Below are 114,359 nucleotides of genomic sequence, written 5' to 3'. Positions count from 1 at the left end.
TCTACACTCTCATGTCATTTGAATCAGACAAGGCCGCGTTCAAGGAAGGTTTGAGAGTAGGCGGGCCCACCTGGTTTGGCGTTGGTGCCTGGGGCCTGGTGGTTGGTATCGCCATGATCAAGGCTGGTCTGACATTACCGCAAGCCCTGGGGATGACCCTGCTGGTCTTTGCCGGATCAGCCCAGCTCGCCTCGCTCCCCCTGATTGCTGCCCATGCCCCAGCCTGGGTGATATTCGCCACTGCCCTGGTGGTGAACCTGCGCTTTTTGATATTTTCTGCCATTCTCGCCCCCCATTTTTCACATCTGCCCTGGCGTACCCGAGCCTGGCTGGGCTTTTTGACGGGCGACATCTCTGTCGGCCTGTTCATGCAGCGTTATCCTGAATTTGCCGAGGAAAAAGGCAAGCTGGCCTACCTCAAGGCCCTGGTATTCCCTAACTGGGCAGCCTGGCAAATCGGCTCGGTCATTGGTATCCTGTTAGGCAGCCAGGTGCCCACCAGCTGGGGCCTGGGCTTTGCTGGCACACTGGCCATCCTGTGCATCATGCTGCCGCTGATCATCAACCGCGCCGCTTTTGCCGGTGTCGTCGTGGCTGGCACCGTGGCCCTGCTTGCCGTGAATATGCCCTACAAACTGGGCCTCTTGCTGGCTGTCTTGCTGGGCATGGGCACGGCCATGATGCTGGAAGAATACCTGGACGGTAAAAAAGTAGCCGCTGGCAAGAACAATGGGGAACAAGCATGAGCGATTGGGAAATCTGGCTCGTCATCGGCCTGCTGACTCTGGCTACCTTTATTGCCCGCAGCGGCTTCTGGCTGGTGGGGCATCACATCAACCTGCCCAAGCGCGTGCAGGAAGCCCTGCGCTATGCCCCCGCTTGCGCACTGGCCGCGATTATTGTGCCTGATTTGTTGTTGACCAATGGCCAGGTCGAAGTCGGCTTGCAAAACCCGCGCCTGCTGGCGGGCTTGCTGGCAACGGCGTTCTTTTTGGTGCGCAAGAATATGTTGCAGACGATATTTTTTGGGATGGCGGTGTTTACTTATATTCGGTTGGGGTTGTGATCTGGGATGAGGGCTATGGCTTTGCTGTGCGCCACGCCTTATACTCACGGCCCATGTCGAAGCCTGAATTGATAATAAAACTGTTTCCTTAGCTAGGTCATTCCAGCATGCTTTTGGCTGGAATCCAGTGGCGTTCGTGGCAATCTATTGCGTGAGCTAATTTCTGATCTCTAGTGTTCGAGCATTCGGATTTTCAAATACCTTCACACGTAATTAAAACTGCCAATACACAATCACGATGAATCTGAAATTAATAGGGTCACAGCATGCAACAAAAGCCGCTAGATTCCTGCCAAAAGCACGCTGGAATGACGTAACTATGGGCGGCGGTTGTGCTGGCGTGTAGCAGCTTCGGCTGTGGACATCCCGTTGATGTATATAAGCCAATAAACGCATTTAGCATGGCAAATTGATAAAAATCATACAAAAGCACGACCGTACTGATTACCCATCAATCCTCATCCATCCCCAATCAAACCTACGCACCATCCCCAAGTCGAAGTAATTCAATCAAATAAATATCAATTTACTACCAATTTCCACATTAAACTCGCAAAACCCGTGCAAAACCGTATGGTCTGCAAGCGGGCTTTGGTAAAATAGCGGGCTGGGGACTTTTGCAATCATGGACTTATCCATAAGGCTTACACAAGATTGTTCCGGCCATGCAGCAACATGGCGCGATAGCGGCTTTGTGTAAGTCTTGAAATATCCCGGCGTCGTGTTTTGTCAGGCTTTGCCATGTGCAGCATCATGGCTGGCCTAGACAGGGGCGCCACCCTTCAACCTTGCCAACTCCATATCACGATGCAATTCAACCGACTCAGTGACCTGATCGCAGCAAACCAGCTCCAGGGCAAACGTGTTTTCATCCGCGCCGATTTGAACGTTCCTCAGGACGATGACGGCAATATTACCGAAGATACCCGTATCCGCGCCTCGGTGCCAGCGATACAGCAGGCTTTGCAGGCAGGTGCTGCCGTGATGGTGACTTCGCATCTGGGTCGCCCGACTGAGGGGGAATTCAAGGCAGAAGATACCCTGGCACCAGTTGCCAAGCGCTTGTCTGAATTGCTGGGCGTGAATGTAGAGTTGAAGCAAAACTGGGTGGATGGTGTTGATGTAGCACCAGGCCAGGTGGTCTTGCTGGAAAACTGCCGCGTCAACAAGGGCGAAAAGAAAAACGACGATGCGCTGGCGCAAAAGATGGCTGCCCTGTGCGATGTGTATGTGAATGATGCCTTTGGCACTGCCCACCGTGCAGAAGCAACTACCCACGGCATCGCCAAGTTTGCCCCAGTTGCCTGTGCTGGCCCGCTGTTGTCCGCCGAGCTTGATGCATTGGGCAAGGCGCTGGGTCAACCTGCGCGCCCGCTGGTGGCTATCGTGGCTGGTTCCAAGGTATCGAGCAAACTGACTATTTTGAAATCGCTGGCTGACAAGGTCGATAAGCTCATCGTCGGTGGCGGCATTGCCAACACCTTCATGCTGGCATCTGGCCTGAAGATAGGCAAGTCGCTGGCAGAAGCAGACCTGGTGGAAGAAGCCAAGGCCATCATAGCCATGATGGCCAAACGCGGTGCGTCGGTGCCTATCCCGACTGATGTGGTGTGTGCCAAAGAATTCTCGCCAACTGCAGTAGCAACCGTCAAGTCAGTGGCAGATGTGCAGGATGACGACATGATCCTCGACATAGGCCCGACGACAGCAGCCCTGCTGGCAGAACAAATCAAAAAATCAGGCACGATAGTCTGGAACGGCCCGGTCGGCGTATTTGAATTCGACCAGTTCGGCAACGGCACAAAAGTGCTGGCGCAGGCAATTGCCGATTCAGCAGGCTTCTCGATTGCTGGCGGTGGCGACACCCTGGCCGCAATTGCCAAGTACAACATCGCTGACAAGGTAGGCTATATCTCCACAGGCGGCGGCGCTTTCCTGGAATTTTTGGAAGGCAAAACCCTGCCGGCAGTAGAAATTTTGTTGCAACGCGCTGTGAAATAATTTGATTCAAAATCAAGACTAAAACCCCTAACCACAGATACACGGAGGCACAGAGAAAGGCAAGAGAAAAGCTTGAGAGCTTTCAAAGTAGTGGGTTTTCTCGGTGACCCTCTGTGCCCCCTCTGTGTCTCTGTGGTGAGCTTTTCGGTCTTAATAAGTTTTTCAGGTTTTATGTAATCAACATATAAAAAAATTTTCAGGAGACCAGATGTCACGTGCCACCAAGATTGTTGCCACCATAGGCCCAGCTTCGAATGATCTGGCCACGCTCAAGCGCATGATTAGTGCCGGGGTGAATGTGGTGAGGTTGAATTTCTCGCATGGCAAGGCGCAGGATCATATAGACCGGGCCACCATGGTGCGCCAGGCAGCAGCAGAGTGTGGCCGCGAAATCGCCATCATGGCTGATTTGCAGGGCCCTAAAATCCGTATCGGCAAGTTTGAAAATTCCCGTATCAACTTGGAAAACGGCGACAAGTTCATCCTCGATGCAGACTGCACCATGGGTACGCAAGAACGCGTTGGCCTTGATTACAAAGCTCTGCCACGTGATGTCAGAAATGGTGACCTGCTTTTGCTCAATGATGGTCTCATCGTGCTGGTCGTTGAAAAAGTCGTAGGCAATGAAATCCATACCGTCACCAAGATAGGTGGCGAGCTGTCCAACAACAAGGGCATCAACCGCCAGGGCGGTGGCCTGACAGCACCGGCACTGACCGGCAAGGACATGGAAGACATCAAGACAGCGATGTCTTTTCAGGCCGATTATGTCGCCGTGTCTTTCCCAAAAAATGCGACTGACATGGAAATGGCAAGGCAACTCTCGAATATCGCGGGTGAGCCTTACAACCACAAACCCATGATGATCGCCAAGATAGAACGTGCAGAAGCGATCCCGCTGCTGCAAGAGATACTGGATGCATCCGACGGCATCATGGTCGCCCGTGGTGACCTGGCTGTAGAAGTCGGCAATGCCGCTGTACCAGCATTGCAAAAACGCATGATCAAGATGGCGCGTGCTTCCAACAAGGTGGCGATTACTGCCACCCAGATGATGGAATCCATGATCGTCAATGCCGTGCCTACCCGCGCTGAAGTGTCCGACGTGGCCAATGCTGTTTTGGATGGCACTGATGCCGTCATGACTTCGGCAGAAACCGCATCTGGCAAATACCCTGTAGAAACCGTGGAAGCGATGTCGCTGATTTGCCTGGAAGCTGAAAAATTCCAGGAAAACAAGCTTGACGCCGACTTCCTCAACATGACCTTTACCCGTATCGACCAGTCCATCGCCTATGGCGCGCTGTTCACAGCGCACCACCTGGGTGTGAAAGCCATCGTGGCCCTGACCGAATCGGGTTCTACTGCCTTGTGGATGAGCCGCCACAGTGTTGATGTGCCGCTGTTTGCACTGACACCTAGTGTCGCTACCCAGCGCAAGGCAGCGTTGTACCGCAATGTCCAGACCTTCAATCTGCCTTACTCTGATGACAGGGAAGTGGTGTTGAAGTCTGCCGAAACTGTTTTGCTCGAAAACAACATCGTCACCAAGGGTGACATGATCGTGGTCACCTGGGGTGAACCCATGGGGCAGGTCGGCGGCACCAATGCAATGAAAATTGTCAGGGTAGGCGAGAACCAAGCGTAGCAGGGACAAAGATTTTTTTATAAAGCAATCTGGAGTTAATTATGCCACTCGTATCCATGCGTCAATTGCTGGACCACGCCGCCGAAAACGGTTACGGTCTGCCAGCTTTCAACGTCAACAACCTGGAGCAAGTCACCGCCATCATGCAGGCCGCCGATGAAGTTGGTGCACCTGTCATCATGCAAGCCTCTGCCGGTGCCCGCAAATATGCTGGCGAAGCATTCTTGCGTCATTTGATCGAAGCCGCGGTAGAAGCTTACCCGCACATCCCCGTCGTCATGCACCAGGACCACGGCCAGTCGCCAGCAGTTTGCATGGCTGCGATCAAATCCGGTTTCACGTCCGTGATGATGGATGGTTCGCTGGAAGAAGACGGCAAGAGCGTCGCCAGCTATGAATACAATGTCGAAGTATCGCGTGAAGTGGTCAAGTTTGCCCACTCCATCGGCGTCACGGTAGAAGCAGAACTGGGCGTGCTCGGTTCTCTCGAAACCATGATGGGCGACAAGGAAGACGGCCACGGTGCCGACGGCAAAATGACGCGCGAACAATTGCTGACCGACGTGCAGCAAGCTGCTGACTTCGTCAAACAGACACAATGCGATGCCCTGGCAATTGCCATCGGTACTTCCCACGGTGCTTACAAGTTCTCTCGTAAGCCTACTGGCGATATCCTGGCGATAGACCGCATCAAGGAAATCCATCAGCGCATCCCTAATACACATCTGGTCATGCACGGTTCTTCTTCCGTACCGCAAGAACTGCTGGATGAAATCCGCCAGTTCGGTGGCGACATGAAAGAAACTTATGGCGTGCCAGTGGAAGAAATCGTCATCGGCATCCAGAACGGTGTGCGCAAGATCAACATCGACACCGACATCCGTCTGGCAATGACAGGCGCGATCCGTCGCTACATGTTTGAAAACCCATCCAAGTTTGATCCACGTGATTATTTGAAGCCAGCGCGTGAAGCAGCGAAGCTGGTCTGCAAGGCACGTTATTTGTCCTTCGGCTGCGAAGGCCAGGCAGGCAAGATCAAGCCTATGGCATTGGAAAAAGTGGCAGAGCAGTACAAAAAAGGCGCTTTGGCGCAGATTGTAAATTAAGAAATAAGTTTGTTTCCTCATTCCGGTGTGAGCCGGAGTGGGGGAGTTCAGGGTTTAGACAAAATTGTTGTTAGTGGTTGGGGTGTTTGTAGGTTGGGCTAGTCTCGTAGGTTGGGCTACGTCTTACCAGCCCAACACTTGGCCTCAAAAAATGTATACGTTATTTAAGCGCCGAGTGTTGGGCTGATACCCCGTAGCCCAACCTACAAGGTATACCTACCAAGCCACCAACAATTCTGTGTAAACCCTATCTGACGAAATAAAGAAATCCCTCATGACTACGCAAATCAATTCCACTCTTCATTCCCTGCCTTTGCTGGGCCGTGGCAAGGTACGTGACAATTATGCTGTCGGCGACGACAAGCTGCTCATCGTCACCAGTGACCGCTTGTCCGCATTCGATGTCATCATGAATGAGCCCATTCCTGACAAAGGCCGCGTGCTGAACCAGATGGCGAATTTCTGGTTTGAAAAGCTCGGCCACATCGTGCCTAATCACCTGACTGGTGTTGCACCAGAATCCGTCGTATCAGCAGATGAAGTGGCACAAGTTAAAGGCCGTGCAGTTGTGGCAAAACGCCTCAAGCCCATCATGGTAGAAGCCGTGGTACGTGGCTACATCATCGGTTCAGGCTGGAAAGATTATCAGGATACAGGCGCAATCTGCGGCATACAATTGCCAGCAGGTTTGCCACAGGCAGCCAAGTTGCCAGCGCCTATATTCACTCCTGCTGCCAAGGCAGAAATGGGTGAGCATGATGAAAACATCAGCTATGCAGAAACCGAGCAACGTATAGGCGCAGAACTGGCTGCCAAGATCCGCGACATCAGCATACAGCTCTATACTGAAGCCGCAGAATACGCCGCCACCCGCGGCATCATCATCGCCGACACCAAGTTTGAATTTGGTCTCGATGACAATGGCGTGCTGCATTTGATGGATGAAGTGCTGACCGCTGATTCTTCCCGCTTCTGGCCTGCTGATTCTTATGCCACCGGCATTTCACCACCGTCTTTTGACAAACAGTTCGTGCGTGATTATCTGGAAACCATCACTAGCTGGAAAAAAACCGCACCAGCACCAGCCCTGCCGGATGAAGTCGTGCAAAAAACTGCCGCCAAATACCGCGAAGCACTGGAACGTCTGACTGGCGAAAGCCTGAAGGACTGATGATATGACTATTAAAGATAAAGTTGTCGTCGGCGTCGTCATGGGTTCATCCTCAGACTGGGACGTCATGCAAAACGCCGTCGCCATCCTCAAGGAATTTGGCATAGGCTTTGAAGCCAAAGTCGTCTCGGCCCATCGCATGCCAGATGAAATGTTCAGCTACGCAGAAACCGCTCGTGAGCGCGGCCTGCGCGCCATCATCGCCGGTGCTGGCGGTGCAGCCCATTTGCCGGGCATGATCGCTGCCAAGACCATCGTGCCAGTATTGGGTGTGCCCGTGCCATCCAAATACCTGCGTGGCGAAGATTCATTGCTGTCCATCGTGCAAATGCCCAAAGGCATACCGGTGTCGACTTTTGCAATAGGTGAGGCAGGCGCAGCAAACGCCGCCCTGGCTGCGATTGCAATGCTGGCGACGACCGATGATGCATTGGCCGCCAGATTGATCGAGTTCCGCGAAAAGCAAACGCAAGTTGCACGGGATATGGTGTTGCCGGTTTGAGAGTAAATGATCGTAGGTTGAGTTAACCTCGTAGGTTGGGCTATGTCTTATCAGCCCAACACTCGGCGTTTGAATCACGTATACGTTTGTTGAGGCCCAGTGTTGGGCTGGTGAAGCGTAGCCCAACCTACGGTCCGGCCAATTTACGTACGCGGCCAATTAACGAAAACTTGATATCGCAACCCGGATTTCGATCCGCCTAAATATCCGTATCCCATTTGATTTGTACTATTGTGTACAAACGATCCCTAGTTTGAAATCACTACCATGACCACTCATCCACAGCCCGCCCAGCCCCGCCAGCCATTGCTACCCAACACCCCCGCCAGTTGCCTGGGCATCATGGGTGGTGGCCAACTGGGCCGCATGTTTGCCCAGGCGGCGCAAGCCATGGGTTACCAGGTGGCCGTGCTGGAACCAGAAGCAGGTTGCCCAGCCGCCCAGGTGGCCGACCAGCATATCCAGGCTGGCTATGAAAACCACCCTGGCCTGATGGCGCTGGCCAAAGTCAGCAAGGCCGTTACCACCGAATTTGAAAACGTTCCGGCAGACAGCCTGAGCCTGCTGGCACAAACCAGCTTCGTCGCTCCGGCTGCCGCATGCGTCTCCATCGCGCAGGACCGCCTCGCAGAAAAACATTTCTTCACCCGCTGTGGCGCGACCACGCATGTTTATCCAGCTCCACACTGGGGCATCACTAACCAGGACGACGTCGCCAAGGTCAGCGATGAGCTCTTGCCCGGCATTTTGAAAACCGTGCGCATGGGTTATGACGGCAAAGGCCAGGTGCGAGTACGTGACCGCGCCGAACTCGCTGCTGCCTTCGCAGGCATGAACGGCCAGGTTTGCGTGCTGGAAAAAATGCTGCCACTGGCCTATGAAGTGTCTGTCCTCGTTGCCCGTGGCGTTGATGGCGAAGCAGTCGTGTACCCCATCGCAGAAAACGTCCACCGCGATGGCATCCTGTTCACCACCATCGCCCCCAGCACCCATGTGTCAGCAGATGTTGCCAGCAAGGCGCAAGCTGCTGCCCTGCACATCATTGCCGAGATGGGTTATGTCGGCGTGCTGTGCATAGAATTCTTCGTCCTCAAGGATGGCAGCCTGGTCGTCAATGAAATGGCACCACGCCCGCACAATAGCGGCCACTACACGATCGATGCCTGCATCACCAGCCAGTTCCAGCAACAGGTCAGGGCGCTCGCGCAATTGCCGCTGGGCGATGTGCGCCAGCATTCTGCTGCGGCCATGCTCAATCTCCTGGGCGATGTCTGGTATGAAGGCGACACCGACACCATGCGTGAACCCGCCTGGGACCAGGTGCTGGCCATCCCCGGTGCGCACCTGCACCTGTACGGCAAGGTAGAAGCCCGCCGTGCCCGCAAGATGGGGCACATCACTTTCGTCGCCATGACCATGCCAGCGGCCCAGGCCAACCTCAGCAAGGTGTGCGCCATCCTTGGCATCGCCGCACCGGAGTGGGCATGAAGTCGCAAGCCAGTACGCCTGAGGCAATCGCACAGGCAGCACAAGCACTGGAAAGCGGCCAACTGGTCGCCTTCCCGACCGAGACCGTGTATGGCCTGGGTGCAGATGCCGAAAACCCGGTCGCCGTTGCCAATATCTACGCCGCCAAGGGTAGGCCATCGAATCATCCTGTGATTGTTCACGTCGCCCCAGGTGCTGACATCAGCTACTGGGCTAAGGATATCCCGGCAGAAGCGCAGCAACTGATAGACGCCTTCTGGCCCGGTCCATTGACCCTGATCTTGAAACGCGCCGACCATATCCCCGACGCCGTCTCCGGCGGGCAAGACACGGTTGGCATACGCTGCCCATCGCACCCTGTGGCACAAGAACTCTTGCGCGCCTTCAAGGCAGGCAAGGGCGGTGTGGCTGCGCCATCGGCCAATAAATTCGGTCACGTCAGCCCCACCATGGCAGCCCACGTAGAAGAAGAATTCGAGCAAGAGATACAGCCCGGTGGCCTCATCGCCCACATACTCGATGGTGGCCAGAGTGACGTCGGTATAGAATCAACAATAGTTGACCTCAGCCGCCTCGCCACCCACGGCCCTGTACTGCTGCGCCCCGGTCACATCACCGTCGCCCAAATGGCCGCCGTGCTGGGTGTTACCCCAGCCGCCCCAGACGCTGCCGCCCCACGCGCTTCTGGCACACTGGACGCCCACTATGCACCGCATACGCCTGTGATCCTGGTCGAAGCTGCAGAACTGGACGACACCGTCAACCGCCTGCACGCCAAAAACAAAAAGCTCGCCCTCATGAGCTACCAGGCCCACCCTGCCATCCACGCAGAAGCATGGCGCCACCTGCCAGCCGACCCGGTAGGCTATGCCCATGACCTGTACGCAGGTCTGCGCGAACTCGATCATGCCAATGCAGATTTGATTTTGGTAGAAGCCCTGCCGCAAGACAAAGACTGGCAAGGCGTGAATGACCGTTTGCGCCGGGCGGCGTTTGATTCAAGGGATGTGTTAAGGGGGATGTTGGAGTAAGGTGGATGTAATTTCAATTTCTGCTGTCCGGTAGGAGCGGCGTCAGCCGCGAAATTTTTGCGGCATGAGCCATGCTCAATATCAGATACTTTGCGCACAGGCTATTCGCGGCTGAAGCCGCTCCTACAGAAGAGACAGCCAGTAGGGTGCGTTATAACGCACCGTTCTCTGCATTGCTCCCATATTCGTTTTACCATCACAGCCAGTGCGTTGCAACGCATCCTACGGAAGGCACAGCATCCCGCGTAGGTATGTCAAATAACTGCAGGCGCCTCGATAAAAGAGAATGTTCACCATGTGAAATTGATTGGCGATTCAAGTTGATGGTTTATATGGTTTTATGGAGGAACGCAAAATCTTTTTTTTATTCGTTTATATTTCTCGATTGCGCCGTATTGCATGCGTACGATTACGCGCTGCTAATCGTACCTACATTTTCCAAGGCACCTTGCGTGCTACAGCCCAGCCCCGCCTCAAAATGACAAATGTCATCAAATACTGGTGACACGCTCCACTGTCGCATGCGCGTCTATGTGTAGATAATCATCCCATTCCAACCAGTTCACAAAGGACAGTATATGAACAAGGCTAATGTTGAACGTCCTGACTATGGTATCGATGCGCCGGGCGTGATACGCAATCTGTTGATTTTTGCTGCTGTCGGCCTGGCTTGCTGGGCTAGTGTCAAACTGGATTACTGGTCCGGCCATTTGGTCGTTCCTGTCGGTCTTGGCAATGTTGATGTCGATCTGGCTGGTACTGGTTTAGCCACAGGCTTGGGCATGATTTTTACTGCCTTGTGGATGCTCTGGGATAGCAAGATAGGTAAAATCCGTGGTCGTGAAGAGATGCTGCAACGCCTGCAATGGAAAGGAGATGAGCAAGTGCTTGATATAGGCTGTGGTCGTGGGCTCTTGCTTAATGCTGCCGCCAGGCGTCTCACTACAGGTAAGGCTACCGGCATAGATCTGTGGCAAAGTGAAGACCTCTCAGGTAACACGCCCGGCGCCACATTGGAAAACGCTCACCGTGAAGGCGTCGCCGACAAGGTCAATATACAGACCTGCGACATGCGCAAGCTGCCTTTTGCCGATGGCAGTTTTGATTACGTCGTTTCACGCTTTGCGATCCACAATCTCTACGACGCTGAAGAGCGCGCCAAGGCGATTGCAGAAATTGCTCGCGTCCTCAAACCTGGTGGCCAGGCACTCATCGATGATATTCGTCACGGCAAGGAATATGCCACCAGCTTTACAAAAAGCGGCTGCAGCGACATTCAGTTCCTGGGATCAAAACTGGTGGGCGGGCTGGCTACGCTGATTTCTTTTGGCTCATTGCGGCCAGCTATGTTGTGGGTAAAGAAGGCGAAGTGAGATTTCTGATCTATGCATCATCGGCGCGGTTTGCGTTGTAACACACCGATTTTTTATTGCCAGGGTCAAGACCAATAATCTCAACGCAGAAGCGAGTAGTCAGGGAAAAACTTGGCATGAGCTTGCTTCTAAGATCTGTTGTTATTCCCTGTTTTTGATTGTATCTATTGAAGTTCGTAGTATATGCTGGTGAGTAAATCATGCTCGCCAGGGTGTCTGCTCATGCCAAACGTCAATATCACTTATAAAGATGTCGCAGGGAAATTGGCAGCTTTGCCGCTGCTGGCTGCCACCATCAATGCGGCAATCAAATATCTCGATCAGTTTGTGGTCTTCAAGGGCACGATAGATATCCAAGTCAATGCAGATATCACTTCTACCGGGCGTTTTAGTGGTACTTACACGTCCGCCTATCTTGGCAAGAAAAATGGCCTGGATGTGTATGAAGCTTCGCAAGCTACAGAATCACGCACGGGTGTCGATCCCTCTCCGGACAAGCCTGACCTGATTATCAATATCGACCCAACCTCATCCTATGCCAGTGGTCTGTACTGGGACCCCAATATTGCCAATAGCATAGGCGGCAAGGTCGATGCCAATAAGGTCGATGCTTTCACGGGGATTTTGCACGAGATTTTGCATGGCATGGGTTTTCTTGGCAACCGTGATGAATTTGGTAAATTGCCAGGCAATTATGAATCTGTCTGGGATTCATACATGAGCATCAATAGCAATAATACTGCCACTCTGGGTGGCCCTGCCGTTGTTGCCCTGTTGGGTGAGCCGGTGGAGGTGCGCGTAGGTGGCAGCCAGAGCATGTATCACCTGGGCACGGGCCCCACTTTGGCTGACAGCAAGATGCCCTGGCTGGAGGCCAGCAATTTCAACGGCTATTATTATATCTATGGTGAACGTTACCTGTTAGGCCGGCTGGAACTGGCCATGTTGCAGGACATGGGCTGGACACTCAAGCCTACCACCATGACCAATGTGACCAACATCTGGGACAATAAGATCGCTCCGCTGTATCTGGTAGGCTGGGATACGGATGAGCAGCTCATCGGTGACGTCAAGGATGACCGTATCGAAGGCCGGGGCGGTAATGATACGCTGGTCGGTGGCCTCGGTGATGACAGCCTGTATGGCGGTGCCGGCAATGATTTTCTGTACGGTGATGGTGGCAATGATGTGGCGGTTTTTTCTGGAAACATCAATGACTATACCGTGACTTACAATGTCAGCAATAACAGTTATACCGTCAGGGACAGCGTCAGCAATCGTGATGGTACGGATACGATTTTTTCGGTTGAAAACCTGAAGTTTGCCGATGGCACCAGGACACCTGCCAGCCTCATCAACAACCCCAACGCGGGTACTGGCAGCGGTACGACCATCAATGGCAGCACAGGCAATGACACCCTGACAGGCACCTCAGGCAGTGACAGCATCAATGGCCTGGCCGGTGATGATAACTTGCGCGGTGGTGCTGGCAATGACAGCTTGTATGGTGGCGATGGCACTGACACCGCGTTTTTCACCGGCAGCATAGCCGACTACACGGTCAGCTATGATGCAGCCAGCAGCAGCTATACTGTGACAGACAAGGTCAATAGCCGCGACGGTACGGATACTCTTTATTCCATAGAATTGCTGTCATTTTCTGATGTCATCAATATCCGCCCTGGGTTGTTGCTTGCTGTGCCCAGCCTGACTATCAATGGCGGGCCTGACAATGATTATCTGCTGGGCACCACAGGCAATAACACCATCAATGGGCTGACAGGTAATGACACCCTGGTCGGTGGCGCCGGTGACGACAGCCTCTATGGCGGCGACGGTAATGATACTGCCATCTACACTGGCAATGCGGGTGACTACACCGTCACTTACAATGCATCCAGCAGCAGTTACACCATCCAGGACAAAACCAGCAACCGCGACGGTACTGACACTGTATATTCGATAGAGATACTGAGTTTTGCCGATGGCAACCGGACCCCGGTCAGCATGCTGGGCAGCGACCTCATTGGTATCACCATCAACGGCAGCACGAGCAATGAAGCCCTCACCGGCACGGCAGGCAATGATTCCCTGTACGGCTTTGCCGGCAATGATACGCTGACAGGCGGTGGGGGAAATGACTTGCTGGCCGGTGGCGATGGGCTGGACACGGCCAGGTATACCGGGCTGCGTGCCAGCTACAGCATCAGCAAGAGCAAGGATGGCCAGTCATGGACCATCACCGATGTCGTTGGTAGCGAAGGTGTGGACCAGCTCTTTGGCATAGAGCGCCTGCAATTCAAGGACCAGGCCCTGGCGCTGGATGTCAATGGCACGGCAGGCCAGGTGTATCGCTTGTATCAGGCTGCATTTGACCGCAAGCCTGATCTGGTTGGCCTGGGTTACTGGATCAATGACATGGACAAGGGCTCCAGCCTGACCCAGGTTGCGGCCGGTTTTTTCCAGTCGCCTGAATTCCAGCAACTGTATGGTGTCGCCCCCAGTAATGCCACCCTGATTACTAATTTCTATCAAAACGTCTTGCACCGCGCGCCTGACCAGACCGGTTTTGATTACTGGCTCGACCAGCTCAATACAGGCAAAATCAGTGCTGCCGGTGTGCTGGCCAGTTTTTGCGATAGCCCTGAAAATCAGGCACTGGTCGCCAGCGCAATACAAAACGGCATAGACTATACGCTCTGGCTTGCTTAGCCAGTGCTGGCACTGACATGCCCGCCTATTTCCTTCACTTGCGGCTCAGTGGATGTGAAGCATTGCAGCATGCCAGGGCGCGCAGTGGTCGGGAGTAAGCTCCCCCAGAGCAAATAGATTGCTACACTTCCCAAGTCTGCCTGCATGATGGACGTATCACTCTACATTAAGCCATGACACATTTTTTAACAAATGTTATGATAGCCAGCTTGATCGTATAAAAATTGGTGTGGAGATAAATGAAGAAACTTTCCTGTTCCCTGTGGATGGCTGGCTTGCTGACATTGTTGTCTGCTTGCGCGGTCAAACCTGGTGTTACTGGCCTGAACCCCAGCCAGGACAAGGCACGTGAGATGAGTGATCAACTGATGGCACAGCAAAGGCTGGCCAATCAGGAAAAAGCCAATGCCATCAGCCATCACCGTGTCTGGTATGCCGGATTTGGCTTGCATTCGGGTTCCAGGGCTTTTCTCGGTGATGTGCAACTGACCAGGCAGAGGCTGGCAGAAATCAATCCTGAGCTGATCAGCTACAGCTTTGATAATGAGCTGCATCAAGACAAGCTCGATGCCCCTTTTGCCCATCTGGGCAGCATAGACCAGACCGCCAGGGATATTGCCCGCCAGGCCAGGGAGGGCGATGTAGTCACGATCATGCTGAGCAGCCATGGCTATACTGATCTGGTCGCGGTAGAAATAGGCAACAAGCCTTCTGCGCCGATCTGGACGCGCTATCTGAAAACGGCTCTTGCACCCTTGGAAAAATTTCCTACGGTGCTGATCATTTCTTCCTGTTATTCAGGTTCGCTGATCTCGCAATTACAGGCACCGAACCGCATCATCATGACTGCTGCGGCACAAGACAAGACCTCATATGGTTGCCAGGCACTGGCGCATAATACTTTTTTCATTGATGCCCTGTTTGGCAGCAAACTCGACGCCGGGCAAAACCTGATGCAGGTGTTTGAACATACCAAAGAACTGGTATCAGAGCGCGAGAAGAAAGAAAAAGTTGATCCCTCATTGCCGCAGATTTTTGTTGGCGAAAAAATGCAGGCGTATGTACAGCAACCTTTGAAATCCTGGTTGCAATAGCATTTAGTGAGTCTGGCGCAAGCATCATCATTGCGCGACGCCAAAAAAATAAACAGGGCCATCACAGGATGGCCCTGGGTTTATAGTACGGCCAGGTATCAAATACTTTACTGGCGCAACACCGTCAATAGCGGCACGGCTTTCACCACAGGCAATTTTGCTGCTTGCCAGGCAGCGACGCCGCCGCGATACCAATACAGATTGGAATAGCCCATGTCTTTGAGGCGAACCAGGGTATTGATGCTCATCCAGCATTCTTCCGAAGCGCAAAATACCGCGATGGCTGCATCTTTTTGCGGGAAATTTTTCTTCATGAGCGCAAGCAAGTCTGCATCCAGATTTTTATTGAAGGCAGCCTCCGGGTCATCGGCAAGATTGGCAGCACCATCGAGAGAGATCGCGTATGGCAGGGTCATGCTGGTATTGTCTATGCCCAGGGCATCGATCACGCTGATTTGTTTTTTTGCGAGTTTTTCTGCCAGCTCAGGTGTGCTGATATTTTTTATGCCTTCTATGCTGGTAGGCGTGGCGTAATGAAAACCTTCACTACCGAGACGGATATGTTTTGCCGGTGGTAAAAACCAATCACCAGTTTCATAATCTTGATAACCGTTCTGGACTTTGAAATTTTTGATCGCCATCTCAGACTGAGACAGGAAAAGTGCATATTTGTCCTGGAAGGCGTCATCATCAAGGTCATACAGTTGGCAGTGGCTCTTGCTGCGGCGCTGGCAATTTGCCAGGGCCAAGCGTATAGCTTGAATGTCGTTACTCGCGCCATAAGCTGTACCCCAGGCACCATCTGCCGCCACGGCAAAGGCCTTCTTGGTTTTATGCTCCTTGTATTTTTCAAACCCGGCTTGGGCGCTCTTGCCCAATTCAAATTGATAGGGCCAGATATCTTGGGCTTGAACAGCGCCTAGCGCGCAAAAATAAAGCGTCAAAAAAACGGAGGATTTCATGTGTGAGAATAATAAAGTTGGATCACATAGTCAGTCAGAGGCCCCGCATTTTTTTACCATGGCACTCATGGTGGGCAATGCGGGATTTTCATACCTGATGCTATTTTACATTATTTAACTTTCATGTGAATCAAAGCCTTTAACTGCAATGTGCAGTGCCAGGACTGAGGCTGGGATAACGCCGCTCCTACGGGACTAGCCTGGTAGGGTGCGCCACGCTCACCATCTTCCACCTACCCACTGCCTCATTGCGCTGGCTTGGTCGTCACTGTCAATTCACGCAAGATGCCGCCAAGTTCTGCACTGCCGGACTGTGTTCCTTTTCCGCGCATGCGTTGCAGGCAGTATTCGCGGTCTGCTGCAGCATGGGCTTCGCAGCGGCGTTCGCGGTTGCGCTGGAGTTGTTCTTCGCTCTCGGTGCTGAGGCTGCCAGCCCGGGCTTGCTGCCTGGCTGCACCGGCCTCGCGCAGGCAGGTTTCTTTGGATTGATGGGACTGCCCTTTGTCACAGAGGCTGCGCTCATATTCATAGCGTGAACGAGCGCGGGTATCTTCGCGATCGGCTGCCACGCAAGTACTGATGAGCAGGACGGATGAAATGATGCCAGCAATCAAACCTGCAGGCTTCAGATTGCTGGTGCTGGATTTTGTTGAAAAGTGCTTCATGGTATGACCTCATGGAAATGGTAAAGATTCTGTACATGCAGGTGTGGGCTTGCATCATGGCATTGCCATCACGCCCGTCATTATCTTGTCACTGATATGAGTGTAGTCGCCAGCGCATGATGCTTCTGCGTGTTAGCGCACATTCAGGGCATTAAGTGCATGGCAAGCGATGACATCAAGTATCATACCCACTCTGCACATGCATCCATGCCTTGTTAGATAGATTATGAGAGAGATCAATAACCCATGAAACTTGCCGCAACTATCCAATTCGCCGTCTTGTTGCTGGGGACGGTACTGTACCAGGGCAGCCAGGCGCAACAAAGCCTGGTCTTAGGCAAAAAAATGCCCGCCACGGCACCGGCGCTGCGTGATTTTGTGCCACCCGGCTGGATGATAGAAAGCCAGGTCAGTGGTGATCTCAATGGCGACGGTGTGGCCGATATTGCCGCCGTGCTGGTGGAGGGCAAGGGGGCTGCGGATGACAGGCAACGCGGCTTGATCGTGCTACAGGCGAATGCGGGCAAGGGCTACAGTTTATTGGGCAGCAATGGCAAGCTGCTGCAATGCCAGGGTTGCGGTGGTGTCAAGGATGGCGTCAACGTCGCCATCAAAAACGGCGTGCTGGTCGTCAGCCAGTACAGTGGTTCGCGTGAATACTCAGTCTACACCTGGCGCTTCCGCCTGGACGCAGCCAGCCAGCGACTGCAAATGATAGGGATAGATGAAGAAGATGCAGATGGCATGCTGGGCAAGGGTTCCACCGTCAGCACCAACTTGCTGACTGGCCAGCAAATCAGTGAGAGCTATCAATACGACGAAAAACGCGATCGCAAAGTCATACTTGGTTCAAAGAAAAGCAAGATCGCTAAAAGCCTTGGCTGGCTGGAGGATGTGGTGGGGAATCAATAAGCGTATGACGTCAGAGATTGGTTTTAAGCAGGCTTTGTTGCGGGATGGGACTGCGTCAATCCAGTCTGCTTTTGCGATTTTGTAGGAGCGGCTTTAGCCGCGAATGCCTTGCCGTGTCGTTTGAAGTCAAGACCAAAAATCCCAAGACAGAGGACAGTCGAGTAGGGTGCGTTATAACGCACAGCTGGCGACGGTAAAACGAGGGCGATATCAATGCAGAAATCGGTGCGTTGCAACGCACCCTACCAATTGCGGTATCGCGCAGGGCGCATAGATTGCACCGGCGGTGATATTCAATAATGGTGCAGGGTTTTCAATCCTCTGATTTTACGTCCCGCCTGACCCAGCAACGACCAACACCCGCTATCCCCAGCGCCACCACCAACATCACCCCCGCCACCATAAACGTGATCCGCATGCCATCTGCAATTGCTACTGGCGCGGCCACCCTGATATCACTGCTGGCTGTTGCCCAGGCAAATACGGCACCCATCAAAGTTGCGCCAGTGATGAGGCCGAGATTGCGCGAGAGGTTGAGCATGCCGGAGATGAGGCCGCGTTGCGTGGGCTGGATGTCTTGCATGACGGCGGTATTATTGGCGGCCTGGAATAACTGATAGCCCGGTGTGAGGATGGCGATGGCGATGAGGTAGCCAGCAATGCCCAGTATGGCAGGCAGCAGGGCCAGGGCGAATGCGCCTGCGGCCATGGAGATGAGCCCGGCGATGACTGTGGCCTGCGCACCCAAGCGGTCAACCATGCGGCCTGCGATGATGCCGCTGCATGCCGAGATGACAGGGCCTATGGACATCATCAGGCCGACCATGGCATCGCTAAGCGCCAGTGAGCGCGACAGGTAAAAGGGACCAACCACCAGGGTGGCCATCATGACGGTGGCGACCAGGGTATTCATGGCCAGGCTGGCGCTGAGCGTGATATCGCGCAACATCGCAGGGCGTATCAATGGCGAGGCGACCTTGCCCTCGGCCAGCATGAACAAGGCTGCACCCAGGATGGCGGCCAGCAACAGCGCCAGATTAAGTACACCAAAATGCCCGCGACCCAGGGTCATGGCCAGTGCATAGGCAGCCAGTGTCAGTGCCAGCAGCAATGTGCCAGTGTGGTCAAAACGGGTGCTGGCTGTGTTGCTGGCTGGCTGATCCTGCGGCAGGTAGCGACGGGCCAGGATAAAACTGATGATACCTAAGGGCACATTGACAAGGAAGATGGCGCGCCAGTTGAGGCCCGCGATCAGCATGCCACCCAGCGAGGGGCCCAGGGCCGTGCCGACGGCAGACATGGTACCCAGCAAGCCCATGGCACTGCCGGTTTTTTCTTTGCTGACGGTTTCACCGACAAAAGCCATGGTCAGCGCCATCATGACGGCGGCCCCCAGGCCCTGCGTTGCGCGAGCGGCGATCAGCAGGAGCAAGCTTGGGGCCGCACCACACAGGGCAGATGCGATGGTAAACAGGGCTATGCCTGCCAGCAACAGGCGTTTGCGGCCTATCAGGTCGCCCAGGCGACCTACGCTGACGATGAGGGTGGTGATGGCCAGCAGGTAGGCAACCACTACCCATTGCACTTGCTGGAATGAGGCATTGAATACATGAGTCAGGGTTGGTAATCCCACATTGGCAATGCTGGTGCCCAGCGAGGATAGCAGCATGGACAGGGAAAGGCTGGCGAGTATCCAGCGGACCTGGCTTGCGGCTGGAATACCGTTAATAGCGGGAGTAGTGGCAGTAAGGGGAGGGGAGGTAGCTGGCATTTTTTGCTGACATGGATGGCGATGTCCCATCATAGGCTTGGAATATTCATGGCGGAAGACGCATGATTTGCACTTTATTCATGCACCAGACGCCATGTCAGCTTAAAGCGCGTTAAAATAAATGCATGTCCATCCCCGATCTCAATTTATTGCTTACCCTGGATGCGGTGCTGACCGAAGGCAGCGTCGCCCGTGCCGCCACCCGCTTGCGGCTCAGCCCCTCCGCCATGAGCCGGGCGCTGGCGCGCTTGCGCGAGACTACCGGTGACCCTTTGCTGGTCAGGGCAGGGCGTGGCCTGGTACCCACCCCCAGGGCGCTGGAATTGCGCGAACAGGTCAGCCAGCTGGTACAGCATGCGCAGGCGGTATTGCGACCGGCAGAGCAGTTGAACCTGGCACAATTGCAGCGCAGCTTTACCCTGCGTACCAGCGATGGCTTTGTCGAAAACTTTGGCCCCGCCCTGATCGCCTGCATCAGCGCAGAAGCGCCGGGTGTGCGTCTGACTTTCATGCCTAAATTGAACAAGGACAGTGCCTTGCTGCGTGATGGCAGCGTGGACCTGGAAACCGGCGTGGTTGGCGACGCCATCAGCCCCGAGGTGCGCACCCGCGCCTTGTTCCGCGACCGCTTCATCGGCGTCATGCGCCAGGGTCATCCACTGAGTCAGTTGGCCATGACACCAGCCGTGTATGCCTCAGGCCAGCATGTGCTGGTGGCCCGCCGCAGCCTTAGCAAAGGGCCGTTGGCCGAGGTGCTGAAACCGTATGGGCTGGAAAGGGATGTGCTGACGACTGTGGGTGGCTTTTCTGCGGCGCTGGCACTGGCGCGGGCATCTGACTTGATCGCTACCGTGCCAGAGCGGCACACCGGCAATTTGCGCACCGGCATGCATAGTTTTGAGCTGCCATTTCCAACGCTGGAAATTACCGTGTCCATGCTATGGCATCCGCGCATGGATGCCGACCCTGCGCATCGCTGGTTGCGCAATTGTTTGTGGGAAGTGTGTGCGGAGCAGGCTGTTGAGCTTGCAGCGCAGAAAGTATAAATCATGCCAGTCACCCCATTTCACTTTGGTCTGGGTGCAGCCCTCAAGGCGGCCGCACCTGGCCGCTTCAGTTTTTTATCATTTGCTGCAGTGAATGTGCTCATCGACGTCGAGTCTTTTTATAATTTGATGAACGCCCGGTTCCCTGTGCATGCCTTCTTCCACACCTATCTGGGTGCAACCCTGATGGCGGGTGCGACCATCTTGCTCTTCCTGCTGGCTCGTTGGTGCAGCACGCGCTTTTACCTGCCCAATCCTTACCGCTGGCAACAACTGAGTCTGTTGCAAGTCACTCTTGGAGCACTGCTGGGCGCACTTTCGCATGTGGTATTTGACAGCATCATGCATGCTGATATCCGGCCTTTGCATCCCTTCAGTGATGAAAATGTGTTGTATGAAATCATCCCCGTGTATTACCTGCATGTGGTGTGCGTGTTTTTGGGCGTACTGGGGCTGATCGGTATTGATGTGCGGCGGGCGGATGAGGTATGAAAGATATTTTTTGCGCTTTGCTATTCTTGTACGCGATTATTTCTCCAGCTACTGTGATCGCGGAAGAGGGAGATAAGGCTGTCGTGCAGTTTGAAACCTATGCTCAAGTAGAAATCGGTCGTGTAGCAAACTTACCTGAACAACTGGTGGTGGCAGGTGAAATTGTCAGCATCAAAAAAAGACATGGTGGCTGGCTATGGATAGTAAGGGAAAGCGCTTATCCAGACGGCTGGATAGCGATGACTAAAGTCATTTTTCAGCAGCAATTTACAGCAGTGCCCAGATGGGAAGATGTCAGTCGTATTGAGGTAAGTGGCGGTGACTATGAGGCGCATTACAAACTGCATCTCGACGGCAGTTTTGAGGTGCGTGAAACTGCCATGCGTGGCGAGGATGAATATTATCTTGTTAAACGCCATGGACACCTGCTGCGCCATGGCAAGCTGGTGTGGGCCAGGGTTGGCGATGAACCGCTCAAATCAAGCAGGATATTTCTCTTGCATGAAGGCGATCGCTCTTGCCAGTTGCTAGACAACATAGCAGGCTGCGAGGCGCATTAAGTGCAGGCACGTGCAGGCATGCGCATGCTCGCCCTAGCTTAGGATGACATCTGTTCTCATGGTTGCTCTACAGGCCATACGGCTGGTAAAAGATGCCATCGGTAATTTTGCCAATAATCTGTGCCTGGTTTTCCGGGCTTTCGCTGAAGCTGACCAGCAGGGTAGCCTTGGTTTGTATGCCGCGGTTTAATTCGTCAAGCCAATAATTGTAGCCGACCTGGTCGGGTGCTCTGTGCAAGATATTCTGGTACAAGTTGGTGAGGAAAGTGGTATTGCTGGGATTGCTGCCGTACAGCGTCTTGAATTCGGGCGAGATAATAAAATTGTTGGCGACTGAAGTCAGTGTTTCGCCACGGTCCAGGGCACCGATCCAATAGCCTATGCCTATCAGGTCAGGCTCGCGGTTAAAGGCTGCCTGGTACAGGCGGTAGGCTTCTCCGGCAGCACCCTTGATGTCAAAGGCAATGCTGATGTCGGGGAAGCGCAGGCGCTCTATATTGGTAAGGTGATCAATATTCGGTGGCAAATTATGGCCAACTGGAATGACGTTGACTAAATCTTCCACTGTCATCCCTGTTGCAGTTTGCGTAATTGTATAGTTCTTAACGGTACGACTGGAGCCTGCGACATGAGTAAGGTAATTTCCTTCATAGACTGAGGTGTCAATGCCGTCACCACCATCAATATAATCTCCACCGAATCGACCCGTAATCACATTATTGGCTGCATTGCCGGTAATGGAGTCACCATAGACAGAATCACTGCCTATCGCATTCTCGATAACGGTGCCAAAGGCGATATAGACATTTTCACCATCCAAATTTTTCAGTTCCTGTTGTAAACCGTCTCCTCTATTGAAAAACTGGTTTGGGGTGGCGTAACCAATATTGCTGAAATGCCCCTCGCGCAAATCTATCCCGACAGGCTGTGACGAAGAGGCGTATTGTGAGCCACTGGTCTTGCTATAGTTGCTGGCAGCAATGGTGTCATTACCACCAGCATCCCAGATGGTGATGTATTGAAAATCAGAATTCTGCCAGTCGCCAAGATACCTGGATGGTGTATTAAAGGTATATACGTCATCGCCAGTATGATTGTTTTTATTCGGTCCGTATAAACTTTGAATAGCGAGAATATCGTAAAGCATGGGGGTAGAACTATAGGCATTGTAGGGATGCGCCTCATAAGTCATCACTGTATTACCTGGTTTGTTTTCAGTAGATGGCAAAGGTGCTGTAGTGCGGTTTTCGCCCGTCAGAACGAAGGGATGTGATAGACCGAGCGCATGGCCAATTTCATGCAGCAGGGTATGAAAGTTACGAGTGGCAGTGTTATCCAATGTGGGAGACTTTGGCTCAAAGCTTTGATTGGCGGTAGCTGGATTGAGCCAAATATCGCCTGCAGATGGTGAAGTTGAGGGCTGATATGCCTCACCCAGCACGTTGCCCGTGACCTGGTTGCTAAAAGCGAAGCGCAATTGTCCTACGCCGAGGCCGTCATCGACTTCGACAAAATGGAGATCCGCAACCGCCGCCCAGGCTGCCAGTGCGTCCCTGACAGCGGTTTGCTGCGCGGCGCTCAGTGGAAACCAGCCAGCACTGATTTGCCCTTGCCCATAATTCGTTCCTCCCGGAAAGTAGGCGGAGCCAGATGGAAAACTGTAAGTGATCGTGTGACCGCTCCAGATAAAAGGTCCCGCAGGGTTGGATAGCAGTGCGTTGATTCTGTAATCTGTCGATGGCAATTTAAAGATCACGTCAGAAGGTGCATCAAAGCGAGCCATATTGTTCTCTCTTTCGTCAAGTTCAAGTTCCCCGGGCGCTTAACAAAGTCTGTTGCTGGCCTGCATGGCTTTCTGGATGGATTTCCTGATTTTTGAATGTTGGCAAGGCACATCAGTCATGTCGCTGGTAAAAGTATGTTAAGTTTCTTCGATTGAAAAAACATCCTCCATTTGAAGGATGTCATGTCTGTTTCCATGCTGTTTTTAATGACAGGATTGTCTTCTTGGATGGAAAATTGATGGCACACTTGCATGTACTGGAACAAGATCCCCTGGATCAGATCATTGCGCAGTTTTACCGGGGTGTGCTCGCTCCGGATGCCTGGAGCAGCGGGCTTGCCATGCTGGCCAGTCTGGCAGGTAGTGAACATGCAGCCATCACGACTTGGAACCGCAAAACCAATCGTGCCGATATCAGTGAAAGTGTGGGCCTGCCTGAAAATTGCCTGTCGGATTACATAGAGCATTATTGCGAGCTTGATCCCGCGCGGGTATGGGTAGACAAGTTGCCCATTTGCAGCTGGTATGTGGATCACCATCATGTTGGTGCGAAGATGATGCAGCGCAGCGCTTTTTACCCTGACTTCATGCAAAAACATGGGCTCAGTTCGCTGGTGGCGATAAAATTCCTGAAAGAAAATTCTGTAGAGAGTTTTCTGGTGATACAGCATGGTACTGGATTGCCTTACGACAAGCAGATTGATCCGCATCACTTGTCCAGATTGATACCGCATATCAGACAGGCGGTCAAAATTCGTCTGCATATAGAATACCTGGCCGGACAAGCTGCTATTGCCGAAGCTGCATTGAATCAGATTCAGTTGCCCCTTATTGTCTGTGATCAGGATGGACGTATTCAATACGCCAATTCGCGGGTAGAGTCTTTGCTGCAGATGCAGCTTGTATTGGCAGTGCAGGATGGCTGCATCCTGGCACGTGACCGCAATGCAAAGCAACTCGCAAAATTGATACGCCTGGCCTGTGGTGCGCATGGCCCGGCCAGCGCTGGCGGTGTGCGCCTGGGTATGGATGCGCTAAACGACTTGCAAATAATAGTCACGCCCTTGCCGCTACACTTGGGCAACATCGGCCAGGCACACGCCAGCTTTGCCCTGATACTGATACATGATCCGGCCATGCCTTTGAATTCTCATGAACTTGTGCTCAAGCAAATATATGGATTAAGCATGGCCGAAGCGCGCGTCACTATTGCTTTGGCAGGAGGCGCAACACCGGCAGAAATCGCGCTGCAACTTGGCGTCTCCATGAGTACCATAAGGTCACAGTTAAAAGCGGTATTTCGTAAAACTGGTACGGCCAGGCAAACAGAATTGCTGCGCCTGCTTTCTGCCTTGTTTATCGCCAATTGCTGAGACTATGGTTCATGCAAATTCCAGGCAAGTGAACGGTAATTTGCAAATGGTGATGCCTGGCAGATTCTGATATTCCTCTTTACTATCACTTGACCCATTCACGCACATAATCCGGCTCGGCCACATTGCATAGGCTGTCAATGACAGGCTGGGTGTGTACCTGGGCGAAGGGCAGCACGCCCGCCCACACCGGGATGTCCATGTCTTCATCATCATCCTGCGGGCCGCCTGTGCGTATCTTGACAGCGGCTTCATCCAGGGCGATGCGCATGATGGTGGTGGCGGCCATTTCCTTGTCATTGCCCGGCCTGCACTGGGTTTGCCTGCCGGGGGCGAGTTTTTCCATGAACAGGGCCAGTGCCTCATGTTTGTCGGCTTGATCCTGTACTTTTTCAAAGCAGCCATAGATGACGGCAGAGCGATAATTCATGGCATGATTGAAGGCGGAACGGGCCAGGACCAGGCCATCGAGATGGGTGATGGTGACGCAGGCCTGGATGCCGCTCGTCAGTATCCTGGTCAGGCGGCCACCGTTGGAGCCGTGGATATACAAATACTCTCCTTGCCGCCAGCAGGCGGTGGGGATGCAATGCGTGCCTTTGGCATCCTGGAAGGCGATATGGCATAGATAGGCGGCATCAATGACGGCATGCAGGCTGCTTTGCTCATAGCTGGCCAGTTCTGCCAGGCGGCGTATGCGGGTTCGGTCTGTGGGGGCGCTGCTGGTGTTCATGGTGGTTTTCCTGAAAAAATAGGGGCGAGGCGCACTATAATTCATGTATGGCTCTTAAAAAAGAACCAGAATAAGGAATTAATTTAGAGCCACATGCTGCCTTTCTGGAAAACCATGGACTACGCCTTACTGCTGAATCACTTTCAAGCCGAACACCGCCACTCAGGCTGGCCGCGGCAACGCCTCCTGCATGAATGCCTGCGCACTGCGATCAAGAGTGGCAAGCTCAGCGCAGGCACGCGCTTGCCACCCAGTCGTGAACTGGCGGCCGAGCTGGCCATGGCGCGCAATACCGTGCTGTATGCCTATGAGCAGCTGGCAACCGAGGGTTATGTGGATGCCAGCAAGCGTGGCACGCTGGTGGCCCAGGTCAAACTGGCACAGGCAGCCAGACCAGAAACGACCATGCCTGCCCCTGCAGTATTGTCACAACGTAGCCGGGTCAGCACAGCCCTGCTGGATATTACCGTCATGCAGGCATTTACCCCGGGTGTACCGGCACTGGATGAATTCCCCCTGGGGCAGTGGCGACATTTGCAGGCGCGGGCCTGGCGTCAAGTCACCACCAGTCAGTTGAATTATGGCGAGCCTGCGGGTGAACCCGCTTTGCGTGCTGCCATTGCTGATTATTTGCGGGTCTCTCGTGGCGTGCTCTGCGATACCGGGCAAATTTTTATCACAGACGGCACCCAGTCCAGCCTGGATTTATGTGCCCATGCCTTTGCCGATATTGGTGAACAGGTGTGGATGGAAAACCCTGGCTACCACGGTGCCAGGATGGCTTTCAATGCAGCGCAGTTAAGCATACGCGGCATTGCTGTGGATGCTGATGGCATTGCGCCTGAAGCCAGCGATTGGCAAGACTGTCCGCCACGCCTGATCTATGTCACACCATCGCATCAATACCCCCTGGGTAGTGTGCTGGGGCTGGCCAGGCGCATGGCTTTGATAGAGCAGGCCAGGGCTTGCGGTGCGCTCATCATAGAAGATGATTATGACAGCGAGTTCAGGCATGATGGCCCACCTCTGCCAGCCATGCAGGGCCTGGCGACAGATGCACCTGTGCTCTATCTGGGGACTTTCAGCAAGACCATGTTCCCGGCTTTGCGCCTGGGGTTTATCGTAGTGCCACGTCATCTGGTGGCGGCACTGGGTAATTTTCTGGCGCACACTGCACCGCGCGGACGGGCAGTAGACCAACTGGCCCTGGCAGAATTTTTAAGCAGCGGCCAGTTCGCCACGCATTTACGACGCATGCGGCGTTTGTACCGGCAAAGGCGGGATGCCCTGGTCACTGCGCTGGAACAGCGTCTCGGTGCAAGGGCTCTTATACATGGTGCCAGCACCGGCATGCATTTGAGTTTGCTCTTGCCAGCAGATGTCGATGACAAACAAGTCAGTGACAGGGCCATGGCGGATGGCATCGTCGCCCAGGCGCTGAGTTCGCATGCAGCAGAACATGGCTGCATGGCTGACAATGGCAATGGCCTGATACTGGGGTATGCGCAAGTGCCTGCTCAGGATATGGCATTGGCGGTTGGACGATTGGTGAAGGGCATGCCTTAAGGTCGTCATGTGGAAGATATGCCAGTATCTTTTCCATGACATTCACGACAGGGTGGTGCGCATGGCGTGCCCTACACGATTACTCTGTTTATGCGAGGTCATAGTGCACCGATAATTGCCCCTTTTTTTCTTTCACCCGGGTGATTTTTATTTTGCCTATCTGCGCGGTTGCCATGACATGGGTGCCGCCGCAGGCATGGGCGGGCAAGTCGCCAAAACCTATCTGGCGTTGTCCATCTGCCAGGCTGGTCTTGCGTGGTAGATTAGCTGCCACCCAGGCATTGATCTGCTGTTCTATCTCTGCTGCGAGCAAGGCCGTGTCTGCCTCTGTATTCGATGCGTCTTTGCTTTCAAACACCACTCTGGCTTCTCCTGGCCAGTGATGTCCCTTGATGGCTTGCAGCCCCGCCAGTTCGCCATAGCATCCTATCAAATGGCCAGCAGAGTGAAGCTGGGTATGCAGATGGCGCACATCAGGAAAGACCTCGATAAACGCCACTCCCACATTCACAGGCTGATCGGTCAGATGGATTATCATGTCACCGCTTTGAAAAACCCGGTTGACCTTGACGCCTGCGATATAACCAGCATCCGAAGGTTGCCCGCCACCTTGCGGATGAAACAGGGTGCCATCCAGGATAATCTCAAAATCCCCATCCGGCCTGGCTGTGCATTGCTCTACCTTGCTATGCATGCTCAAGTGTTCATTGCTGAAATAATGGCGGGCTGTCATGCTGCACGCTCTGCTGCTTGTTGGGCATGAATATCTCTCATGCTGGCCAGTAATTGTTCGACCTCGGCTATCGTCGTTGCAAAGCTGGTGACGAAGCGCACGACACCGGCTTCCCAGCGGCCATGCAAGAAGGCGTAGCCCTGTTTCAATAAGGCTGTTGTCATGGTCTCGGGCAAACGGCAAAAGATGATATTTGCCTGGGTTTCGCCCAGCACTTCTATGTCACTGATTTGCTGCAAACCCTGGCGCAGGCGCAGTGCCATGTCATTGGCGTGAGCTGCATTCTTGAGCCAGAGATCATCCTGCAGATACGCCTCCATCTGCACCGACAGGTAGCGCATTTTTGAAGTCAGATGCGCTGCACGTTTGCGGCGATATCCCATCTCCGCTGCCAGGCTCTGGTCAAACAGGATGATGGCTTCTACACCCATGGCACCATTCTTGGTGGCCCCAAAGGAGAGCGCGTCTACCCCTGCTTTCCAGGTCATTTCTGCTGGCGTACACGCCAGCGAGACCAGGGCATTGGCAAAGCGTGAGCCATCCATATGCAGGCGCATGGAGGTGGCCTGGCAAACCTCGCTGATGCGCTTGATTTCGTCGATACTGTAGACACTGCCAATTTCAGTTGCCTGCGTGATACTGACGGCATGCGGCTGCGTCACGTGCACATCGCCACGCTTGAGGCGGCTGGAGCTGGCCAGAGTGTTGACATTAATTTTTGCCGATGGTCCATCGACAGGCAATAGCTTGGCACCATGGGTGTAGAACTCAGGTGCAGCACATTCGTCATTATGAATGTGGCTGCCCGGATGGCAAAAAATATGGCCCCAGGGCGGTGACATGGCGCTCAGACACAGGGAGTTTGCAGCCGTGCCTGTGCTGACCAGGAAAACACTGAGCTCGCGCTCGAAGACTTCACATAATGTTTTTTCTACGCGTGCCGTATACTCATCGGCACCATAAGCCGCAGCCCTGCCGGTATTGGCAGCCAGCATTGCTTCCATGATGGCGGGTGATACAGCGGCAGTATTATCACTGGCAAAATTTTTGGCGATGGCCGGTGGGCTGGTTGTATGCTTGCTTTCCACGATGCGTATCCTCTTCATGATGAACCTGTTTGTATTTGAAAACAGGTGTTGGTGAGGTGCATGATAGAGAGATAAATGATTCCTGGATTGTAAAAAATTGACTAAAGAGCCCCATTTTTGACCGTGCCATAAAACAAGCCCAGATTGTGTAGGGTGCGTTATAACGCACCCTACAAATCTAAAGTGTCCCCCATTTTTGACCATGCCATAAAATAGGCAGTGTTCCCGTAGGAGCGGCTTCAGCCGCGAATTGTTGATAACAGAAAAACATTCGCGGCTAAAGCCGCCCCTACAAAAACCAGGGTTTCAATATGAAGAAGGGGCGACGCCAAAGGCTTGCCGGAAGGCGCGGTTGAAATGGCTTTGGTCGTAGAAACCAAGCAGGTGGGCAACATCGGCGATGGAGGCGGGATTTTTTCCCAGCAAGGCACAGGCATATTCAAGGCGCAGCCTGACCAGCCAGGCATGCGGTGTCATGCCTATGCTGTACTTGAACTGGCGCAGGAAATGGAACTGGCCCAGGCCGCAAATAGCCGCCAATTCATCCAGGCTGATTTTTTGCGAGAGATGTGCCACGCAGTATTCTTTGATGCGCTGTATGTGCTGGGGAGACAGGCCACCCTTGATGCTCTGGGGCTTGATGGTTTTGGATTGGGTGAATACAAATTCCAGCAGCGACAGCCATTCTGACTGTAGCGCCAGGGGCGAGGCATTGTCAGCGACATGCATGGCGTCGTGCAGGCGTAGCAGGTGGGCGGCCCGTATGGGGTCTTCCAGCATGGTTCCAACTAACGCTGGTTCGCGGTTTGATCCTGAGAGTTCTTCCGTGACCTGGTTCAATAGTTCAAAAGGCAGGCGGAATGTCTTGAGGGTATAGGCATCACCACCTTCGCCTATGCCATCGTGGATTTCACCAGGGGGCATCAGGACGATGCAGCCAGGTCCCAGCAAGACTGAACTGCCGCGGAATTTTTGCCTTTGCACGCCCTCTGATACCAGGCCTATGTGATAGTCGAGATGATAATGACGGTCAAAGTGAAATTCTGAAAGCCTGCCTCCACTTAGTACCAGGCCAGGCACCTGTGCGACGCGCTGGTAATGTATTCGATCTTTCATTCTATCAACAATGTATGCCCATGCTGCGGTAACTGGAGGTGGTTTTGCAGTGAAAACGCCTGCTCAGCATACCTTAAATTTGCTATGCCAGCAGCCATATGCCTTGCCCGGCTGCTGCAACGCATAGAGAGATGGCAGTCTGGTGCTTATTCTGGTCTCAAGCCTGTTCATTGGTACAGGTTAATACAGGTTTTTGCCACCAGGATGGCGACTAGCAAGACTTTGATCCGCGCACACCGCCCATACGGGTCGGCAGTACATCGCCAGCCAGTGTTGCCAGTATTGAACAGCAGGCCGCACAGCAAGGGGGGAGTGGCCGTGAACTCTAAACCAGTGCATACCAAGACCGGGCAGGCCGAGCCTGTTGATACAAAAGCGCCTTTGTCAGATCCACGCAAAGTCATGAAACAGGCTTTGCAAGACTTGCAAGAGGGCCAGCAAGATACCGATTTGCATGGCCAGCGTGGTGTCGAGGCGGTGGTCAAACCTGGGACTAAGGCGCGTCATTAGCATGAGTGATCAAGAATAACATGGCTCATGCCAGGCTCAGGTTTACTGGTCGTACTTCTTGTTTTCCAGCTTGTGGGGTTTGTCAGTGTAAGTGGTTAACCTGGCCGACCTTACCCCTTCAGGCAAAGGTGTGCTCATGAAATCCTTGACGGCGCGTTCATTGCTGCGGCGGGTATTATCCAGCAAGTCATTGCGGTCGCGTACAGCCTGACGCTGATTGAAGGCTTCATTCTTGGCTGCCCAATTAGTGTCTGAGCCACCGTCTGAACCCGAACCTACATTTTTCTGACCAGCTTTGACAGAAGTGCCCTTGGCAGTGGACTTGGGGCAGACGTTGTCTGTAAATGTCACCCTTCCATCGTTGTCCACACATCTTTGTATCTGGGCTGATGCCAGGCTGCTCAGGGACAGCAAGAAGGCGGCGGAAAAAACAGGCAAGAGTTTCATGGTGCTGGTCCTGGTATCAGGTGATGAGAATGAAAGTGGCTGCAAGCTTCTCATAAATGCCGCTAAAACTCAAGACAGGCAGCCACTATCGGTACACCTCAGTTTTTAAAAAGCACAGCTTAACTATAGTCGCTGATCCCTGCCAGTAAACCATCCTTGAAGATAAATTCAGAACGGCCATTGAGCTTCAGGGTTTCTCCTGTTTTTAAGCCATTTGGCAAGTCGATGGCGAGCACGCCCTGGTAGGCGATGTCTATGCTGGCCTGGTCAGCTTGGAAGCGAAAATTGCTGGGGTCTTGCTGGCGGGAGCTGAAGTAGCCCTTGGATTGCTCGGCCAACTGGCGAAATTCTTCGCGGCCATTGGTTTGGGCATTGATCTCACCATCAGAAATATTCTTGAAGACGATATCGGTATGCAGTAAGTCCATCATGCCGTCGATATCGAAATTATTGTAGGCAGTCAGGTAGCTGTGTATGAGGCCTTGCTTTTCTTCATCCTTCATTTTTCAGACTCCATTATGTAGGGATAATTATTATATCCTTGCTAATGGAGTTTGGTTCTTTGGCATGAAATCCATGCATGTTTTAATGTGCGGCAGCTTGCGGGCTTGATTGCAGGGTTGATTGCTGCATTGCTTGTTGTGCCGGGTGCTGATGGGCATGTTCTGCACGATTTTTCATGAGACCCAGTATGGAATGATGGAAGTCATTCAAGACCATTTTCCCCCACAGGTCACCATAGGTCTTGAGCTGGGATTTATTGATGAAGCGGGTAGTCAGGCGCAACTCTGTGCCGCCGTCTTTTGCCTGCAAATCATAACCACCATCAAGCACATCGAAGTATTCACCACCCATTTCCACATGTCTGTCCAGTGCGTCTCTGGGGATGCCACCCTGCTGGATATGAAAGCGATAATGCATGGCATATGGTTTTTGCCAGGTGGTGATGATTTCTTCAAACTGCACATTCTTTTCCCAGCGCGAAGTCCTGACGGCCCCTACGCCTGCACCATCCATATTGGCGGCCAGCGGTTTTGGCAAGCCTATCAGGTGCACAAAGGAAAAGCCGAGTTCATCCGGTTTGATGTCTTGTACCGAGGCCAGTTGCTCAAACACTTCGTCAGGGCTGGCCTGTATCTGTATGACTGAGCTGACTTCTTGCTGGCTTTGCGCTGGCGGCAGATGGGCTTCTATCGGGCCCAGCAAGAGTGGTAATAAAATAAAAGAAGAGAGACTGGCCTTGGATACCCGCAAGCGATTATGTATCCAGCCAGCGATCAGCCCACCTATCACAGAGGCCACCAGAAAGACCGGGAACACCAGCACCAGACATACCATGCCTTCCAGCAGGAAGACGAACATGGCCAGCAAAAAGGCCATCATAGACATGAAGGACACCATGACTTGCATGCCTACATGAATACGGGATTTTCCTGCTGCCAGCAATACTGCAACTGCACCGACGCTGAAAGGAGCGAAGATCAGAAAGGCAGTGGAAACGATTTGCAGCCAGGCATGCAAAGACTTGTGCTCAAAGCCCACACGTAGCAGCAAGCCATAGATGACACCTGCACCAACGGAGGCAAACAGGCGTAGCCCAGGCCTGGCAGCTTCCGGGATTTTATGGATATCGCTGTTGCTGTGGTCGTCACTATTCTCAGACATACTGTCTTCCTGTGCATGTGAACCTGAAAGCCAGTCAATCAGGCCAGGGAAAAAATTATTTGTAGACCAGCTTCATCACCAGGATGAACATGGCCAGCATCAGGGTGACCATATTGGCGATGATGATGGGCAGGGCGCTTAGCATGAGGCCGTAGATAAGCCACATGATCACGCCGCTGACGAGGATGATATACATGCCCAGAGAGACGCCCTCGGCACGTTTGCGGCGCCAGGTCAGCCAGGCTTGCGGGATGAAGGCTGCGGTCGTCAGGCAGGCAGCAAAATAGCCGATGAGGTCGGCGGACAAAAAATTAGTCATGCGGGGTTTACTAGATATTTACTTGATTTTTACTTGATTTCTATGGGCGGGCGCAAGAACTGGCCTGAGTGAAAGACCAGCGGTGCCTGTTGGGTGAATTCACAATGCTCGACTTCGCCAACGAAGATGACATGGTCGCCCTCAGGGTAACGGCTGCGGTTATGACATTCAAACCAGGCAGATGCCCCCGTCAGTATGGGGTGGCCAGTACGCGACAGCGTGTAATCAACACCGGCGAAACGGTCAGTCTTGCGGCTGGCAAATTGCTGGGCCAGCCAGGCTTGCTCGGCAGACAGGATATTGACGACATAATGTGAATTGCCGCTGAATACCGGCAGGCTATTCGCGGCCGTGCCCAGGCTCCAGAGTATCAAGGGCGGGTCCAGCGAGACGGAATTGAAGGACGATGCCGTCAAGCCCAAAAACTGGCCATCCGCCAGCCGGGTGGTGATGACGGTGACGCCAGTGGCAAATTGTGACAAGGCATCCCGGAAGTGGCGGGTATCAAATTCACGTTTTTCAGAGCGGGGTGAGCTGGTGTGCATGGGTATCCATCGTTCCTTTTTTACCATTATCCCAGATTTTGAGGCTTTCCGGCTTGAGAACAGGTGTTTGCCTGCTATGCTGCAATAGTAAGTGTAGCGCTGACTGTGTTAAACTTGCAGGCTTGCTGGTTTCTCTGAGGTTTCAAGCTAAGTAATTGATTCCTTTGAATTTAATCCCTTTGAATTTAATTCCCAAGAGGTGCTGAGGTATGCCCATGCTGCTGGTTTTACGTCGTGTAATGATGTTCTTCATGCTGGCTGTGCTGGCGACAGCAAGTTTGCCAGGTTTTGCCCAAAGCCCGGGGGAACGCAAATTCCCTGAAAATACCAAGCGCGGGGTCTTGAATATGTCGCAATACCCGGATGTGCTCATCAATGGCAAGTCCGTCAATACGGCACCGGGTTTGCGTATTTTTGATGATGAAAACCTGTTCATCTCACCTACGCAGATTACCGGTAATTACATCATCATTAATTATCTCGAAGATAATTTTGGTGAAGTATCCAGGATCTGGGTCCTGACTGAAGCGGAGCGCAGAAAAACCTTGCCGCCAGTGCAGGAATGGAAACCACAGATTTTCCAGAACAAGAATTTTTAAGTAGCGCCCCGGGATGGCTCCATGTCTTGTGCTGTGATGCAGTCCCCCAAGTGTACGCAAAGTAAGCAAGGTAAGCAGAGTAAGTAGAAAATTATGCAAAAAAAAGTATTTATCAAAACCTTCGGTTGTCAGATGAACGAGTACGACTCGGACAAGATGGCGGATATCCTCAATGCCAATGACGGCATGGTGAAAACCGATAATCCCGACGATGCCGACGTGATTTTGCTCAATACCTGCAGCGTGCGCGAAAAAGCATCCGAGAAAGTATTTTCTGACCTGGGTCGCCTGCGTGAACTCAAGCGCAAAAAACCTGAGTTGCTGATTGGTGTCGGCGGTTGCGTGGCATCACAAGAAGGTGATGCCATTGTCAAGCGTGCGCCTTATGTCGATATGGTATTTGGCCCGCAAACCCTGCACCGCCTGCCGCAGATGATAGATGCGCGCCGTAGTTCTGGCCGTTCGCAAGTCGATATCAGTTTCCCTGAAATTGAAAAATTTGACCACATGCCCCCAGCGCGCGTCGAAGGTGCGAGTGCCTATGTGTCCATCATGGAAGGCTGCAGCAAGTATTGCAGTTATTGCGTCGTGCCTTATACCCGTGGTGAAGAAGTGTCGCGCCCGTTTGATGATGTACTGGCAGAAGTGGCTGGCCTGGCTGAGCAGGGCGTCAAGGAAATTTCCCTGCTGGGGCAAAACGTGAATGCCTACCGTGGCATCATGGAAGATGGCGAGATCGCTGACTTTGCCCTGCTGATCGAATACATCGCCGAGTTCCCGCAGATAGAACGCATACGCTTTGTCACCAGCCACCCCAAAGAATTCACCCAGCGCCTGATCGACTGTTATGCCAAGGTGCCCAAGCTGGTCAATCATTTGTACCTGCCTGCACAGCATGGCTCTGACCGTATTTTGTCAGCGATGAAGCGCGGTTACACCGCTATTGAATACAAATCCGTCCTGCGTCGTTTGCGGCAGGTGCGCCCGGATATTTCAGTGTCGTCTGATTTTATCGTTGGCTTCCCCGGTGAGACGGATGAAGACTTTGATGCGCTGATGAAGCTCATTAATGACATCGGCTTTGATAACAGCTTTAGCTTTATCTTCAGCCCGCGCCCTGGCACGCCAGCGGCGAACCTGGTTGACGATACCCCGGCAGAACTCAAATTGCGCCGCCTGCAGCATTTGCAGTCTGTGATTGATGCCAATACCAAGAAATACAGCAATGCGATGATAGGTACGGTACAGCGTATCCTGGTAGAAGGCCCGTCGGTCAAGGACCCGAATGAATTGCAGGGTCGCACCGAGAATAACCGCGTCGTCAATTTCGCGGGTTCCAAAGATCTGGTTGGTACGCTGGTGAATACCCGCATTACCGTATCCTATAATTATTCCTTACGCGGCGAACTCGTCGAAGAGGCAGTGACAGCATAATGGCAAAAACACCCGTGCCGGTAGCGCACTTCATCCCTCAACCACTGGACAATACCCGCCTGGCACATCTGTGCGGGCCACTGGATGAGAACTTGCGGCAGATATCATCGGCACTGGATGTGACGATCTTTCGCCGTGGTGAAAAATTTATCGTCAGCGGCCACAATGCCGAAAAAGCGATAGAGATACTTGAGCATTTCTATGGCCTGGCGAAAAAAATCGTCACTATCGATGAAGTGCAACTGGCCCTGGTAGAGCAACGCGCCAGCAAGAGCCTGAAAAAAGGCAAGGCCGGTAAAGAAGATCAGGATGATGTTATCCCTGCCGATGCCGTCGCGGTAGACGCCCCCTTGCCGGAAGATGCCGACATAGAAAGCCCGATGCTGAAAACCCGCCGCAGCGATTTGCGCGGGCGCACGCCGCATCAGAATCATTACATCAAAACCATACTCGAACACGACATCAGCTTTGGTATAGGTCCGGCGGGTACTGGCAAGACTTACCTCGCCGTGGCCTGCGCCGTTGATGCGCTAGAGCGTGATGCCGTCAAGCGTATCGTGCTGACCCGCCCGGCGGTGGAAGCGGGTGAACGCCTGGGTTTCTTGCCGGGCGACCTGGCGCAAAAGGTCGACCCTTATCTGCGGCCTCTGTATGACGCCCTGTATGATTTGCTGGGTTTTGACCGTACACAAAAAATGTTTGAAAAGCAGGTCATCGAGATCGCCCCGCTGGCGTATATGCGTGGCCGCACCTTGAACCATGCTTTCGTCATCCTCGATGAAGCGCAAAACACCACGCCAGAACAAATGAAGATGTTCCTGACACGTATAGGTTTTGGCAGCAAGGCCGTGATTACCGGTGACCCTACCCAGGTTGACTTGCAGCGTAATGTAAAGAGCGGCCTCGTCGATGCCTGCCAGGTACTCGATGGTGTGCGCGGCATAGGCTTTACCCATTTTGGCAGCGTCGATGTGGTACGTCACCCGCTGGTGGCCCGCATCGTCGATGCCTATGAAAGCGCGAATGCCAATGCCACCGCCAACAGCGCCGCCATCGGCTTGCTGAAACCCGCAACCCCCTTAAGCTCTGCCCACCATGGTCGCAAAAAGTAAAACTGAAGCTAAACATAAATTGACGCTGTCTGTGCAATATGCCGACAAGCGCCTGCAAGATATCCTGACCCGGCCGCTGATACGCCAGACCGTGCAGGCGGCGCTGTTTTTCCCCGCAGAAATCACCTTGCGCTTTGTCGATGCTGAAGAAGGCAAGGTGCTCAACCATGATTACCGCGGCAAGGACTACGCCACCAATGTGTTGACCTTTGCCTATACCGAGGATGAAGATGCCGAGGTGACCCAGGCCGACATTATCCTGTGTACCGATGTGCTGGAGAAGGAAGCTGCAGAGCAAAAGAAAACCGTGCTTGAACATGCCCAGCATTTGATCGTCCACGGCGTCCTGCATGCCCAGGGCTATGATCATGAAGAGGATGATGAGGCAGAGGAGATGGAAGCGCTGGAGATAGAGATACTGGCGGGGATGGGGTTGGGGAATCCGTATCAGTAGTACTTGTAGGTTGGGCTACGTTTCACCAGCCCAACACTGGGCGGTTCAATAACGTACACCTTGATCTTATGGAGGCATACACTTGTTCAACCGACCCCCATCCCCCACCCGACCATTCCACTGCGCCGCTTGCATGCGGCTTAGATATTTGTGGCGCAAAGCTGCGCTTTGCGAATTCCCACAAATCTCCCCTTGAAAGGGAACGAGTGACCAGCTTTTGCGCCAGCAAGTGAACGATCAAATATCCACAATATTCGAAAGCCCCCAACATGACCCAACATAAACCGCATGGCCGACACATCAGCATGGGTGGCCGTTCCGTCATCGCCTATGGCTTGCGTACCCAGTTCTGGCAAGATCTTTACTACTACGCCATGACCTCCAGCTGGCCGGTATTTTTTGCTGGCGTGGGCCTGGTATTCCTGGCCCTGAACCTGTGCTTCGCCTCCCTTTTCATGCTCGGTGATAACCCTATAGGCAATCTGCATCCAAATAGTTTTCTGGGGGCGTTTTTCTTTAGTGTGGAGACGCTTGCGACGGTGGGTTATGGTGACATGCACCCACAAACCGTGTACGGGCATAGTATCGCCACGCTGGAGATTTTTGTTGGCATGGCCAGTGTCGCCCTGATTACTGGCGTCATGTTTGCGCGGTTTTCACGTCCGCGTTCCAGCATCATTTTTGCCGATCACCCGGTCAGCCATGTGATGGATGGCAAGCGGGTCTTGCTGATACGACTGGCCAATGCGCGCATGAATATCATCAGTGAAGCGACGGCAAAAATGCGCCTGATGCGCGATGAGAGTTCTGCCACTATGGGTAGTTTTCGCAAGATCGTCGACATGAAGCTGGAACGTGAGCAACATCCCATCTTTATCCTGGGCTGGACGGTGATCCATGTCATCGACGAGAGCAGTCCGCTGTTTGGTCTTGATGCCGATGCCATGCGCAAGCTCAATGCTTCATTGATACTGAGTGTAGAGGGGGTTGATGACACCACCAACCAGCCGCAGAGGGCGCGCCAATATTACACCTGCAACCAGATAAAATGGAATCATCGTTATGTCGATGTATTTGAAAATAACAAGGACGCGGTCCAGCACATCCATTATTCGCGCTTCCATGATTCAGAAGAAATCGTCGATGTGCCGGTAAAATAAAGCCAATTAGAAATTTAGAAATGCAGCAAGACCAGTGCCAGTAGCGCTGGTGCTGCCTGTATATACAGGATGCGGCGGCTGACTGAATAGGCACCGTAGGCACCAGCTACGATGACGCAGGTGAGGAAGAAAATCTTCACATGAAAACCTTCACCGCCACCCATCAGCAAACCCCAGACCAGACCGGCTGCCAGAAAGCCATTGTAGAGCCCCTGGTTGGCTGCCAGTACCTTGGTGGTCTCGGCCTTCTCAGGACTATTGCGGAAAGTGCGCAAACCCATGGGCTTATCCCACAAGAACATTTCCAGCACCAGGAAGTAGATATGCAGGGCGGCGACGATACCTGTCAGTATGTTGGCGATGATGTACACGGTTTCTCCTCGTTGAAATTTTGAGATTATTGTCAACGGATCATAGTTGATCCCCCCGCTTTTAAACAGTGTTGAAACCGCCATTACTGGCGGGTCTGGCACGCTGGCTCAATTTATCGACTGATATCCCAGTCCTTAGTCTCAGGCAAAAATAAACCCCCTATCAGCAAGGACATCAGCGCCACTGCAATGGAGTAATACAGGCCGGCATAGATATCCCCGGTGCTGGTGGCGATCAGGGTGGCAAAATACAGCATGAAACCACCAAAATAGCCCGTGCCTATATGGTAGGGCAGGGAGATACTGGAATAGCGTATGCGGGTAGGGAAAAGTTCAACCAGGTAGGCAGCAATAGGGCCGTAAGCCATACAGACATAAAACACCAGGATGAACAGGATCAGCACGATCATGGGTTTGTTGAGGGCGGCAGGATCAGCCTTGGTCGGGTAGCCAGCTTGCTGCAGTGCGGCTTTGATGGCTTTGGTATCAAGGCCCTTGATGCTGGCGCTGCCTATGCTGGTGGTGACGCCAGCCTGACTGCTGGCTTGCAGGCTATGGGCGATACCGGCGGCATTGAGGAATTCTTTGATTTTATCGCAATCGCTGACCGGGCCTGAGAACAGGTGCACTCTGCATTCATTGGATTGCATGCTGACAGGGGCGAGGCTCATGGCCTGTTCCAGCGCCGGATTGGCAAAATGAGTGAGGCCCTGGAACAGCGGGATGTAGCTGGCACTGGCGAGGATAAAACTCAGCATCATCAGACGTTTGCGGCCAAATTTGTCAGACAGGGCACCAAAAATCACATAGAAGGGAATCGCCAGCGCCAATGCCACCGACATCAGCAGATAGGCCGTGGCAAACTCCACCTTGAGGGATTTTTGCAGGAAGATCAGTGCATAGAATTGCCCTGTGTACCAAATGATGCCTACTCCGGCGACGGCACCGAACAGTGACAACAAGACATATTTCATATTGCCCCAGTTGGCGAAACTGTCGTGCACTGGTGCGGTCGACAAATTACCACTGGCCTTGAGGGCGGCAAACACCGGCGACTCGTTGAGCTTGGAACGTATATACAGCGAGACCCCAAACAGGGCCACCGAGATCAAGAAGGGGATGCGCCAGCCCCAGCTTTTAAAGGCAGCATCACCCATGATGGCCTGGCAAGCCAACACCACGATAAGCGACAGGAAAAAGCCCAGGCTGGCACAAATCTGTATCCAGCCTGTGGCATAACCTCGCCTGCCAGGCATGGCATGTTCTGCCACATAGGTGGCAGCACCGCCATATTCACCCCCCAACGCCAGACCTTGCAGGCAACGCAGGATGACCAGCAAAATGGGGGCCAGGATGCCTGCGGTTTCATAGGTAGGCAGCAAGCCGACCCCGGCGGTGGAGATGCCCATCAGGGTCATGGTGACCATGAAGGTGGTTTTGCGGCCAACCACATCGCCCATGCGGCCAAAGATCAGTGAGCCAAAGGGCCGCAAGACCAGGCCAGCACCGTAAGTTGCGAGGCCTGCCAGGAAGGCACCGGTTTCGCCCAGTTCTTTTGAATAAAACAGCGGCCCCAGGATGGCCGCCAGGGTGCCAAACACAAAGAAGTCATACCATTCAAAAGCCGTACCCAGGGAAGAACCAAAAATGACCTTCCGCTGTTCCTGCGCGCTGACTATCGCCATAGTGTAGATTTACTCCAAAGATCTGGTGGACCTTAAGTCCCCTGACATCATTGCAAAGGAGCATGGCGTGGCAAATCCAGTGTGAAGCTGCTACCCATACCCGGTTGGCTATATGCCCTTATCTTACCCCCAAGTATGGATGTGACGATGTTGTAACTGATGGACAAGCCTAATCCCGTACCTCCCTGGCCCATTTTTGTTGTGAAAAAGGGATCAAAGATGTGCCCCAGCACATGTTCATTCATGCCGCAGCCATTGTCTTCCAGCCTGACTTGTATCTTGTCTTTGCTTAAGGCAATGGCTGAAATGATAATTTTCCCGCTCTGCACATGCTCAAAACCGTGCAGCAGGGCATTGTTGATGAGGTTCATGATGACCTGGCCCAGCGGGCCGGGGTAGCTGTCGAGCAGGATGCCGTCGGGTATATCGACGATCAGTTGATGCTGGCGGGCGCTGATCTGGTTGACGATGGTGGCGCACAGGTCATGACAGGTCTTGCGCAAATCAAATTCCCGCCTTTGCGCCGTGGTCCTGTCGACGGCAATCTGCTTGAAGCTGAGCACCAGGTCGGCAGCGCTTTCCAGTGAATGTACCAGCAAGTCGCTGGCTTGCTGTACCTGTTTGATGAACAGTTCCAGGTCAGAGCGGCGCAGGGTTTGCTCCTTATGCTTGGCTGCCATGACGGCAGTCTTGTCACTGAGCGTGGTCGAGGTCAGCACGCTATTGCCTATGGGGGTATTGAGTTCATGCGCAACACCGGCTACCAGCGAGCCCAGTGCGGCCATTTTTTCTTGGGCTACCAGCTGTTCCTGGGCATTTTGCAGGCGCTGGTAGGCAAAGGCATTTTCCAGCGCAATCGCGCCATAGGCACACAGGGTCTTGAAGATCAGGCGTTCGCGTTCTCCATAGGCTTGCGCACGCTGTGCCTGCAAGGCCATGACGCCTATCGTGCGATCTGCCACCCGCAAAGGGGCACACAAGAGGCTATGCACATTATCCAATCCAGCCAGGGCAGTGTCGCCTGGTACGGCATTGCTAGCAGGGCTGAAGTCGCTGCCATGCTCAGGTGGGATGTCCAGGCAGATATCCCGGCGCTCCCTGACGCACATGCTATAGGGATGGACAGAGTCAGCCAGTTCTATGCTGTTGTGTTCGCGCTCGGCCTCAGACTCTATATGCAGGACTGGGTGCAGGCTGAGGCTGCTGTCATCGAGCAGAAAGACGCTGAAGCTGCTGGTTTCCAGCAAACCGGCGACATGGCGGTAGAGGCAGCGGCAAACCACGCTGATTTCCAGGTGGGCCGTGATGTCCTGGCCTATGGCACCGAGGCGCTCAAGGGTGGCATTGGTTTGCTTTAAGGTATTGAGTTCTTGCTCGGCCACGGCAGCGGCGGCTTCCTTGGCGGCGGCCAGCTCGAATTCGACTTTCTTGAGTGGCGTGACATCGGCCACATGGACAAAAAAACCGCACACTTTGCCATCAACAATGTCGGGTGTGTAAGTCATCAGGCTATGGCGTATGCTACCGTCGGGGATGACGACTTCGCGTTCAAAGACTTGTAATTCGCCGCGCAGGACGGCTTGTATATGGGCCAGGTTTTTTTCAAAGATGGGGCCCAGGGCATCGCGCATATAGATACCGCGCATCTGCTCCTTGGATTTGCCAAACCAGTGCGAGTAGGCGCTGTTGGAAAACTGGCAAATCAGGTCGGTATTCCAATAGCCAGTCATGGCGCTCAGGTGGTCGATGACCTTGAGAGCAATTTCCACGTTCTCTATGGGAGGGGGCTGCGCCTTGTTGCCACTGGTTTTCATCAAGTCTTCGTCCGCAAGTGAAGCTACTCCAGGTATGCTAACAGTTCAGCCAGGATGGATGCTTAATGCTAATTGAAAATTTTTGTGGCAGCAAATAGTGTGAGTTAAATTCAAAATACCAGAATTTAGCCCTGTCGTGCCAGATGAACTCAGATAATGCCCAGTTCCAGCCCACGCAAGACAGCGCGCACACGGTCGCGTACGGCCATTTTCGACAGTATGCTCGACACCTGGTTTTTCACCGTGCCTTCGCTGGTGCCCTGGGCTTCGGCGATTTCGCGGTTGTTGAAACCACCCGCCATCAGGGCCAGTATCTCGACTTCACGTTGTGTCAGCGGGTCATGCAATTGCTCTTCTACAAAATCCGGCGCCAGTTTATGGATGCCATGCAAGACCCGCTCGGTAATGGCGGGCCGGAACAGGGACTCGCCACGGGCTACACTACGGATGGCGACACTCAGCCTTTCCAGGCAAATATCCTTGAGCAAGAAGCCCTTGGCACCGGCGCGCATGCCGGCGAACAAGGCTTCGTCATCATCAAAGGTAGTCAACAGGATGGTCGCTGGCAAGTGCTGGCGGGCATTTAATTCTTGCAAGACGGCGATGCCTGACTTTTTTGGCATCCTGACATCCAGCAAGACCACGTCTGGTTGTAATTTTTCTATTAACTCTATGGCTGCATCGCCATCAGTGGCTTCGCCCACCACCTGTATGTCAGGCAGCATGGACAAGAGACCGGCAATGCCTGTCCTGATGAGGTTTTGATCATCGACCAGCAAGACCCGTATCATGTGCTGCCTTCTTTCTGTGGTAGCCAGATATGCAGATGAAAACCTTCATCCGGCTGGCTGCTGATGTGCATGCGCCCACCCAGTTCACTGACACGCTCACGCATGCCTGACAAGCCATGGCCAAGTTCATCGGTGCTGACGCCCTTGCCGTCATCGACCATGAGTAAAATAATGCCGTCCTGCTGGCGCGCCAGGTGGATATGCAGTTTTTTTGCCCTGGCATGGCGTATGCAATTGGTGATGCCTTCCTGTACACAACTGAAGACGGTGTGTGTCATCACCGGACACTGTATGTCAAGATTGGCCGCGAATTCCAGCGTCACTTGCGGGTCAGGTATAGCGCTGCACAGTGATTGCAGCGCCAGGCGCAAATCACTGACATGGTTGCTGCGCTCCATGGCAACCACGGTACGCACCTGGTTCAACAGGTTTTGTGCCAGATCACGTGAAATTGCCAGTGACTTGCTGCTGACCGCATCCTGGTTTTGTTCCAGGGTTTGCCGCAGGGCCAGATCAAGGTGCAGGTTCAGTGCCGTCAGGTGATGGCCGAGCACATCGTGCAAGTCGCGGGCGATGCGTACTCTTTCATTTTCACGCACGGCATCACTCAGGAGTATCTGGGTGGCTTTTAATTCTGCATAGGCAGATTTGAGTTCGACCTCGGCCAGTTTGAGAGGGGTGACGTCGGCCACATGGACAAAAAAGCCATGCACCTTGCCACCCTTGAAGCGCGGTGTATAGGTCATCAGACTATGTCTCAGGCTGCCATCGGCGACCCTGACGGCGCGTTCGAACACCTGTTTTTCACCATTCAATGCGCCCTGGATTTCCTTGCGGTTGAACATGAAAATTTCACCCAGGGCATCACGCATGGCGATGCCCTTCATTTCTGCACGCGACTTGCCAAACCAGTCTGCATAAGCATCGTTGGAAAACTGGCAAATCAAATCGGTATTCCAATACGCCATCATGGCAGGTGACCTGTTAATGACGAACAGGGCCAGGGCTGCCACATCCTGATGGGCATCGCCGGTTTCCTTATATTCCATGAGGGGCCTCGCTGCATTCGTCTGGGCGTAAGTGGAGGTAAACCCGGGACTCTACCTGCCACCCAAAACTAGCGCATGTGTCTAAAGTCATATGTGCAACTCTTTTTTTTAATTGCAGTATAAGGACGCCAGCATGTGACTTTAAGCACATGCGCCTGCCTGCCTCTGTCTACTAAGCTCTGCATCTTTGTCTAGCCGGGCGGAAATCTTGAACGCAGAAAAAACAGACATTCGTAGTCTTAGTGACGATACACTTTACGAAATCAGGAAACAAGTCGTTGCCATGCATCTGGCGGGACAGGGACGCACGCGGATTGCCAGCCATCTTCAGCTCAGCTATAGCGGTGTGGTGAAAATCATCAAACTCTATGAGCGTGCCGGCAATGTGGTGCCAGCGCCAGCCGTCCGCGGTCGCAAGAATGGTCAGCAGCGCTTGCTGACGGCTGCCCAGGAGCAAGCGTTGAAAGACATGATCGCCAGCCAGCCGCCAACGGCCTATGGGCTGGCCCACCAGCTCTGGTGTCGCGAAGCCATCGTCATGCTGGTGCAGCAACAGACCAGGATAGCCCTGCCTTTGCGTACCGTCAGCCATTACATGGAACGCTGGGGCTATGCCAGCAGCCAGCTGCAAAGCCCTGAACTGGCCAAGCAAAAAATACAAGAATTTCGCTCAAAAAAGCAACAGAACCTGGCCGCGCCGGAACTGTGCTGGCTGAGCCGGAAATTGCCGCCTACCCTGGGTGGCCAGATCGGCGAAATCATTTCTGTCATCAATGGCCGGGGCAGCTTGCGCTGGTTATGCCTGCCTGTAGTCGGGAATAGCACTGACTTGCAGTTTTTTTTACGCGGCCTGCTGGCTGATAGCAAGAAAAACCTGTTGGTACTGGGTTTGCAAAAAGAGGATTTGACGGATCTGGAAAACATGTCTTTGGAACTGGCGCATTGCCGCCTGGAATGCGTGCTGGAACAGAATGAGCTGGCGGTGGATGCGGACCCTGGCAAGCAAGCATCTTCATGGCACTTCGGCCATGCCGGGATTTAACCAGGACGCTATGTGCCCTCAGGCATCTTCAAAGTAAAAAGAAAGTGAAATCGATCATACTATTTATTGACCAAATTAAAAAGTTGCATAAGATAAACCAGTGGTCTTGTTCTCGCATCGTCCACTTGCGCATGTCATTGTTATGTAATTAATACATGCATTACAGGATAATTTCATATCTGCACTTGAAAGGAAGAAAAATGAAACAACTGAATAAGTGGTTTTTTTCCGTAATGATGGCAATAGCGGTGCTGGGCTGGTCAGGCATGGCACTGGCGGCAGAAAGAGCTAACAAAGAAGAAGCGGTGGCGATGGTGAAAAAAGCCGTGGCTTATTACAAAGCCAATGGCCGCGAAAAGGCACTGGTGGCATTCAGCGACCAGGCCGGACCTTTCAGGGACAGGGAATTATTCCTCATCGTACTAGACCCCAAGGGCACGGCAGTGGCGCATACCGCCCTGAAAAAAATGATAGGCGTCAACATCATGGACTTGAAAGACCAGAATGGCGTCGAGATCATCAAGAGTTTTTATAAGGCCGTAGAAAAGAGCAATTCTGGCTGGAGTGCCGAATACACCTTCATCAACCCGTCGACCCAGCAGTTGGAACCCAAGCTCACCTATGTGGAAAAAGTGGATGACTTGCTCATTGCCTGCGGGTATCACTTCCTGAAAAACAAATAAAAATTGTATTAAGTGCAATGTTAACCCCAGGCCAGCCAGCAGACCACAACATCTGCTCCAGCTGGCTTTTTTTGTCTTTAAGACAAAAATAATGACACCATGATGACAGATCTACACTTTGTTCTGTGATTGTCTGTTTTTAGGCAAATTTCATGGTTTCGACCTGGTGGCACTGTAAATTTTGCAAGCAAGTGCTGCAAAATTTGGGAAACCACCCCCACTTGTTGTATTCTGTAGGATTGAAACAACGGCGTTACGCCTATTATGCAAGAGCACTCTAGTAAGGTCAGAGCATCTGACCTTAAACCCCATAGGTCATTGTTTGAACGATTGACCGCCCTGATTTCTCCTGAACCTGAAAACCGCGCCGAGCTGCTGGAAGTCTTGCACGACGCGCAAGAACGCAATCTCATCGACGCCGACGCACTGGCGATGATAGAAGGCGTGTTCCAGGTATCTGACCTGTGCGCACGCGACATCATGGTGCCGCGCGCGCAAATGGATGTCATCGATATTTCCAATCCCATAGAAGAATGGATGCCAGAAGTGCTGGAGACAGCGCATTCCCGCTTTCCGGCGGTGGATGGTGATCGCGACAAGGTCGTCGGTATCCTGCTCGCCAAGGATTTGCTGCGTTATTACGCCTCAGACGCTTTTGATGTGCGCGACATGCTGCGCCCCGTCATCTACATCCCTGAATCCAAGCGCCTGAATATTCTGCTGCGTGATTTTCGCGCCAACCGCAATCATATTGCCATGGTGGTCGATGAATACGGCGGTGTCTCTGGCCTCATCACCATCGAAGACGTGCTGGAACAAATCGTCGGAGATATCGAAGATGAATACGATTTCGAGGAAGAAGAAGACAATATCCTGGCGCTGGAAAGCAAGGGCAATGGCAAACGCTGGCGCATCAAGGGCCTGACTGATCTTGAGCAGTTCAATAACACCCTGGGCACGACGCTGGGCTCTGAGCATGCCGAAACCATAGGTGCCTATGTAGCTGACTATATGGGCGAGTTGCCACATATGGGCGATGAGTTCTCGATAGGCAATCTCTACTTTGAAGTCTTGCGCGCCGATGCCCGGGAAGTGCAGATGCTGCTAGTAGAACAAAGACCGACTGTGCGCTCCGATGATTAAGGCAGTGCAGTCTTTGTTGTCTTCTCTGTCTGTACGTTCTTCCTTCCTGCTGATGCTGGTGGCAGGGGCGATGAATGTGCTGTCGTTCGCCCCCTTCCATTACTGGCCTGTGCAAATACTAGGCATGGCCCTGCTATTCAGTCAGGTCTTGCGTGAAGGTGAACATGCCATTAGCCGCAAACGGGCAGGCTGGCTGGCCTGGGCTTATGGCCTGGGCTGGCTGACCGCCAGCACCAGCTGGCTGGTGTATGCCATGACGGTCTATGGCGGCTTGCCTGGGGTTTTTTCCCTGCTAGCCCTGATGTTCTTGACTGGCGCGCTGTCCATCTATGTGGCTGCCGCTGCCTGGGGCACGCTATATTTGCAACAGCGCTGGAAAATTTCTTCTACAGCCGCAGGCTTGCTGGTTTTGCCGGGTTTGTTTACGGTGGCGGAATGGCTGCGTATTTGCTTCCTGACGGGCTTTCCATGGACCATCTCCGGCTACGCTCACACCCATAGCCCGCTTGCCGGGTTTGCACCTGTCATTGGCGTGCTGGGTCTGTGCTGGGTCAATGCCTTGCTGGCGGCAGCGCTGGCGCTGTTGTTGACAAACAGGACTAGCCGCAAGCAAAACCTGGCCTTGCCTGGATTGATTGTTGCTGTCTTTGTGGCTGGCTTTGCCTTGCAACAAATCCGCTGGACACAGCCGCAAGGCGCAGCCATACAGGTACGCCTCTTGCAGGGCAATGTCGCGCAAGACATGAAGTTCAGCCAGGATCACCTGAATGATTCGCTGAGCCTGTATCACGACATGATCACGCAAACCCCGGCTGATCTCATCGTCACCCCTGAGACGGCTCTGCCCATGCTGACTTCGCAACTGCCGCCAGATTATCTGCCGATCTTGAATACCTTTGCGCAAGACAGCAACAGCACCGTCATCCTGGGTGTGGGCGTGCATGATGGTGGTGACCAATATTCAAACAGCGTACTCGGCATGTCACGCCAGTATGCCCAGCCCTATCGCTACGACAAACATCACCTCGTGCCTTTTGGTGAATTCATACCGCCGGGCTTTCGCTGGTTTGTGAAAATGATGGCCATCCCCATGGGTGAGTTTTCCACCTTTGGTCCCATACAACCCGCCATGAAAGTCGCTGGTCAGTGGATCATGCCGAATATCTGCTACGAAGATTTGTTTGGTGAAGAAATCGCCGCGCAACTCTCGGCGCAACATACCGCTGGCCAGCCAGTTGCCAGCATCCTGCTGAATGCCTCCAACCTGGCCTGGTATGGCAAATCCTTCGCCATCCCCCAGCATCTGCAAATATCGCAAATGCGCGTCCTCGAAACCGGCCGTCCCATGCTGCGTGCTACCAACACCGGCGCCACCGCAGTCATAGCTCCAGGCGGCGCGGTCGAGCAGCTCCTGCCTGAAAATACCCGCGCCGTACTGGCTGCGAATGTGCAGGGCTATACCGGCATGACGCCTTACATCCTCATTGGCAACCTCGGCGCACTGGGCTTGTCTGCACTGGGGGTGCTGCTGGCGTTTTTGTTGGGACGCAGGGCAGTCAAATAAACTGTTCAAAGGTAGGAGCGGCTCAAGCCGCTCCTGCATAAAGTGTGACACCGAATCATGAGTTTTGTAGGTACGATTAGCGCAGCGTAATCGTACGAATGTTTATTTACCTTAGATATTTTGACATAGTGCGACGTTCACTTTGTTGAATTCAGTAAGGCAATGTGCTGGTTTTCTTTTTGATGAAAAATTTCAAAGAACAGTGGTAAGTCGCCTGCAGCATGCGTACGATTACGCTGCGCTAATCGTACATACGCATTGTTCTTAGTTTCGTTCTACGTAAATTACAGTAAACAATATGACAGAAGACCTCTCCATCCTGAGCCGCAAGGGCAATCCACCTGATCACAGCCTGATTTATGGCAGCCATGCAGACCAGGTAGCCGATATACGTTTTGGCAGTGACGGTGCACGACGCCCCCTGCTGATGTTGATACACGGCGGTTTCTGGAAACCAGAATATGACAGGCAGCATACCGAGGCAATGTCCAGCGCAATGGCCGCCGAAGGCTGGACGGTTGTCACACCAGAATATCGCCGCATCCCCGGCAAGCCTGACGCCAGCCTGGAAGATATCGCCAGCGCGATAGAAATGCTGCCACACCAGGTGGGGCGACACAACGGCAAGATAGTGCTGGTCGGGCATTCTGCCGGTGGCCACCTGGTGCTGTGGGCCGCCGTCAAATGTGCAAGGCCCGCACTCGCCGGTGTACTTGCCCTGGCACCCGCCGCCGACCTGCGCATGGCCTACGATTTGCAGTTAGGTGATAAGGCCGTGATGCGCTTCCTGGGCAAGAATCCGGCTGAACGCCCAGATGTCGATCCCATGCAGTTACCTGCGCCTGCAGTGCCTGTGATTGTGCTGCAAGGTGCCCTTGATGCAGTTGTTCCTCGTGCTGTGCCTGAAGCTTACTGTAAGGCTTTTCCCAAAACGCAATTGGTATTGTTGCCTGAAGCCGGGCATTTTGCTGTGATTGATCCGCAAAGTCATGCCTGGCTTACAGTGTCATCGGCTTTGCGTGGTTTGTCGGGCTTATGAAAAATTCATAGGCTAATTCTGCGATAGTTGCGGAGACTCAGAGTTAAGCAAGCGTAATCGTACGCATGCTTATGCACCTCAAATGATGCGGGCGGTACGCAAGCAAGTCGTACTAAATCGCATCCGCGGCTGGGGTATTGCTTACTTATCGCTTACTTATCGCTTACTTATTTCCTCAGGATTTTATCGCCTGATTAAGACAATTCAAATCGATGATGCCACGTTGCAGGGCTAGTACAGCTGCATGGGTGCGGTCGTTGGCGGTCAGTTTTGACAGAATATTTTTGACGTGGGCTTTGACGGTGTCTTCAGAGATCGCAAGATAAAGGGCAATGCGTTTATTGGATTTGCCATCAGCCACCAGTCTCAGCACCTCCACTTCGCGCTTGCTCAGTGCATCACCGCTGGCGGGTGAGATCAGTTCCATGGCAATATCACCAGGGATGCAACGGCGTCCGCTATGGACCTGGCGCACGGTGTCGAGCAAGTCCTTGCGCAGCATGCTTTTGAGCAGATAACCGGCCGCTCCTGCCTTGACGGCGCGCAGGGCGCGTACATCACCTTCATAGGTGGTCAGGATGATGATCCTGGCTTGCGGGAATTCCTGGCGTATGGCGATGGTCGCGTCGATGCCATTCATGTCTGGCATCTGGATATCCATGAGCGTGACATCGGGGCGCAATGCACGGTAACTGGTCAGTGCTTCGTTACCATTCGTCGCTTCACCCACCACGCGCATATCGGCCTGGCTTTCTATGACGCTGGCGATCCCCTGTCGAAACAGGGGATGGTCATCCACTGACAAAATAGTGATTGCTGCGGTCGATTCGCAATGTTCCATGATTCCTGTTTGCAAAATGGACCTGGGAGCGTGTTTCCTCTGGCATGAGGGCTTCGCATCCACAGTGTTTGTTTAAAAGTGCAATATATCATCGTTTGGTGAAACTGGTATTGGCACAACCGTAAAATGACAGTGCAATAAGCTATGCCAGACGCTGTCAATTACCCTGAATGGGTATTGCCTGTTTGCGCCGCTGGCATGACATTGCTCACTTCCTTCACATCAAACCAGGACTTCATGTTGATCGCAACCTATCAGGTTTGCAGCATGCCTGGCACGCTACATTTCTTTTATGACGCGATGTTGCCCTGGCAATCGACGCTGGCTGTGCTGGTGCTGAGTGCATGCATCTACTTCCTGTGCCAGGCGGGCATGTCACGCGCTGCCACCTTGAGCCAGCGGAGCTTGCAGGGCAGTCCTGCGCTTGAGGATGTGCACGATACCCTGATACAGGGTATGCAAGGGCTGATGCTGAGCCTGCAAACCACCGCCAGCCATCTGCCTGGCGATGGACATGAGCGGGCACAAATAGAAACGGTGCTGGACGAGGCTGATAATTTGCTGGCACAGGGGCGGCAAGTCATGCAGGATGAACAAAGCGCCGCTCACTCAGGCACCGACCTGGAACAAGCGCTGGCCAGACTGGCCATCAGTCTGGCATCTGGCAACCACACCTCTTTTCGCCTTTGCATCAGTGGCTCTGGCTTGCCCGTCACAAGAGACACGCTCACTACCCTTTATCAACTGGCACGGGTGGCCATGATTCATGCCGCCTTGCATGCGCATGCAGAGACGGTGGAAGTAGAGCTTTGTCATGCCTGGGGCACGTTCAGCTTGCGCATCCGTGATGACGGCAAGGGCAGGACAAGAAGAAATATGGACGCAGATAAGCAGCACTACTATCCCTGTGTGCAGCAAATGCAGGCGCATGCCATTGCCCTGCAAGCCAGACTGGAAATGTGGAGTGGCCCAGAGGCAGGTACAGAATTGTCACTGAGCCTGGGCAGCAAATCTGTACCCGACTGCCAGTTGGCAGCGTCGCGCTTCGACAGGGCTGGGCATTTTCTGCAAAAGCAATTGTATGGGCAATAGATGTCGCGGATAGATATTGGCGGCCATCCAAAAACTACCCGAAATGATGAGTCGCCTACCCCGCTTTGGGGTGATGTGCAATTTTTACAGGAACCCTACACTAGCTCGCATCTGCTACACCCAGCTTGCCATTGCGCTCAACCGCCATTGTTTTGGGGCTGGGGCCTAGTCCCTTATTTATTGATGTAATTGGAGAATGCATGGAAACCAAAGACCACGACATGGCAGTGGATCACCAGCGGCGCAAGGTCTTGCTCGGCAGTGTTGCTACTGTCGGCGCAATCAGCCTGCCGTTTGGCGCCATGGCTATCTCTTCAACACAGGCCGATCAGGCAAAGCAAACAACACCAGCAACAGCAGCAACAACAGCTCACTTCCACGGAGAGAAAAAAATGGCTTACTTCAAAACCAAAGATGGTACGGATATTTATTACAAGGACTGGGGCTCAGGTCAGCCCGTGGTTTTTTGCCATGGCTGGCCATTGAATTCTGATAGCTGGGAATCGCAAATGATCTTCCTGGCCTCACAAGGCTTCCGCTGTATCGCCCATGACCGCCGTGGTCATGGCCGTTCCAGCCAGCCTTGGGATGGCAATGACATGGACCACTACGCCGACGATCTGGCGCAGTTGATTGAATTGCTGGACCTGAAAAACGTCGTCCTGTTTGGCTTCTCTACCGGCGGTGGTGAAGTGGCGCGCTATATCAGCCGCCATGGCACCAAGCGTCTGGCCAAGGCTGGCCTGATCTCTGCTGTGCCACCTTTGATGTTGAAGACAGATACCAACCCTGGTGGTTTGCCCATGTCAGTCTTTGATGGCTTGCGTGCCGGTTCACTGGCTAACCGTGCGCAACTGTATCTGGACGTGGCAGGCGGTCCTTTCTATGGTTTCAACCGCCCTGGTGCCAAAGTATCGCAAGGCCTGGTCAATTCCTGGTGGGCACAAGGTATGCAGGCAGGACATAAAAATACCTATGATTCCATCAAGGCATTCTCGGAAACTGACTTCAGGGAAGATCTCAAGAAATTTGATATCCCTACCCTGATCGTGCATGGTGATGACGACCAGATCGTGCCTATCGATGCCGCTGGACGTGCTTCTGCCAAATTGGTCAAGAATTCCAAACTGCTGGTCTACGCAGGTGCGCCACATGGCTTGACGGATACCCACAAGGACCAGTTCAACAAAGACATGCTCAATTTTATCAAAGGCTAAACCCAGGTACACCACTCCGGGCCAGCTATGCAAAGACTGTATTCCATGTTTCCGGCTGGCCGGGCCGGTGCAGGTTTGCTGATACTGCGCATCGTGGTGGCCTTACAGCTTCCCGCAGCCAGTGCCTGTTGCAGCAAACCAGCAATGGCTGACTGGATAGACATGTTGATAGAGGGCCTGGCCGTCTTGCTGTGCATAGGCATATTAACGCCGCTGCTTGCCCTGCTTTGCGTGGCAACGGCGGCTTTGTGCCTGTTCGGCCAGGGGGTGTTATCCAGCATGTCGCCAGTGATATGCCTGGTGATTGCCAATGCCATCGCACTGGCATTATTGGGGCCGGGAGCGTATTCCCTTGATGCGAAATTTTTTGGACGGCGCCTGATCGTCCTGAGCGATACCAGGCCATGAGTTTTCGCTACATCTGCAATAACAAACCGTTGAGGGAAGGGCAAGACCATGTTTGGACTTACTACACTGGGTATTTTTCACACCGCCGTCAGTCTGGTTGCCGTGATTGCCGGCCTGCATGCATTTTTGCGCTGGCAAGCCATAGACCCGCGCAAGACTGGGGGCAAGGTATATCTGGTGATGACGGTAGTTTCTTGCCTGACTGGCCTGGGCATATTTGCCCACGGCGGCTTTGGCAAACCGCATGCCCTGGCCCTGATTACCCTGGTGGTATTGGCGGTAGCCGTGCTGGCGCAAACCAGTTCTTTGTTTGGCCATTTTTCAAGGCAGGTAGAGGTAGTCAGCTATTCACTGAGTTTTTTCTTTCACCTTATACCTGGCATTACCGAAACCAGCACGCGCCTGCCTTTGGGCCACCCTCTGCTGGACAGTCCCGAAGCACCAGTCTTGCAAACTTTATTTGCGGTGTTGTTTGTCATTTTTCTTGTTGCTGCGATCTGGCAAGCCAGACGCATAAAATAAAAGTAGTCCTCCATTCATCCACTCAAATTTATTGAAAGAACATATCATGCCTATCGCTAAAGCAGAACCAGGTAAAGCCCTGTTAAACCCGACTAACCATACCCTGATCATGATAGATCATCAACCGCAAATGGCCTTTGCGACTAAATCCATCGACCTGGTGGCCTTGCGCAATAATGCCGCCATGGTGGCCAAGGCTGCCAAAGAATTCCAGGTGGCGACCATCCTGACCACGGTGGCAGAAAAGTCTTTTTCTGGCCCCATTTTTGAAGAAATCAAAAACGTCTTCCCCGATGAAAAAATCGTCGACCGCACCAGCATGAACACCTGGGAAGACAGTCGCATTGCCGAGCTCGTCAATGCCAAAGGCAAGGATAGAATCGTACTGGCTGGCCTGTGGACTTCAGTCTGCATCGTCGGCCCGGCTATCTCGGCACTGGAACAAGGTTTTGAAGTGTATGTGATTGCGGACGCTTGCGGTGATGTCTCAGCAGAAGCACACCAGCACGCCATGGAGCGCATGATACAAATGGGTGCCCGCCCGATGACCTCGCTGCAATACCTGCTGGAATTACAGCGTGACTGGGCGCGTGGTGAGACTTACAATCAAACTGTGGCGACGGCTATTACCCATGGCGGTGGCTATGGCCTGGGCCTGATTTATGCGAAGAGCATGTTCAATGCGAGTGAAGCGCATTAATCTTTGACAGGCTTTTGTTTTTAATGATCCGGCGGCTAAAAAACCACCGGATCAATGATGATTTTTCAAGAGGTAACCATGATGAACGCAGACCTGATCTTACACAACGGCCAGTTCCACACGGTAGACCGCAGTCAGCCAATCGCTGGTGCTGTCGCCATCAAGGATGGCAAGTTCCTGGCGGTTGGTGATACAGAAAGCGTCATGCGTTTCAAGGCTGACAGCACCCAAGTCATTGACCTGCAAAGGCGCTGCGTCATCCCCGGCCTGAATGATTCGCACATCCACCTGATACGCGGCGGCCTTAACTACAATCTTGAATTGCGCTGGGAAGGCGTGCCCTCGCTGGCAGATGCCCTGCGCATGTTGAAAGAGCAGGCCTTGCGTACGCCACAGCCACAATGGGTGAGGGTAGTGGGTGGCTGGACTGAGTTCCAGTTCGCAGAAAAACGCATGCCCACGCTGGAAGAAATCAATGCTGCTGCGCCAGATACGCCAGTGTTTATCCTGCATCTGTATGACAGGGCACTGCTCAACCGTGCGGCCTTGCGCGCAGTCGGTTATACCAAGGATACACCTAACCCGCCCGGTGGCGAAATCCAGCGCGATGCCGCAGGCAATCCTACCGGCATGCTCATCGCCAAACCCAATGCGATGATACTGTATGCCACCCTGGCCAAAGGCCCCAAGCTGCCGCTGGAACTGCAAGTCAATTCCACCCGCCAGTTCATGCGTGAGCTAAACCGCCTGGGTTTGACCAGCGCAATTGATGCTGGTGGCGGCTTCCAGAATTATCCTGAAGACTATGCCATCATAGACCAGCTCGCCAAAGATCAGCAACTGACCATACGCATAGCCTACAACCTGTTCACCCAAAACAAGGGACAAGAGCTAGAAGACTTTGAGCGCTGGACTGGCATGGTCAAGCCCGGTGATGGCAGCGATTTTTACCGCCACAATGGCGCGGGTGAAATGCTGGTATTTTCTGCAGCCGATTTTGAAGATTTTCTGGAGCCGCGCCCCGACCTGGCCGCAGGCATGGAAGACGAACTAGAAAAAGTCGTGCGCCATCTGGTCAGCCAGCGCTGGCCTTTCCGTCTGCATGCCACCTATGACGAGTCCATCAGCCGCATGCTCGATGTGTTTGAAAAGGTCAACCGCGAAATCCCTTTCGATGGCCTGCACTGGATGTTTGACCATGCTGAGACGATTACAGAACACAATATAGAACGCGTGCGTAGTCTCGGCGGTGGCATCGCCATCCAGCACAGGATGGCTTTCCAGGGGGAATATTTTGTCGAGCGCTATAGTGCGGATGCCGCCCGTGCGACACCACCTGTTGCCAAAATGCTGGAGATGGGCGTGCCCGTAGGCGCAGGCACTGACGCCACCCGCGTGGCCAGCTACAACCCCTGGACTGCGCTGTATTGGTTAGTCTCTGGCCGCACCGTTGGTGGCTTGCGCCTGGCCAGTGTCATTGCACAATTATCACGCGATGCCGCGCTGGAGTTATGGACGCTGGGCAGTAGTTGGTTTTCCAATGAGCAGGGCAAAAAAGGCCAGATCAAGGAAGGCCAATTCGCTGACCTGGCCGTGCTGTCGGCTGATTATTTCAGCGTGGCTGAAGAGAGCATCAAACACATAGAAGCTGTACTCACCATCGTCGATGGCAAGATCGTGTATGGCGCGGCAGAATTTGGCCCCTTGTCACCACCTGCAATACCGGTGCTGCCAGACTGGTCGCCCGTCAGCAAGGTCAGCGGCCATTATCGCGCAGCGACAGGCACGCAAAAGATAGCCTTGCCGCACCAGTGCCGTGGCGCTTGTGGTGTGCATGTACACAGGCATGATGTAGCGCGTGGTGCCAATGTACCAGTTTCTGATTTTTCAGGCTTCTGGGGTGCGCTGGGCTGTAGTTGTTTTGCTTTTTAAGGAATAAGCCATGCGCTATTCAAAAATATTGCTGGGCCTGGTCATCTCCTTCGTCACTGGTGCAGGCTGCAATTTGCTGCACATACCCGTGCCATCTCCGCCGGTATTGAGCGGGGCTTTCCTGGTGTTCACCATGAGTCTGGGTTATTGGCTGGTGGACCGTTACACCCAGGCGCAGGAAGCAAAACACAAGGTCTTGTGCGGCGGCCATGCACTCGACGACAAGAAGGGAGCTTGATATGGATATCGCCATAGGTGCATTACTGGGTCTGGCCATCGGTGGCTTATGCCGCTGGTTGGATATCCCTTCGCCAGCACCACCGACACCCATCGGTGCTTTGCTGGTGGTGGCCATGACGGTCGGTTACCTGGCAGCTGGTCAGTTCGCCTGAAAGGCATAAGATGAGTACGATGAATTTCTTCCAGCGTCTGTCCGTGCCAGCCAAACCTGATCTGGGCTTGCTCTTCCTCAGGCTGGCAGGCGCTTTCATGCTCTTGTATGTGCATGGCTTGCCCAAGCTTATGCATTACAGCACAGAGCTGGCGCATATTGATGACCCTATGCATCTGGGCCGCAGCCTGACGTTGTGGCTGGCGCTGCTGGCAGAAATTGCCTGCCCGCTGCTGATTGCAGCAGGCATCTTGACAAGGCTGGCTTGTCTGCCCATCATCTTCTTGCTGCTGGTGTCCATGCTGGCGGTACATCCGGACTGGAGCATAGCCGAAGGCCAGTTTGGCTGGCTGTTGTTGATCATCTTTGGCAGCATCGCCCTGGCCGGGCCGGGCAGGTATTCATTGAGCAAAGGCAAAACTGCATGACAAGCAAGCACACGCTGGGTATTGCCCTTGGTTTTACCGCAGGCTATGTCGATACTGTGGGCTTTGTCGCCCTGTTTGGCTTGTTCTCCGCCCATGTGACTGGCAACTTTGTGCTCATCGGCAGCGAGCTGGCCCACCCCAGCCATGGTGTGCTGATCAAGTTTCTGGCTTTCCCGGCCTTTATCCTGGCAGTGGCACTGGCACGCATTGTCGCTGTCAAGCTGGAAGCCAGCGGTAAATCCGCCGCGCGGGCACTGACAGGCATGCAGTTATTGTTCTTGCTGGCCTTCATGCTGCTGGGTTGTTTATCTGTTCCTGTGCAAAGCACAGATGCTGTCTTGCCACTGGTCGCAGGCATAGCCGGTGCCGCCGCCATGGGCATACAAAACGCCGCCAGCCGCCTGGTATGGACAGAACTGGCACCCACCACCGTCATGACAGGCAATGTCACACAGATCGTGATTGACCTGGTTGACATACTCAGGGGCAGTGCAGTGACAGGCACCAAGGCCCGCTTGTGGAAATTTTTGTGGCCAGTACTGGCCTTTGGCGTAGGGGCAGTGGGCGGGGCATTTGCGTTTATGTATGCAGGCTTTTTTGCGCTGGTTTTGCCAATACTGATGTTGAGCGCGGTCTTGCTGTTTTTTTCTGAGTAAGCTGAGCTGCATATTCGTCTGTATTCTTGATACATTACCCTTACTGCACAAATAAGCGTAAAAAGTAATCACTTATCATTCGTTTCGTTTTGATAAATTTGGTTAGACTGTGGGCTATAGATTGTTTATTTATCGTCCAGGATCACACACGTGCTTTTTTCCAAATGGCAGACCTTGCTGAAAACCTGCATGGCTGCACTGTTGTTCAACTCCCTGTTTATTCTCCTCAGGCCTGTCACTGCGGCTGAGGCCAATTATTCCACTGTCACTACAGCCCAGCCGAGCCGCCTGCTGTCTGACTATACTCACACACCCTGGAATGCCCTCAATGGCGCGCCCAGTGATGTACTCAAGTTTGCCCAGACCACCGATGGCTGGTTGTGGATAGCCACACCCACCGGTCTGTTCCGTTTTGATGGACTGCGTTTTGAGCGTATGGATAAAGTCCAGGGGCAGCCACTACGATCCAGCAATGTACTGGGTTTGCTGGGGACACCCGATGGCAGCCTGTGGGTAGGATATCGTTTTGGCGGCATCAGTGTTTTCAAGAACAATACCGTGCGCACTTTTACCGAGGCAGACGGCCTGCCTGGCGGCAGCGTGATGAGCATGACCCTGGGGCCGGACGGCAGCATCTGTGCCGCCACCCGTGAAGGCCTGGCGATGCTGGCTCCGGGAGCACAGCGTTTCAACCTTGTAGGCACTGACAGTGGTTTACCGCAATTCATGGCCAGGCAAATTCTGTTTGACAAGGCTGGTGTGCAATGGGTTTCTGTCAAGGGTGGTGTGTACTTTCGTCGTCCTGGTGAGGCACGCTATACCCAGGCCTGGCCTAAACTCGATTTGATGGCCATGGCAGAAAGCCCCGACGGTACGCTATGGGCTTCTGACGGTGCGTATAAATTCTATCGTATGAGTACCAGCGTCCCGGCAGGCAATGCCGCCCCCAGACCAGAGATAGAAGGCAATGGCATGTTCTTTGATCGTGATGGCATCATGTGGATCTTGCGCACCCACGCACTGGAACGCCGCCAGGCACCGTGGACAGCCGACAGCGGCCCCGACCAGCTGTTAACCAAAGAGAGTGGCATGAGCGGCCCCTTGCCGCAAACTTTTTTCCAGGACAGGGAAGGTAATATCTGGATAGGCACCTCCCACGGGCTGGACCGCCTGCGTCGCAATCGCCTGCATATTTTGCCGGTGGTGCTACCGTTTGATCATCCCTCCATGGCCAGTGCTGGCAATGGTGAAGTCATCACCGCTGATTTTGCTGGAGTAGTGCGCCGCTTCAAAGACTCTGGCGATTTCAAGCAAGAACTGCGAGGACAATTCAGCATGGCTTATCGCGCAGATGATGGCTTGATTTGGCTGGGTAATGATACTGGATTGTGGCGACGCGAGAATGCTGGCAAGTTCAGTACTTTGCCCATGCCGCCTGATATTGATGGCAACCAGGCCCAGGCCATGGTCGCCATCAACCCACAGCAACAATGGGTCTCTGTATCACGCAAAGGTCTGTTCCGTATTGATGACGGTAAATGGCAATTGCAAAGCGGCTTCAATGGCTTGCCCACCGAGACAGTCATGAGCCTCACCAAGGACGCCTCTGGCCGCATCTGGGCGGGCTATTTGTATAGCCACATTGCCTTGATAGACGGCAAGCATGTCCAGCTCTTTGGCAAAGAGCAAGGTCTTGAACTGGGCAATGTGCTGGCCCTGCAAGCCGATGGCGAACACCTTTGGGCAGGTGGTGAATATGGCCTGGCACTGTACAACAGCAAACGTGACGACCAACATTTTGTACCAGTCAAAGTCAGCGGCCCACAGGCTTTAAGAGGCATATCAGGCATAGTCCGCACCGCCGCTGGCGACCTCTGGCTGCATGGCGCAGATGGCATTACCCACATCCCTGCCAGCGAGCTTGAACAGCTATTGCGTGATCCTACTCATGTCACAAATTATGAGCGATTCAATGCACTTGATGGCTTGCTGGGCAGCCCATCGCAACTGCGCCCATTGCCCTCGCTGATTGCCGCCAGTGACGGCCAGCTGTGGTTTTCTACCACCAGCGAAATCGCCACGATAGATACTCAAAAAATCGCTCGCAATCTTCTGCCACCGTCTGTGCAGATTACCGCTGTCCACGCTGGTAGCAAAGACTATGCGACGCAGCCAGCACTGCAATTGCCAAAAGAAAGCCGCGACATCCGGATCAGCTTTACTGCACTCAGCCTCAGCATGCCGGAACGCATCAGCTTTCGCTACCAACTGCAAGGCTATGACAAAGGCTGGCAAGACCCGCAGGGACGGCGCGAAGCCTTCTACACCAATCTGCCACCCGGCAGTTATCGCTTCATGGTCAAGGCCGCCAATGAAGATGGTCTGTGGAATGAGCAAGGCGCGGTCATGCAAATCGGTATCACGCCCGTCTTTACAGAGACACCATGGTTCATTGCCTTGCTGCTCTTGCTGGCGACTGCCTTCTTGTATGCACTCTACCTGCTGCGCATACGCTACCTGACCGCCCACATGCAAGACCTCATGCATGAAAGACTGGCAGAACGCGCCCGTATCGCCCGCGGCCTGCACGACACCCTGCTGCAAAGCGTGCAAGGTCTCATCATGTATTTTGACAGCCAGGCACGCCGCCTGCCCAGCGACTCGGAAGAACGTGCCAAGCTCGAACAAACCCTGGACCTGGCCGACCAGCTCATGGTAGAAGGGCGCGAACACATCATGGACCTGCGCAGCGAATCCGTACCGGAGGAACTGGAGCAGGCACTGCAGCAATACGGCAGTATCTTGCTCAATGAACGTTTCACACTGACCGTACGCGGCAAACCGCATTGGCTATGCGAAGCGGTCCGCAATGAAATTCATGCCATTGCCCGTGAAGCCCTGCTCAATGCAGCAAGACATTCAAATGCCAGCAAGGTCACACTGGAGTTGGAATATCAGCGTGATTACTTTATCCTGCGTGTCGCAGACAATGGGCAAGGGCTACCTGTCACCATCGCCGAGGCAGGACAACGCGAAGGCCACTGGGGACTGGTGGGAATGAAAGAGCGTACAGAGGCCATGGGCGCAAACTACCTCATGAAATCCGTAGCGGGTGAGGGTACTGCGATACAGGTCAGGCTACCTGCGAACCTGGCTTATACCAATGCAGTTGATACTGCTTTTGACGTATTGCCAAGATTTTTTGGAATGGGACTAGTAAGAAAATTATTTGGTAGGACGGGATATGACAACAGATGAAGAGTGAGATCCAGGGCAGATTTCGCCTTTCCCAAAAAACGTAAAATTAGACCTAAATGCTAAGGGGCTGTAATTGACCTGCACTTTTTCATGCTTGAGGATGTTAGCAGCTCGCGTAGGTACGATTAGCGCAAGCGTAATCGTATGCATGTCTATTTACCTCTGACACTTTGACAAAGCGTGATGCTTATTTTGTTGAGTTCAGTAAGGCAATGCGCTGGATTTTTGTGAAAAATATCAAATCACAATGAGGTCGCCCGAGGTATAGCATGCGTACGATTACGTGGGGCTAAACGTACCTACTGGCTGCGGCAAACGTAGTTACGGTTAGAGATGGAAAAATCCAAAACGGGTGCGTTACAACGCACCCTACAGGGTATCGTGTTTTGCAGAGTGCGTTGTAACGCAGCGCATGTATGGGTGGAGCGGCAAGCAAGCATCTTTGATTGCATTCCGCCCCTGAGCACTGCTTACTTATTCCCCTGTACCATCTGCGCATCGATATCAGCCAGACATTCAATGCCACGCTGGGTGATGGTCATCTTGCCGGTATCGGCATTGACTGCAACGTGGGCTTTTTTGCCGAGGAAGGTGGCGACCGGGCCGGGCAGGCTGGTGTCGGGGTCATTGGCAATCGCGCGCAAGCCATCTATGCATTGTTTGATGAACAGGGTTTGCCTGCCTGCATCGGTCAATTCCAGCGTGCCGTCTTTGCGGTAAGTCATGAACTTGATGCCGCACAGGCGCTTGGCGTTGCGGCTGATGCAGGCATTCGGTTTGGTGTTGCGCGGCAGCTTGCTTAATTGCTCCAGTGCGTCGTATTCATCTATGCTGAGTTTTTGATTCATTGCTGCTTTCTAAAAAAGAAACACAGATTAAAATGAAGAATCCCGGTTCCAGGTTTTCTTCTGATCTTCTCTGTGTCTCTGTGCCTCTGTGTTGAGAGGTCTTGACTTAAAAAATTACTTGTAAACCTTGCCGCTCTTCATGACGAATTTCACTTTCGTCAGGCTTGTTACATCCGTCAGCGGATCAGCATCGACAGCAATGATGTCCGCCAGCTTGCCCACCTTGATACTGCCGACCTTGTCTTGTAAGCCCAGCAAATCTGCTGCATTGATGGTGGCTGCCTGTATGGCTTGCAAGGGTGTCATGCCATACTTGACCATGTAATAAAACTGCTTGCCATTATCGCCATGCGGATAAACCCCGGCATCGGTGCCAAAAGCCATGCGGGCACCGCCTTCCAGGGCAGCGCGGAAGTTATCGCGCTGTTTTTGGCCTATTTCTTTTTCCTTGGCCAGTGATTCAGGCAAGAAACCTGCTTTTTCACCTTCGCCGAGAATATAGTCGTCATTATAGATGTCCATGACCAGCCATGTCCCATGTTGTTTGGCTAATTTGATGCCTTCTGCATCAATCAGGCTGCTGTGTTCAACAGAATCGACCCCTGCGCGTATGGCGTCGCTGATGCCGCTGGCACCGTGGGCATGGGCGGCAACCTTGCGGCCCAGCTTGTGGGCTTCTTGCACTATGGCTTGCATTTCTTCCAGCGTATATTGCTGTGCACCGGCAGCATCGCCTTTCGACAATACCCCGCCAGTAGCGCAAATCTTGATGAGATCAGCACCATATTTGGCCATTTCACGCACTTTGCTGCGCGCGGCCCAGGGGCCGTCGGCCACGCCCTTGCCAGTGTCATTGTATTCTGGCGGCAAGAGATTATTGTCGCAATGGCCACCCTTGATGCCTATGGCATAACCGGCTGCCAGGATGCGTGGGCCTGGGAAGTCGCCATCATTGATGGCATCACGCAGGGCGACATCGGCAAAACCTTCAGAACCTACATCACGCACGGTGGTAAAGCCGGCATTGAGGGTGTCACGGGCAGCACGGACGCCATACAGGGCTGCGCGTGTAGTGGATGTGCCCAAAGAACTATAGCCATGCTGGCGCGGATTGCTGGTCAGGTGGGTATGGGCATCGATCAGGCCGGGCAAGACGGTGGCGTTGGACAGGTTGATGAGCTTGACATTGTAAGGGACGGGTGTGCCTGCAATCGGGACTATGGCTGTAATGCGTTCGCCTGTGATGACTATCAACTGGTCACGCAAGACCTTGCCAGTTTCCACGTCCAGCAAGCGGCCTGCCTTGATGGCGATGGTTTCTGGCAAAAGCGGCTTGTCTTCAGCATGCAGGAAACTGCCGCTCAGGCATAGACCGGAAAACAGTAGGGTGTGAACAAGATTGCACGCTTTGTTTTTATACATGCCATTTTCCCGTTTGATGGTTGTAGAGGGGCGCTCTATGCAAAAGTGCCTGATTATGCGCAGGGAATATAGCATAGCCCTACTTTTATAGGGGCAATCAAGACCAGGCTGAGTCGTGGACGCTGTTCACAACCTTCTGCTCGCGCATGATCAGAGCTCATGTGCAGATCGTCAAAAGATTTCAAATCATTACAGCAGTGGTTTATTATGTAATTTGATATTTTTTTAAATAAGATAAGCCGCCTGTCGATTTGCGTTGCACCGGGCGTAAGAAGACTCACTTATCGCCCCTGGTTTTATTTAACCCTATACAAATCCCAATGAATGCAGCTGTCTTTGCACTGTCATCAGCCCGCGGCGATTTCCCGCCTATAGGCCATTATCAACTTCGTCATAGCCTCGGTGAAGGGGGCTTTGGCCAAGTGTTTGAGGCCTGGGATGAGAAATTGCGGCGCAGGGTAGCAATCAAGCGCATGAAGCATGAAAATAGTTTACAGGGCGGTGAAGACCTTACCCGGGAAGCGCGTATGGCTGCTTCGCTACACCATGCTGCATTTGTCAAAATTTATGCACTGGAAGAAGATCAAGACAGCCAGTCAATTGTCATGGAATTGGTGCCAGGCAAAACCTTGCGCCAGCTGCTCAGCGATAATGCATCCACGCATGCGCAAGGACACTTTTTCACAGAGGCACAGGCGCTGGTGATCGTGCGCCAAGTGGCTGAAGCCATGTGTGAGGCCCACGAGGCGAATCTTGTTCATGGCGATTTAAAACCCTCGAACCTGATGCAAGAGCCGTCGGGCACGGTGCGCATTCTCGACTTTGGGCTTGCCAACAAGAGCGACCCTGAAGTCACCGTCAGCATGGCACGACTCAATCCACAAGGCACGATTGCTTACATGGCGCCCGAAAGGCTGCTGGGCGCAGCCCTATCACCGCAGGTAGATATTTATGCGCTGGGAGTGATTTTGTATGAACTGGCCAGCGGGCAGCGCCCGTTTGCCAATCTCTCCGGTATGGCGCTGGCGGCGGCACAGGTGCAATCGTCGTCGGATCAATGGGTATATTCGGCCAGTATGTCGCCGGGGCTGGTGCAGTTGATACGTGCCATGACGGCCAGAGAACCAGCACAGCGACTGAAAAATATGCAGCAAGTACTGGCTGGTTTGGCTGCTTTGTTAGATCTGCCAGCGGCAAGTACCCAAGTAACATCTGCTACATCTTTGGGCGCCGAAGTTGCAGGCCAGCCTGCCAGCTTGACGGCGTTGAGCAACCGTGGTCCCGGCAAAGCCGCAATCGACAGACACCGGGTTGCCCGCATGCTGCGACATAAAGCCCTGGTCGGCAGTGTGTTGATGCTGGGATTGTTGGGTGCAGGGTGGAAGTTTCAGCCTTACCTGGCCGAGATGTTTGCATACGCAGCGCCGTTTTCAGAATCGCTTGAAATGCAAAAAGGACTTGCTGCGCTGGAGCAGTGGGATCGGCCGGGCAGTGTTGATGAAGCGGTCATGCGTTTTACCCGCATAGCCGAACGCAACCCCGAGAATGCGGCAGCGGTGGCAGGACTGTCCATTGCTTACAGTGTGCGCTATCACAGTGATAAGCAGGACGCGACCTGGTTGCAACAATCAATTGCCAGCGCGCAGCAGGCACTCAAGCTGAATCCACATTTGGCAGTGAGCCATATTGCGCAAGGCAATGCCTTGCGTGAGCAGGGTAAATATGAAGCTGCATTGGCAAGTTATGAGCGCGCCAGACAAATAGACCCGAAAAATGTGTTTGCCTGGGAGGGGCAGATCAATGTATTGCGGGCGATGGGCCCCAGTGATCCAGGATCCAGCGAGCGAGCATTGACGCTGGCAAAGACGGCCATCCAATTTTTTCCGCAGAACCGGACTTTTGCTGATCAGATCGGTGTCATTTACGCCAGCCAAGGGCGATACAAGGATGCCGAACAGGCATTTCGGCAAAGTATCAGCATTCAGCCGGATGCGGTCAATGGCTACGCAAATTTAAGCGGTGTACTCATGTTTCAAAACCGCACGGATGAGGCAATGCACATTTTGCAGCAAGGATTACAAATTCGCCCCAATGCCAGGCTGTATGCCAATTTGGGCAACGCTTATTTTGTGCGTGGCGACTACGTGGAAGCGGCTAGCGCATTTGAAAGTGCCGTATCACCAACGCAGGGCAATCCGGGCAATTACGAAAATTGGGCCAATCTTGCCGATACCTTGCTGCTACTGCCAGGGCGTAAAAGCGAGGCGGTAAAAGCGTATGACAGGGCACGGCAACTATTGCGACCAATGCTGGCAAAAACACCGGATGATACCAAGTTGATGTCGCGCATGGCATTGTATGCCGCCCGTGGTGGCGATAAGGATGAATGCATGACCTTGCTGGCACGCGCCTTGCATAGCACATCTAGCGCGCCGGACTTGCATTTTCGCGCCGGATTGGCATTTGAGTTGGTTGGGGAACGCAAGTTGGCATTGGATGAAATTGCAGCGGCGAGACGGCTTGGTTACCCGCACAATTTGATCGATGCCGAACCAGATCTGGTGGCGTTGCGGCGTGATCCGAAATATGTCTATCCCTGACTTGGGCGGTGTTTGGTTTTGGAGTAAGCATCCCTTGTATGGCAGTTGCGGATGTGGCTGTCGCAACAGATCACAGTGTATTTTTAAAGGAAAATCATGACAGATGAATCGAACGTTGACGAAAACCTTGCGGGGAAGATTATATTTTTTTCAGAGAAAGAATATAAAGGGGCTGCATTTATCGTGATGAAGACTGCAAATCCGGTTAATGGAACCAATGGCGAAGTCTATAACCTGAGTGGGATAGGGCTTACTGGCAGTGACAGAGAAAGGCTAAAAATGAAGGCAGGTGTGGACAGAGTTAGTCATGACTACAATAAAGTTTTTCAATCGGCTTATGTTGATAAGGGCAAATGGGTTGGTTCTTGGGGGGATGATACGATTAACTTTGATAGTGAAAAGAAACAAGAACACCCGACTTTGCATAACTGGAATAAATGGCTGACCGGGGTTAAGCCGGGTTGATACAGCACCATCGATGATTGTTCATGCCTTCTATTCCTGTAGTGTTTTATTTGAATTTGCGAGAATTTAGCAATGACGCTCTATGTAATTAAATTTTATCCGATAGAAAATGCCTATCTTATAGATCCTGCGCCGCCGGCTTTCGAAAAGGATCGTTTCCGGTGGAAGCTCGTGAATGGCGATCAAATCGTTGTTTTATGGGATCGCGATGTAAAAGAGGCCGAGCTAGCTTTTCATAGTCACCCCACCTTATCGAATACGACCAGACTTTCACCCATTGAGGGGTATGAGGATGAAGCGTTTATTCCTGTGCAAGACTGCGTTAAATTGACCATTAAAATGGTAAATCCTGATGCGCAATGGGGATTTGATTTTTCCTGCAAAATAGAGGGGAAGCAGTACATTGTTGATCCAGAAATCCAAATAGGTACTAGCGGCACAGCTGGATAGATGACAGCCTCGCAATGCCGGGGTGCTGCTAAGTGGGTATAAAGAATTGTGTAGGTGGACATTTAGCAGGGCACTGCCAGGTCCAGGCCGAAGGTGATGGTCATTGCAAACCGAAACAAACAAGCCGAACCCGATCCGGAATGACGCAAACTGACAGATTGTTTGTTGACCAACTACAAGAAGTCCCCAAAAAACCGGAAGACCTGATAGGCAAAAACGGGCTACTCACACAGCGTCCCTGGCTGCTGGTCGAGTGTGCCCTGGAGGCAGAAACAAGCGACCAAATGGACAATGCCGATACGGGAATGGAAGGGCACTCACAAATGCTTTACCATTCCCGGTTAATGGCCGGACGTCGCAGTATCATACGAAAAATCGCTTACAAAAATTCAGGCACCCCAGCTTAATCAAATACCCCCTGTTGTGATTTCTCAGGTATGGCTATGCGCTTACACAGCGCCCAAATACATCACGCCAACCATTGCCGTTTGCCCACGCAAAACGAAGCACTCAACCCACCCTTAAGCACCCGCCATATTTACCTGCTGTAAAACCGTGTAAAACTCGCAGGCCGATTGCTGATTCGTCCTGTAAAGCCGCGTCAATTTTACGTCGCCCGTAGCGAAATACACGCCTTTCTGGGCCTATTTCGTCTGGCACAGTCTTTGCTGAAGTGAGCATGTCTCACCTTTTTCAAGAATCGCATGAAGTAAACGGGTAATAAAAAAAATCTCGCTTGCTCTATGAAAAATGCGTCGCTATCAAGTGAACTTTGGCGCATCTTTTTAACCACCATAAAGAAATGAATACATCATGACTATTAATGAAAACCAACAAATAATCACTAAAAAAATTATTATTGACAATACCGATCCTGATCGCAGACCCGATGTCCCGGTTCCTTCTGGTTTCAACAAATCAGTCCAACCTTTCTCTGATACTGTTGAGTATACGGGAAGTTTTTTTCATGGCAATCCTTGGGGATTTGGCGGGTGGCCAAATCGGGTAGCATTGACTTTCCACCAAATTTCTCGTCAACGGACATGGGCCAAGATTTCTCAATTTGGTGCCCACCCCAATTCCGGCGGTAATTATACTGAAAAGGTTTCTGAGGGTGTTTCTACGGCCACCGGGGTTATTCAACGATGGGACCAAACATTAGGCGTAGAATTATCGGCAGGATTTGGTCCACTTTCTGCCAAAATTAGTGCAGGATTGTCTATTGGTGGAGAAAAATCTGTCACTGTTGAGTTATCGACTCTGAAAGAGAAAACTATTAACTTTGATTTCGATAAAAATGTTGAAGCAGAATATGCGGCATGGCAACTTGAGGAAAATTATCAATTGACAACCATTGATGTGCAATGGGATATTCCAAACGGTGATCCATCAAAAATTACGCAACAAATGATCGAGGATGCGGAGTATTTGGTTGAAACAGGGAAAAAACGCGATTCAACTAATCCCCCGTTTATCTATGGGAGGCGTACTCTACTGAACCTCAAGTCTGGAACAAGGCAATACGAGACAAGCTACTTTCCTCAACTTGCAACGATTAACAATCCTGTTCTAAAGGCCGCATAACATCTTGAGGGTATCTAATCTCTGGATGCAGGTCAAAGCCCGGTCCGCAATTGAACCAGCCGCCGCCTTAAACTCTCTGCCGGGGTTTTGAGGCGTGCGGCGCAGGCATCCACATCACCTGCCACCTCGGCCAATACGCGTTGAATTTCTTCAGCATCGATTTGGTCAGCACGGCGAATGTGCGGGTGCTGGTCCAGCAGCTTATACAGCGAGGGGCGGGATATGCCTAGTTCGGTGGCTGCTCCCTGTATCATCCAGTCGTTATTGTCCAGCGCTGCCAACACGTCAGCATTGCTCAGGTCTGCCGGGCGCCTGTAATGGCGCCTGGGTACTGGTGCAGGCTCGTGGGGTAATGCAGGCAAGGGCGCGACTTGCGCCGGAGCAGGCGCTGTAGCTGTAGCAGTAGATAAGGGCACATCCATGTCTCTGCCTGAACGCGCAGGCCGCGCCGCGCCGCTTTCCAGCAGGTCGGCCAATGTCGGCATTTCCGCCGTAGAAAGCGCCAGCGTCAAACGTCGCACCACATGGCGCAATTGCCGAATATTGCCGGGCCAGTCATAAGTCGCCAATTGCGCCACCAGAGGTGCAGGCAGTTCAACCGCCCCCTTGCCGGGTAAATCGTCCGCTTGCATCAAGTGCAAAATCAACAAACCTATATCTTCACGGCGTTCACGCAGAGGCGGGATGGCGATGGTAAACCCTTCCAGCCGTCGCAGCAGCGCCGGATTAAAGCCGCCGCCATACAAATCCTGATCCGTCGCTGCAATGATACGTGCGTTCGATCGCACATCGGCCTGTGCCCCCAAAGGGCGGTAATCGCCTTTTTCGAGCACGCGCAACAGCATAGGCTGCACTACCGCTGGCGCATTGCCGATTTCATCGAGAAACAGTGTGGCGTCCTGCGCCTGGGCAAAAAAACCACCGCGTGAATTTTGCGCCCCGGTATAAGCACCCTTGGCCGCGCCAAATAAATCTGCCGCCGCTAAACTTTCATTTAAAGCCGCCATATTCACGCTCACCAGAATTTGCCTGGCGCGTTGCGACAGGGCGTGGATGGCGCAAGCCGCAACCTCTTTGCCGGTGCCGGTCTCACCCAACAGCAGCACGGTGGCATTGGTGGGTGCCACCTGAATAATTTGGTCACGCATCTTGATCGCTGCACTCCCCACGCCAATCAAACCTGCTACCGGGTTATGGCGTGGCAGGCAATGCATGAAGTGCAGGCATAGCACCACAGCGCGCGCCAACACCACGATAACACCCTGTTCAATTTGCTCGCTTGAAAGCTGCTGTGTGCCCAGCACCGCTGCGCCATTGATTTCCAGTACCATTTTGCTGGCTGAAGCCTGCACGGTAAGGCTGTCGTCCGGATTGCGCACGAGGTGGGTGGCTTGGCGAGAAATGCCGTCATGTCCCAGTCCCAGGCCATCCTTGCCTGGTTTGCAAAACAAAGGCTGGTAGCGCGCCAGGTCGAGACTGTCGTGTACCATAATGCATTGTTCGCCGATGCGGCTGTGATCCGGGTGCCAGATAATACTCAGGCACAGCATGGGCCGCTCAGCCTGTGGGCTTTGGTAAATCGGCGTGGTCCTGGTAAGCTCGTCGTAATTCAAGGTGGTGTGGCAGGATATTTGGGGAAGTCAATCATATCAGAAAGCCTGGATTCGGCAGGACACTTCCGTGCGCCATTGCTTGTGCTGCTTCAGTGCGGGACGACAAATCCATGTTACCTGCTGCAATCTGGCTGGAGGTAGTGGCGATGGTACCTGCACGTACCTCACCGACTATGCGGGACAGTCTGTCATTCATGTCTTTGAGTGCCATTAATAATTGACCAGTTTCGTCTGTATTTTAAGTTCTTGATATTCAATTTCTACTCCAGAAGAATGGAATTTAGTCGGTATGTTTGTCAACCAGGGGACTGCTTCAAGCAGCAACTTTTCAAGCAAGTAGATGTCGTTTGTGGAGATCAGGCGGCTGATATCTGTCAGTAAAATCATCCTGTTGTCGACGGTTGCCACACCTGTGAAACGGCATGACTCGTTGATGCTGGTCAGTTATCAGAAAAAAATACGGGATTTACAACGCGGCGGATTTGGGCCGTTGGTGACTGCTTTTTCGTTGCGGGGAGATGGGCAGCGGGCGTGATGAAAATTTTGCCTGGAATTGAAGCGGTTTAGCTGCTTTCAATTTTGCACATAAATTCTAGCGGTATCGCATGTCTGAGAGTATAAGCGATATTTTCCTTGTGGAAATATTTTTTCGGCAGATTTAACAATCTCATATAGGGATGTAGCAAGTACAAGTATGGATGGCTTTATTCTGTCTGGCTGACACAGTGAGGGTGGAACTGCAAGAGCAACAGGCTTGCAGTTTTCACAGTGGCAGACGGCTAGTCGACGATAAACAATTTGGCCCCTATGGTGGTGGACGATCGATGTGCTTCTGCACCGTCGGCTACCTGGTAACTCATGCCTGCTGTCAACGTCAGCACACGACCATCGTCAAGCTCGGTTTGCATTTCACCTTCCAGGCAGAGCAGGATATGCCCTTTGCTACACCAGTGGTCGGCCAGGTAGCCTGGAGTGTATTCAACCATGCGCACGCGGATGTCGCCAAACTTGCAAGTGCGCCAAAAGGCTTTTCCTGTGATGCCGGGGTGTTCGGTTTTTTCCAGGGTGGACCAGTCTGTGGTGCCAAACGGGATATCGGTAATTTTCATATAGGGAGTAAAAAATTGAATGGTGGACAGGATACCTTATGACGAAAAGACCTGGTGCTACTCAGTTGCCAAAGCACTGGCCTTCAGCGCACCGATATCGCCAGCAATGATCACACTGATGTAGCGGCTGATTTTTTCTGCCGGCCAGTTCCACCAGGCGATTTCCTCCAGAGTCTCGATGATGTCGTCGCTAAAACGCTGGCGTATGCTTTTGGCTGGATTGCCACCGACGATGCTATAGGCTGGCACGTCGCTGACAACCACAGAGCGTGATGAAATGATGGCACCATTGCCTATCTTCACACCCGGCATGATCAGGGCTTCATAACCTATCCAGACATCATTGCCGACGACGGTGTCACCCTTGTAGGGCAGGGTATCAAAATCCATCGGTGTTTTTTCCCAGCCATTGCCAAAGATCTGGAAAGGGTAGGTCGAAATGCCAGCCATATTGTGATTGGCCCCGTTCATGATGAATTTGACGCCACGGGCCAGCGCACAAAACTTGCCTATGATGAGCTTGTCGCCGATGAAGGGGAAATGATAGAGCACATTGCGCTCGAAATTTTCCGCATCGTCGGGGTCGTCATAATAGGTGTAATCACCGATAAGGATATTGGGATTGCTGACGGTATTCTTGATATAGCAAACTTGGGGGAAGCCTTGCATGGGATGCTTGTTTGTTGGGTCTGGTCCGTGCATAAAGTAGGATAAATTCAGTGTTGCAATTGGTCCAGCAAGGCATGCAAAGCCTTGGTCATGGCCTTGATGGAGCCTTGCATATCCCATTCATCATTGTCGACATTGACGAAATTCGAGACGGCGCGTAACTCCAGGAAAGGCTGGTTTTCGCGCAGGCAGGTGTAGAAGAAGGCTGCGCCTTCCATGTTTTCCAGGTCGACGAATTGGGTGTCCACATAATGTGCCATGGCGGCATTGAGAGACATGCTGCGTGCACTTGGCAAGCCTGTGTCTGCCGGTATATGCGGGCAGTGCAAGGTGTGGCGGCGCTCAAACTCCATGTCTATGGGCAGATGGGCGAGATGGGTAAAACCGTCTGGCGTGAAAAAACCGAGATCGCCTTCAACTTCGCTTTCCACCAGGGCCACATCGCCTATCTTGAAACTGGAATGCGGATAAGCACCGGCGATGCCTGCCATAATCAGTAAATCTGGCTCATACTCGTAAATTGCATGCAGGCTGGCATGGGCGGTGGCGGTCAGCCCGACGCCGGAGACGATGGTGATGATGCCTTCACGCTGGAACAGGCTGGCTTCGGTCTGGGTAGGGAAGAGGATGACTATTTTCATGATGCATTGCTTTCTGCTGGTTTGCCAAGGCGACTAGCGAGTGTTTTCCATTCTATCAATTGTGCAGCGATAAAAATCGAATTGGCTGGCTTTTTAAGCCTTGTTGCGCGAATTGCGCAGATTTTTTTGGCATATACTGCTTAAATGAGAATTTTGCCGCCTGGCAAGGGCATGGATACTCGCAGGATGAATTTTTACACGATTTTGGCATGTGACACTGGGGTTGCTAGAAAGTTTGCCATAAGTTTGCCAAAGGTTTGCCCCAAGTTTGCCGTAAACCAAGGGATACTTGATGTTTCCTTGTTTCTTCTATAAATATTTGCTGCCGATAGTGCAGGTGCAATGATGGCTAAAACGAATAAAGAATTTGTCACAGGCCTGTTCCAGGTCTTGTGGGACAGGCAACCCGACCAGCAGACCGTGGATTTGTATGCTTCACGCCTGGATTCAGGTTTGCTCACCCGTGCCGGGGTGGAATACAATTTTTTGATTGCGCCGGACTACAGCCAGGCTTCTGAGCAGATAGTACGCCTGTATCTGGCCGCTTTTAACCGCATCCCGGATACCGATGGTTTTCTGTTCTGGATGGGGGTACATAGAAATGGCGGCGCGAATAGCCAGATCGCCGATGTGTTTGCCCACTCTGAAGAATTTACTGCCAAGTACGGTGCAAATTTATCGAATACGCAATTCCTGGATTTGATTTATCAAAATGTATTGGGCCGCAAAGCCGACGTCGCCGGTCGCGATTACTGGGTAGACCAGATGAATAATGGCATGACGCGTGGTGATATTGTTAATCAATTTGCCCAGTCGCAGGAATTCAAAATTGCCGTCGCCACTAAGGTCTATGCCAGCGTGGTGTACACCACCCTGTTAGGGCGCATGCCGACGGCAGCAGAGGCTGCGGCTGCCCCCAGCAATGTAGAGCAACTGGTACTCAAAGTGGCGCAAGCGTCGGAAGTGGCGCAAACTTTTGGCAGCATCAGTTACTCGGCCCCGGCCTTTGTGGAAAAACAGATCAATGATGGCAGCGTCACCGGCAGCATCATACTGACCCTGGCAGGCGACACCTTTAAGGGCAATGTCGGTGCCAGCCTGGGCAAGCTTGGCAATATCCCTCCCGGCCTGACTGGAACCCTGGTCAAGACCACAGATACCACTGCCACCCTGACCCTGACAGGCAATGCCACTTCCCACGCCAGTATCAATAATGTCAGCAATCTGACCGTCACTTTGGACAATACTTCCTTCACGGGTGGCAAGGTGGCCAATATCCTCAATGCCGTGAAGAGCGACTTGCAAATCAATTTCATCGATATCCCCCTCAATGAAACCAATCATGTGCTCAGTGGCAAGGGCTCCCTGACGACGCCGTTATTGATAGATTTGAATTCTGATATCCTGACCCTGGATAGCAAACCCCTGGCTCTGCTCAGTGGTGATGTCAAACAAATCAACCATGTAGACCTCAGTGCTATCGCTCCGGCTACCACCACTGGTAGCACACCGTCTGCCAGCAAGGTGACAGTGACAACCACCATCAAGGGGGATGCTGCCAATAATATGCTGATAGGTTCCAACTACCCCAATTTTTTCGATGGTGGCCCTGGCCTCGATACGATGCAGGGTGGTACGGGTGTGGATACCTATGCATTTGGCATGACCCCGGTTGCCAATGGTGTTGACACCATCACCAATTTCGTCATAGGCAAGGGCGGCGACGTCTTGAATTTTTCTGCCTTTCTGAACAAGACCGGCACCAGCAAAATCGCTGCTGTCAACGCTGCTGCCGTCACCCCCAAAGCCTGGGCCAATGGCGATGTCCTGACGGTACAAGGCAATGCCCTCGATCCGACCAAGCTGGCAGCTTTGTTTGGCCCTGGCAAAGCCTTCACCGCACCCACGGTCGCCAGCAAAATGGTCTTGATCACTGCCGACATCATAGGCGATGCCAGCATCTGGTTCGTCATTAACCAACTGGATGTCACTAACATCACTCCAGATGAAATCGTGCTGGTGGGGACCTTGACGAATGTCAATAACCTGACCTTGGTCGGGTTTGATGCAACGAATTTTTTGTGATGGTGAAGATGACCGCGATGGCGATGGACAAGCGCTAGTTTGGTAGGAGCGGCTTTAGCCGCGAAAGTTTTTCCGTGTGCATCGATTCGCGGCTGAAGCCGCTCCTACGGAAGCTGGCATTTATTTTACTGCGCTGGCTTTCATCACCTTGGTTCTCGCGATGATATCCCCCAAGCGAAACTTGCCGCGCCCCAGGACAAAGAACCAGTCTACCACTGTCAACAAGGCGAGATTGCGGATGAGAGATTGTGGCAGATTACAGGGTTGCTCGGTGTCAGCATGCACCACCCGTATTTCCATGATGCGTTTGCCCAGGCTCTGGCCATCAAAGCCATCCTTGAACAGCAGGTAGAGCAGCCACAAAACAAAGATAGCACGGTTGGTTTGCTTGAACAGATTAGGCATGCTCACCGTGATCAGCAAACCCAGCGTTACCAGTATGATTGCCACGCCAGCCGTGTCTATGAGCAGGGCAAGCAAGCGCTTGTACAGGCGGGCACGTTTATTAGCCGCAAGCTGTGCCAGAGCTGCAATTTTCAATTGCTGGTCACGTTGTGCGCGCAAAACAGAAATATCAACACCACGCACCGACAAGATGGATTCCAGGCTTGCATATTCATGATCGTGCAGATCGGGCTTAATGCCCAACGCGAGCAAGTCCACCGTCTCTTTTGACATGTAGTTTTCATGCAGTTGTGCGCGTAGTGCATCCATTTTTCGCTGCTCAAAGTCAAATTGAGAGAGCCTGATTCATGATAGTTCATACATCAGCCTAAATACGGTGAATTTGTTGCAAGATATTACACAAACAGTTTTTTGTTCAGATACAGCATCAACAGACTGTAGCTGGCCCGGGTAAACCAGACATTGTGTATTTTTGGTTGCGCAACCGCAGGCTGTGGCCTGAGGTAATCACTCACTCGTGATTAATTTAAGATACCAGTGCATCAACAAGAAATCAAAGCCTATGCAGCAAATGATCTGATTCATGAAGAAAATTAACAATTGTAATAGAGCCACTTTTACTGCGATGCAGTAATTGGCTGTGGTGGATGGGTTGCAAAAAGACGGTAGCCAGCAGCCAGAGTAGCTCAGACTCACGTATGGTACTTCCAATAGTATTGGCAGAAGGCAACGTCGCAAAATTGCAACTAAGATAAGCAGATTGCCCCTTTGAAAGCACGGACAAGATGCCTTGCCAGGTTTTACAGGCAGCTCTGGTTGGCAATACAGTGCAATACAGCTTGCTTCTCCAGGATGATCCTCCGATACCTAGCCAAGAGCAGTGTATTAACTCTCTATTTTTACTCCTTATTACTGACATTCTTCTCTTGATCACTTCATTCGATGAGTAGCAATAAATACATGTATTGTTATGTATTTCACATTGCTTAAATATAAATAAGATATAAAGTTATCAAGCTCTTATTACTTGCCTATTGGTTAATTCAGTTTGCCAAAACTGGTGGCAAATCACAGAAAAAGGCTACATCAACGAGCTGTGCCTGGCAGCAAGAGCAAACAATGACAGTATGAGGATACTAAGGCATGGCGGGCAAGTGTTTGCACTGCTCGCCTGCACAGACATCTTTCCACCCATCGTAGATGAAAGAGGAGACACGCATGAGCACTGGCAATCCTGAATCCCTGCACGGCCTGGTTGGCACCGGCCTTGGCGGCTACTCCCGCTTACTGGATGCTGACCCTATCCAGCCAGCTGACCTCGAACTGGATAATTTCGAACCCGCCCCAGGGCAAAACCCCGGCCTGGCACAATTGATGGCAGACGCTCCGGATGGTGTACACGATGATCCTGACCCAGAAGAAAACCTGTACATACCCGCTGGCTACACTTATTTTGGCCAATTCATCGATCACGACCTGACATTTGACACTACCTCTACCCTGGACAGCAAGGACAAAAGCACTTTCAGCAATCAGCGAACTCCCCGTTTTGATCTTGATTGCGTCTATGGTGCCGGGCCGGACGCTGCCCCCTATCTGTACCAGGATGGCATACGCCTGATAGAAGTCAGGAACGATTTGCCGCGTTCGCAATTGCCTAATGGCAAGAAAGGTCGCGCCATCATTGGTGACCCGCGCAATGATGAAAACTCTATCGTCTGTAATCTGCAAATGAGTTTCATCCGTTTTCATAATAAAGTAGTCGACAAACTGGAACAGCAATTTCCACCCTTGAAAGGCAGCAGGGATTTATTTGACAAGGCAAGGGATGAAGTACGCTGGACGTATCAAAAAATCGTCGTCGAAGATTATCTGCCACGCATAGTCAGCAATGAAACCCTGAAAACTTTCGACTTCAGGCGCGACCCCAGCCCGACCGGCCTGACCCGCAATGAAGCCGCCTATGCCTTGTTTACTGCTGAGAAACGCGGTGCCATACCGCTGGAATTTTCTGGTGCAGCCTATCGCTATGGCCATTCCATGGTCAGAAATGGCTACCGGCTCAATACCAATCAGCAAGCGCCAACATTGATATTTGATCCCCAAGGATCTGCCGACAAATCCCTGACCGGCTTCCAGCCTTTGGATGAATTGCATGTGATTAATGACTGGTCTTTGTTCTTTCCAAACCCTGATCGCATTTCAAAATTGCTCACACCAGGTCAAAAGGATGATGCAAATAATGTCAGCGGTCAAAAAAGACTCCAATATGCTTACCGAATTGACACCACCCTGGTTGATCCACTGACCAAATTACCAGATGCTATTGCTGCCACCACCAAGAACCTGGCTGCGCGTAATCTGCTGCGTGGCAAGAAATTCCAGTTGCCCAGCGGTCAGGCCGTCGGCAATTTATTGGGTGTACCTGTGCTGGATGCGAATTACCTGGTAGTCAGGCATAAATCGGATGATGGGACGCAAACTTTTGTACCGATTTCGGCAGCCTTGCAAGAAAAAACCCCGCTCTGGTTCTATGTCCTGGCAGAAGCACAGGTACCTGTCGTCAATTGGTGGCTGGAGAAAGGTAAAGCAAAATTCAGCGAAGATGATTTGCTGGATTCCGCCCCCCTCACGGCCACTCAACTTGGAGAAACCGGCGGGCGCATCATCCTGGAAGTTTTCCATGGCTTGCTTGATGCTGACCCTGACTCCTATCGCAATAAAGCACCTTGTGCCTGGACACCACTGATAGGTGAAGCACGCATGTTTAATCTGGTGACTTTGAAAAACCTGTAAATAGTTCTTCGTTTAAAAACAACAGGGCGCATCTTTGCGCCCTGTTGTTTTTTTGCGGAAGCAATGAATGAAGTGTATGCGGCGTGCCGGGTTTGCCTATTGTTCTTACCTTGCAATTTGTTAACATGATACTGAAAGAAATACTTCTGCTCTGAATGGACGCCAGGCCTGCTTACCTGCTTAGGCTAGTTCTTTTCTGACAAAATGGGTGCTATCCTGCAAGAGTTCGCGTTTTAGACTATCCTGCCCGACTTTTTTAAGTATTGGAGAACTGGTATGTTTTTTTCGTCACTGCGTAGAAGGCTCATCAGCATTTGTGTGACCATAGTGGTGATCGCCATGTTGTCCATGGTGGTAGCGAATTTCTTCACCACCCGTTCGCGCACCATGGATGCGCTCAATAGCCAGTTATTGCAATTGTCTGAAAGCCATGCGACTGCAATTACCGAGTGGGTCAAGTCCAAGCAGGCGGCGGTCGCTTCACTCAAACTGGCGGCAGAATTACCTGAGCCTCTGGGTGCACTCAAGGCGGGTGAGCAAGCGGGTGTGTTTGACATGGCCTATATAGGTTTTGCCGACAAGCATGCGGTGTTTTCGCAAGAGCGCAAACGCGCAGCCGATTATGACCCTACCGCACGGCCCTGGTATCTCAAGGCTAGCGAGGCAGGCGGCCCCATCATCACCACACCTTATATTGGTGCCAGCACCGGCAAGCTGGTGGTCACCTTTGCCGACCCCATAGGTCCCAAGGGCAGCATTACGGCAGTCGCCGCAGCCGATGTCATGCTCGATGCAGTGACCAGCAATGTCGCTTCCATCAAGCCTACTCCGGCCAGCTATGCATTCTTGCTTGATGGCAGTGGCAAGATCATCGCCCACCCGAATGAAAAGCTGACACTCAAACCCCTGAGTGAGCTCGACACCAAGCTGAGCACCGAGGTGCTGACTGCTACCGAGGCTTCCAAGACCAGTAGCAGCATTCATTTGAACGGGCGTGAAGGCATGCTCTTCGTCACCAAAATCGCTGGTACAGACTGGCTGCTGGCCACCGTGCTCGACCGGGCCGAGGCCACCCAGGCACTGTCTGCCATGCTGACGGCATCAGCCGTGACAGCCATCATCGTCGTGGCCCTGGCTGCGCTGATATTAACCGCCCTGGTCGCCCGCGCCCTGAAGCGCCTGGAACTGGTGCGTGACGCCATGGCCGACATTGCCACTGGCGAAGGGGACCTGACCCGCCGTTTGGCTGCCGATGGCACAGATGAGCTGGCGCAAATCAGCGAGGCCTTCAACCGCTTTGTCGACAAGATCGCTGCCGTGCTGATAGACATACGCGCCACCAGTGGCTCGGTCAGGCTGGCTTCTGGTGAGATCGCCGCAGGCAATGCTGATTTGTCTGCCCGTACCGAAAGCCAGGCCAGTTCACTCGAAGAAACCGCCTCGTCGATGGAGGAGCTGACTTCCACCGTCAGGCAAAATGCCGACAATGCCCGTCAGGCCAACCAGTTGGCGGCTTCTGCTGCCACCGTGGCAGGCAAGGGTGGACAAGTGGTGTCGCAAGTGGTCAATACCATGGTGTCGATCAAGGACAGTTCCAGCAAGATCGTCGATATCATCAGCGTGATTGATGGCATCGCCTTCCAGACCAATATCCTGGCCCTGAATGCGGCGGTAGAGGCGGCCCGCGCCGGTGAACAGGGCCGTGGCTTTGCCGTGGTGGCATCCGAGGTGCGCAACCTGGCACAACGCTCGGCCACGGCGGCGAAAGAAATCAAATCCCTCATTGATGATTCGGTAGGCAAGGTTGACTCAGGTGCGCGCCTGGTCGATGAAGCTGGCCAGACCATGGGCGAGATCGTCACCTCGGTGAAACAGGTGGCAGACATCATGAGCGAAATCACTGCTGCCAGCCAGGAACAAAGCTCAGGCATAGAAGAAGTCAACCGCGCCGTCACCCAGATGGATGAAATGACACAGCAAAATGCCGCCCTGGTAGAAGAGGCAGCGGCTGCCGCTGAAAGTCTGCAAGAACAGGCTGAACATCTGTCGCACATCATCAGCATGTTCAAACTTGATGATGGCCGGCAGCCAGTTGCACCTGTTGTCAGTGCCCACAAAGCACCACAGGCCGCCAAGACTGTGATGAAGGCCAAACCTGCCGCACCAAGAATCGCAGCTGCGACCAAAGTCAGCAAGCCAGCCACTGCAAACACGGGTAGCAAAAAGGCGCAAAGCACTACGGATGAGTGGGAGGAATTTTAAGACAGACAGCTAGTTGCACCAGAGGGGAATGGGGATGGGCAGGCACACTGCTGTCATGCTGCCGTCATGGCGCATGACTATGCTCTTGGCTGAACATACTCCTCCTCGGTGTTGGTATCGTGCTCCTTATGCATGATTCTGCATCTTATGTTCTTCAGCAGCCTCAGGGCTGCTTTTTTTATAAGAAATCTAAAGTAAAAGACCTGAGCAAAGGCTTGTCAAATTATTTAAAAAATAGCAATGCAGTGGTGCTGGATTTAGCTTGTGCCCATGATTGACAAAAGTTCACAAATGCATACTGCTCCCCTCTGTGTATGCTTGGTTTAGGATAAGCTGCTAACCAGGCTTATTGCGCGAATGAGCAGCTCAGGACGCTAGGGTCTTGCCTGCAAAAAACAGGAGATATCATGAATCCGTGTCGATCGCTGTTGACCTTCGTGGCTACCCTGTCCACCCTATTGTTGCTGGCCTGCCAGGATGATACCGGCCAGGGCAAGGCAAGCCCGGTAACAAACACGTCCGTCACTGCTGCGGCCAAAGCCAGCCCCAAGCCCAGCATAGCCCTGGTGATGAAAACCTTGACTAATCCCTACTACATACAGATGGAGCAAGGTGCCCGTCGTGCCGCCAAAGAATATGGGGTAGAGCTGCTGGTCAAGACGGGTGCGCAAGAAACCTCGATAGAGCAGCAAATACAGATAGTCGATGAGCTGATACAAAACAAAGTCGCCGCCATCGTGATTGCGCCTGGGGATTCAAAACGTCTGGTTCCCATATTGAAAAAAGCCCAGGATCAGGGCATCGTCATCATCGATGTTGACAACCGCCTGGATGCACCCACCATGCAAAGCCAGGGGATGAAAGACATACCCTTTGTCGGTGTGGATAATGAAAAAGCCAGTTTTGAATCTGTCAAGTATGTCGTTGACCAGATCAGGAAGCAGACTGCAGTTGCCATCCTCGAAGGCATACGCAGCACAGAAAACTCGCGCTTGCGTGTGCAGGGGGCCGAGCAGGCTTTTGCCAGCAACAAGTTCATCAAACTGGTGGCCAAGGAATCTGCCAGCTGGAAAATTGATGAAGGCCGGGATGTCAGCAAGCGTCTGCTGACCGAACATCCCGAGATCCGTCTTTTGTATTGCGCCAACGACATGATGGCCCTGGGTGCCATCAAATTCTTGCAGGATAGTGGCAAGACAGATGTTGCCGTGATTGGTTATGATGCGCTGGAAGAGGCTGTGATTGCCATCAGGCAGGGGCGCTTGCTGGCGACAGTGGACCAAAGTGCTGCTGAGCAGGGTTATGTCGGCATTATGCTGGCATTTCGCCGCCTGCAAGGTGAACAGGTGCCGCCCGCGACTATCATCAAGACACGTCTGGTGACCGCAGACAGCTTGAAATAAGCGGGCCAGACCTTGAAGATCAAGCCGAATATCACGATCAAGCTGATTGCCTATCTGCTCATTGTCAGCGTCTTGCCCTTGCTGGCTTATGCGGTCATTTCTTTTGATATGGTCAAGCGCACCATGCTGGACATGGCCAGCGGCTACAGCGCGCAACTGGTCAGCAACCAGCGCGATTACCTCTTGCTGCAAACCGGGCAGATAGAAAGCCTGGCAGCGCGCATCGCCAGCATAGAAGAGATAGGCACGGCGATTGCCAATATCGATGCCGCCCAAAAAAGCGAGCGCAATTCTTATGATGAATTATCGGCCCAGGTCGGCATACGCCAGAGCCTGAATGCCTACACCAATCTCAAGGGCCTGGTGTCGATTGATTTGTTTACTGCCAAAGGCAATCGTTTTTATGTAGGCGACACCCTGACCGTGCCAATCGTCAATGAAGGCCAGCGCCAGCGCATCTATGATGTGGCTGTCAAGTCATCGCAATCCCTGCTATGGCTAGGGGTGGAAGATAATTTGAATACCGCATCCCCCTTGCGCAAGGTTTTGACTGCGGTCAAGGTGATACGCCGTTATTCAGAAGAAAAACAGGATTCGCAAGCTGTAGGCATGCTGCTCATCAATTATTCTACCGACTATCTGGCAGACAATTTTTCCCGTCTGGACCTGGGACGGGAAGCGTATCTGATGGTGACTGATGCCAAGGGGCGACTGGTCTACGCACCAGAGCATGCAGAGATAGGCCAGGCAGCACCGGCGGAGCTGGAAAACCTGCAAAAAATCAGCCAGGTCAGCGCCAGCAATACCAGCAACAGTAACGGCAGCGGCAGCGTGCATCTGCAACTGGGGGAACACAATGCCCTGGTCAATTATTCTTGTACGACAGATGGTGCCTGGTGTGTGTTTGGCGTGATACCCAAGCAAACCCTGCTGGCACCGGTCAACCGCATCGCCTTGCTGGCGACTATCGTGATGCTGATTTGCTTTGCCGTCATCACCCTGGCCGGGCGGCATTTCAAACGCAATATGGTGGCACCGGTCAAGGCAATTTCTGATGGTTTCCGGCATCTGCAAGAAAACAAATTCGACATCAGCAAACCCTTGCCACTCCCCGCTGGCAAGGATGAAATCACCGAGCTGGTCGCCTGGTTCAATGCCTTTCTCGAAACCCTGCAAATGCGCCAGCGCCATGAACAGGAATTGATACAGAGTGAGTATAAATTTTCTGCCATCTTCCAGCTCTCACCCATGGCGCTGGCCCTGATACGTATAGAAAATGGCGAGTTCGTCGATGTCAATAATTTCTGGCTATCACAGTTTGGCTTTCAGCGTGAAGATGTAGTGGGTAAAACCTCGCGTGACTTCCATCTGTGGGTAGACTTGCGGGAGCGCGAAAAAATGGTGGCAGCCCTGCAGACGGCCAATGTCCTCGACCGCTTTGAAGTGCGGCAAAGACGCAAGGATGGGCGCATCATTACTTGCGAGCTATTTGGTCGCCCGATAGAATTCCAGCACGAGATGCTTTACATTTTTTGCTGCGTCGACATCACCCGCCAGCGCGAAGTGGAGCAGCAAATACGCGAGATCAACCAGGAACTTGAATCCAGGGTGCATTCACGCACCATCACACTGGAGCAAACCAATCGTGAACTGGCCGCAGCCATGAACACCCTGAAGCGCACCAAGGATGAACTGGTGCGCTCAGAAAAAATGGCTGCTCTCGGTGCACTGGTGGCCGGCATTGCCCATGAGCTCAATACCCCGATAGGCAATAGCGTCACCGTCGCCAGCACCTTGCAGGATGAATCCAGTACACTCAGAACAGAACTGCAATCGGGCAAGCTGCGCCGCAGCGCCATAGAATCTTATCTGAGCACCATCGCCACCGGGACTGAACTGCTGATGCGCAACCTCGGTAGCGCGCATGAACTGATTAGCAGCTTCAAGCAAGTCACGGTGGACCAGTCCAGCAACCAGCGCCGCCCCTTCATGCTCAAGGAAACCCTGGAAGAAATCATCGCCACCCTGGTGCCCATGTATAAAAAAACCGGACACAGCATGCAATGCGAACTGGCCAGCGGCATCATGATGGACAGTTACCCCGGCCCTCTGGGCCAGGTACTCACCAACTTCGTCACCAATGCCCTCTCGCATGCCTTTGAAGGCCGCGGCAAGGGACAGATGAAGCTGGAGGCATATGCTATCAACCTGGAGCAGGTAAAGATTGTTTTCAGTGATGATGGCATAGGCATACCAGACGAACATCAGTCACGCGTGTTTGATCCTTTCTTCACCACCAAGCTGGGCAAGGGTGGCTCAGGCCTGGGCATGAGCATCGCCTATAACATCGTTACCAGCATACTGGGCGGGTCTATCAGCTTGCAATCGCGGCTGGGGGAGGGCAGCAGCTTTATCCTGGTCTTGCCTTTGTGTGCTCCTGTGTTGCAGGGGGATGGGGCCATCAATTTTAATCAGTAATATTTTTTACGGCGCACCCCAATGGATTTTGCATTCCTCTGTGCGCCATGTACAGGCAGCAGCTTCAAGTGTGCCTAAAAGTTTTTGCAATTCCTCGCCCCGCACATGATTGGCAATTTGATGTTCGGATGTTTCCGACAATAGACGTCTGAGCTCCATGATGTTCAGTGATGCAGGAAACAGGGGCTTCAACAGGCTCAATGATTTGGCTGTCAGGCTTTTTGGGACCTGCAAGAAAACATCAACAAAAGTGTCGCCATGTTTGTATGAAAAGGCTGGGATATCAGGATACCCGGGCATGGAAAAGTTGAATTCATAAATATAAGGCAGGTAGACCGGCGTCATTGGCATGCCTGTGTATGTGATGGTGGCCTTCAATGTGATATCACCTACGAGTGAAACTGAAGTGCCTACCTTACACGGAAAGAGCTGCTCTTCCAGCGGGTAAAGTGCAGCACGATTCACCAGTATGCCTCGCTGTCCATCTTTTGATTGGCTGGCAGCTTCATCTTCGAACAGGCACACAAAGTGACTGGAGATGATGAGATAGCCGCTTATTTCTACGGGATACAGATATTGTTCATAACTGAGTTGCAGGGCTTCACTGACGCGCATGGTATTTAGTTCTTCTCGTATTCTTCCAGCTCTGTGATACGTTGTTTTGCACGTGCCTGCATGCAACTGATATGCATGACAGTACGTATGGTGCCACTGATGTTCTTTTCATAGATGGCATCGCAATCCGCTTCGCGGAACTTGATCCAGGCACGCTGGGCATTGACAAAGGTTTTTTTGATGTCAGCAAAATTGCCTTCAGAAGCATAGTCTTTTTCCATGCCTTTGAGCACACGCTGGTAAACCTGGTTTAATTTGGCTTCGACCTTTTGCTGCTCCAGGGAAGCGCATTCATTGATTTCCATGGTGTTGGAGGCTTTGTTACAGTCGAGCGCATAGGTGAAGCTGCTGGCGCAGGCGAGGGTGAGGAGAATGATGAGGTGGCGCATTATGGGGCTCGTCAGGGTTATATGAAGCTTGCTTTATTGTCTGGATTATAGTCTGAATTTTTGTATGCTACAGGGCTAAACAATCTCCAATTACCGTAACTCTCATTAACGTTATTCCAGCGTGCTTTTGGCTGGAATCCAGTGGCGTTCATGGCAAGCTATTGCGTTAGTTAATTTCAGCTCGTAGGTTGGGCTACGCCTTTTTAGCCCAACACTGGGCCTTCGATCTGCGTATTCAAAAAATAAATGAGATTTTCAAGTTCGCTTCTTACTCACCTGCGAACAATATTTGTGATTGCCAGTCGGGGGTAGCCCGACAGCTACATACCTTTCTTGCGTCGCTGAAAGGTATGCCAAAGAAGGCGACCCAGGCGTCGTCGCCCCTACGGGGTTCCCGTTTGTGCGGTACAAAAAATGGGAAGGTCCGAAACTCGCCTGCGGCCTTGCTTTAGGAACATGCGCTTGCAAGCGCATGCCGTTACGCAGGCGTGCAGCATGCTGCACGAAACCCCTGCTACACCTCAGACAGCGGCTCTTCTTTTTCCATTTTCTGTACCGCACAAACGGCGTCTACACATGGGAATGGCAAAAGTCAAAAACAACTACCACCCCAAAGTCAACCCCAAGGTCAACCCCAAACCCAACAGCAACAGCAACAGCAACAGCAGACTTTGCTTATTTCAATATCCATTCTCCATCACTGATTAACTTCGCGTATTGCAGCTTCATAAACCGCAAGATCCGCATCTGAAAAGCAGCAAAAGATAATCTCTTCCATGTCTGCTTGATCTGCGACCTCAGCGCTGACGGTCTTGATAGCGACGCGAGCAGCCAGTTCTATGGGGTAACCATAGATACCGGTGCTGATGCTGGGAAAGGCAAGGCTGCGCAGTTGTTTCGCAGCAGCCAGTTTCAGGCAGTTGCGGTAGCAGGAAGCCAGCAAGTCTGGCTCGCCTTGCTCGCCGCCGCGCCAGACCGGGCCCACGGTATGGATGATGTATGCGGCGGGCAGACGGTAGCCTTTGGTGAGTTTGGCCTGGCCAGTCTTGCAGCCACCCAGCAAGCGGCATTCGTGGACCAGGTCTGGCCCTGCAGCTCGGTGGATGGCTCCGTCAACTCCGCCACCGCCCAGCAGGGAAGAGTTGGCGGCATTGATGATGGCATCAAGCTTGAGTTTTGTGATGTCGGCGCGGATGGCGTGCAGCTTGAGCATGGGTGAAATCATTCGGATAAGGCTTTTTTGAAATGCACGATCAAGTCCAGCAAGGCCTGGTCTGCCGGGTCGCCAGTGTAGGGGCGGATGGCAACATGGTTTCCTGGTTGTCTGGCGATTTTTTCTGGTGAATCATCGACCATGGCAATTTGGTCCAGCGTATAGCCTTGTCCTTGAATTTTTCTCAGGTCCTTGATGTAGACGTAGCTATTGCTTTTGACGTCCACACGTTGCACGCAACGCTCAAGCGACCAGGCAAATTTGATCGGGTGGCGAGCGCCAAAGACTTGTGCAACCACTGCATCTACATATTCTCGCGATGAAGATGACCACACTGCAAAATCATAATGTGGTGCCAGTTCTTTCAGCATTTCTGACAAAAAAGGGCGCTGATATACAAAGTATGGGGGAAAGCCAAATGCAGCGGGATACCCCAAATCAGTTGTGCTTGCGTGAACCAGTGTTTCGTCCAGATCGAAGACGATCAATTGACGTTGCTGTGAAGGTGTCATATCTCTTGGGTCATTTTGCTGGTCTCACGCTGGCTTTGGCAAATACCGTGACCCCCCATTTGTCATTGCCAGTGCCACAGATTGATAGTCGGTGTTCTTACTTTGTCTATTTCTGCTCGCACAAAATCGTGGGTCAGTGTTGAAGACAGAGGGACCGTTTGTCAGGATTGTAATCTGGTTTGAGAAATGAGGTGTCGTGCAGGTTAAACCAAGGCGTGCGCACGCTCCTTACGGTGGCGATCCTCATTCGCAAGATCGGCTATCGGGGACAGAATACCAGGATCGAAATCATCAAGTACTGCACCGCGCAGCACGCGGGCCGGCCAGTCGGCATGGGTCAGCGCGCCGCGACCAAGTGATACGAGATCGGCTTGGCCGCTCATTATCAAGTCGGCTGCGCGGGTGGGATCATGCAGTGAACCATTGGCGATTACGGGGATACCTGCATACTGTCTCGCCAAGCTGGCCAGGCTGGGGCCAGTTCCGAAGGCGCTGTGCCATGCTTCAAACTCGGTTGTATGAATATAGTCGAGAGGCAGTTTTTCCAGTGTTCCGAAGATGATTGCAGCATCGTCTTCTGCATTACACCACTTATGCGTAAAATCGTTGACCTTGGCTTGGGAAATGCGCAGACCGATAGTGAACCCGGGGCCAACCGCCGTGCGTACGGCCTGCGTGACTTCGATGATCAGGCGCAGGCGCTGCGCTACATCGCCGCCATAGCAGTCGCTACGCAGGTTGCTTCCTTCGCTGAGGAATTGGTCAAGCAGGTAGCCGTTTGCACCGTGGATTTCTACGCCGTCGAAGCCAGCATGTTTTGCCCGTGCTGCCGCGTCGGCAAAACCACTTATCGCTTCCGCGATCTCGTCGTGAACCATAGCGCGTGGCTGGGGATAGCCACCCTTGCCTCGATAGAATGTCATCTGCTGCCCTTTAGGCCGCACTGCAGACGGACCTATCGTGTTGCTGCGGTAAGGGTTGCCCTGCGAAAGCGCACCGGCGTGCATCAGCTGCGCAACCATGCACGCCCCGTTTTGACGAACCCGGTCTATTGCCATAGCCCAGGCATCGCGCTGGATCTCGTCGGACAGACCAGGTTGGTTCAAGTAGCCTTGCGAGTATGCCTTGTCCGTATAGATACCCTCGCTGATGATAAGTCCGAAACCGCCCTCGGCGAAGGCGTTGTAATAGTCCGTCATGTGCTTCGTCGCGCAGCCATCTTCGCTTGCGCTGACGCGCGTCATTGGGGCTACCGCAAGGCGATTTCTAAGCGCCATGCGGCCGATGGCCAGTGGCTCGAACAAGCAGTCGTGCTGCTGGACGGTATGCGTATGGGTGGCACTCATATCAGCTCCCAGTGTGATTGAGAACAGCAGCAATGGCCTCGATCTCTATCATGGCTGCTGGATCGTACAAGGCCTTGATTTCGGCGATAGTGTCGGCAGGGTAAGGTGCTGTGAAGAACTGACGGCGCAGTCCCACGACCTCTTTGAAGTTGCCCATATCGGTCACGAAGATGGTGACTTTGATGACGTCTGCAAGGCTGGATCCACCGGCTTCGAGCGCACGCTTGAGGTTGGCGAAAGCCTGCTGACCCTGAGCGCGGAAACCACCGGCGACAATTTTGCCATCGTCACCTGCACCTGCCTGGCCGGAGACAAACAGCAGGTTGCCGAATTTAATCGCCTGAGAAAGCAGGTAGGGCTGGTAGTTGTCGGGCTGGGTAATAATTTGTTCGAGCATGATTTGCTTCTTTCATAGAGGGAGTGGAAGATTGCACTGCACTGTCAGTGCCGCAGCGAGAAGATAGGCGCATGCCCCTGCGTTGACAAACGCTATGTTGTCAGGTATCGGATGAGTTAAACTCATCTGTTATTTTCATTACTTATTTTCATCCATACCTGCAATGCGTCGACTCCCCTCACTCTCAGCACTACGCGCGTTTGAAGCGGCAGCCCGTCACGGTAGCTTCAAGCAAGCTGCCAATGAACTTGCCGTCACACCGACCGCGATCAGCCATCAGATTCGCCTTCTTGAGGAATACACTGGCCTGTGTCTGTTCGAGCGGCAAGTGCGCAAAGTGGTGTTGACCGACGCCGGTGCGGAGCTGTACCCGGTGTTACGTGACGGTTTCAATGCTTTCGAGACGACCCTGCAGCGCTTGGGTAAGTCACAGGCACGCCGCCGTGTCATCATCTCGACCACCAGTGCGTTCATGGCGCGCTGGTTGGCACCCAGGGTGACAGGCTTCCATAAGTTATATCCGGAAATTGACCTGGAACTGCACGCATCCGATCAAACAATCGACCTTGGGTCTGACCAGGCCGACATCGCGATACGCTATGGGCGAGGGCCATATCCCGGCATGGTGGCGGAATCACTGTTCAGCGACTGCTTCGCGCTGGTGTGCAGTCCCCGGCTCGGGTCTTTAGGAGTGGCAGATCTGGACCGGTTTCCTCTGATCGATTTCAAATGGACTAACGAGCATCTGCTCAACCCTACCTGGCAGAACTGGTTCGCGGCCGCAGGCTTGCCTTGGAAGGCACGGCATGGGCAGCTACTTTTTTCAGACGAAGGCCATGCCATCCAGGCGGCCCTGGCTGGCCAGGGTATCGCCTTGTTAAGCCTTGATCTGGTGGCGGATGACATCACAGCAGGGCACCTGATGCAGCCCTTTGGCCCCAGCATACCCGGGCATACCTATCATCTCGTCCGCAGTGCGGGGCATCTGCCCGGGCTGGAAGTCAACTCGGCATTAGCATGGTTGCGCAGTCAGATACACGGACCGGTGCGGTCTGAAGAAGCAAATGATTTCTCCCATCCATGAGCCAGCGCTACCTTGAGGTAGCCAATAGGTAGACCATAGTGTTGCCTGAAGAACATGAAATTGCTGATTTTTCTGTGCAGTCAGCAAGGCTGGCGACCAAGGCTGTTTTGGGAAAGACGAAGTTCTGAAATTATTTGAGTAGATTATTCTACAAAATTTGTAATAATATTTTCTTTCGTATATGATGTGTTTCATGAAAACCCATAAAATCTCCTTAGAAATCTCTTCGCGCTGGTTATTGCTGGTACTGAGCCTGCCGACCAATAGCGCCACTGGGCGTATGCGTATCTGGCGCAATCTCAAGGCATTAGGTTGCGGTTCTTTGCGTGACGGGGCGTATCTCTTGCCTTTTGGTGAAGAGCGGCAACTGGCTCTGCAAGAGCTGGCCGACGAGACCTTGCGTGAAGGCGGCAGTGCATGGTTGTTGCATGTGCTGCCACAAACTGAGGAAGAGAATCTGGCTTTTCAAGCCTTGTTTGATCGCAGTGGCGAGTATGCCACCTGGCTGCAGACCCTGGCGGATGCTCGCCCTGGTCTGGGCAATTTAAAGCCGCAAGAGATCATCAAGCTTCTGCGCAAAATGCGGCGAGAGTATGAGGCTTTCCTGAGCATCGATTATTTCCCGGGTGATGGCAGTAATACGCTCTCCGCCGCCTGGATGGATTTCATGCAGATGGCGGAGAGCCTGTTGTCGGTAGGTGAACCGCAGGCAATGCAGGCCACAATCCAGGCTTTGGCAATTGCCGATTATCAGGGCCGTAGCTGGGCTACCCGGCAACATCTGTGGGTGGACCGGGTGGCCTGTGCCTGGCTGATACGCCGCTTCATTGACAAGCAGGCGCGCTTTGTCTGGCTGGAGTCAGTCACTGATTGTCCGCCAGATGCGCTGGGTTTTGACTTTGATGGCGCAGCATTTACCCACGTCGGCGAGCGCGTCAGTTTTGAGGTCTTGCTGGCCAGCTTTGATCTGGAAGGCGACCGAGGCTTGCAGCGGCTCGGGGCCATGGTGCATGTGCTGGATGTGGGCAATGGTTTTGTACCCGAGGCCAGCGGCTTTGAAGCCATGTTGACAGGTGCCAGACAAAACGCCAGGGATGATGATGAACTGCTCGACAAGATCAGCATGGTGCTGGATGCACTCTACCAGCATTTTTCTCAAGTGCCGCCAGCGACAACTTAAAGGGAGCCACCCATGAGCCAGAGCCAAACGGATGTAGAACAGGCTGTAATCGATACCAAGCCTGGTTATACCTTATGGCAAATGGTGCTCTATATGCTGCGCCTGGGTGCGCTGGGCTTTGGTGGCCCGGTGGCCCTGGTTGGTTATATGCAGCGTGACCTGGTTGAGCAGCGAGGCTGGATTTCGCCAGCTGATTACAAGGAAGGGCTGGCGCTGGCGCAGCTGGCACCTGGCCCGCTGGCAGCACAGTTGGGCATCTATATGGGGTATGTCCATTACCGCATCTGGGGCGCAACGCTGGCAGGCATTGCCTTTGTCTTGCCTTCCTTCCTGATCGTGGTGGTATTGGGCTGGGCTTACGTCGGCTATGGTGGTCTGGCCTGGATGCAGGCAGTATTTTATGGTGTTGGGGCTGCGGTGGTGGGCATTATCGTGATGAGCACCAAAAAGCTCACGCAAAAAAGCATAGGCAAGGACAAGTTGCTATGGGCTATCTACCTTTTGCTGGCAGCACTGACCTTTATCACCGAGACAGAAATTGCCTGGCTATTTATCACCGCCGGTGTACTGGTCTGGTTATTACGTGCGCCACCGGCATGGCTGGGTGGCAGCAAACTGCCTGGCCTAGCGCTGCTGCAATGGCCCGTAATAGGCAGTTTTCTGAGTACCCAGGACGCATCGCTGTTGACGCAGATCGCCATCTTCTTTGCCAAGGCCGGAGCCTTTGTGTTTGGCTCTGGCCTGGCGATTGTGCCTTTCCTGTACGGTGGCGTAGTGACTGAGCATCACTGGCTGACAGACAAGCAGTTTGTTGATGCTGTCGCGGTTGCCATGATTACGCCAGGGCCGGTGGTGATTACCGTCGGTTTCATTGGCTACCTGGTGGCGGGCTTGCCGGGGGCGATAGTGGCCGCGCTGGCGACCTTCTTGCCCTGCTATCTGTTCACCGTCATCCCGGCACCTTATTTTAAAAAATATGGCAAGTTGCCCGGCGTGATCGCCTTTGTCGATGGCATTACGGCTGCTGCGATAGGGGCGATTGCCGGTTCTGTGCTGGTCATCGCCAGACGTTCGATACTGGATGTGCCGACGGCGGCAATTGCCCTGGTCAGTATTATCTTGTTGTGGAAATTCAAGAAATTGCAGGAACCTGTCATCGTTGCGGCCGCAGCGGTTTTGGGGCTGGTCATTTACCCCTTGCTTCATCCTTAGAGGAGTCAAAAATGGAACAAACAAAGCAAACCGTCAGCGTCGCCGAATTTATGCGCGAGCTAAGCAGCGCCAATCCACCAGCGGTCATCGATGTACGCAAACGTCCGGCTTTTGAGGCTGATGCCCTGCAAGTCGTCGGTGCAGTCTGGCTTGATCCTGAAAAAGTGACTAGTTGGGCACCGGCGCTGACGCAACAACAAAATGTCGTCGTGTACTGCATCAAGGGACATGAAGTTGGCATCAATTGCGCAAATGCGCTAAACGAAGCGGGCATCGCAGCACGATATCTGGAAGGCGGGCTGGAAGCCTATAAGCAAGCCGGTGGCATGCTTGCCAGGCGGACTGCATAGAAGTAGTTTTGATATTGAGGGAGAACAATCATGCAATGGATTACCCGTGAACGACCCAAGATAGACCGCATTGCCTGTCCCTGGCTGATCGTGAATTTCATCGACAAGGATGCAGAATTTTTATATGTGCCTAATACCGATGTCTTGCGCATCGCCAAAGAAACCGGTGCCATACCGTATGACATACCAGATGTGGAGTTAAGTCATGTCGGCGACCTGTGCAGCTTTGATGCCTTCCTGAAGAAATATGCGCTGACTGAGCCCGCCCTGCAAACCCTGGCGACTATCATCCGTGGTGCAGACACTGGCAAGCTGGATTTAACGGCGCAATCTGCGGGTTTGTATGCCTTGTCGCTAGGTTTGTCAAAAAATTTTGCAGATGACCATGTCATGCTCGAACACGGCATGCTGATGTATGACGCGCTCTATGCCTGGTGCCAGCATTGTCAGCAAGAGGCGCATCAATGGCCGCCAAGCATGAAGTGATAATGCTATTGCTTCGCTAACTTGGAGAACTTATTGTCAGGATGAGGTCTCCAAGTACTGACATAAGCACATAGATAGGACTTACCTAGGGCTACCAATTCAGCGGTGTTGCCGACTTTTTCACACAAGTAAAGTATAGCCATTGGCTTTGCGCTTTACTGCAACAATGACGTGTAAGTACGCAACAGAAAGTATTCATGCATGAAAAAAAATGGCGCATTGGCCGTTTCAACTTGCCGCTGCGCTCATCCTGCTGGCATTGGTCATATTGACACAAATCTCACCTTTGAAAACGGTGGATGGCGCAGGCTTCTTGTATGTCATGGCCTTATTCTTATGGCCAGTGCTGGCAAGCTCGTTTGCACTTATTGTCGCTGGTGTGAACCGGCTGAAAGACAAGGATGCCAGTGACGAGAAGAAATTGATAGGGGTCGGTATTTTATTGTCTGGGATTTTAGGCGCGGCTTTCGTCCTGCTGCCAACATTCACGAATATGTTCGACGTATTCAGGGCAATGCTGCGGGCGATCTAGGGCATTGTTCAAACTGGGAATTGTCACATATTTGAGCTATTGAACATTAGCTTTAGAATTTTCAGGCTGTTAGTACTCGCCTGTGCACAGGGTAGGCTGCTCATCATTGGGGGCTTCGCTGGGCGCAGTATTTCATCGCAAGATCATTGCTGAAGGTGTAGAAACACTGGCACACGGTGCCGCCTTACTCCAAATGGGATGTCATTTCGCGCAAGGCGATGGCATTACACGCCCCATGCCTGCCGGACAATTCCATGAGTGGACTTTGCAATGGCAAAAAAATGCAATATGGAAAAGTATAGTACTGCCTGAGCAGGCTTGAGAGAGAACAGCAGTAAATACGCTTGGCATTAACTGACATCAGCAGGCACTGAGGACCCTCTAAGATCGTAAAACAGGTGCTAGGACATGGTAGTTATTATTTCACTTGTGTCGATGCCGGGCTTTTTTCAAACTGGGCATTGCCTACATATCTGAGATATTTGATATTGCCCTTGGCATCCGCCATCTGGTAATACTCCCCTACATGCAGGGTAGGCAGCTCATCATTCAAGGCCAGCATTTTTTCTGCTGTGACATAGTGAACCGTGCCACTTTGCGCATCGAGCCTGTAGACCTTGCCGTCTGAAGAGGTGACTAGCTGATAGCGGGCATTGGACCATCCACCTTCACAGGCCGTTGCCGTAAATAATAGTGAGATGATTAAGAGGCGGTGCAGCTTCATGCGTACTCCTGAATTGTATTGCCATGACAAAAAACTCTGCCTGTTGACAAGTAGATGCAAATCACATTGCGAAAATATAAACCAATATTATTCAATTGGCAATTGGATTTGTTAAATAATTTAACCTTTTCCTGAAGTGCATGTACAAGTGTATATACACAATCTGGTAATTAAAAAGCGATTTCCTTCTTGCTAATATTTTAATTAAATGGCGGTTTTCATTGCGATCTAAAAAATATTTCTGTAGCATTCGCCGGGTATTATTGCGGCCGCAAGCGGCGATTTGATGTGAGCGGGGGGTAACTAGTGGCCTGTTCGCTTTTCTAACTATTTCTTTATTTTCCTGATTGCAACTTCATGGCAAACGTCTCTATCAAGCTTTCGCAAAATGTTGTTACTACCATGTACCAGCAGTTGATCAAAACCCCGCCCACCAATGGCTCGATTGGCAGTGTGTTTGATACGTTTTCAAAGTTGGGCGCAATGTGGTCCAAAGATCATTCACAGTATTCTTCCGCTAACTTCACTGGTTATAGTTTGCAATTCGGCTTTTCTGATGGCGCGACATCCACATTCAGTGGTGTGGTGCTCAGTGACCCAAATGCAACACAAGGTACGGCGACAGCTTCCAGCTCACAGCTATTTAAAAGCGGCTCGGTGTCTTTGACACAAACGGGACAGTATTTTTTCAACTATTCTCTTAGTAGCGCAGGCGCGCTAACTATTAACAGTACAGGGGCACAGTCAACTAGTTTGTCAGTCGATACACTGATACCTAGCAACAGCGCTTCCTATGATCCATTGTTTGGCAATGTATCCCTGTCTGCATTCGGTTCCATCAAGTCTGATCTCAATGGAAATAATTCAGGCACGGTTACCCGCATAATGTCTTCCGCCGATAAATTCCTGGCATCGTCTACCATAGATGGTAGCTTCAACTACACTGCCAACTCCGTCTCTGTCGGCAATGGCTTGAGCAAGTCTGTGGTGACTGGTACGATGACGGCAGCAGACACAGAATATCGTGATGGCAGTTATATGCGCTTGACCGGCTTTTCGGCGCCACTTTCTGCCAACCAGCTCGTGGATGAAAAATTGCTGGCAAATGAATCCCTGTTCAGCGGCGCTGACGTCATCAGTGTCGACTTGCCAGCCACCATGTATTCTGATTACCTGATCGCTTCTGGTGCAGGTGCTGACTTGATCACCATCAACGGTGGCGGTGGTCATTTGCATGTCAATGCAGGCAGTGGCAATGACGCCATCAATGTAGGCACAGGCAATCATAATATTGACGGTGGCACAGGCCTCGATACTGTCATCATGGCGGCACAAGCCAGTGCTTATACAGTGACGCAAGTAGGTGCCGCTTATCAGTTGCGCGTGAATGCCAGTGGGGATGTTGATAATCTGAGCAATGTCGAGCGCATACAGTTTTTTGACAAGAGCCTGGCTCTCGATATCAGCGGCACTGCAGGTCAGGCATATCGCCTGTACCAGGCAGCGTTTGGCCGCAAGCCTGATCTTGAAGGCCTGGGTTACTGGATCAAGGACATGGACAAGGGTTCCAGCCTGACGACTGTAGCTGCTGGTTTTTTCCAGTCACCTGAATTCCAGAAGCTGTATGGCAGCAATCCTTCAACCACGACCCTGATCACCAATTTCTACCAGAATGTCTTGCACCGCGCACCAGACCAGGCAGGCTTTGATTACTGGAACAATCAGTTAAGCAAAGGCCAAATTACGGCAGCGGGTGTCTTGGCCAGCTTCTGTGAAAGTGCAGAGAACCAGGCGCAAGTTATAGGCACCATACAAAACGGCATAGAATTCAAACTCTGGCTGGGTTGAGTTTGACCCTGTAGTCGTTTGACTTTCTGATTGCAGCCTGTATTGCCGTGTTCATTGCTGGTAATGCAGGCTGAACAGTCAGCTTGATCTCAACTGGCTTTGCCAGCACGCCGCCTGTGCCATTCATCGGCCACATCTCCCATGGTTTTGTGCACGCCATTGCCTATCCAGGCCATGAAGTCGCGATCAAACTTGAAACCATCCCCACATTCTGCAGTTAAAAAACGCCTGACGTTCTGGGTGTTTTTGTAGCTTGCGTCAACATGCGTTGCGCGTGAGATTTCTATGCTGTGCCAATCTGTATTCATGAAGATGTCCTGTGCTTGTTAATAGGGGCCTGCATCACAGTATGACCACCAAATCCGGATCAAAGTTCTCATTCTCCATCCTGCCGTTGTGCAGGGGATAGCCACAGGGATTGCAGATGACGCGGCATTTTCCCAGATGATAGTCAAAGCTTTCATGCATGTGGCCGTGTATCCACAAGTCAGCTTTTTGCGCCAGTTCATCGAGTCGTGAGGCGAAGGCAGCAGATAGCAAGTCATCTGCATAACGTGGTGCGACAGATTGCAAAGACGGTGCCATGTGGCTGACGACAACGGTGCGACTAGGGAAACTGGTATTGAGTTGCCGCTTGAGCCAGGATGTTTGTTGAAGATGAATTTCTCTGGTATCCATTGGCAGGAGCTTGCGATAGCCTTGCTCTGCCAGGGTGATGCGCTGATAGTCAGGCATCAGGTCTTCTGCCTCCTTCAGGGTGTAAGGCAGTTCTGTTTGACCAAACAGACAAAAATCTGTCCATAATGTCGCCCCAAGGAAGCGGACATCACCTAACTGGTATTCACTGGCATTGAGAAAGTGCACATTGTCCGTGGCCTCGCAGGCGCTTGCAATATCAGCCTGCATGTCTTCCAGGTTTTTGCCATAGGCTTCGTGATTGCCATGCACATATAAGACCGGGATACCGGCAAAGTGTTGCGCTGCCCAGCTCACCGCCTTGCTGCCCGCATGGATGTCCCCGGCCAGGATCACGACATCAGGCTGGCTGATGGAGGGATTAGCAAAGGGTGCAGTATCCCCCCAGGCTTCCAGGTGCAGGTCGGACAGGATTTGTAGGCGCATGGGATAAAGTCTGATAATGGGCTATAGTAAGGGCATCCAATTTCGCAGTTATTCTTTTGCAGCGAATTCGACGCGCGGCTGTATTTAGTTTACTGGAATTTCATGATGTTTGGATATCTGCTCAGATATCGGTTTTCTGGAAGAGGCTAGTCGATGTGATGCTAGATGCCACTGAGTGTCACTGAGGTTTGTGTGCGCGCTTTTAGACGGTTAAAATCTCAGGCGATTTTGTAGATGGACGAAGGAATATTAGATGAATATCGTTGACTATTTTAATTTTGAAAATCAGCTCAATGCAGCATTTCCGCTGACGCGCCCCGCCATAGTCTGGCCACAGCACGAGCAAGGCTCTGAGGCAAAAGAGATCTTTGCTGAATACAATTGGCGCGAAATAACAGGGTTTAGCCTGCGCGATCTGGATTGCTGCCTCTCGCACAATTTGAAATTATTTCCTTTACCTGCATTAGTGTATTACCTGCCTGCCTTTTTGAAGCTGGCTGCACTTGCGCTCTATTATGGTGGCGACAGTCATGATTATCCTGCTGAAGTCGCTGATGCTTTATTACTGCCTTTGAATCCCGATGTGGCAGACTTTGACGAGATCGGTCATGAATTGACTGACGGTGCATGGACTGGTTTTCAGCAAGGCAGGGTGCCGCTCTATCACGCAATGAGTCAAGAGCAGCGCGCTTGCGCGGCACGCTATCTGGAAATCTATCGTGCAGATTCTGGCAAGAAGGGGGAGGGCCTGTATTTGAGCGAACGCGGTAAATTTATTTTCCAGTGCATGATAGATGTCTGGAAGACAGGTGCCTTGCTGAACGATCCAGGATATTGATCAAAACCCTTAGCTGAGAAGAACAGTGTATACGCGCATCCATGTCTGAACTCGTCATCCTGACTACTTATTTTAATCCCTGCCGCTATGCGTCACGCAGGCAGAACTATGACATCTTCATGCAGGGCATGCGGGCCGCTGGGGTGACTTGCATTACGGTGGAGTGCGCATTTGGTGACGCGCCGTTTGAGTTGCCTGCGGCCGTCGATGTCTTGCAATTGCGCTCGGCCACTTTGCTATGGCAGAAGGAAAGATTATTGAATCTGGCGGCATCATGGCTGCCCGCCAGTTGTCGTTATGTTGCCTGGCTGGATTGTGACATCGTGTTTGAGAACAGGCACTGGGCCAAAGAATTGGTGGTGGTATTGCAGCATTACCCGGTAGCGCAAGTCTGGCAAACTTGCTTACGGCTGGAGCAGGATGGTGGCGTGGGGGCTGTCGCCGACCGTGTCACTTCATTTGCGGCTGTCATGCAAGCCCAGCCAGCGACTTTGCATGCGGGGCGTTATGATACGCATGGGCATACCGGTTACGGCTGGGCCATGCGGCGTGGCCTGTTCGATAGCGTGGGGTTGTATGAAGCTGCTATATCGGGTAGTGCAGATCATTTCATGGCGCATGCGATATATGGCGACTATAATTTTTGCATACAAAATGCCTTGAAGCATGACCATGCCCAGATCGCCCACTTGCAAGCCTGGGGCCAGCGCTTTTATCCGCAGGTGCAGGGGCAGTTGGGTGTGGTCAGCGGTGAAATCCGTCATCTGTGGCATGGTGAAGTGGCGCACAGGCGCTATTTTTTGCGCATGCATGAGATTACTGATCTGGGCTTCAACCCCTGGACAGATTTGAGCATGCCTGCAGGTCAGCCGCTGGAATGGCATGCAGGTATGGGCAAGCCCGGTTTGCGTCAGTATTTTATGGATTATTTTGCTTCCCGCCGTGAAGATGGCGAAATTCTTGAAAAGGTGCTCCATGCGTGAATCAAACCAGGATAAAGCGATGGCCGCTGTTGATGCGACCCTGCCGGACGTGCAACTGGCTTTACAGGGTTTGCAAAATGCTGTGCAGGCCATGCAGGCGGAGATCGCCAGCCAGGCCAGCTCACTGGAGCAATTGCAAGCACATAGGCGCCAAGTGCTGGAAAACCAGGTAGCACGGCTGCTACCTGATTTTTCTGGTGCCACACTGGATGCGCTGGTGCAGGCTTGCCCAGGTTTTGTCGATGACATGGTGCGCGGTATTTTTAGCGATAATCGCAAGATACTGGGCCTGTTTACCAGGCCAGGTGCGGCTACGGCACTGACCACCTTGAGGATACGCCTGGCTTTTTTCCTGGATACCCGCAAGGGTGCAGATTTACGCAGCCTGGATGAACAGATCACCCTGGCCAGTGAAGCAAAACAAAGGCTGGAAAAGTTGTACTACGAAACCCGGGCCGGCATACAAACCCTGGAAAAATACCAGGCCAGCGGCCAGCCCATACCGTTGGAATTGCAAGTCTATATATGCCAGCTGGCGGAGCGGGCGCGCCAGATTTCCACGCGGGGAGCAGGGCCGCAAACAGAGAATGCCAGCCAGGAATATGATAACAACTATCATGCTGGCTACGACAATAACGCCTATCCCTGGCTGTATTTCAGTCACGACATAGGGCAGATGGGGGTAGATACCAGCGATGTCGCGGCCAGCAAGACGGTAACAGCGCCCACAAGTGTAGCCTGCCCGCCAGGCAACACCGATACTGCGGCTAGCCTGGCTTGCCGTACTGATGACAGTCTGGGCGCTTATTCCTAGGTGCTGAGGGGGAAAAAGAGTCAGGATACGCAAAAATGCGGGTAAATTTACCACGTTGAGCAGGAATAGCTCCTGCCAGCTTGAAATTTTGATTGTCATCAAGGTCACGAATGCTAATATCAGTATTGGCATCCAACCTCATTTCTGCTTGATATGTCGTTTCCCCGATACTTTCGTTTTCGCGACATCAGCCTGAAAACCCGTCTTAGCCTGGCGGTGGCGATTTTCTTTGTCTTGTCGCTGAGCTTGCTCTCTATTCTGGCGGCGTCGGTATTTGAGCGTGCACTGGAAAGGCTGATCGTGGCGAGGCAGACCAGCCTGATTGCCAATATCGCCAACGAGATAGACCAGAAAATCGAGATCAGAAAAAACGCCTTGATACGCCTGGCCAGTGACCTCGGTGCTGGCGATACCGGGAACGAGAAAATCCAGCATTTCCTGGATACTCACCATAGCCTTGACGGTCTTTTTGATAATCTGGCAGTGTTTGACTTGCAGGGTGACTTGCTGGCCAATCTGGATAATCCTGAGACCAGGGGCAAGCTCAATATCAGCAAGCGCGAATACTTTCAGCGCGCAGTCAAACATAAGAAGATCGTCATTTCCCCACCTTTGAAGAGCGGCATTTCCGGACGGCCACTGGTGGTGATTTGCGTGCCTGTATTTGCGCCTGATGGCGACATATTATTGGCACTGGTTGGTACTATAGAATTGACACAGGATAGTTTTCTCGCAGATCTGGCGACTGCCAGGATAGGGGAGCATGGTTATTTCTATGTGCTGACGACGGAGGGCGTATTTGTCAATCATCCAGATCACCGGCGCATCATGAAAACCAGCCGCGAACTGCCAGACAAGAACCAGTTACCGGCAAATGCCTTTGCCACCCTGGAAGGTAACCTGACCACCAACGACAATACCAGGGATGAAGCCATCGTCGCTTACCGGCGCCTGAAGTCCCTGAACTGGATGATCGTTGGTGTCTACCCCACCAGCGAAGCCTTCAGCATCATTTCAGAAGTCAGGAAAGATGCCTTGTTGTTCAGCCTGGCCCTGTTGCTGACATTGCTGTTACTGGTCTGGTGGTTCATGTACTGGCAACTGGCACCACTGCAAAAATTGCGTGACAAGGTGAACAATGCAGAAAGCGATATGCTGGTCGCCCAACTGGAAAAGCAGGCCGATAAAAATTATTCCAAAGATGAAATAGGTGATTTGACCAAGGCATTTGATGATGCCATGAGCAAGCGCCGGGAGGCCGAACTGGCCTTGAGTGCCAGTGAAAAAAAACTGCGCCTGATTGCCGATAATATGTCAGCCTTTATTGCCTACGTCGACTATCAGGAAAAATACGCCTTCGTCAATAAGCGCACCGAGCATCTGTTTGGCATCACTGCCCAGCAAGCCATAGGCAAGACCATCAAGCAAATTTCCACTCCTGAGTTTTATCGTCAAACCAAGCCCTATGTGAGCCAGGTCTTGAATGGCGAGTGGACTTGTTTTGAACGGCGCACAGAGCGCTATGGTCATTGGGAATGGGACAGGGTTACCTATGTGCCAGACTTTAATAAGTCCGGCAAGGTCGATGGTTTTTTTGTACTGGTGGAAGACATCACCGAATTCAAGCAGGTGCAGGATGATTTGACGCGCAGTGAAAAACGGGTGCGTACCATCACCGATAATGTGCCTGCCATGATCGCCTATGTGGATGCCAGCGAACGCTATCAATTCTGTAACCGCAACTATGGCCTGATACCAGGCTTGCATCCTCAGGACTTGCTGGGAAAAACCATTACCGAAGTATTTGGTGAGCACACTTATCTGGAAATGCGGGAGAAAATCCAGCAAGCCTTGCACGGCGAAAAAGTCTCTTTCGAGCGTTATGCGCCTGAACGTGATATCAAGCGCTTCTTGCAATATGAATATGTGCCGGACATCAATGCCGAGGGTGCCACCCTGGGTTATTACTCCATGGTGATAGATATCACGGCACGCAAAGAAGCAGAGTTGAAACTGGCCGCCAGCGAGGGCTTACTACTTACCATCGCTGACAATATCCCTGCCTTTGTCAGTCTCATTGACAGTGAGAATCGCTATCAATTTGTGAACCGCCCTTATGAAGCCTGGTTCGATCTGCCCTTGTCAGAGATACGCTGCCAACCTGTGTTATCGCTATTGTCCGGTGCCATGCAGCAGGAGCATCATGTGCACTACAAGCTCGCCATGGCCGGTGAAAAAACCGAGTTTGAAACCGAGATCACTGTGGCTGGCAAGACTGGACATTACCATGCCACCTATGTCCCGCAATATGATGACAGCGGCAAGGTAGTCGGCGTCAACACGCTGATTAATGATATCAGCGATGCCAAGGCCGTTGAAAGGCAATTGCTGACGCTGGCAAGGTTTGATACCCTGACTGGCTTGCCCAACCGTAACCAGATCAATGAAAGAATGGAACAAGCCAGCGCCCGTTCACAACGCACCGGCCGTTTGATGTCTGTCATGTTCCTTGATGTCGACAAATTCAAGAGCATCAACGATAGCCTGGGCCATCATGCCGGTGACCTAGTCTTGCAAGAGTTTGCCAACCGCCTCAAGCATTGCATACGCCAGACCGACCTGGCAGGCCGCCTGGCAGGCGATGAATTCGTCATCGTACTCGAAGGCCTGAACATGCACAGCGAAGCCGACATGGTCGCCAGCAAGATAGTACAGGCCATGACCACCCCCTTCGATATAGAAGGCAAGCCGATCATGGTTACCACCAGCATAGGGGTGGCCATTTCATCAGAACAAAACACCAACGCTGGTGACATGCTTAAAAAAGCCGATGAAGCCTTGTATCTGGCCAAGAAGGCGGGGCGGAATAATTTCAAGGTTTTGCAGCTGGAATAGCTTTTTAATTTTTTCTTTGGCAGTACCGACTCTTCAGAATATTCATGCTACAAGAATGAAGCCATGCTACCTTGTCTGCTCGCTCTTCTGGCACCTGGTGTTCATCCCGCCAGCAAGGCCTTGACGGCGGTCTTGCCCTTGCCACCTATCTGCATATTCTGCAAGGCATGAAGTGTAGCTTCTGGCAGATCCAGTTGCAATTCCAGTCGCAATTCATGCAAGAGTTCCAGTAGCATGGCCATATCCTTGGGCGGTGTTTGCGGGCTTTGGGTGACCATGATGCACAGTAGCTGGAACACTAGGTGCGGGGTCAGTGTGTGGGCGCGTGCCGCTTTACCCAGGCTCTTGGCATAACGGCTGGCCATGACGATAGGTGTGGCCAGCAAGTCGTGGATGGCATGACCTAGTGCTGCTGCATCCAGCCGTCCTTCCAGCCAGCTGGCGACTAGGACATCTATCGCGATGGCAGTCTGGCCCGGCTCCTTGCCTGCCAGGGCAAAGGCCAGCAGTATAATGGCGCTACTGCTCATGGCGACAGTGCGATCGAGCAAGAGCTTGAGGTAGGCTTGGTGATGCCAATAGGCATCTGCCCAATCCAGATTGCCAGAGATGAGGCACACACCTTCGGTCAATACAGCCTCTACACTGGATGGCAACATGCTGGCTGACCAGTGTATCTGGTTTTCATTGTCGCTGCTAAAGTAATATGCTGGCCAATAATGGCCATTGCGTTCTACTAATTGTGAATAGCGCAATGTACTCAAATATGTGGGGTCCGCTGGCTTTGGTATCGGCGTCGTGTGGGGTAGGCAATGATAGAAAGTGTATTCTCCATTTTTACGGTCATGCATGCCAAAGCGCGTACTTGCTGCATGACTGCCATCCGGTCCTACATCACCATATAATTGAATGAGCTTGGGGTCGTCTTTATTTGGGTAGCGGGCGCGTGCTGCGGCGATGAACAAGGCACTGTCTTCACCCATGGTGGGGATAGTGACTTGCGCCCCCAGAGCATATCGCAAGGCCAGGTGATAGGGGCTGTCTGGCAAGCTTGCTGCTTGCTGGCGCAGGTCAACATCATTGCTGGCGGCCAGGCGCAACAGGCTCAGGACTTGTTCCTGCAAGGGCTGTTGCATACCCAGTGCATATTGCTCACGACTTCGTTCTATTAAGATGGTTGGATCTATGTAGCCGCGCTGATGGGTAGGGGCAGCCAGTGGCGCGACAGATTTGCCTTGCGCCAGGATATCCATTAAATCATCAGTACGCTGGCAGATGGCGCTATGCACATTGAAATGGCTGCAGGCGAAACTTTTTGTCGCTGGTAATCTTTCTCCTTCAAAAATATAAGTCAGCAGACGTGCCAGCTCGCGAGCCAAAGGCCTATCCATATGATGCCAGTTGCCTTCGACTGGCTTTAATTTTTTTGCGCGTTTGAGTACAGGGCCAAATTGTTTTTTTCCCTCTGCAGAATAAGGTGAAAACCTGAGCAAAGCATCAAAGATGGTTTCAAAACAATCAGTGTCATTGTGGTTTTCAAAGGCATAGGTGCAAGCTTCTACCAAATCCTCCAGGCTTTGTATTTTAACCAGCGCGCGACTGCCAGCAATAGGCGATGGCAGGGCTTGTAGTTGCGGTAGTTTTGCTGGTGTACCGAGGCGGTTTGTTGTCTGTCCTGCGATTTCTTGCGATGCTGCTCCGAGCAAGGCTGACAAGGCATCCCGGTTGCTGTTGGCGACCTGGGGCAGTAACTGCCTGGCTTGTTCTTGTGTAGCTGCATCCATGCCCCATTTTTCCAGGCGGGCGATGATTTTCTTTTGTATGTCAGCAGTTTCATGCAGCAAGCCAAATACGACTATGGCGGCAGCTTCATGCATCAGGCTGCTTTCTTTTTTGAGGATTTGATCAATTAACTTGAGTGCTGCATCGACTTGCGCCTTGATGGTTGATGAAAGCAAAGGGTGTAGTGCCGCTAGCAAGGCAGCATCATCCAGCATGCTTGCAGTCTGCAAAACACTTAGTGCTGTTAGTGCCATGTTGATGTTAGGTGGGACACGGCTATGATGTAAAAAACCCATATAGCGTTCTGTGAACGAGGCCATTTCTGTTGTGCTGGGTGCTAATGCTTCGTGAAATTGATGGCACCAGCCCGTGCGGGATAGTAGGCGGTCGGTCTCCAGTGCTGTCAGGGTTTTATCCAGCAATAGTTCGCGACTATATAGACCTTGTTGAGCTAGCTCAAGGAAGAGTCGTTGCCAGTCCTTCCCGTTATAGGCAGGAGCATTGTTAATGTTGCCGGTGTCGAATAACTTTAAGAATGGTCCTTGCAATAAACCAGGATCGTGCTTGATCCAGTAGGCCATGTCAGGAGCATCGTCGCCATATACTTTCTCTGCCATCAGGCCCAACAAATAATTCTCGTGGGTAGGGCGCTCAATGAAGCCCTTGATAAAAAAGCTTTGAATAATACGAAAACTCCAGGGCCCCCGCTGCAGCAAGATATCGCATAACTCTTCAGCTTTGTTTCTCGGCAAAGTCTGAAATAAATCACAGAGATCATCTGCCCAAGGTCTGAAACCGGTCCATCTTGAGGCGATACTATTGATGCCGCCGCACCAGGCAATGGCAATGTGCAAGCAACGCTTTTGCATTTCAGTCGCCGGGCCATCCCAGCGCAAACCTATGATATTTTTATTATTTGAATAGAGGATGAGATCTTCCACATGCATGATAAGCGGCCACAATGTGGCACGCTGCTCCTCACTTTGGCCAGCAAGGTAGTCTGTCAAACCCTGGTGATCAGCGTCTACAATAAATTGTTCTATTGGCGTCTTGGCTGCGAACAGCTTGATGGTATTGGTTTCAGACATGAATATCCTGGCTGATGTGGTTGCATAGGTGAACAGCATTGATGTGGGGCAGCGGCATAACTGGCAAGTCCATCATCTATCCTTTAATAAGGATTTTACGGCAGTTTTTGCCTTACCAGCTGCCTGCATATTCTGCAAAGCTTGACGCGTAACTTCTGGCAAATCCAGTTGCAATTCCAGCTGCAGTTCATGCAAGAGTTCCAGCAGCATGGCCATGTCCTTGGGCGGCGCCTGCGGACTTTGGGTGACCATGATGCACAGCAGCTGGAATGCAAGGTGGGGTGCCAGTGCATGGGCGCGGGCTGCTTTGGCCAGGCTCTTGGCATAGCGGCTGGCCTTGACTTGTGGTGTGGCCAGCAAGCCGTGGATGGCCTGGCCTAGTGCTGCGGCATCGAGCCGCCCTTCCAACCAGCTGGCGACCAGGGCATCTATCGCGATGGCGGTCTGGCCTGCTTCTTTGCCTGCGAGGGCAAAGGCCAGCAGCATGATGGCGCTGTTGCTTATGGGTACGGTGGGGTCAAGCAAGAGATTGAGGTAGGCTTTGTCTTGCCATGCGGCCTCCCACCAGTCAAGGTTGTTGGCAATGGCATGCGCACCTCCGGCGAATACGGCTTCCAGGCAGGATGGCAGTATGCTGGCAGACCAGCGTATCTGGCTTTCATGATTGCCTGCAAAGCTCTCCAGGTGCCAGACATGTTTTCCATCTATGATGGTTTGAGGATGACGCAAAATGCTGAGATAGAGCGGGTCTATCGCACGGGGTGCAGGCGTGGTATGCAGGTGGCTGTGATAAAAAGTGTAGGCCTCGTTTTTGCTGAGCTCTATCTCAAAACGATAGTGGGCCGCATGCGCGCCATCCGGCCCAAAATCGCCATACAGCTGTATGAGGTTGGGGTCGTCTTCACCGGGATAGCGGGCGCGTGCTGCGGCGATAAACAAGGCGCTGTCCTTGCCATTGGCAGGGATAGTGACTTGCGAACCCAGGGCATATCTAAGGGCCTCATGATAGGGAGTCTCTGGCAAACTCGCTGCTTGCTGGCGCAGAGTCGCATCATTGCTGGGTGCGAGACGCAAGAGGCTCAGGATTTGTTCCTGTTGGGGTTGCTGGAGTCCCAGCGCATGTTGCTCACGGGTTCGTTCTATCAAGGTGACTGGATCTATGTAGCCACGCTGATGGCTAGGTGCCGCCAGTGGTGCGACGGATTTGCCTTGCGCCAGGATATCCATTAAATCATCGCTACGCTGGCAGATCACACTATGCACACCGAAACGGCCTTTGGCAAAGCTGCTGACGGGCGGCAGCCTTACTGCATCGAATATAAATACCAGCAGGCGCGCCAGTTCGCGCGCCAGCGGCTTGTCCATGTTGCGCCAGTTGTCAGGGCTGGGCTTGAGCTTTTGTGCGCGCTTGAGGACCGGACCAAAACGTTTTTTGTCATCTGTGGAAAAAGGTGCCAGCCTCAGCAAGGCATGTATCACGCTTTCAAAACGATCAGTGTCATCATTATTTTCAAAGACATAGGCACAGACTTCGATGAGACCGTCAATATCATTGATAGATACTAAAGCGCGGCTCGCCGCCAGCGGGGAGGGTAATGGCTGTAGAGTGGGTAGTACGTGCAAGGTCTGGGTGGGTGTTGATGACGCAGATGCGTTAGCGATTGCAACAGCAGAGCCAAGCAAAGCCACCAGGACATCATGGTTACTGACTGCGACCTGGGGTAATAATTGCCTGGCTTGCTCTTGGGTGCTTGCATCCATGCCCCATTTTTCCAGGCGGCTGATGATTTTCTTTTGCATGTCTGCTGCTTCATGCAACAAGCCAAACACGGCGACTGCCGCGGCTTCTTGCGACAGGCTGGCATCTTGCTTGACAATTTTCTCGAGTAATTTCAGCGCGGCATCCACTTGCGCCTTGACTGCAGATGACAGCAGAGGCTGCAGGGCAGTCAGCAGGGCTGCATTGCTGACGGCATTTGCTGCATGCAAGCTACCCAGTACTTTGAGCGCCATGCTGACAGTAGGCGGGATGCGACTGTGGCATAAACCCAGGTAGCGCTCACTGAACGTACTCATTTCTGCTACCGTGGGTGCCAGTGCATCATGGAAGCGCGAGAACCAGCCGGAGCGAAATTGTATCCAGTCTTTTTCCAGTGCACCCAGGGTTTTATCAAGTAAAAGTTTGCGGCTGTATACACCCTGCTGGCACAAATTCAAAAATAGCTGCTGCCAGGTGTGGGAAGGATCATGGTTATATTTATCGCGCCCGGCCAGGCTGATATCGGTCGTACCTTCGATGTCAAACAACTGCAATAGCGGGCCTTGCAATAATTCTTGATCATGCTTGAGCCAGTAGGCGACGTCAGGTACGCGGTCTGAATGTATTTCCTGACTCATCAAACCCAAGAGGTAGTTTTCATGCGCAGGGCGCTCGATCAAGCCATTGATGAACAGGCTTTGTACGATACGAAAAACCAGTGGGCCTTGCAATATCAGGGCGAGTGCCAGGTTTTCTGTAGATGGTGGCTTGAACTCTTTCCACAAATCGATAAGCTCGGCTGGCTGATAAAGATAATACCAGCAGTTCTCTGCAACATCAGTGGCGTTGCCGCATAAAAAAATGGCAGCACGCAAGCAATGCCATTGTTCATCCGTGACTTTGCTGCGCCAGGCTGACTCGCTCATGTCTAAGGTATAGCGCGATTTTTCCATGACTTTGCTCATGCGAATGACACTGGCTCTATGCTGTGGCCATAATGTTTTATCTTGAGCTTGCAGATAGGTCATCATACCCAGATAGTTGCCTGCGACGATGCATTCTTCCAACGGCGTTTTTGCCAGGAATGCGGTTTCGGCTTTTTGTTCTGCCATGGGTGTGTCCTAAGTGTTTGTCATTGCTTCAACCGCCAGCACATGCTTGCACGGCCCGCGCAAACCCTGGTGCTTGGCAAACCAGGGGCAGGTGCAACGCAATTCGCCCTCGACTTCACGCACCCGGTGCTGGATGTCGCCACTCTGTACGCTGGCTTCTAATGGTTGTTTTTTGATGATGCTGATGGCATTGTTTTGTATCAGCTCACGCGCAGCAGCCAGGCGCGGGTGCAAGTCTTCTGCCATGCTCAAATCCAGTGGCAGCACGCGATGGAAGTAGCTGCCTTCTGTCACATCAAAACCCAGCAGACCAGAGACGCCAAGTATGCGCAGGCTGTCTTCTATGCTGGCTTGCGGTAAATCCAGTTGTTCAGCCAGGGCAGCGGCTTGCAGTGTGGATTGCCATTGCAAATGGGCGCGCATGCGCGGCAGGGCATCGGCATTTTGCATATTCATCAGGGCGCGCAGGGCCTGGCCTTCGCCAGAAAAACCGCGCCAGACTTCGGCACTCAGGGCCAGTGTCAACCTGGCGCCGGCAAATTGCAGGACCCAGGCACTGGCTTGCTGTGCCTCATCGGCAAAAATCGCCATGGACTGCACGCGTGGCAGCAAGGCTTCCAGCACGCGCAGGCGGGTGCTATCAACCAGGCGTATGCTATTCGGTTCTTGCCTGGTGGTGGTGCGCAGGCCAAAAGGGCCATGTGATATCCACAGTGGTGTCTTGCTGGTCGATGCCCTGGGAAGTGAGCGCAAGAAGCGCAGGGCTTCTGCGCCGCTGACTTCGACGATCTTGCGCATGCCAGCCTGGTAAGACTGCACTTCCAGCATGCCACGTATCCAGCGCAATGGCAGTTCGACTTTTTTCTCGATCACGCTATTGCCACCTGCATGCAGGGTAAATGCGTCTTGCCCGACTGACAGCGCCAGGCCAGATGCATCGCGCACCCGTGCCAGCGCGGCCCGCATGGGGGCATTGAAGTCGACATTGGTCGTGCCCTTGCCGACGATATCGCCCTCATAGCCGTCGGGCAACATATCAACACGCACATAAGCGCTACAGCAGGAAGAAAATCCTTCAAAACGCAAGATGCCGCCACCCGAGGTGACGACAGGGTCTGCCAGCATGAGTTTTTTTGCCAGCGTGTTGGTTGGCGTGAAAAAACGTGATCCAACAATGATGTGGACAGCAGTCAGCAATTCAGCCGACAGGCGCGGCTGCTTCAGCATGCCTTCAAAGAAGTGCGGGTGGGCGACTGCTGCTTTGTCGTCAGTGCCAGATGTGGCCAGTTGCAGCCTGGGCCTGACATCGTTTGTCAGTGCCGAGGCTTGCAGGTAGTGATAGGCGTGTGCTTGAGTAGTCATGGGCGCTAGCATATCGCTTTGTGTAGCGATTGTCATCGCGCCCGCGCCTCAGTATTTCTATTCCTTTTTCTGCAGCAGCTCAAGTATGCTGGAAAAATCCTTGCCACCGGCACCAGCCTTGCTATGGATACCGTACAGGTTACGCACAGCTTCACCGAGAGGGATGCTGGAATTTGTACCCAGTGCTGCCTCTGTTGCCAGGCCCAGGTCTTTGAGCATCAGGTCTACCCCAAAGCCGCCGGTATAGCCGCGTGATGCGGGGGCGTTTTCCATGACGCCGGGGTAGGGGTTGTAGAGTTCCAGCGCCCAGTTGCGGCCTGAGCTTTTGCTCATGATGTCGGACAGGACTTTGGGATCAAGCCCGTTTGCCATACCCAGTGCCAGCGCCTCTGCCGTGCCTGCCATGAGTATGCCCAGCAGCATGTTGTTGCAGATTTTTGCGGTTTGCCCGGCACCGTGTTCACCAGCGTGGAAGATGTTCTTGCCCATGGCATTCAGCACCGGGCGGGCACGTTCGAGGTCAACTATGCTGCCACCGACGATGAAGGTCAGTGTGCCTGCAGCAGCGCCTGCGGTACCGCCGGAGACTGGCGCATCGACCATCGCCAGCCCACGTGCGGCTGCGGCTTGTGCGACTTTCTTGGCAGATTGCGGGGCGATGGTGCTGCAGTCTATGATCAGGGCGCCATTGGCGATGTGGGCGAGTATGCCGTCATCGCCGAGGTAGAGGCTTTCTACATGGCGGCTGGCAGGTAGCATGCTGATGACGATGTCTGCGCCTTCTATGGCTTGCTTTGCGTTGCCTGCGGCCAGGGCACCGGCGTCTGCCAGTGTTTTGAGGGCAGTGGGGGAGAGGTCGAAGACGGTCAGTGGGTAGCCTGCCTTGAGCAGGTTAAGGGCCATGGGCGCGCCCATGTTGCCGAGGCCGATGAAGGCGATTTTGGATTGGTTTGACATGTGGTTATCTCCTGGTTTTACGTGTTCTTTGTTTGGCGTGATGGGCGTTTCTTGTGGGGTGGGCCGGGCTCGTAGGTTGGGCTACGGTTTACCAGCCCAACACTGTGCGGTTGAAACACCACGCACGTTATTGAAGCGCCGAGTGTTGGGCTGATGAAGCGTAGCCCAACCTACGAATTTCAGCTTCATTGCATACTTACGCAGCTCTCTTTTGAATATTTTCACCCGCACCCAAATCCCGCAATGGATGCTGCTCTGCCGCCCAAAGGTGCGCAAAGTAACGCTCACCATCCTGCGGCTGCAATGCATCCAAACTACCGGGCAACCACTGCGGTTTCTGATCCTTATCGACAATCAAGGCCCGTATCCCTTCGGCAAAATCATGACCCTGCGCGCAGGCGAGCGCTGCCACCAGTTCCATACGGAAGATTTCTGCCAGCGACAAATGCTTGCCGCGTTCTTGCAAGGCGTGCGCCAGCCAGGCAGAGGTTGGGCTGCCTTTTTGCAGGCTGGCGACAGCTTTTTGCAACCATGCATCATCGTTCATCGCGCTCACATCCAGCTGGCAGATATTGCTGATGATGGTGGTCAGGTCAGCGGCACTGCACAATTGATTGATGAGGTCAAAATGCTGGCGCAATGGCCCGGCGCTGCTGATCACTTTGTCGCTACGCTGTTGCTCATGCAGGATATGGCTCAGGCGCAGGTGGTTGCTCAGCCTATTGTTGTCTACCTGCTTGCTCCATTCACAGGCTTGCAGGCGGGCCAGTAGTTCTGCCTTGCTCTCGTGCGGCAATTGCAGGTCGGCCAGTTTCACAAATACGGCGTCGCTGGCGTTGATGTTGGCACCCGTCAATGCCAGGAACAAACCCAGCTTGCCCGGCATGCGGTTCAAAAACCAGGTGCCGCCTACGTCGGGGAACAGGCCAATCGCAATCTCAGGCATGGCGAGGCGGGATTTTTCTGTGACGACGCGGTGGCTGGCACCAGCCATCAAGCCTATGCCGCCACCCATGACGATGCCATGACCCCAGCATAATATGGGTTTGCGGTAAGTGTGAATTTGATAGTCGAGGCGGTATTCCTGTTCAAAAAAATCCAGAGCATAGGCATTGCCCAGCAAGTCGTCTTTTTTGTCGGAAGCATGATGCTCGCGCATACTGGCGTACAGGTTTTGCAAGTCGCCGCCTGCGCAAAATGCTTTTTCGCCAGCTGCTTGCAAGACCAGCATGGCGATGCTTTCATCTTTATCCCAGGCTTGCAATTGCTTGCCCAGTAATTGCACCATCTCTTTGGACAGGGCATTCAGGGTTTTTTCTGAATTGAGGGTGGCCACGCCCAGTTGCATGCCGTTGGCGGCAGGCAGGGTGTGGAACAGGACTGGGGCTTCGCTCATGCATTCCTCCACACGGGTGGACGTTTTTCCAAAAAGGCGGTGACACCTTCTTTTTGATCAGCGGTATCAAACAGGGCCAGGAAGGCCTCGCGTTCTTGTGGCAGCACAGTGTTCATGGGTTGCTGGCGTGCGCCTTGTATGAGTTGCTTGCAGGCCTTGACGCTGCTGGGGCTTTGCTTGCCTACCTGTTTGGCCAGCGCCAGTGCGTGATCGAGTGCGCCGCCGGTGGCGACCACTTCTTCTACCAGGCCTATACGTAGGGCAGTGGCTGCATCGACACGTTCACCGCACAAGATCAGGCGCTTGGCCCAGCCTTCACCCACCAGCCAGGCAAGATTTTGCGTGCCGCCAGCGCAGGGCAGCAAGCCGACTGCGGCTTCTGGCAAGGCCATTTGCGCCTGGGTTTCGGCGATACGCAAATCGCAAGCCAGCGCGCATTCGAGGCCACCACCCATGGCGTAGCCATTGATGGCAGCGATGGAAACACCACGGAAGCGGCTCAGGGTTTCAAATGCTTCACCAAAGCGGCGTGCCATGTCCAGTGCCACGGCCTTGTCGCCATCGGCAAACAGCTTCAAATCTGCGCCTGCTGAAAAGAATTTCTGGCCCGAGCCTGTGATGACGAGGCTATAGATATCTGCATCAGCATTCAGGTCATTGACCAGTTGCGTCAATGCCTGCAAACCCGCAGCCGTCCAGGTATTGGCGGGTGGGTTGGCCAGGGTCACCAGGGCAGTGTGGCCGATGATTTCGCATTGCAGATTGGTGTAGTTACTATACTTGCTCATAAAAATTCCTCGCTTGCGGGTTGGTTTAGCATGTGGCGGGCGACGATGACGCGCATGATTTCGTTCGTGCCTTCGAGTATCTGGTGCACCCTGACATCGCGCAGGAAACGCTCCAGCGGGTATTCGCGTATATAGCCGTAACCGCCGTGGATTTGCAGGGCTTCATTGCAGACGGCAAAGCCGGTGTCGGTTGCCAGGCGCTTGGCCATGGCGCAATACACTGAGGCATTATCAGCCTTGCTGTCTAGCTTGCTGGCGGCGAGTCTGACCATCTGGCGTGCTGCCACCAGTTCAGTTTGCATGTCGGCCAGTTTGAATTGCAGTACCTGGAAATCAGACAGCTTTTTCTGGAACTGCATGCGCTCATTCATATACGCTTGCGCGCTATTGAGTGCTGACTGCGCCGCACCGATGGAGCAGGTGGCGATGTTGATGCGGCCACCATCGAGACCACGCATGGCAATGCGAAAGCCTGCACCTTCTTCACCCAGCAAGTGGCTGCGCGGTATGCGTACTTGGTCAAAATTGACAGTGCGGGTGGGCTGGCTGTTCCAGCCCATCTTGTCTTCTTTCTTGCCATAGCTGATGCCCGGCAAATCTGCCGGTACGGCAAAGGCAGAGATACCACCAGCACCATCGCCACCCGTGCGCGCCATGACGACCAGCATATTGGTGGCACCAGCGCCCGAGATAAAGGCCTTGCTGCCATTGAGGATATAGCTGTCACCATCGAGGCGGGCGCTGGTGCGCAGTGATGCCGCGTCAGAGCCTGAGCCAGCTTCGGTCAGGCAATATGAAGCCAGTTTCTTGCCTGCGGCCAGCCTGGGTACCCATTCCTGCTGTACTTCTGGTGTACCCCAGTTGGCAATCATCCAGCTTGCCATATTGTGTATCGTGATGTAAGCCGTGGTCGAAGGGCAGGCGCGCGCCAGCTCTTCAAAAATGATTGCTGCATCCAGCCGCGTCAAACCCAGCCCGCCCAGTTCTTCAGGCACATACAGGCCGCAAAAGCCCAACTCCCCGGCGTGAGCAATCACGTCCAGGGGGAAGTGGGCATTGGCATCCCAATGCGCCGCCTGTGCCGCCATTTCATGGGCGGCAAAGCTGCGGGCAGATTGTTGGTAGGCGCGCTGGTCTTCGTTCAATTCGAAGTCCATGGCCATCCCCCTATTTTAAAGAGATGGTCGTATTCACCTTGCCAGCGCTGACGCTGTCATCAAACCAGCGTGCCGTGATGGTCTTGGTCTGGGTGTAGAACTGTATGACTTGTTTGCCATACGGCCCCAGGTCACCGAGCTTGGATGCACGTGAACCGGTAAATGAAAACAGCGGCACAGGCACAGGGATAGGCACGTTGATGCCGATCTGACCTACATCGATATCTTCTTCAAAGGTACGAGCCGCAGCGCCAGACTGGGTGAACAGTGCCGTGCCATTGCCGTTAGGGTTGGCGTTGATGATGGCGATGGCTTCAGCCAGGGTATCTGCCTGCATGATGCACAGCACAGGGCCAAAAATTTCTTCTTCATACACACGCATGCCAGGCTTGACGCCAGTGAAGACTGTAGGGCCAACGAAGTTGCCGTGCTCATAGCCCGGCACTTTGGGTGCGCGGCCATCCAACACCAGATTGGCACCTTCAGCAATACCTTGGGCGATAAGGCTTTCTACGCGTTCTTTGGCAGTGCAGGAAATGACCGGGCCTATGTCTGTGTTTGCTTCAGCGCCTGCATTGATCTTGAGGCTGCGGGCACGATCCAGCAAGTCTGGCACCCACTGGTTGGCTTCACCAACCAGTATGACCACAGACAAGGCCATGCAACGCTGGCCAGCCGCACCAAAGGCAGCACCGGCGAGGTTGTTCAAGGTTTGTTCTTTATTT

107 protein-coding genes (1 of these 107 only partly in view) are annotated in these 114,359 nt (G+C 52.9%); 63 read left to right on the top strand and 44 right to left on the bottom strand.

Going from position 1 to position 114,359, the window contains the following annotated elements:
- Positions 1-11: 11 nt before the first annotated feature.
- The 12 genes from ACO0LC_RS10410 (at position 12) to ACO0LC_RS10355 (ending at position 15,192) form a co-directional block, all read left to right on the top strand.
- Positions 12-746 carry an AzlC family ABC transporter permease gene (locus ACO0LC_RS10410; RefSeq protein ID WP_423002659.1) on the top strand — a complete coding sequence of 245 codons (735 nt, stop codon included), beginning with the start codon at positions 12-14 and terminating at the stop codon, positions 744-746.
- A complete protein-coding gene (locus tag ACO0LC_RS10405; RefSeq protein WP_162059979.1) occupies positions 743-1,066 on the top strand; it encodes an AzlD domain-containing protein in 324 nt (107 codons plus the stop codon). The genes ACO0LC_RS10410 and ACO0LC_RS10405 overlap by 4 nt, the downstream gene beginning before the upstream one ends.
- A gap of 807 nt (positions 1,067-1,873) precedes the next feature.
- Positions 1,874-3,067 carry a phosphoglycerate kinase gene (locus ACO0LC_RS10400; RefSeq protein WP_423002656.1) on the top strand — a complete coding sequence of 398 codons (1,194 nt, stop codon included), beginning with the start codon at positions 1,874-1,876 and terminating at the stop codon, positions 3,065-3,067.
- A 208-nt stretch (positions 3,068-3,275) separates the two neighbouring features.
- Positions 3,276-4,715 carry a pyruvate kinase gene (pyk, locus tag ACO0LC_RS10395; RefSeq protein ID WP_423002654.1) on the top strand — a complete coding sequence of 480 codons (1,440 nt, stop codon included), beginning with the start codon at positions 3,276-3,278 and terminating at the stop codon, positions 4,713-4,715.
- 41 nt (positions 4,716-4,756) lie between these two features.
- Positions 4,757-5,821: a class II fructose-bisphosphate aldolase gene (gene fba / locus ACO0LC_RS10390; protein ID WP_110256738.1), complete on the top strand. Its 1,065-nt coding sequence runs from the start codon at positions 4,757-4,759 to the stop codon at positions 5,819-5,821.
- 274 nt (positions 5,822-6,095) lie between these two features.
- Positions 6,096-6,992, top strand: coding sequence for a phosphoribosylaminoimidazolesuccinocarboxamide synthase (locus ACO0LC_RS10385; protein ID WP_423002651.1), 897 nt, complete (start codon positions 6,096-6,098; stop codon positions 6,990-6,992).
- 4 nt (positions 6,993-6,996) lie between these two features.
- Entirely contained in the window at positions 6,997-7,494 is a 498-nt protein-coding gene (purE, locus tag ACO0LC_RS10380) for a 5-(carboxyamino)imidazole ribonucleotide mutase (protein WP_423002649.1), read from the top strand.
- A 267-nt stretch (positions 7,495-7,761) separates the two neighbouring features.
- A complete protein-coding gene (locus tag ACO0LC_RS10375) occupies positions 7,762-8,982 on the top strand; it encodes a 5-(carboxyamino)imidazole ribonucleotide synthase (RefSeq protein ID WP_423002647.1) in 1,221 nt (406 codons plus the stop codon).
- The gene (locus ACO0LC_RS10370) at positions 8,979-10,013 is read left to right on the top strand and encodes an L-threonylcarbamoyladenylate synthase (RefSeq protein WP_423002645.1); all 1,035 of its coding nucleotides are present in this window, start codon (positions 8,979-8,981) and stop codon (positions 10,011-10,013) included. The genes ACO0LC_RS10375 and ACO0LC_RS10370 overlap by 4 nt, the downstream gene beginning before the upstream one ends.
- Positions 10,014-10,591: 578 nt before the next feature.
- Complete coding sequence (locus tag ACO0LC_RS10365) at positions 10,592-11,386, top strand: class I SAM-dependent methyltransferase (RefSeq protein ID WP_423002643.1); 795 nt, start codon at positions 10,592-10,594, stop codon at positions 11,384-11,386.
- Between the two features lie 222 nt (positions 11,387-11,608).
- Positions 11,609-14,098, top strand: a complete 2,490-nt coding sequence (locus tag ACO0LC_RS10360) for a DUF4214 domain-containing protein (protein ID WP_423002641.1) — start codon at positions 11,609-11,611, stop codon at positions 14,096-14,098.
- 239 nt (positions 14,099-14,337) lie between these two features.
- Complete coding sequence (locus ACO0LC_RS10355; RefSeq protein WP_423002639.1) at positions 14,338-15,192, top strand: C13 family peptidase; 855 nt, start codon at positions 14,338-14,340, stop codon at positions 15,190-15,192.
- 107 nt (positions 15,193-15,299) lie between these two features.
- Here the strand turns inward: ACO0LC_RS10355 and ACO0LC_RS10350 are convergent, their stop codons facing one another.
- Together ACO0LC_RS10350 and ACO0LC_RS10345 are read right to left on the bottom strand one after the other, a co-directional pair.
- The gene (locus ACO0LC_RS10350) at positions 15,300-16,154 is read right to left on the bottom strand and encodes a rhodanese-like domain-containing protein (protein ID WP_423002637.1); all 855 of its coding nucleotides are present in this window, start codon (positions 16,152-16,154) and stop codon (positions 15,300-15,302) included.
- A gap of 245 nt (positions 16,155-16,399) precedes the next feature.
- On the bottom strand, positions 16,400-16,819 hold the full coding sequence (locus ACO0LC_RS10345) for a hypothetical protein (protein WP_423002635.1): 420 nt from the start codon (positions 16,817-16,819) through the stop codon (positions 16,400-16,402).
- Positions 16,820-17,065: 246 nt separating this feature from the next.
- Here ACO0LC_RS10345 and ACO0LC_RS10340 point away from each other — a divergent pair, with 246 nt between their 5' ends.
- Positions 17,066-17,731, top strand: a complete 666-nt coding sequence (locus tag ACO0LC_RS10340) for a hypothetical protein (RefSeq protein WP_423002633.1) — start codon at positions 17,066-17,068, stop codon at positions 17,729-17,731.
- A gap of 313 nt (positions 17,732-18,044) precedes the next feature.
- Here the strand turns inward: ACO0LC_RS10340 and ACO0LC_RS10335 are convergent, their stop codons facing one another.
- The gene (locus ACO0LC_RS10335) at positions 18,045-19,502 is read right to left on the bottom strand and encodes an MFS transporter (RefSeq protein WP_423002631.1); all 1,458 of its coding nucleotides are present in this window, start codon (positions 19,500-19,502) and stop codon (positions 18,045-18,047) included.
- A 125-nt stretch (positions 19,503-19,627) separates the two neighbouring features.
- On the opposite strand from ACO0LC_RS10335, the gene ACO0LC_RS10330 reads away from it, so the two are divergent.
- From ACO0LC_RS10330 to ACO0LC_RS10320, 3 genes are read left to right on the top strand one after another with little or no spacing between them, the layout of a single operon-like run.
- Positions 19,628-20,548, top strand: coding sequence for a LysR family transcriptional regulator (locus ACO0LC_RS10330; protein ID WP_423002629.1), 921 nt, complete (start codon positions 19,628-19,630; stop codon positions 20,546-20,548).
- Positions 20,549-20,551: 3 nt separating this feature from the next.
- Complete coding sequence (locus tag ACO0LC_RS10325; RefSeq protein ID WP_423002627.1) at positions 20,552-21,040, top strand: hypothetical protein; 489 nt, start codon at positions 20,552-20,554, stop codon at positions 21,038-21,040.
- Positions 21,037-21,600, top strand: coding sequence for a hypothetical protein (locus ACO0LC_RS10320; RefSeq protein WP_423002625.1), 564 nt, complete (start codon positions 21,037-21,039; stop codon positions 21,598-21,600). The genes ACO0LC_RS10325 and ACO0LC_RS10320 overlap by 4 nt, the downstream gene beginning before the upstream one ends.
- 67 nt (positions 21,601-21,667) lie before the next feature.
- On the opposite strand, the gene ACO0LC_RS10315 is transcribed toward ACO0LC_RS10320, so the two are convergent.
- On the bottom strand, positions 21,668-23,383 hold the full coding sequence (locus tag ACO0LC_RS10315) for a DUF4214 domain-containing protein (protein ID WP_423002623.1): 1,716 nt from the start codon (positions 23,381-23,383) through the stop codon (positions 21,668-21,670).
- A 239-nt stretch (positions 23,384-23,622) separates the two neighbouring features.
- Between ACO0LC_RS10315 and ACO0LC_RS10310 the strand changes: the two genes are divergently transcribed.
- Positions 23,623-24,756 carry a helix-turn-helix transcriptional regulator gene (locus ACO0LC_RS10310; RefSeq protein WP_423002621.1) on the top strand — a complete coding sequence of 378 codons (1,134 nt, stop codon included), beginning with the start codon at positions 23,623-23,625 and terminating at the stop codon, positions 24,754-24,756.
- An 85-nt stretch (positions 24,757-24,841) separates the two neighbouring features.
- Here the strand turns inward: ACO0LC_RS10310 and ACO0LC_RS10305 are convergent, their stop codons facing one another.
- Positions 24,842-25,489 carry a pyridoxamine 5'-phosphate oxidase family protein gene (locus ACO0LC_RS10305; RefSeq protein ID WP_423002619.1) on the bottom strand — a complete coding sequence of 216 codons (648 nt, stop codon included), beginning with the start codon at positions 25,487-25,489 and terminating at the stop codon, positions 24,842-24,844.
- Positions 25,490-25,603: 114 nt separating this feature from the next.
- Here ACO0LC_RS10305 and ACO0LC_RS10300 point away from each other — a divergent pair, with 114 nt between their 5' ends.
- Positions 25,604-27,055 carry a PLP-dependent aminotransferase family protein gene (locus tag ACO0LC_RS10300; RefSeq protein WP_423002617.1) on the top strand — a complete coding sequence of 484 codons (1,452 nt, stop codon included), beginning with the start codon at positions 25,604-25,606 and terminating at the stop codon, positions 27,053-27,055.
- 88 nt (positions 27,056-27,143) lie between these two features.
- Here ACO0LC_RS10300 and ACO0LC_RS10295 read toward each other — a convergent pair whose 3' ends face one another.
- The 3 genes from ACO0LC_RS10295 to ACO0LC_RS10285 form a co-directional block, all read right to left on the bottom strand.
- Positions 27,144-27,788 (bottom strand): alanyl-tRNA editing protein, encoded by a 645-nt coding sequence (locus ACO0LC_RS10295; protein ID WP_423002615.1) that lies wholly within the window; start codon positions 27,786-27,788, stop codon positions 27,144-27,146.
- On the bottom strand, positions 27,785-28,894 hold the full coding sequence (locus ACO0LC_RS10290; RefSeq protein WP_423002613.1) for a threonine aldolase family protein: 1,110 nt from the start codon (positions 28,892-28,894) through the stop codon (positions 27,785-27,787). The genes ACO0LC_RS10295 and ACO0LC_RS10290 overlap by 4 nt, the downstream gene beginning before the upstream one ends.
- 288 nt (positions 28,895-29,182) lie before the next feature.
- Positions 29,183-29,992 carry an AraC family transcriptional regulator gene (locus ACO0LC_RS10285; protein ID WP_423002611.1) on the bottom strand — a complete coding sequence of 270 codons (810 nt, stop codon included), beginning with the start codon at positions 29,990-29,992 and terminating at the stop codon, positions 29,183-29,185.
- A gap of 84 nt (positions 29,993-30,076) precedes the next feature.
- On the opposite strand from ACO0LC_RS10285, the gene ACO0LC_RS10280 reads away from it, so the two are divergent.
- Entirely contained in the window at positions 30,077-30,502 is a 426-nt protein-coding gene (locus ACO0LC_RS10280) for a hypothetical protein (RefSeq protein ID WP_423002609.1), read from the top strand.
- A 42-nt stretch (positions 30,503-30,544) separates the two neighbouring features.
- Here the strand turns inward: ACO0LC_RS10280 and ACO0LC_RS10275 are convergent, their stop codons facing one another.
- The 5 genes from ACO0LC_RS10275 to ACO0LC_RS10255 form a co-directional block, all read right to left on the bottom strand.
- Positions 30,545-30,949 (bottom strand): DUF4124 domain-containing protein, encoded by a 405-nt coding sequence (locus ACO0LC_RS10275; RefSeq protein ID WP_423002607.1) that lies wholly within the window; start codon positions 30,947-30,949, stop codon positions 30,545-30,547.
- Positions 30,950-31,068: 119 nt separating this feature from the next.
- Positions 31,069-31,452 (bottom strand): nuclear transport factor 2 family protein, encoded by a 384-nt coding sequence (locus ACO0LC_RS10270; RefSeq protein ID WP_423002605.1) that lies wholly within the window; start codon positions 31,450-31,452, stop codon positions 31,069-31,071.
- An 82-nt stretch (positions 31,453-31,534) separates the two neighbouring features.
- Positions 31,535-32,614, bottom strand: a complete 1,080-nt coding sequence (locus ACO0LC_RS10265) for a hypothetical protein (protein ID WP_423002603.1) — start codon at positions 32,612-32,614, stop codon at positions 31,535-31,537.
- A 55-nt stretch (positions 32,615-32,669) separates the two neighbouring features.
- Positions 32,670-32,933, bottom strand: a complete 264-nt coding sequence (locus ACO0LC_RS10260) for a SemiSWEET transporter (protein WP_423002601.1) — start codon at positions 32,931-32,933, stop codon at positions 32,670-32,672.
- Positions 32,934-32,962: 29 nt separating this feature from the next.
- Positions 32,963-33,478 carry a flavin reductase family protein gene (locus tag ACO0LC_RS10255; protein ID WP_423002599.1) on the bottom strand — a complete coding sequence of 172 codons (516 nt, stop codon included), beginning with the start codon at positions 33,476-33,478 and terminating at the stop codon, positions 32,963-32,965.
- 215 nt (positions 33,479-33,693) lie between these two features.
- Here ACO0LC_RS10255 and ACO0LC_RS10250 point away from each other — a divergent pair, with 215 nt between their 5' ends.
- From ACO0LC_RS10250 to ACO0LC_RS10230, 5 genes are all read left to right on the top strand, one after another.
- Positions 33,694-34,077, top strand: a complete 384-nt coding sequence (locus ACO0LC_RS10250; protein ID WP_423002597.1) for a hypothetical protein — start codon at positions 33,694-33,696, stop codon at positions 34,075-34,077.
- Positions 34,078-34,170: 93 nt separating this feature from the next.
- Positions 34,171-35,511, top strand: coding sequence for a tRNA (N6-isopentenyl adenosine(37)-C2)-methylthiotransferase MiaB (miaB, locus tag ACO0LC_RS10245; protein ID WP_423002595.1), 1,341 nt, complete (start codon positions 34,171-34,173; stop codon positions 35,509-35,511).
- A complete protein-coding gene (locus ACO0LC_RS10240) occupies positions 35,508-36,623 on the top strand; it encodes a PhoH family protein (RefSeq protein WP_423003041.1) in 1,116 nt (371 codons plus the stop codon). Before miaB ends, ACO0LC_RS10240 begins: the two co-directional genes overlap by 4 nt.
- Positions 36,607-37,077 carry an rRNA maturation RNase YbeY gene (gene ybeY, locus ACO0LC_RS10235; protein ID WP_423002593.1) on the top strand — a complete coding sequence of 157 codons (471 nt, stop codon included), beginning with the start codon at positions 36,607-36,609 and terminating at the stop codon, positions 37,075-37,077. The genes ACO0LC_RS10240 and ybeY overlap by 17 nt, the downstream gene beginning before the upstream one ends.
- Before the next feature lie 269 nt (positions 37,078-37,346).
- A complete protein-coding gene (locus ACO0LC_RS10230; protein ID WP_423002591.1) occupies positions 37,347-38,237 on the top strand; it encodes an ion channel in 891 nt (296 codons plus the stop codon).
- A 14-nt stretch (positions 38,238-38,251) separates the two neighbouring features.
- Here the strand turns inward: ACO0LC_RS10230 and ACO0LC_RS10225 are convergent, their stop codons facing one another.
- From ACO0LC_RS10225 to ACO0LC_RS10205, 5 genes are all read right to left on the bottom strand, one after another.
- On the bottom strand, positions 38,252-38,608 hold the full coding sequence (locus tag ACO0LC_RS10225) for a DUF1304 domain-containing protein (RefSeq protein WP_423002589.1): 357 nt from the start codon (positions 38,606-38,608) through the stop codon (positions 38,252-38,254).
- A gap of 113 nt (positions 38,609-38,721) precedes the next feature.
- On the bottom strand, positions 38,722-40,293 hold the full coding sequence (locus ACO0LC_RS10220) for an MFS transporter (RefSeq protein WP_423002587.1): 1,572 nt from the start codon (positions 40,291-40,293) through the stop codon (positions 38,722-38,724).
- A 47-nt stretch (positions 40,294-40,340) separates the two neighbouring features.
- Positions 40,341-42,107 (bottom strand): ATP-binding protein, encoded by a 1,767-nt coding sequence (locus ACO0LC_RS10215; RefSeq protein ID WP_423003039.1) that lies wholly within the window; start codon positions 42,105-42,107, stop codon positions 40,341-40,343.
- 149 nt (positions 42,108-42,256) lie between these two features.
- Positions 42,257-42,898 (bottom strand): response regulator, encoded by a 642-nt coding sequence (locus ACO0LC_RS10210; RefSeq protein WP_423002585.1) that lies wholly within the window; start codon positions 42,896-42,898, stop codon positions 42,257-42,259.
- Positions 42,895-43,947: a histidine kinase gene (locus tag ACO0LC_RS10205; RefSeq protein ID WP_423002583.1), complete on the bottom strand. Its 1,053-nt coding sequence runs from the start codon at positions 43,945-43,947 to the stop codon at positions 42,895-42,897. The genes ACO0LC_RS10210 and ACO0LC_RS10205 overlap by 4 nt, the downstream gene beginning before the upstream one ends.
- A gap of 208 nt (positions 43,948-44,155) precedes the next feature.
- Between ACO0LC_RS10205 and ACO0LC_RS10200 the strand changes: the two genes are divergently transcribed.
- The 5 genes from ACO0LC_RS10200 to ACO0LC_RS10180 all read left to right on the top strand — a co-directional run bounded on the left by ACO0LC_RS10200 (position 44,156) and on the right by ACO0LC_RS10180 (position 49,418).
- The gene (locus ACO0LC_RS10200) at positions 44,156-44,989 is read left to right on the top strand and encodes a helix-turn-helix domain-containing protein (protein WP_423002581.1); all 834 of its coding nucleotides are present in this window, start codon (positions 44,156-44,158) and stop codon (positions 44,987-44,989) included.
- A 200-nt stretch (positions 44,990-45,189) separates the two neighbouring features.
- Positions 45,190-45,672 (top strand): cache domain-containing protein, encoded by a 483-nt coding sequence (locus ACO0LC_RS10195; protein ID WP_423002579.1) that lies wholly within the window; start codon positions 45,190-45,192, stop codon positions 45,670-45,672.
- A 264-nt stretch (positions 45,673-45,936) separates the two neighbouring features.
- Positions 45,937-46,815 (top strand): HlyC/CorC family transporter, encoded by an 879-nt coding sequence (locus tag ACO0LC_RS10190; protein ID WP_423002577.1) that lies wholly within the window; start codon positions 45,937-45,939, stop codon positions 46,813-46,815.
- Positions 46,816-46,831: 16 nt separating this feature from the next.
- Positions 46,832-48,379, top strand: a complete 1,548-nt coding sequence (gene lnt / locus ACO0LC_RS10185; RefSeq protein ID WP_423002575.1) for an apolipoprotein N-acyltransferase — start codon at positions 46,832-46,834, stop codon at positions 48,377-48,379.
- A 298-nt stretch (positions 48,380-48,677) separates the two neighbouring features.
- A complete protein-coding gene (locus ACO0LC_RS10180; RefSeq protein ID WP_423002573.1) occupies positions 48,678-49,418 on the top strand; it encodes an alpha/beta hydrolase in 741 nt (246 codons plus the stop codon).
- Between the two features lie 175 nt (positions 49,419-49,593).
- Here ACO0LC_RS10180 and ACO0LC_RS10175 read toward each other — a convergent pair whose 3' ends face one another.
- On the bottom strand, positions 49,594-50,259 hold the full coding sequence (locus ACO0LC_RS10175; protein ID WP_423003037.1) for a response regulator: 666 nt from the start codon (positions 50,257-50,259) through the stop codon (positions 49,594-49,596).
- Between the two features lie 144 nt (positions 50,260-50,403).
- Here ACO0LC_RS10175 and ACO0LC_RS10170 point away from each other — a divergent pair, with 144 nt between their 5' ends.
- The 11 genes from ACO0LC_RS10170 to ACO0LC_RS10120 all read left to right on the top strand — a co-directional run bounded on the left by ACO0LC_RS10170 (position 50,404) and on the right by ACO0LC_RS10120 (position 60,863).
- On the top strand, positions 50,404-51,351 hold the full coding sequence (locus ACO0LC_RS10170) for a sensor histidine kinase (protein ID WP_423002571.1): 948 nt from the start codon (positions 50,404-50,406) through the stop codon (positions 51,349-51,351).
- A 392-nt stretch (positions 51,352-51,743) separates the two neighbouring features.
- Positions 51,744-52,568, top strand: coding sequence for an alpha/beta fold hydrolase (locus ACO0LC_RS10165; protein ID WP_423003035.1), 825 nt, complete (start codon positions 51,744-51,746; stop codon positions 52,566-52,568).
- Between the two features lie 27 nt (positions 52,569-52,595).
- Entirely contained in the window at positions 52,596-52,976 is a 381-nt protein-coding gene (locus ACO0LC_RS10160; RefSeq protein WP_423002569.1) for a hypothetical protein, read from the top strand.
- Between the two features lie 48 nt (positions 52,977-53,024).
- The gene (locus ACO0LC_RS10155) at positions 53,025-53,498 is read left to right on the top strand and encodes a hypothetical protein (RefSeq protein WP_423002567.1); all 474 of its coding nucleotides are present in this window, start codon (positions 53,025-53,027) and stop codon (positions 53,496-53,498) included.
- Positions 53,499-53,544: 46 nt separating this feature from the next.
- On the top strand, positions 53,545-54,198 hold the full coding sequence (locus tag ACO0LC_RS10150) for a hydrolase (protein WP_423002565.1): 654 nt from the start codon (positions 53,545-53,547) through the stop codon (positions 54,196-54,198).
- Between the two features lie 81 nt (positions 54,199-54,279).
- On the top strand, positions 54,280-56,130 hold the full coding sequence (locus tag ACO0LC_RS10145) for an amidohydrolase (RefSeq protein ID WP_423003033.1): 1,851 nt from the start codon (positions 54,280-54,282) through the stop codon (positions 56,128-56,130).
- A gap of 10 nt (positions 56,131-56,140) precedes the next feature.
- Positions 56,141-56,368 (top strand): DUF1427 family protein, encoded by a 228-nt coding sequence (locus ACO0LC_RS10140; RefSeq protein WP_423002563.1) that lies wholly within the window; start codon positions 56,141-56,143, stop codon positions 56,366-56,368.
- A 1-nt stretch (position 56,369) separates the two neighbouring features.
- On the top strand, positions 56,370-56,522 hold the full coding sequence (locus tag ACO0LC_RS10135; RefSeq protein ID WP_162060251.1) for a DUF1427 family protein: 153 nt from the start codon (positions 56,370-56,372) through the stop codon (positions 56,520-56,522).
- Positions 56,523-56,532: 10 nt separating this feature from the next.
- Positions 56,533-56,949: a DoxX family protein gene (locus ACO0LC_RS10130; protein ID WP_423002561.1), complete on the top strand. Its 417-nt coding sequence runs from the start codon at positions 56,533-56,535 to the stop codon at positions 56,947-56,949.
- On the top strand, positions 56,946-57,605 hold the full coding sequence (locus tag ACO0LC_RS10125; RefSeq protein WP_423002559.1) for a YoaK family protein: 660 nt from the start codon (positions 56,946-56,948) through the stop codon (positions 57,603-57,605). Before ACO0LC_RS10130 ends, ACO0LC_RS10125 begins: the two co-directional genes overlap by 4 nt.
- Before the next feature lie 150 nt (positions 57,606-57,755).
- A complete protein-coding gene (locus ACO0LC_RS10120) occupies positions 57,756-60,863 on the top strand; it encodes a sensor histidine kinase (RefSeq protein ID WP_423002557.1) in 3,108 nt (1,035 codons plus the stop codon).
- A gap of 470 nt (positions 60,864-61,333) precedes the next feature.
- On the opposite strand, the gene ACO0LC_RS10115 is transcribed toward ACO0LC_RS10120, so the two are convergent.
- Complete coding sequence (locus ACO0LC_RS10115) at positions 61,334-61,711, bottom strand: hypothetical protein (protein WP_423002555.1); 378 nt, start codon at positions 61,709-61,711, stop codon at positions 61,334-61,336.
- 114 nt (positions 61,712-61,825) lie between these two features.
- The gene (locus ACO0LC_RS10110) at positions 61,826-63,133 is read right to left on the bottom strand and encodes an amidohydrolase family protein (protein ID WP_423002553.1); all 1,308 of its coding nucleotides are present in this window, start codon (positions 63,131-63,133) and stop codon (positions 61,826-61,828) included.
- A gap of 320 nt (positions 63,134-63,453) precedes the next feature.
- On the opposite strand from ACO0LC_RS10110, the gene ACO0LC_RS10105 reads away from it, so the two are divergent.
- The 5 genes from ACO0LC_RS10105 to ACO0LC_RS10085 all read left to right on the top strand — a co-directional run bounded on the left by ACO0LC_RS10105 (position 63,454) and on the right by ACO0LC_RS10085 (position 68,232).
- Positions 63,454-65,733, top strand: a complete 2,280-nt coding sequence (locus ACO0LC_RS10105) for a protein kinase domain-containing protein (RefSeq protein WP_423002551.1) — start codon at positions 63,454-63,456, stop codon at positions 65,731-65,733.
- Between the two features lie 96 nt (positions 65,734-65,829).
- Positions 65,830-66,198 (top strand): hypothetical protein, encoded by a 369-nt coding sequence (locus ACO0LC_RS10100; protein WP_423002549.1) that lies wholly within the window; start codon positions 65,830-65,832, stop codon positions 66,196-66,198.
- A 72-nt stretch (positions 66,199-66,270) separates the two neighbouring features.
- Positions 66,271-66,648 carry a hypothetical protein gene (locus ACO0LC_RS10095; RefSeq protein WP_423002547.1) on the top strand — a complete coding sequence of 126 codons (378 nt, stop codon included), beginning with the start codon at positions 66,271-66,273 and terminating at the stop codon, positions 66,646-66,648.
- Positions 66,649-66,788: 140 nt separating this feature from the next.
- Entirely contained in the window at positions 66,789-67,055 is a 267-nt protein-coding gene (locus ACO0LC_RS10090; protein WP_423002545.1) for a hypothetical protein, read from the top strand.
- 406 nt (positions 67,056-67,461) lie between these two features.
- Positions 67,462-68,232: a hypothetical protein gene (locus ACO0LC_RS10085; RefSeq protein WP_423002543.1), complete on the top strand. Its 771-nt coding sequence runs from the start codon at positions 67,462-67,464 to the stop codon at positions 68,230-68,232.
- A gap of 32 nt (positions 68,233-68,264) precedes the next feature.
- On the opposite strand, the gene ACO0LC_RS10080 is transcribed toward ACO0LC_RS10085, so the two are convergent.
- From ACO0LC_RS10080 to ACO0LC_RS10060, 5 genes are all read right to left on the bottom strand, one after another.
- Positions 68,265-69,845: a sigma 54-interacting transcriptional regulator gene (locus tag ACO0LC_RS10080; protein ID WP_423002541.1), complete on the bottom strand. Its 1,581-nt coding sequence runs from the start codon at positions 69,843-69,845 to the stop codon at positions 68,265-68,267.
- A 31-nt stretch (positions 69,846-69,876) separates the two neighbouring features.
- Positions 69,877-70,056 (bottom strand): hypothetical protein, encoded by a 180-nt coding sequence (locus ACO0LC_RS10075; RefSeq protein ID WP_423002539.1) that lies wholly within the window; start codon positions 70,054-70,056, stop codon positions 69,877-69,879.
- Between the two features lie 568 nt (positions 70,057-70,624).
- Positions 70,625-70,954: a DHCW motif cupin fold protein gene (locus ACO0LC_RS10070; protein WP_423002537.1), complete on the bottom strand. Its 330-nt coding sequence runs from the start codon at positions 70,952-70,954 to the stop codon at positions 70,625-70,627.
- Between the two features lie 57 nt (positions 70,955-71,011).
- Positions 71,012-71,656, bottom strand: a complete 645-nt coding sequence (locus ACO0LC_RS10065) for a Vat family streptogramin A O-acetyltransferase (RefSeq protein WP_423002535.1) — start codon at positions 71,654-71,656, stop codon at positions 71,012-71,014.
- Positions 71,657-71,670: 14 nt separating this feature from the next.
- The gene (locus ACO0LC_RS10060) at positions 71,671-72,264 is read right to left on the bottom strand and encodes a hypothetical protein (RefSeq protein WP_423002533.1); all 594 of its coding nucleotides are present in this window, start codon (positions 72,262-72,264) and stop codon (positions 71,671-71,673) included.
- Between the two features lie 345 nt (positions 72,265-72,609).
- On the opposite strand from ACO0LC_RS10060, the gene ACO0LC_RS10055 reads away from it, so the two are divergent.
- A complete protein-coding gene (locus ACO0LC_RS10055) occupies positions 72,610-74,349 on the top strand; it encodes a DUF4214 domain-containing protein (RefSeq protein WP_423002531.1) in 1,740 nt (579 codons plus the stop codon).
- Between the two features lie 120 nt (positions 74,350-74,469).
- Here ACO0LC_RS10055 and ACO0LC_RS10050 read toward each other — a convergent pair whose 3' ends face one another.
- On the bottom strand, positions 74,470-75,063 hold the full coding sequence (locus ACO0LC_RS10050; protein WP_423002530.1) for an RDD family protein: 594 nt from the start codon (positions 75,061-75,063) through the stop codon (positions 74,470-74,472).
- A gap of 909 nt (positions 75,064-75,972) precedes the next feature.
- On the opposite strand from ACO0LC_RS10050, the gene ACO0LC_RS10045 reads away from it, so the two are divergent.
- The 4 genes from ACO0LC_RS10045 to ACO0LC_RS10030 all read left to right on the top strand — a co-directional run bounded on the left by ACO0LC_RS10045 (position 75,973) and on the right by ACO0LC_RS10030 (position 83,693).
- Positions 75,973-77,550 (top strand): peroxidase family protein, encoded by a 1,578-nt coding sequence (locus ACO0LC_RS10045; protein ID WP_423002529.1) that lies wholly within the window; start codon positions 75,973-75,975, stop codon positions 77,548-77,550.
- Positions 77,551-77,826: 276 nt separating this feature from the next.
- Entirely contained in the window at positions 77,827-79,812 is a 1,986-nt protein-coding gene (locus tag ACO0LC_RS10040) for a methyl-accepting chemotaxis protein (RefSeq protein WP_423002528.1), read from the top strand.
- 407 nt (positions 79,813-80,219) lie between these two features.
- Positions 80,220-81,215, top strand: coding sequence for a substrate-binding domain-containing protein (locus ACO0LC_RS10035; RefSeq protein ID WP_423002527.1), 996 nt, complete (start codon positions 80,220-80,222; stop codon positions 81,213-81,215).
- Between the two features lie 12 nt (positions 81,216-81,227).
- A complete protein-coding gene (locus tag ACO0LC_RS10030; protein WP_423002526.1) occupies positions 81,228-83,693 on the top strand; it encodes an ATP-binding protein in 2,466 nt (821 codons plus the stop codon).
- A 6-nt stretch (positions 83,694-83,699) separates the two neighbouring features.
- On the opposite strand, the gene ACO0LC_RS10025 is transcribed toward ACO0LC_RS10030, so the two are convergent.
- Both ACO0LC_RS10025 and ACO0LC_RS10020 read right to left on the bottom strand, forming a co-directional pair.
- Positions 83,700-84,374, bottom strand: a complete 675-nt coding sequence (locus tag ACO0LC_RS10025) for a hypothetical protein (RefSeq protein WP_423002525.1) — start codon at positions 84,372-84,374, stop codon at positions 83,700-83,702.
- Positions 84,314-84,697: a lysozyme inhibitor LprI family protein gene (locus ACO0LC_RS10020; RefSeq protein ID WP_423002524.1), complete on the bottom strand. Its 384-nt coding sequence runs from the start codon at positions 84,695-84,697 to the stop codon at positions 84,314-84,316. The genes ACO0LC_RS10025 and ACO0LC_RS10020 overlap by 61 nt, the downstream gene beginning before the upstream one ends.
- Before the next feature lie 495 nt (positions 84,698-85,192).
- On the opposite strand from ACO0LC_RS10020, the gene ACO0LC_RS10015 reads away from it, so the two are divergent.
- Positions 85,193-85,405: a hypothetical protein gene (locus ACO0LC_RS10015; protein ID WP_423002523.1), complete on the top strand. Its 213-nt coding sequence runs from the start codon at positions 85,193-85,195 to the stop codon at positions 85,403-85,405.
- Here ACO0LC_RS10015 and ACO0LC_RS10010 read toward each other — a convergent pair.
- The 4 genes from ACO0LC_RS10010 to ACO0LC_RS09995 all read right to left on the bottom strand — a co-directional run bounded on the left by ACO0LC_RS10010 (position 85,395) and on the right by ACO0LC_RS09995 (position 88,165).
- A complete protein-coding gene (locus ACO0LC_RS10010) occupies positions 85,395-85,910 on the bottom strand; it encodes an O-acetyl-ADP-ribose deacetylase (protein WP_423002522.1) in 516 nt (171 codons plus the stop codon). The two genes, ACO0LC_RS10015 and ACO0LC_RS10010, sit on opposite strands and share 11 nt — an antisense overlap.
- Before the next feature lie 8 nt (positions 85,911-85,918).
- The gene (locus tag ACO0LC_RS10005) at positions 85,919-86,422 is read right to left on the bottom strand and encodes an HAD family hydrolase (protein ID WP_423002521.1); all 504 of its coding nucleotides are present in this window, start codon (positions 86,420-86,422) and stop codon (positions 85,919-85,921) included.
- A 203-nt stretch (positions 86,423-86,625) separates the two neighbouring features.
- The gene (locus ACO0LC_RS10000; protein WP_423002520.1) at positions 86,626-87,768 is read right to left on the bottom strand and encodes an NADH:flavin oxidoreductase; all 1,143 of its coding nucleotides are present in this window, start codon (positions 87,766-87,768) and stop codon (positions 86,626-86,628) included.
- A gap of 1 nt (position 87,769) precedes the next feature.
- Complete coding sequence (locus ACO0LC_RS09995) at positions 87,770-88,165, bottom strand: RidA family protein (RefSeq protein WP_423002519.1); 396 nt, start codon at positions 88,163-88,165, stop codon at positions 87,770-87,772.
- Between the two features lie 163 nt (positions 88,166-88,328).
- Here ACO0LC_RS09995 and ACO0LC_RS09990 point away from each other — a divergent pair, with 163 nt between their 5' ends.
- The 7 genes from ACO0LC_RS09990 (at position 88,329) to ACO0LC_RS09960 (ending at position 93,331) form a co-directional block, all read left to right on the top strand.
- Complete coding sequence (locus ACO0LC_RS09990) at positions 88,329-89,249, top strand: LysR substrate-binding domain-containing protein (RefSeq protein ID WP_423002518.1); 921 nt, start codon at positions 88,329-88,331, stop codon at positions 89,247-89,249.
- A 193-nt stretch (positions 89,250-89,442) separates the two neighbouring features.
- Positions 89,443-90,429 carry a chromate resistance protein ChrB domain-containing protein gene (locus tag ACO0LC_RS09985; protein ID WP_423002517.1) on the top strand — a complete coding sequence of 329 codons (987 nt, stop codon included), beginning with the start codon at positions 89,443-89,445 and terminating at the stop codon, positions 90,427-90,429.
- 12 nt (positions 90,430-90,441) lie between these two features.
- A complete protein-coding gene (locus ACO0LC_RS09980; protein ID WP_423002516.1) occupies positions 90,442-91,641 on the top strand; it encodes a chromate transporter in 1,200 nt (399 codons plus the stop codon).
- Positions 91,642-91,652: 11 nt separating this feature from the next.
- The gene (locus ACO0LC_RS09975; protein WP_423002515.1) at positions 91,653-91,991 is read left to right on the top strand and encodes a rhodanese-like domain-containing protein; all 339 of its coding nucleotides are present in this window, start codon (positions 91,653-91,655) and stop codon (positions 91,989-91,991) included.
- A gap of 30 nt (positions 91,992-92,021) precedes the next feature.
- Positions 92,022-92,477, top strand: a complete 456-nt coding sequence (locus tag ACO0LC_RS09970) for a chromate resistance protein ChrB domain-containing protein (protein WP_423002514.1) — start codon at positions 92,022-92,024, stop codon at positions 92,475-92,477.
- Positions 92,478-92,688: 211 nt separating this feature from the next.
- Complete coding sequence (locus ACO0LC_RS09965; protein ID WP_423002513.1) at positions 92,689-93,009, top strand: hypothetical protein; 321 nt, start codon at positions 92,689-92,691, stop codon at positions 93,007-93,009.
- An 82-nt stretch (positions 93,010-93,091) separates the two neighbouring features.
- Positions 93,092-93,331 (top strand): hypothetical protein, encoded by a 240-nt coding sequence (locus tag ACO0LC_RS09960; protein ID WP_423002512.1) that lies wholly within the window; start codon positions 93,092-93,094, stop codon positions 93,329-93,331.
- Between the two features lie 96 nt (positions 93,332-93,427).
- Here the strand turns inward: ACO0LC_RS09960 and ACO0LC_RS09955 are convergent, their stop codons facing one another.
- Positions 93,428-93,733 (bottom strand): hypothetical protein, encoded by a 306-nt coding sequence (locus ACO0LC_RS09955; protein WP_423002511.1) that lies wholly within the window; start codon positions 93,731-93,733, stop codon positions 93,428-93,430.
- Between the two features lie 357 nt (positions 93,734-94,090).
- Here ACO0LC_RS09955 and ACO0LC_RS09950 point away from each other — a divergent pair, with 357 nt between their 5' ends.
- Positions 94,091-95,581, top strand: coding sequence for a DUF4214 domain-containing protein (locus ACO0LC_RS09950; protein WP_423002510.1), 1,491 nt, complete (start codon positions 94,091-94,093; stop codon positions 95,579-95,581).
- Positions 95,582-95,670: 89 nt separating this feature from the next.
- On the opposite strand, the gene ACO0LC_RS09945 is transcribed toward ACO0LC_RS09950, so the two are convergent.
- Together ACO0LC_RS09945 and ACO0LC_RS09940 are read right to left on the bottom strand one after the other, a co-directional pair.
- Entirely contained in the window at positions 95,671-95,889 is a 219-nt protein-coding gene (locus ACO0LC_RS09945) for a DUF6434 domain-containing protein (RefSeq protein WP_423002509.1), read from the bottom strand.
- Between the two features lie 34 nt (positions 95,890-95,923).
- A complete protein-coding gene (locus ACO0LC_RS09940) occupies positions 95,924-96,703 on the bottom strand; it encodes a metallophosphoesterase (RefSeq protein WP_423002508.1) in 780 nt (259 codons plus the stop codon).
- A 253-nt stretch (positions 96,704-96,956) separates the two neighbouring features.
- On the opposite strand from ACO0LC_RS09940, the gene ACO0LC_RS09935 reads away from it, so the two are divergent.
- From ACO0LC_RS09935 to ACO0LC_RS09920, 4 genes are all read left to right on the top strand, one after another.
- Positions 96,957-97,541, top strand: coding sequence for a hypothetical protein (locus ACO0LC_RS09935; protein ID WP_423002507.1), 585 nt, complete (start codon positions 96,957-96,959; stop codon positions 97,539-97,541).
- A gap of 41 nt (positions 97,542-97,582) precedes the next feature.
- Positions 97,583-98,524, top strand: coding sequence for a hypothetical protein (locus tag ACO0LC_RS09930; protein ID WP_423002506.1), 942 nt, complete (start codon positions 97,583-97,585; stop codon positions 98,522-98,524).
- Entirely contained in the window at positions 98,517-99,338 is an 822-nt protein-coding gene (locus tag ACO0LC_RS09925; protein WP_423002505.1) for a hypothetical protein, read from the top strand. The genes ACO0LC_RS09930 and ACO0LC_RS09925 overlap by 8 nt, the downstream gene beginning before the upstream one ends.
- Before the next feature lie 153 nt (positions 99,339-99,491).
- Complete coding sequence (locus ACO0LC_RS09920) at positions 99,492-102,233, top strand: diguanylate cyclase domain-containing protein (RefSeq protein WP_423002504.1); 2,742 nt, start codon at positions 99,492-99,494, stop codon at positions 102,231-102,233.
- Between the two features lie 101 nt (positions 102,234-102,334).
- On the opposite strand, the gene ACO0LC_RS09915 is transcribed toward ACO0LC_RS09920, so the two are convergent.
- The 8 genes from ACO0LC_RS09915 to ACO0LC_RS09880 form a co-directional block, all read right to left on the bottom strand.
- Positions 102,335-105,103, bottom strand: coding sequence for a DUF6493 family protein (locus tag ACO0LC_RS09915; protein ID WP_423002503.1), 2,769 nt, complete (start codon positions 105,101-105,103; stop codon positions 102,335-102,337).
- A gap of 72 nt (positions 105,104-105,175) precedes the next feature.
- Entirely contained in the window at positions 105,176-107,974 is a 2,799-nt protein-coding gene (locus ACO0LC_RS09910) for a DUF6493 family protein (protein ID WP_423002502.1), read from the bottom strand.
- A 9-nt stretch (positions 107,975-107,983) separates the two neighbouring features.
- Positions 107,984-109,336, bottom strand: a complete 1,353-nt coding sequence (locus tag ACO0LC_RS09905; RefSeq protein WP_423002501.1) for an SWIM zinc finger family protein — start codon at positions 109,334-109,336, stop codon at positions 107,984-107,986.
- A gap of 57 nt (positions 109,337-109,393) precedes the next feature.
- Positions 109,394-110,293: a 3-hydroxyisobutyrate dehydrogenase gene (mmsB, locus tag ACO0LC_RS09900; protein ID WP_423002500.1), complete on the bottom strand. Its 900-nt coding sequence runs from the start codon at positions 110,291-110,293 to the stop codon at positions 109,394-109,396.
- A 196-nt stretch (positions 110,294-110,489) separates the two neighbouring features.
- Positions 110,490-111,689 carry an enoyl-CoA hydratase/isomerase family protein gene (locus ACO0LC_RS09895; protein ID WP_423002499.1) on the bottom strand — a complete coding sequence of 400 codons (1,200 nt, stop codon included), beginning with the start codon at positions 111,687-111,689 and terminating at the stop codon, positions 110,490-110,492.
- Positions 111,686-112,477, bottom strand: a complete 792-nt coding sequence (locus ACO0LC_RS09890) for an enoyl-CoA hydratase (protein WP_423002498.1) — start codon at positions 112,475-112,477, stop codon at positions 111,686-111,688. The genes ACO0LC_RS09895 and ACO0LC_RS09890 overlap by 4 nt, the downstream gene beginning before the upstream one ends.
- Positions 112,474-113,634, bottom strand: coding sequence for an acyl-CoA dehydrogenase family protein (locus ACO0LC_RS09885; protein WP_423002497.1), 1,161 nt, complete (start codon positions 113,632-113,634; stop codon positions 112,474-112,476). The genes ACO0LC_RS09890 and ACO0LC_RS09885 overlap by 4 nt, the downstream gene beginning before the upstream one ends.
- A gap of 10 nt (positions 113,635-113,644) precedes the next feature.
- Positions 113,645-114,359, bottom strand: partial view of a CoA-acylating methylmalonate-semialdehyde dehydrogenase gene (locus ACO0LC_RS09880; RefSeq protein WP_423002496.1) — the final stretch only. 797 nt of this gene lie beyond the right edge of the window; 715 of the gene's 1,512 nt are visible here — the last part of the coding sequence; its start codon lies beyond the right edge, outside the window; the stop codon is at positions 113,645-113,647.

The organism is Undibacterium sp. JH2W, from assembly GCF_049340425.1.
Taxonomy (GTDB): Bacteria; Pseudomonadota; Gammaproteobacteria; order Burkholderiales; family Burkholderiaceae_D; genus Undibacterium.
The sequence above is the reverse complement of the archived record's forward strand: the minus strand, read 5'-3'. Positions and strand labels throughout refer to the sequence as shown.

Excerpts from the sequence above, each read along its gene's own strand:
- ACO0LC_RS10410 (WP_423002659.1), top strand. The coding sequence starts at position 12 with ATGTCATTTGAATCAGACAAGGCCGCGTTCAAGGAAGGTTTGAGAGTA.
- ACO0LC_RS10405 (WP_162059979.1), top strand. The coding sequence starts at position 743 with ATGAGCGATTGGGAAATCTGGCTCGTCATCGGCCTGCTGACTCTGGCT.
- ACO0LC_RS10400 (WP_423002656.1), top strand. The coding sequence starts at position 1,874 with ATGCAATTCAACCGACTCAGTGACCTGATCGCAGCAAACCAGCTCCAG.
- pyk (WP_423002654.1), top strand. The coding sequence starts at position 3,276 with ATGTCACGTGCCACCAAGATTGTTGCCACCATAGGCCCAGCTTCGAAT.
- fba (WP_110256738.1), top strand. The coding sequence starts at position 4,757 with ATGCCACTCGTATCCATGCGTCAATTGCTGGACCACGCCGCCGAAAAC.
- ACO0LC_RS10385 (WP_423002651.1), top strand. The coding sequence starts at position 6,096 with ATGACTACGCAAATCAATTCCACTCTTCATTCCCTGCCTTTGCTGGGC.
- purE (WP_423002649.1), top strand. The coding sequence starts at position 6,997 with ATGACTATTAAAGATAAAGTTGTCGTCGGCGTCGTCATGGGTTCATCC.
- ACO0LC_RS10375 (WP_423002647.1), top strand. The coding sequence starts at position 7,762 with ATGACCACTCATCCACAGCCCGCCCAGCCCCGCCAGCCATTGCTACCC.
- ACO0LC_RS10370 (WP_423002645.1), top strand. The coding sequence starts at position 8,979 with ATGAAGTCGCAAGCCAGTACGCCTGAGGCAATCGCACAGGCAGCACAA.
- ACO0LC_RS10365 (WP_423002643.1), top strand. The coding sequence starts at position 10,592 with ATGAACAAGGCTAATGTTGAACGTCCTGACTATGGTATCGATGCGCCG.
- ACO0LC_RS10360 (WP_423002641.1), top strand. The coding sequence starts at position 11,609 with ATGCCAAACGTCAATATCACTTATAAAGATGTCGCAGGGAAATTGGCA.
- ACO0LC_RS10355 (WP_423002639.1), top strand. The coding sequence starts at position 14,338 with ATGAAGAAACTTTCCTGTTCCCTGTGGATGGCTGGCTTGCTGACATTG.
- ACO0LC_RS10350 (WP_423002637.1), bottom strand. The coding sequence starts at position 16,154 with ATGAAATCCTCCGTTTTTTTGACGCTTTATTTTTGCGCGCTAGGCGCT.
- ACO0LC_RS10345 (WP_423002635.1), bottom strand. The coding sequence starts at position 16,819 with ATGAAGCACTTTTCAACAAAATCCAGCACCAGCAATCTGAAGCCTGCA.
- ACO0LC_RS10340 (WP_423002633.1), top strand. The coding sequence starts at position 17,066 with ATGAAACTTGCCGCAACTATCCAATTCGCCGTCTTGTTGCTGGGGACG.
- ACO0LC_RS10335 (WP_423002631.1), bottom strand. The coding sequence starts at position 19,502 with ATGCCAGCTACCTCCCCTCCCCTTACTGCCACTACTCCCGCTATTAAC.
- ACO0LC_RS10330 (WP_423002629.1), top strand. The coding sequence starts at position 19,628 with ATGTCCATCCCCGATCTCAATTTATTGCTTACCCTGGATGCGGTGCTG.
- ACO0LC_RS10325 (WP_423002627.1), top strand. The coding sequence starts at position 20,552 with ATGCCAGTCACCCCATTTCACTTTGGTCTGGGTGCAGCCCTCAAGGCG.
- ACO0LC_RS10320 (WP_423002625.1), top strand. The coding sequence starts at position 21,037 with ATGAAAGATATTTTTTGCGCTTTGCTATTCTTGTACGCGATTATTTCT.
- ACO0LC_RS10315 (WP_423002623.1), bottom strand. The coding sequence starts at position 23,383 with ATGGCTCGCTTTGATGCACCTTCTGACGTGATCTTTAAATTGCCATCG.
- ACO0LC_RS10310 (WP_423002621.1), top strand. The coding sequence starts at position 23,623 with ATGGCACACTTGCATGTACTGGAACAAGATCCCCTGGATCAGATCATT.
- ACO0LC_RS10305 (WP_423002619.1), bottom strand. The coding sequence starts at position 25,489 with ATGAACACCAGCAGCGCCCCCACAGACCGAACCCGCATACGCCGCCTG.
- ACO0LC_RS10300 (WP_423002617.1), top strand. The coding sequence starts at position 25,604 with ATGGACTACGCCTTACTGCTGAATCACTTTCAAGCCGAACACCGCCAC.
- ACO0LC_RS10295 (WP_423002615.1), bottom strand. The coding sequence starts at position 27,788 with ATGACAGCCCGCCATTATTTCAGCAATGAACACTTGAGCATGCATAGC.
- ACO0LC_RS10290 (WP_423002613.1), bottom strand. The coding sequence starts at position 28,894 with ATGAAGAGGATACGCATCGTGGAAAGCAAGCATACAACCAGCCCACCG.
- ACO0LC_RS10285 (WP_423002611.1), bottom strand. The coding sequence starts at position 29,992 with ATGAAAGATCGAATACATTACCAGCGCGTCGCACAGGTGCCTGGCCTG.
- ACO0LC_RS10280 (WP_423002609.1), top strand. The coding sequence starts at position 30,077 with ATGCCAGCAGCCATATGCCTTGCCCGGCTGCTGCAACGCATAGAGAGA.
- ACO0LC_RS10275 (WP_423002607.1), bottom strand. The coding sequence starts at position 30,949 with ATGAAACTCTTGCCTGTTTTTTCCGCCGCCTTCTTGCTGTCCCTGAGC.
- ACO0LC_RS10270 (WP_423002605.1), bottom strand. The coding sequence starts at position 31,452 with ATGAAGGATGAAGAAAAGCAAGGCCTCATACACAGCTACCTGACTGCC.
- ACO0LC_RS10265 (WP_423002603.1), bottom strand. The coding sequence starts at position 32,614 with ATGTCTGAGAATAGTGACGACCACAGCAACAGCGATATCCATAAAATC.
- ACO0LC_RS10260 (WP_423002601.1), bottom strand. The coding sequence starts at position 32,933 with ATGACTAATTTTTTGTCCGCCGACCTCATCGGCTATTTTGCTGCCTGC.
- ACO0LC_RS10255 (WP_423002599.1), bottom strand. The coding sequence starts at position 33,478 with ATGCACACCAGCTCACCCCGCTCTGAAAAACGTGAATTTGATACCCGC.
- ACO0LC_RS10250 (WP_423002597.1), top strand. The coding sequence starts at position 33,694 with ATGCTGCTGGTTTTACGTCGTGTAATGATGTTCTTCATGCTGGCTGTG.
- miaB (WP_423002595.1), top strand. The coding sequence starts at position 34,171 with ATGCAAAAAAAAGTATTTATCAAAACCTTCGGTTGTCAGATGAACGAG.
- ybeY (WP_423002593.1), top strand. The coding sequence starts at position 36,607 with ATGGTCGCAAAAAGTAAAACTGAAGCTAAACATAAATTGACGCTGTCT.
- ACO0LC_RS10230 (WP_423002591.1), top strand. The coding sequence starts at position 37,347 with ATGACCCAACATAAACCGCATGGCCGACACATCAGCATGGGTGGCCGT.
- ACO0LC_RS10220 (WP_423002587.1), bottom strand. The coding sequence starts at position 40,293 with ATGGCGATAGTCAGCGCGCAGGAACAGCGGAAGGTCATTTTTGGTTCT.
- ACO0LC_RS10215 (WP_423003039.1), bottom strand. The coding sequence starts at position 42,107 with ATGAAAACCAGTGGCAACAAGGCGCAGCCCCCTCCCATAGAGAACGTG.
- ACO0LC_RS10210 (WP_423002585.1), bottom strand. The coding sequence starts at position 42,898 with ATGATACGGGTCTTGCTGGTCGATGATCAAAACCTCATCAGGACAGGC.
- ACO0LC_RS10205 (WP_423002583.1), bottom strand. The coding sequence starts at position 43,947 with ATGGAATATAAGGAAACCGGCGATGCCCATCAGGATGTGGCAGCCCTG.
- ACO0LC_RS10195 (WP_423002579.1), top strand. The coding sequence starts at position 45,190 with ATGAAACAACTGAATAAGTGGTTTTTTTCCGTAATGATGGCAATAGCG.
- ACO0LC_RS10190 (WP_423002577.1), top strand. The coding sequence starts at position 45,937 with ATGCAAGAGCACTCTAGTAAGGTCAGAGCATCTGACCTTAAACCCCAT.
- ACO0LC_RS10180 (WP_423002573.1), top strand. The coding sequence starts at position 48,678 with ATGACAGAAGACCTCTCCATCCTGAGCCGCAAGGGCAATCCACCTGAT.
- ACO0LC_RS10175 (WP_423003037.1), bottom strand. The coding sequence starts at position 50,259 with ATGGAACATTGCGAATCGACCGCAGCAATCACTATTTTGTCAGTGGAT.
- ACO0LC_RS10170 (WP_423002571.1), top strand. The coding sequence starts at position 50,404 with ATGCCAGACGCTGTCAATTACCCTGAATGGGTATTGCCTGTTTGCGCC.
- ACO0LC_RS10165 (WP_423003035.1), top strand. The coding sequence starts at position 51,744 with ATGGCTTACTTCAAAACCAAAGATGGTACGGATATTTATTACAAGGAC.
- ACO0LC_RS10160 (WP_423002569.1), top strand. The coding sequence starts at position 52,596 with ATGCAAAGACTGTATTCCATGTTTCCGGCTGGCCGGGCCGGTGCAGGT.
- ACO0LC_RS10155 (WP_423002567.1), top strand. The coding sequence starts at position 53,025 with ATGTTTGGACTTACTACACTGGGTATTTTTCACACCGCCGTCAGTCTG.
- ACO0LC_RS10150 (WP_423002565.1), top strand. The coding sequence starts at position 53,545 with ATGCCTATCGCTAAAGCAGAACCAGGTAAAGCCCTGTTAAACCCGACT.
- ACO0LC_RS10145 (WP_423003033.1), top strand. The coding sequence starts at position 54,280 with ATGAACGCAGACCTGATCTTACACAACGGCCAGTTCCACACGGTAGAC.
- ACO0LC_RS10140 (WP_423002563.1), top strand. The coding sequence starts at position 56,141 with ATGCGCTATTCAAAAATATTGCTGGGCCTGGTCATCTCCTTCGTCACT.
- ACO0LC_RS10135 (WP_162060251.1), top strand. The coding sequence starts at position 56,370 with ATGGATATCGCCATAGGTGCATTACTGGGTCTGGCCATCGGTGGCTTA.
- ACO0LC_RS10130 (WP_423002561.1), top strand. The coding sequence starts at position 56,533 with ATGAGTACGATGAATTTCTTCCAGCGTCTGTCCGTGCCAGCCAAACCT.
- ACO0LC_RS10125 (WP_423002559.1), top strand. The coding sequence starts at position 56,946 with ATGACAAGCAAGCACACGCTGGGTATTGCCCTTGGTTTTACCGCAGGC.
- ACO0LC_RS10115 (WP_423002555.1), bottom strand. The coding sequence starts at position 61,711 with ATGAATCAAAAACTCAGCATAGATGAATACGACGCACTGGAGCAATTA.
- ACO0LC_RS10110 (WP_423002553.1), bottom strand. The coding sequence starts at position 63,133 with ATGTATAAAAACAAAGCGTGCAATCTTGTTCACACCCTACTGTTTTCC.
- ACO0LC_RS10105 (WP_423002551.1), top strand. The coding sequence starts at position 63,454 with ATGAATGCAGCTGTCTTTGCACTGTCATCAGCCCGCGGCGATTTCCCG.
- ACO0LC_RS10100 (WP_423002549.1), top strand. The coding sequence starts at position 65,830 with ATGACAGATGAATCGAACGTTGACGAAAACCTTGCGGGGAAGATTATA.
- ACO0LC_RS10095 (WP_423002547.1), top strand. The coding sequence starts at position 66,271 with ATGACGCTCTATGTAATTAAATTTTATCCGATAGAAAATGCCTATCTT.
- ACO0LC_RS10090 (WP_423002545.1), top strand. The coding sequence starts at position 66,789 with ATGACGCAAACTGACAGATTGTTTGTTGACCAACTACAAGAAGTCCCC.
- ACO0LC_RS10085 (WP_423002543.1), top strand. The coding sequence starts at position 67,462 with ATGACTATTAATGAAAACCAACAAATAATCACTAAAAAAATTATTATT.
- ACO0LC_RS10075 (WP_423002539.1), bottom strand. The coding sequence starts at position 70,056 with ATGGCACTCAAAGACATGAATGACAGACTGTCCCGCATAGTCGGTGAG.
- ACO0LC_RS10070 (WP_423002537.1), bottom strand. The coding sequence starts at position 70,954 with ATGAAAATTACCGATATCCCGTTTGGCACCACAGACTGGTCCACCCTG.
- ACO0LC_RS10065 (WP_423002535.1), bottom strand. The coding sequence starts at position 71,656 with ATGCACGGACCAGACCCAACAAACAAGCATCCCATGCAAGGCTTCCCC.
- ACO0LC_RS10060 (WP_423002533.1), bottom strand. The coding sequence starts at position 72,264 with ATGAAAATAGTCATCCTCTTCCCTACCCAGACCGAAGCCAGCCTGTTC.
- ACO0LC_RS10055 (WP_423002531.1), top strand. The coding sequence starts at position 72,610 with ATGGCTAAAACGAATAAAGAATTTGTCACAGGCCTGTTCCAGGTCTTG.
- ACO0LC_RS10050 (WP_423002530.1), bottom strand. The coding sequence starts at position 75,063 with ATGGATGCACTACGCGCACAACTGCATGAAAACTACATGTCAAAAGAG.
- ACO0LC_RS10045 (WP_423002529.1), top strand. The coding sequence starts at position 75,973 with ATGAGCACTGGCAATCCTGAATCCCTGCACGGCCTGGTTGGCACCGGC.
- ACO0LC_RS10040 (WP_423002528.1), top strand. The coding sequence starts at position 77,827 with ATGTTTTTTTCGTCACTGCGTAGAAGGCTCATCAGCATTTGTGTGACC.
- ACO0LC_RS10035 (WP_423002527.1), top strand. The coding sequence starts at position 80,220 with ATGAATCCGTGTCGATCGCTGTTGACCTTCGTGGCTACCCTGTCCACC.
- ACO0LC_RS10020 (WP_423002524.1), bottom strand. The coding sequence starts at position 84,697 with ATGCGCCACCTCATCATTCTCCTCACCCTCGCCTGCGCCAGCAGCTTC.
- ACO0LC_RS10015 (WP_423002523.1), top strand. The coding sequence starts at position 85,193 with ATGCTGCACGAAACCCCTGCTACACCTCAGACAGCGGCTCTTCTTTTT.
- ACO0LC_RS10010 (WP_423002522.1), bottom strand. The coding sequence starts at position 85,910 with ATGCTCAAGCTGCACGCCATCCGCGCCGACATCACAAAACTCAAGCTT.
- ACO0LC_RS10005 (WP_423002521.1), bottom strand. The coding sequence starts at position 86,422 with ATGACACCTTCACAGCAACGTCAATTGATCGTCTTCGATCTGGACGAA.
- ACO0LC_RS10000 (WP_423002520.1), bottom strand. The coding sequence starts at position 87,768 with ATGAGTGCCACCCATACGCATACCGTCCAGCAGCACGACTGCTTGTTC.
- ACO0LC_RS09995 (WP_423002519.1), bottom strand. The coding sequence starts at position 88,165 with ATGCTCGAACAAATTATTACCCAGCCCGACAACTACCAGCCCTACCTG.
- ACO0LC_RS09990 (WP_423002518.1), top strand. The coding sequence starts at position 88,329 with ATGCGTCGACTCCCCTCACTCTCAGCACTACGCGCGTTTGAAGCGGCA.
- ACO0LC_RS09985 (WP_423002517.1), top strand. The coding sequence starts at position 89,443 with ATGAAAACCCATAAAATCTCCTTAGAAATCTCTTCGCGCTGGTTATTG.
- ACO0LC_RS09980 (WP_423002516.1), top strand. The coding sequence starts at position 90,442 with ATGAGCCAGAGCCAAACGGATGTAGAACAGGCTGTAATCGATACCAAG.
- ACO0LC_RS09975 (WP_423002515.1), top strand. The coding sequence starts at position 91,653 with ATGGAACAAACAAAGCAAACCGTCAGCGTCGCCGAATTTATGCGCGAG.
- ACO0LC_RS09970 (WP_423002514.1), top strand. The coding sequence starts at position 92,022 with ATGCAATGGATTACCCGTGAACGACCCAAGATAGACCGCATTGCCTGT.
- ACO0LC_RS09965 (WP_423002513.1), top strand. The coding sequence starts at position 92,689 with ATGGCGCATTGGCCGTTTCAACTTGCCGCTGCGCTCATCCTGCTGGCA.
- ACO0LC_RS09955 (WP_423002511.1), bottom strand. The coding sequence starts at position 93,733 with ATGAAGCTGCACCGCCTCTTAATCATCTCACTATTATTTACGGCAACG.
- ACO0LC_RS09950 (WP_423002510.1), top strand. The coding sequence starts at position 94,091 with ATGGCAAACGTCTCTATCAAGCTTTCGCAAAATGTTGTTACTACCATG.
- ACO0LC_RS09945 (WP_423002509.1), bottom strand. The coding sequence starts at position 95,889 with ATGAATACAGATTGGCACAGCATAGAAATCTCACGCGCAACGCATGTT.
- ACO0LC_RS09940 (WP_423002508.1), bottom strand. The coding sequence starts at position 96,703 with ATGCGCCTACAAATCCTGTCCGACCTGCACCTGGAAGCCTGGGGGGAT.
- ACO0LC_RS09935 (WP_423002507.1), top strand. The coding sequence starts at position 96,957 with ATGAATATCGTTGACTATTTTAATTTTGAAAATCAGCTCAATGCAGCA.
- ACO0LC_RS09930 (WP_423002506.1), top strand. The coding sequence starts at position 97,583 with ATGTCTGAACTCGTCATCCTGACTACTTATTTTAATCCCTGCCGCTAT.
- ACO0LC_RS09925 (WP_423002505.1), top strand. The coding sequence starts at position 98,517 with ATGCGTGAATCAAACCAGGATAAAGCGATGGCCGCTGTTGATGCGACC.
- ACO0LC_RS09920 (WP_423002504.1), top strand. The coding sequence starts at position 99,492 with ATGTCGTTTCCCCGATACTTTCGTTTTCGCGACATCAGCCTGAAAACC.
- ACO0LC_RS09915 (WP_423002503.1), bottom strand. The coding sequence starts at position 105,103 with ATGTCTGAAACCAATACCATCAAGCTGTTCGCAGCCAAGACGCCAATA.
- ACO0LC_RS09910 (WP_423002502.1), bottom strand. The coding sequence starts at position 107,974 with ATGGCAGAACAAAAAGCCGAAACCGCATTCCTGGCAAAAACGCCGTTG.
- ACO0LC_RS09905 (WP_423002501.1), bottom strand. The coding sequence starts at position 109,336 with ATGACTACTCAAGCACACGCCTATCACTACCTGCAAGCCTCGGCACTG.
- mmsB (WP_423002500.1), bottom strand. The coding sequence starts at position 110,293 with ATGTCAAACCAATCCAAAATCGCCTTCATCGGCCTCGGCAACATGGGC.
- ACO0LC_RS09895 (WP_423002499.1), bottom strand. The coding sequence starts at position 111,689 with ATGAGCGAAGCCCCAGTCCTGTTCCACACCCTGCCTGCCGCCAACGGC.
- ACO0LC_RS09890 (WP_423002498.1), bottom strand. The coding sequence starts at position 112,477 with ATGAGCAAGTATAGTAACTACACCAATCTGCAATGCGAAATCATCGGC.
- ACO0LC_RS09885 (WP_423002497.1), bottom strand. The coding sequence starts at position 113,634 with ATGGACTTCGAATTGAACGAAGACCAGCGCGCCTACCAACAATCTGCC.